This window comes from Myroides guanonis (genome assembly GCF_900114085.1).
Lineage (GTDB): Bacteria > Bacteroidota > Bacteroidia > Flavobacteriales > Flavobacteriaceae > Flavobacterium > Flavobacterium guanonis.
The window spans coordinates 1-115,343 of sequence record NZ_FORU01000001.1 but is presented as its reverse complement, the minus strand read 5'-3'; the positions used below and the strand labels follow the sequence as shown (position 1 = coordinate 115,343).

Sequence of the window (115,343 nt, the reverse complement as noted above, 5' to 3'; positions counted from 1 at the left end):
AATTTCTCTAAACCTTGTATATGAGCTTCGTTGAGATTAGAATAGGCAGCAACCATAAACAATTGGCCAATACGCTCATCCAAACTCATTGATTGATAAACGTTATTCACCCATTTATTAGCTTCGGTATCAACCTTCTTTTGTCCCCAAATACTCGCAGAAACGAATAGTAATACTAGAGATAAGTTTTTCATTGCAGTTTACTTTTAAAACATAAAATCACCGTACAAACGAATGTGCGGTGATTTTAGTATTCATTTTTATATTTGGCTATTTTTATTTGAAGAATCTACCGTGCCAGCTGTCCATAGCTGGTACTTCCCAAAACTCTTTAAATTCACCAACATCATTAACTAAATTATTAAAAACAATTGTTTCGGCAGATACAGACTTTTCTTTCGCCATTTTCTTGAAATCAGCTAAGTTTTTATAAGCTATAAAGGCTCCTGTTCTAAAAGTAACATTCATCTTATCCATTAAATCAACTCCGAATTGTTTTTCCAATTCTTGGATTACACCAACAGATGCATCAATTGAACATCCAGATGAAGGATGAACTTCTTGATCTACTGCTAATATGATAAAACGATTGTATTTAATGATAAAAGAAGACTGTAAAGGTGTAGCATGAGCTGCCCAATCTTTAGTGAACTCCATCAACATTTTCTCTGCAACTGCAACCTCTTCATTAGAGAGTTTTCTATTCGATTGATAAATCCAAATCCTTGCGTGATCTGGCATTTCTTCAAATGGTATATACATAATTTTATAAGTCTTCTGCGCTAGCAATTAATTCTGCGATATCCATAACTTTTACGTCTTGCTCACGTTCTTTGAACTTCACTCCGTCCGTTAGCATTGTGTTACAGAATGGACATCCAGCAGCAATGATTTCAGGTTGTGTTTCTAAAGCGTCTTCTGTACGCTCTACGTTTACATCCTTATTTCCTTTTTCTGGTTCTTTAAACATTTGTGCTCCACCAGCTCCACAACATAATCCATTAGCTTTTGAACGCTTCATTTCAACCAATGCAGCATCTAATTTTTCTATTAGCTCTCTAGGTGCTTCATAAACTTGGTTGGCTCTTCCTAAATAACATGGGTCATGAAAGGTAATTCGCTTTCCTTTATATTGTCCACCTTCAATAGTTAAGCGTCCGTCGTCTAACAACGACTTTAAGAATTGTGTGTGATGTACTACTTCATACTTTCCTCCTAATTCAGGGTATTCATTTTTAATAGTATTGAAACAGTGAGGACATGCCGTTACGATTTTCTTAACTTCGTAAGCATTCATTACCTCAATATTCATCATCGCTTGCATTTGGAACAAAAACTCGTTACCCGCTCTTTTCGCAGGATCTCCAGTGCAGCTCTCTTCTGTTCCAAGAACAGCAAAAGAAACTTTACACTTGTTTAATATCTTTACAAATGCTTTTGTAATCTTCTTTGCACGATCATCAAAACTTCCTGAACAACCAACCCAAAATAAAACTTCTGGTTGCTCTCCTCTTGCCATCATTTCTGCCATTGTTGGCACTACTAAATTCTCTGACATACTTTTATATATTGAAATAGAAATATAAAATCTATTCTTCTTAATTTATTAATTTTCGTCTTTCCAGTTTAAGCGATCCATTTGGTTATACTGCCAAGGAGCACCATTGTTTTCGATATTTGCCATCATATTATTTAATTCTATTGGAGCAGCACTTTGTTCCATAACTAAATACTGACGCATATCCATAATTATAGATAATGGACTAATTCCTATTGGACATTCTTCAACACATGCATTACACGTGTTACAAGCCCATAATTCTTCTGGTGTTATATAATCGTTTAATAAGGTTTTTCCGTCTGCAACGAATTCTCCGTTATTTGCATCCATAATAGCACTTACATCCTCTAAACGATCACGAGTAGACATCATAATCTTTCTAGGAGATAATAGTTTTCCTGTTTGATTTGCCGGACAAGAAGAAGTACATCTTCCACATTCAGTACATGAATACGCATTCAAGAGCTGAACCCAATTTAGGTCCATAACATCTTGTGCTCCAAATTTACCAGGTTCACCTGCATCTTCAGCTGGTGCTGCAAAAGGGTCTGCATTAGGATCCATCATCAACTTCACTTCTTTAGTTACAGAAGCTAGATTATCAAACTGTCCTTGAGGATTTAAATTTTCAAAATAGGTATTAGGAAAAGCCAAGAAGATGTGTAGATGTTTTGAATAATAAAGATAATTCATAAACAACATTACCCCTATGATATGTCCCCACCAACAAACACGCTCAACAATCGCCACAACCTCAGGTTGCATACCGTTAAACAATCCTGCTATATAGCTAGACACTGGAAATGATCCAACCTGTGTATAATGTCCGTATCCTATTGATTGTAAATAATAGTCAGCTGCGTTCATCAACAAAAAGAAGCACATTAAAACGGTTTCAATGTAGATGATTGTATTCGCATCTTTTTTTGGCCAACCTTCCATTTCTTTCTGGTTAAAACGCTTTAAACGAATAACGTTTCTTCTAATCCAGAACCCCACTACTCCAACAATCACTAACGCTGCTAGTATTTCAAAAATACCAATTAAAACATTGTAGAAGCCTCCTAGGAAAGAAAGTACTCTGTGTGTACCAAATAATCCATCGATAACTATCTCAAGCATTTCAATATTGATAACAACAAATCCAACATATACAAATATATGTAGAATACCAGCTACTGGTCTTTTAACCATTTTAGATTGCCCAAGTGCAACCATTGCCATATTTTTCCATCTATCGGAAGAACGATCAGATCGATTGATATCGCGTCCTTGTTTAATATTTCGTATTAATTTTTTTACGTTTCTCGCAAAAAAACCAAAACCTACAACAAGGAGAATTAAAAATAAAACATTAGCTAAATACTGCATAGTCAAGAAATTGAATCAATATAAATTAAGCTTACAGCTATTAATTAGTAATTGTATCTGCCTTAACAGGCTCTACATAAGGAGTTCCCTTTTTTCCAAAAACTGAAAAATGTATATAACGTTTAGGGTTTTCTTTTAAATCGTGTAACAGTTGTTCTAACTCTTTAGAAGCATTTTCTAAGTTATTATACAATTGTTCATCTTTCATCAGCTTACCGATAGAACCATCACCATTTTCAACGCCTGCTAATAGTTTATCAATATTAGTAGAAGCATTGTCTAATTTCGCGAAAGTTTTATTGATTTCTAAGTTGGATAATGAATCTGACAACTGAACAAAGTTTTCACTCATTACAGTCAAGTTATTCATTGTTTTATCTAATTTAGGTTTATTAGTCGCAAGCAAACCATTTACGCTTGCCATTGTACTACTTAAATCCTTCATAGTTGCTTTAAGATCTGCTTGTGTTGATTCATCCAAAATTGAATTGATTGAAACAATCATCTTATTTGCATTATCTAATACTTCTTGTAGTTTTTTCTGTAAAGGATCTAGTTGATCTCCAATTCCGTCAATCAAACCAACTTTTACACCTGACTTTAAAAAATCTCCAGAATCAGCATAATTGGTATCACCAAAATCAGGTTCTATTGCAATATCCTTTCCTCCTATAAAACCAGATGAGTAGATAAAAGCTGTACTGTTTTTAGAGATCTGAATAGGATTTGTCATGAACAATTCAACTAACAATTTTCCAGTATCTTTCTTTATTTCAATCTTGGATACTTTACCAACAACTAATCCGTTGATTGTAACATTTGATGAAGTGGTTACTCCCTCTACATTGTCATACTCTACATAGTATCTAATACTCTTGTCAAAAATGTTATTGCCTTTCAAAAAACCATATCCCCAAACAAACAATGCAATAGATGCTAAGACTAATAAAGCCGTTTTAATTTCTCTTGATATTTTCAAAATCATCGAATTTTATGAAGCAAAAATAAACTTTTATATAGAATCCTCCTAGTTTATTTCAAGGCTTCTTGAAGTGAGATCTTTTTACCATCCTTAAACGGCACTATAAATGATGAATTATACCCTTTATCTTTCGCTTCACCTAACAATTGTTTTGCAATTTCATAATCCTGAGTTTCAGAATAAAAGTACTTTTTCAGTTTCCCTTCATCTTCCATACTAACATCTTTCAATCCATTAAAGTTTTTAGGTTTTAATTCTAAAACACGGGTACTTGCGGATATTTGAATTTTAAAAACAACACCCGATTTTGTGACAGAATTTGAAACTGGAGTACTATTAGTAACTTTCTCTTCTTCCTTTGCTACTGATTTCGATGGAGTACTAGCACTAGACTTAGACGTTCCATAATAGTTGTTTTTATAACTGATAATACCTTGTGCAATAGATTCTGCTAATTCCTTTTGTCCTTTTGCCGAACTTAAGTATGCTCCCTCTTCTTTATTAGACACAAATCCTAACTCAATTAATATACTAGGCATAAAAGCTCCATGTAAAACCCAGAAAGGACCTTGTTTTACACCGCGATTCTTACGTTTTAAAACATTTGTAAATCCATTCTGAACTTTCCCTGCCAAATCAATACTTTGACCGATATAATCCTCCTGCATTAATGTTAACCCAATTAATGATTCTGGCGAAGACGGATCGAATCCCGCATATTTCGTTTTGTAGTCATCTTCTAATATAATGGCAGCATTCTCTTTCTTAGCTACTTCCAAATTCGATTTGTTCTTACTCAAACCCATAACAAAGGTCTCTGTACCTGAAGCATCATTAGACGCCACTCCATTACAGTGAATAGAAATAAACACATTCCCTTTGGATTCATTTGCAATCACAGAACGCTCTTTAACAGCTACAAACACGTCCGTTTTACGGGTATATAAAACATCAATATCTGAATGCTTCTCCAAGATTTCTCCAACTTTTAAAGCTACCTGTAGAACAATATCCTTTTCAACATTCCCGTTGTGATTAGTACCAAAATCTTTCCCACCATGTCCTGGGTCCAAAACAACTTTAAAATTATTCTTAGACTGTGCTAATAAAGAAAAACTTGAAAAATATAAAAGTAGAAGAATGAAACAATTTCCTTTGCTGAAATTCATATAAAAGATATTTATAATTATGTTTTTAAATTTGATAAAACTACACTTTTAGAAAAAATATATGTAAGTTTGACACGGCAAAAAACGAGCCATATTTTACAAAAATAGCACTTATACACTTGCGTACAAAAAAAAAACATATCGTTTTAATTATATTGCTTCTCACTTGGTTGATTCCTAATGCGTATGCACAAGAATTTGAGAAAAATAAAAACGTCCCAATACTTTTAAATCCTAAGGATTCCACTAAAGTTGTCACTAATATTCCTACAGACACTATTAAAAAACCTACAGCAAAAGTAGATAGCTTACCTAAAAAGAAGCCAATGTTGGAAGGTATCGTATATAGACAGGCGAAAGATTATGAGAAACTAGACCAAAAGAAAAAGGAATTAACGCTTTACAATGAAGCAGAAATTAAATATCTTGATTTTGAAATAAAGGCGGGTAAAATCATCTTCAATTATGAGAAAAACGAGATTTATGCCGGTAGAATAAAAGATAGTTTAGGAAAACTTACTCAGAGCCCAGTCTTTACACAAGGGCAACAAATTGTAGAACCTGATTCAATTCGCTACAATACAAAAACCCAAAAAGCAATTGTTTGGAATTCTAAAACAAGTCAAGGAGAGTTTCGTATTAAAGCAGAAATGACAAAGAAGGAAAATGACTCCGTCTACTTCATGGAAAACGTTATTTTCACAACTGCAAAAGATATTGAAGATCCTGAATATTATTTTAAGACTAGAAAAGTAAAGTTTGTCCCTAATAAAAAAGTAGTGACCGGTGTAACTAACATGGTTATCGCAGATGTTCCTACTCCTATCGGATTACCTTTTGCTTTTTTTCCTATGGCTGAAAATGCCGAATCAGGTTTTATCATCCCCACCATGGGAGATACGCGTCAACAAGGATATTATATGCAGAACGGTGGTTATTATTTTGCAATAAGTGACCGATTAGACCTTACTCTTTTAGGGGATTATTACACTAACGGTAGTTATGCTCTTAGAGCGGAAAGCAATTATGCAAAACGCTATAAATACAACGGTAGATTCAATGCTCGTTTCGAGAACAATATTTTCAGTGAGCTAGGCTTGCCTGATTACCAAAGAAACTCAAACTACAACATTCAGTGGTCTCATACCCAAGACCCTAAGTCAAACCCCAACTCTCGATTCTCTGCATCGGTTAACATGGGTAGTAGTCAATATTTTAGACAAACAAACAACACCTATAATGTTGGAGCTTCATTAAACAACCAGATGAACTCCTCTATTAGTTACTCGAAGACTTTTCAATCGGTACCTCAGGTTAATATGTCTTTAACCGCTACTCACTCTCAGTCTACCAACACTGGAGACATCAACATGACCCTACCTACACTTCAAGCTAGTGTGGATCGTATTTTTCCATTTGCATCAGAGAGTGGTCCGAAAAAAGGATTGATTAAAAACTTGAATTTATCCTACAATATAAGAGGAGAAAACAGAGCACGAACTAAAGAAGAATACTTTTTCAAAAAAGAAATGTTCGATAGTTTAAACACTGGATTTCAACACAGTATCCCTCTTTCTACAAACTTTAAGCTTTTCAAACACTTTAGTGTTACTGCCGGTGGTAACTACAATGAAGTATGGTATTTCAACACCATTAAGAAAGAATACAATGTAGACAAAGGAAAAGTAGTTGACACTAGAGTAAATGGTTTTGACAGCTTTAGAACTTATAATTTAAGTGCAAGTATTGGTACAACTGTGTATGGTACTTTCAATTTTGACAAGAATGCAAAACTTCAAGCTATTAGACATGTAATGCGTCCTAATGTAAGTTATTCTTACACTCCTAGTTTTGACAGGTACTTTGACACCTATGCTATTGATGCTTCTGGTAGAACTTTTGAAGAGTACACTCGTTTCCAAGGTGGTTTATTTGGTGCTCCTGGACAGAATTATTCCAACATAATGAGCTTCGGTCTTAGCAATAGCTTTGAAGCAAAAATGAGAGACGACAAAAGTGAAACAGGAGATCCTAAAAAAGTAATGCTATTAAACAGCTTTAACCTGTCATCTAGCTATAATATCTCTGCAGACTCATTGAAATTGGCTCCACTTAGACTTAGTGCAGGAACTGCTATTTTTAACAACAAAATGCAGGTTAATTTCGGTGCAACTCTAGATCCATACGCTATTGATAATTCTGGTAGAAGAATAGACCGTTTTAACATAGACAACGGAGGTAGCTTACTTAGAATGACGAGTGCCAACCTTACTCTTAACTGGTCTCTGAATAGTCAAGATGCTGTTTTTGGTGGCACAGACAGTTCTAATAAGAATAACGTTCAAAATGGTGGTCGTGCAGATGATTTATTTGGACAATCAGGGAGACTTGGAGAAAATAGAGATCAAGAAGAGGAAGAAGAAGAAGAAAAACCTTTTACCGGGTTTTACAATGCGAAACTTCCCTGGGATTTAACCTTTGCTTATTCCCTTACCTATTCCAACAATAATCGCAATAGTGATATAACCAACAATTCCGTAATGGTCTCAGGTAATATCGATATTTCACCAAAATGGAAAGTCGGAATATCTACAGGTTATGATTTTGTAAATAAAGGAGTTACCTTTACACAGCTTCGCTTTGAAAGGGATTTAATGAGTTGGAGGATGGACTTTAACTGGGTTCCAATTGGAGACTATACTAGCTGGGGCTTCTTCATCGGTATTAAGTCATCTATGCTAAGTGACATCAAGTGGGAAAAACGAAATTCACCAGACAAACGTTACCGTGATTAAAACTATATATACTATGAAAAAAATTATAAATTCGTCAAAAGCACCAAGCCCAATCGGACCTTATAACCATGCTGTTCAAGTGGGTGACTTACTATTTATATCAGGACAAATTCCCTTTGATCAAGCTACTGAAACTTTGATTGATTCAGGAATTGCCGATGAGACTAAACAAGTAATGGAAAACCTAAAGGCTATTTTAAGTGAAGTAGGAATGACTTTTGAGAATGCAGTAAAAGCTACCATCTTCATCAGAGATATGGAGCAATTCAGTATTATAAATGAAGTATATGGTAGCTATTTCAAACAAGAAACAGCACCTGCACGCGAATGTGTACAGGTGTCGAAACTACCAAGAAATGTTAACGTTGAGATTTCTATGATCGCTTCGAAATAGCATCTAACAATAATTGTGCACTCGCTTCATTTGTCGCGAGTGGCACATTATGAACATCACAAACCCTCAACAACATATTGATATCTGGTTCATGTGGGTGTTTACCTAAAGGGTCTTTGAAAAACAAAACCATTTTTGTTTTACCTTCCGCTACCCTTCCTGCTATTTGCGCATCTCCACCTAAAGGTCCCGAAAGCATTCTTCGCACTTTAAAACCAAGCTCCTCCATCAATTTACCTGTAGTTCCCGTTGCTATTAAATCAATACCTTCTCTTTGTAATTGTTTACTGTTTGATTGAATAAATCCCATCATTTCAGCTTTCTTGTCGTCGTGTGCTATTATAGCTATTTCCATCTTTATCTTTTTCTATGAAACTCAATTAATCCATCTAATGGCTTTTGATAAAAGACACCAGACTTAAGACCATTAGCAGTTAATTTGTCTTTAAAACACCCTTGCAAAAGGTAAGCTACTGAGCCTATAAAATGAACAGGTGCACTAGTATATTCAGGATGTTGCTTAATATAATAATCAATAAAAAACTGTATTTGGTCTTCAATAAGATTTACAAAATATGGATGTTCTTTATTTGCTATTAAGAAAGGAAGAAACGAAGCTAGATAAGCATTCGGATTTTCCATTTTATAGAAATGATTTTTTATTACATCTGCATCTAAATCGTATTTCTGTTCAAAAAGATTTCGCAATTCTAAAGGCATACTCTTTAAGTAATATCCCTTTATCATTAATCTTCCAAAAGCACTGCCACTGCAATCATCCATAGCAATATAACCCAATGACTGTACTCGTTGATGTACTTCATTTCCATCATAATAACTGCAATTCGATCCCGTTCCATTAATACAAACTATCGCTTCTTCCCCAGGAGCACTAGTTGCATATACAGCTGCATAGGTATCTTCCATTACATGCAATTCTTGCAGATTTGAAAAATAGCCTTTAAAAAAATTAATTACCACATTCTTCGCACGAGGAGTTCCACAACCCGAACCATAAAAATATAGCTCTGTTACCAACTCCTTATTACTTCTAACTTCAACTAATTGATTTACTCTATGCTCAAACTCATCAACCGTAATGACTTCTGGATTTAACCCTAAACTACTTACAGAGATTTGAGTTGTTTCATTAGAATCATAAATAATCCAATCAGCCTTGGTGGAACCACTGTCTACTATTATCCTCATAATTATGCTTGTAGTCTCTCCATTTTCACTGCTAAATCAATCAACTTAGCTGCATATCCATATTCATTATCATACCACCCAATAATTTTAAAGAAAGTACTATTCAATGCTATTCCTGCCTTATAATCAATAATACAAGTATGAGTATCTGAGACGAAATCTTGAGATACCACATCGTCTTTTGTGACTTCCAAAATACCCTTCATAGAACCCTCTGCCGCTTCTTGAAATGCTTGCATAATTTCTTCATAAGTAGTCTCTGTTGCCAAACGCACCGTTAAATCTACTACAGATACATCTACCGTAGGTACACGCATAGCCATTCCAGTTAACTTTCCTTTCATTTCTGGTATTACTTTCCCAACAGCCTTAGCTGCACCAGTGCTTGCAGGTATAATATTATTTAATGCTGAACGTCCTGCTCTATAATCTTTTTTAGACGGCCCATCTACTACATATTGAGAAGCAGTTGCTGCATGAATAGTCGTCATAAGCCCCTCTACAACAGTAAACTTATCATTCAACACCTTTACCATAGGAGCTAAACAATTTGTGGTACATGAAGCATTTGACACAATTGTATCAGTAACTTTTAATTTATCATCGTTAACCCCCATTACAAACATGGGAGCATCTGCAGATGGGGCTGATATTATGACTTTTTTCGCTCCTGCATCTATATGCGCTTTTGCCTTATCCAAAGTCGTAAAAACACCCGTGCAGTCTGCCACAATTTCTGCATTAACTTCATTCCATTTTAATTTAGTTGGATCCATTTCCGAAGTAACTCGAATAACTTGATTACCTACTACTAAATTTCCATTTTCTACACGAACTTCTTCTTTAAACCTTCCGTGCACAGAATCGTATTTTAATAAATAAGCCAAGTGCTCCACTTCCATCAAGTCGTTGACACCAACTACCTCAATATCATTTCTTAAGAATGATTCTCTTAGAATCAATCTTCCTATTCTTCCAAATCCGTTAATCCCTACTTTTACTTTCATAGTTTATTTTTTTTCCTCTAGAGGTGTTTGATTTTCTTTTAATTATTTCAAAGCTTATATAGATATCATATCAGAAATACGCAACAAGTCCCAGTCTATGCCTGAGTTTCCTTTAACTGCTTTATCTAATGGTGTCAAAACCACTTGATCATTTATCAATCCTACCATGAAATTACTTTTCCCTTCTAACAAGCTCTCTACTGCTTTTACTCCAAATCTACTTGCTAAAACTCTATCAAAACAGGAAGGAGCACCTCCTCTTTGCATATGTCCCAAAACAGACACTCGAACATCATATTCAGGTAAGTTTTTCTCCACATAGTCCGCTAATTCGAAAACATTTTTACCCAATTTCTCTCCTTCTGCAACAATTACTATACTAGACGACTTACCGGAAGCTTTGCTTTTCTTTAAAGTTTCTACTAGTCTTTCCATTCCAAGATTCTCTTCTGGTATAATGATTTCTTCTGCTCCACATCCGATACCTGAGTTTAAAGCTATATGCCCTGCATCTCTTCCCATAACTTCCACAAAAAACAAGCGTTTATGAGAACTCGCAGTGTCGCGTATTTTGTCTACTGCTTCCATTACTGTATTTAAAGCTGTATCAAATCCTATGGTATGTGTTGTTCCGTTTATATCGTTATCAATAGTACCAGGAATGGTAATAACAGGAAAATTAAATTCTTGATTAAAAGTCATACCTCCTTTAAAACTACCATCTCCACCAATAATAATTAACGCATCTATATCTGCATCAACTAGATTTCGATAAGCACTTTGACGTCCTTCTACAGTTCTAAAAGCATCTGAACGAGCTGACTTTAAAAAAGTTCCTCCTCTATTTATTATGTAATTTACGTCTCGAGCACCTAAAGGCTCAAAGTCACCTTCGACCAATCCTTGAAAGCCTCTGAATACACCTATACATTCTACTTTATAAAAACAACAAGCACGCACTACAGCACGAATAGCTGCATTCATACCAGGAGAATCACCACCTGAAGTTAATACGGCGATTTTCTGTATTTGATTTTTCATATAATTTACTTTCTAGTAAATCTAATGAAATCAAAAAAGGTTTACAAGATTTGTGAGGATAAAAAAGTCGTTTAATCAAGAAGTTCTATAGGGTATGCCCCTTCTGACTGTCCTTCTTTCCTACTTTCATAAAAGCGAATAAAATCAGCATTATAGTCAGAATCTGGAAGCTCATTAGTATTGCTAGGATTTTTTTTCTTAGCCTCTTCAATAGCTGCTTTATTCAAAATTTTTCTAATAAGTTCTTTAAAAGTATCAAAATCTACTTCATATGACAATCCTAAACCTTGGGTATACCCAATGCCCTCTCCAATATAGTTTATATCATTTTCTCTATTGAAAACACGGGCATTTAAATTTCCATCTTCGTTTAATCTAAGAAGCACTTCAACATCCCCAACAATAACAGACTCTTCAGCTCCACCAACAGGCACACCTAACTTTCCATTAACTTTAATTCTGTCATTAACCTGAGTAGAGAAAGTTACTCCAACCCTACCTTCTGTTTGAGTATATGGATTTCTATCTGCCTGAGCATAATTCAATCCTATTCTAACCTTATCATCTTCATCTGAAAAGATATCGTCAAAAATACTACTAGCACGCTCAAATAAGCTTCCTGCTAAAGCCGTAGATGAATTATCAGAAGAAAAGAATGTTCCTGTAGCCAACAAAGCCATTGCTTGTCTTTCACGGGTATCCTTGTCACTTAATTTGTATTCTATTTCTGAACGGATAACAGAACTAACATTTGGAAAGTTTATTTCAAAATCCACCTCTGGATTACTTAAACTTCCGTTTAACAAAATCGAAACATCCGTAGGTATTTTTCGATTTACCACTGAATTATCAATAATAATACTTGGGTTTGCCTCTGTGTGATATAAAGCTTGCAAATCTAAAATAGCATTCATTGGATTACCATCCCAACGAATGGTTCCATATCGTTTTACTTCAAACTTCTTATCAATTAATCCTCCATATTTAAAATTATACTCTCCTTCATATGCTTGAAAATCTCCCCACATATTAAACTTACCCATTGTATTGATTTCCATGGTAATAAATCCGGCTCCTCTACCTTTCATAGCATGTCCTGACTCTCTATCTAAAATAATTTCTATTTCAGCATCTGGTGTTAGAATGAATTCAAAATCTAACTCAATTCCGCTATTTCTATATTGATAAATATCAAAACTTCCTGTTTTTAATCTATTCGCTTTCTCTTCTGCAGTAAGGAAATGAATAAATGAACTATCTCCTACACCTTTCGCTTCGTTCAAGGGTATCTTTATTGAAGTATTCTTGTTTGAAGTAGCCTGAATATCGATAGAAAGCAATTCAACAGGTCCAGACAAAGATGCTGTTCCATTAATAAAGGCTGTTCCGTAATACAAACTTCCCTCTTCATATGTTGTATCTAAAGCCAACAGATTGGATGATTGAAGTTTTAAATCTAAATTCCAATCATCAAATTTCTTATGGGCTATCGTTCCATTTATAGTTCCATTGGTCTTATATTTTGAATCTATTAATTTCACATTGCGCAAGATAAACTGATTCTGAGTTAAATCTACAGGTGCTTCTTCCTCAAAATTATAATCTACTCCAGTAAACTTAGATTTCATACCTGCTTTACTTAGATATAGACGCCCATTTATGTCTGGTTTTTGAGGAGTGCCCAAAATACTAATCTTACCATTTGTGGTTCCGCGAACATTACTAACTATTGAACTCAATAAAGGCCCTATTGTCTTTAGATCAAAATCTTTAAAACCAGATTCTAAATTCAAATAGCTATTCTTATTAATAATATTTACTTCTCCATTTAGATAAAAAAGCTCTTTATTTTCTTGAACAATATTAGAATCTACTTTAAAATTTCTCAAACGCTCATCTCCTGTTACATCAAACTTCAAATCTCCTAAGAAAACGTCATTTATAGCCAATGAATCAATATAAACATTAGAATCGGGATGATATACTTCTCCTTTTTGTTCAAAGTGAATACCACCATTTATGTTACCAGCAAAACTAATATTTCTAATATCTGGTGTGATTTTATTAAGGTCAACATTGTCGAAAATCAATTCCAAATCCTTATAATCTTTCCCTTTTATATCTCCGTTTAACTCTACAGATTGATCGTTGTGAGACAATACAATCCTGTCAATATTGAAATCATTTAATTTCTTATTAAAAACTACTTTATTGTCCTTCTCCTCCTTCTCATTTAAATACCAAAGAAAATTCTTAAACATTATCTCCGATTTCTTTATTCCAACTACTGAGTTATTATCCTCGTTAATCGTGTGGTAAACGTTCAAATCATAACTATCCTTAGCTGTATCACCTCCTTTAAACTCTGCACGCACAAACAAAGTGTCATTATGAGTTACATTTATTAAATCAAAGTCAGATAATTTATATTTTTTAAACTTCAAACTATCTACTGACAGATACGTATTATAAAGTGGATTCTGATTATTTACGTTCAAAACAATATTATCAAAAGACATGCTGCCCAGTGAAACTTTTGGAGAAGTAAAATTTAACTTGAAATCACCTCTATCTCCGTAAATATTCCCTTTCACTTTAGTGTTTTCACTTAAAGTTAATTTTGGAAAGAAAATTTCTATTAATTGATTACTAACACTAACATCAAAATCAACAAATTGATCCTTCTCCACAACAAACGGAGAATAATTTGTATAAAGACTTCCCAATGCATTTTCAATAAGCTTTGGCATTTGCTCTAGCTTATACCTTCCAACTATAACCCCATCAATAGTTTTTTCCGACTTGACAGTTACTGTTTTAACCTTTTCGTCTCCCATTTCGGCTAAAATAGAAAGTTCACTAAAGTTATATCTGTCCTTACTATTTAAATAAGATGCCTCTTCTATTTTAAACTCTCCAATTAAATCATCTAATGTATTCCCTGAAGCTTTTAAACGTAACATCCCTTTAAAAACAGACAAAGTATCATTCACCAAGTTCAAAGCATGTAAATCAGCATGATTAATCATCGCTTCAAAATCATACTCTTTGACATCCAAGCTCCAATCAATAACCCCATTAAAGTCCAAGTCCAAATTTGGGTCTTTACTACTTAAATATCCTTTATAATAAGGCATTTTCATAAAGCCGTCTAGAGTGATATCCTTATAATTATATCCTTTAAAAACAAAAGATTTCACCTCGCCTTCTAAAGAAGTATTTAAATGTTTTTGATCAAACCCTGTTCCATCAAGATTAATATTTAGACTAACTACTCCAAAAGATTCATCTTCTAAAACAGTTCCTAAATCAAACTCATTTAGCACAACATTTCCTCTATAAACAGCCTTTTCAATCTGATCTATCCCCTCCATTAAAAAATCCGCATCCATTGTTCCGATGGATGTAAGCATAGACACTTTAGCGTTTAAATCACGTTTAGTCAATCCAACTACCCCATTTAAAGAAATTCCGCCTAGCTTTGAAAGCTTAGGAGGTAATTTCTCACCTAAAACTCTAGGTAGTAAATGAGCTAAGTCATCATATGAGGTGTTTAATCTACTTAAATTGGCATCCATGCTAAAATCTCTCTTCTTATCGAAAAGATTCTTAAATTGGAAAAAACCTATAATCTCAGAATAATTTTCATCAACAAGCTTTACATTAGACAACATAAAGTCATTCATATATCCCGTAAGATCCGTTTTTAAGAACAGCTTATGGTTTTTAGTAAACTCTGGGTAAAAACAATTTAAATCGGAAGTATTGATAGAGGATTTTAAGATTTTCAAATCCCACCTTACTTTGTTAGTAAAGTCACGCATATCGTTCCCTGAGAAACTAAATTTCAAATCGCCTTCTAATTTAGATTTATCAGTCTCCAACAACATATTTTTAATAATAATGTTAGTTTTTGTAAGACTAAAATCCCCCTTCAGATCCTCTAGTTTTAATCCTCTATGATCTAATAATTGTACTGTATTTACTTTTGCGTATATATCTGGTCCTTTTACCAAAAAGTCATCTAGAACTCCGTTCAATTCCTTAAAGTCAACTGATATCGGAGTTTCGTTATTATCATCAGAAACTCTAAAATGACCATTCTTAACCTCTATTCTCTTAATTCCTAGACGAAAAGAACCATCACCAGGTTTCCCATTATCAAGGGCATTAATGAAAAGATTTAAGTTACTATTACTCTCTCCTTTGTAAGTATGGATATTGAAATACAAATCATCTGCAATGGCATTTCCAAAAAACAAACGAACTTCTAATAACTCATTCAAGTCCAATAAATTCGTTTTCAAACTCCCTATACGAATGAATTTCTCATCGTGATTATCCGTTACAGAGACATTTTTAAGACTAACTCTACCAAAAATAGTAATATCAACACGCTCTATATAAATCTGAGTACCAAATTGATTATTCAGTTTCCCCATTAGATTCTGCGCTATTTTTGTCTGTACTATAGGCAATGCCAAAGTCATTGCTATTACACATAATAACAACACGATGCCCAGAAGTAAGCGAAAAACTATTTTATTAAATTTTTTGATATTGTTTTAAGTTTTAAATTTGCCTTTTCCAATGTCTTTTCAAACTGCGGAAAATAGAACAACAAATGTAAATAAAATTCCAAAGATATTCGACTGAATAAACGCTGTTTAATATCCTTTACCCCCTAATAAAATGAGTACAAAACCTATCTACATACTCGCCATAGAAAGTTCTTGCGACGACACAGCTGCAGCAGTATTAAAAAACGACCAAGTTCTTTCAAATATCGTAGCTCAACAAGCTGTGCACGAACAATATGGAGGCGTTGTTCCTGAACTTGCATCAAGGGCACACCAACAAAATATTGTACCAGTGGTAGATGTTGCACTTAAAAAAGCAGGCGTAAAAAAAGAAGAACTTAGCGCTATCGCATTTACACAAGGACCAGGATTAATGGGTTCTCTTCTTGTAGGAGGTTCTTTTTCTAAATCAATGGCCATGGCATTGAAGATTCCTTTAATTGCTGTCAACCATATGCATGCACATATATTAGCTCATTTTATTGAAGAAGGAACACCAAAACCAACTTTTCCCTTTTTAGCTTTAACCATCTCTGGAGGGCATACACAAATAGTTCAAGTAAATAGCTTTTTTGACTTAAAAATATTAGGAGAAACCACAGACGATGCAGTTGGAGAGGCATTTGACAAGAGTGCTAAAACATTAGGGTTTCCTTACCCAGGTGGTCCATTAATTGACAAATATGCCCAAAATGGCAATCCAAAAGCTTTTCCTTTTACAAAACCAAAAGTAGAGGGGCTTAACTTTAGTTTTAGTGGTCTAAAAACTCAAATTCTCTATTTTATTCAGAAAAACCAAGCTATAAATCCAAACTTTGTTGAAGAAAACAAAGAGGATATATGTGCTTCTATTCAATATACTATTATCCAGATTCTCTTAGACAAACTAAAATTAGCTGTTGCTGAAACAGGTATTAAACAGATAGCCATCGGAGGTGGAGTATCTGCTAATTCAGGTATTCGAAATGCCCTGTTACAAGCTGAGAAAAATTGGGGATGGACAGCATTTATTCCTAAATTTGAATATACAACTGACAATGCAGCCATGATTGGTATTGTTGGCTATTACAATTTTCTAGAATCTCACTTTAGCAATTCATCCGTAGTATCAAAAGCAAGAATCGAATTTTAAATAAAAACCTATGCAACTTTTCTATTCACCTCTCCTAAACAAAGAAGATACGAACTATACTTTCGATAAAGAAGAAAGCAACCATATAGTTAAAGTTTTACGCAAGAAAAACGGAGACAACCTAATGGTTACCAATGGAAAAGGCTACCTATTTAACACAGTCATAAATACAGATAACGACAGAAAATGTAGCGTCACTGTTGTGGAATATGATTTTAAAGAACCCGAGAATTTCCATATTCATTTAGCGGTTGCTCCCACAAAAATGAACGAGCGATTTGAATGGTTTTTAGAAAAAGCTACTGAAATTGGAATACATGAAATCACCCCTATAATCTGTGACCACTCAGAAAGAAAACAAATAAAACTTGAACGATTTGAAAAAATCGTACAGGCCGCAATGAAACAATCACTTCATAGATATATGCCTATCCTACATGACGCAATATCTTTCAAAGCATTTATTCAACAAGAGAACAACAGTCATAAATACATTGCTCATTGCGAAGAAACTGAAAAAACACTTTTAAAGAATGCTATCCCAAAAGGAGCTTCTTACACTCTATTAATTGGTCCTGAAGGAGATTTTTCAAGTAGCGAAATTGATAGTGCCCTAAAAGCTAACTTCAAACCTGTTTCCCTTGGAAACACAAGGCTTAGAACAGAAACTGCTGCTGTAGTCGCTACGCATAGTTTTGTTTTTTGCAATGAAGAATAAATCATTTTCTCTTGAATTTAAATAACTATATTTGAAATAAAATTGCAATGACCAACGCAAAAGAAATTTCAAAAGGCATCGTTAAAGCTGTTATAACCTTATGTTTAATAGCCGCTGGCTTGTATTTGATCTATCAAATAACAGACATCTTTCTATATATTGCTTTTGCCTTAATTCTTTCGCTAATAGGCTCACCAATTATGCGATTCTTTAAGAAAAAACTAAGATTCAATAAGATAGCTTCTGTATTGTCTACTATGTTTATATTTCTTCTAGCTATATCTGGATTTATTTTCATGTTTATCCCCTTATTTACTACACAAGCAGAAAATTTAGCGGTTCTGAATACACATCAATTACAAGATAGCTTTAACAACCTCCTTCTACAACTTGATACTTTTTTAGACTCAAAAGGATTCAGTTTAGACAAAATATTAGACGCATCCGAAATAAGCTCTAAATTCAACATTAGCTTCTTACCCAATCTTTTAAACACCATAATAGGAACACTTAGCGGTCTTGGTATTGGAATAGCTTCCATATTTTTCATAACATTTTTCTTTTTAAAAGACCAAGCTGTTCTAAAATATCAATTTAAAAAACTGTTACCAAAGCCCCACTCCAATCAAATATTAAACTCTATACAGAAAATCAACAATCTACTATCTAGATACTTTGTAGGCCTAATTCTACAAATGACTATTATTTTCATATTGAGCTTAATTGTTTTTCTATCATTCGGAGTAAAAGGAGCCTTAATGATTGCTTTTCTATGCGCTATTTTAAATATCATCCCCTACATAGGCCCATTAATAGGAAACATTCTAGGCGTTCTATTTACCATGATGAGCTTTATATCAGAAGACTTTACTACAGTTGTGATACCTAAAGCAATTTCTGTGATGATAGCCATGTTTGTGATACAAATCATAGATAACAGCATCAACCAACCTGTAATTTTTTCAAACAGCGTCAAATCACATCCGCTTGAAATTTTTATAGTAGTACTGGCTAGTGGTATGTTTACCGGTATCTTTGGAATGATCGCAGCAATCCCTATCTATACATGCATAAAAGTGATAGGTAAAGAGTTTTTACCGAATAATAAAGTTGTACAAATACTTACAAAAAATTTATAATTGGACAATCAACTAGTAAAACCAGAAGTTCAAGATTTCATAAACACATCATTGAATAAAGACATTAACTCTTTATCTCTTCAGAAAAATCCTTTTCCTGATATTGTGTACTCAAAAATCGTTCAACAAATTGACTCTAAACAGCGTTGCAAAACAAAGTTACCCACTTGGTATTCGGGAAAAAACTTATTATTTCCTCCAAAAATATCTATAGAACAAACATCTTCAGAAGCTTGCGCATCTTACAAAGCATCCTTAATCAAAGGAGAAACCCTCATTGATTTAACAGGAGGTTTTGGAATTGATGCCTATTATTTCTCAAAGCATATCAAAGCAGTAACACACTGTGAAATGCAAAAAGAACTCAGCGAAACTGTAAAGCACAATTACGAACAGCTCGGAGCAAAAAACATAAAGTGTCACTATGGAGATAGCTTAGAATACTTACAACACAAGAACACTAAATGGGACTACATCTATCTAGATCCAGCGAGGAGAAACGATTCAAAAGAAAAGGTTTTTTTATTAAAAGACTGTACTCCAAACGCTCCTGAACTACTTGATGAATACTTTAAATACACAGACTCAATACTCATAAAAACAGCACCTTTACTAGATATAACATCTGGAATATCCGAATTGCATTCTGTAAAAGAAATACATGTAGTTGCACTAAACAATGAGGTAAAGGAATTGTTGTGGATTTTAGAAAAAGACTGGAAGGATTCACCTGATATTATAGCTGTAAACATCCATCAAGAGAAAACAGATTCAATTCGAATTCCATTAGACAATGAAGAATATGCTAGTTTTTCTTCCCCACTCGAATACTTATACGAACCCAATGCAGCTCTTATGAAAACCGGACAGTTTGATTTCATTGGAAATCATTTTAATCTATACAAGCTACACCCCCATTCTCAACTGTACACCTCAGAGGTTTTAAAGCCTTTTACCGGAAGAAGCTTCAAAATCGAAGCCAATATACCTTTCAACAATAAAAGCACGAAAGAACACCTTAAAAACTACAAAGGACACATAACAACTCGCAACTTTCCAATGAAGGTAGAAGAGATCCGTAAAAAATGGAAAGTCAAAGACGCAGAGAACAATTATCTTTTCTTTACAACTGATTCTAAAAACAATAAAATAATGCTATTTTGCAGCAAAATAAACTAAGTATGAAACACCTTATCACCTTCCTAGTTTTCGCATTCGTTAGTGCAACATACGCTCAAAACACTAACTGTGAATTAGATTTTGAAATAAGCAACGACAGTGTTCAACTGAAAAGATTCAAAGAACATTTAGTATATGAAATGGATATGGGCAAAAAGACAGAAAGCTTATTTTTTAGCCTTTTAAAATCTGGTGGCATTCCATTATTGGAAGTACAATATTTATTAAAAGGCCCAGATTTCATTCCCATACAGTGTTTTAACTCAAAAAGCTTAATAAGCATTAAACTACTAAACGGAAATGTAGTCTCCTTGAGACACGTAAACGAAGACACGTGTAGTACTTTTGTTTATGACGCGCCCGAAAAAAACAACATCAGAATACTTAATTCTTATTTCAGAATAGCTGAAACTGACTTCAACAAGCTTCAAGAATCCCCCGTTAGTCTTGTTCAAATACGTTTTTCAACGGAGCAAAAAACGTTCACAATAATGAATGAATTGAATTCTAGTATAATTAAAGAAACCTACAAACCCGCAACATATTTTAAAGAAAGCATTCCTTGCTTATTATAATAACAAATAGAGAATGTGTTTCAATACATCTATTTAACCTTCTTAGAAGCTAACTCCCTTTCTCAGAAAGAAAGTCGAGAACAAACTATGAAAAAAGCCGTTTCACGAAGTTGTGAAACGGCTTTCTCTTTTTCGACAAATACTATTCATTTTCTAGTATTTCTCGATAAAATCCTATATTTTTTTTAATCTCTTCATTTAACTCAGGTTCCTTAATATCTTTAAAATCAAAAAGTACCTGTTCTAAAATCTTTGCAAAGATATAACGACATTGAGGTTTACTATCAGCAGGGACCACGTACCACGGTCGGTCCTTTGTAGCCGTTTTATTGATAGCTAGTTCATAAAAGTGCTGATATTGCTCCCATTTCGCCCTTTCTTTTAAATCTCCTACAGAGAACTTCCAATTGTGTTTTCCTTTATTCAGGCGTCTCAACAATCGTCTTTTCTGTTCATCTTTACTCAAATGCAGAAAGAACTTAAAGAGTATAATTCCGTTGTTTTGAATATGCTCTTCAAAAGCATTGATCTCAGCATATCTTTTCTCCCAAAACTTTTCTGTAATATCATCCACCGATTCAATACGAGGAAGGTTTTCATTTAATATAATTTCAGGATGAACTCTAGAAACCAACACATTTTCATAGTGCGTCCTATTAAAAACCGAGAACTTTCCCCGTTCTGGTAATGCTATATAATGCCTCCAAAGATAATCGTGTTCTAACTCTGTGGATGTAGGTGTCTTGAAACTTTGAACCACCACTCCTCTAGCATTGAACTCCTTAAACACCTCTCTAATTAAACTGTCTTTACCCGCAGTATCCATACCTTGAATACAAATTAAAGCACTGTACTTATTGTGGGCATACATCGTATCTTGAAAGGCACTTAATTTCTCACAAACTTTCATGAGTTTTTTGATTGCTTTTTCATCTGAAAGATCTAAATCGCTAGTTGTTGCCATTTTTTGAAGTGAAATAGGCCCAGTAACTGTATATTTTTCAATGGATTCCATAATCATAGTTTTAATCAAAAATTACCGCTTTTAATCTAAAATAAAAAACTATTTTTAAACATTAATCAATCCTTTAAAAAATGAAACAACTGACTTTAGAACTATTCCTACAGTTTTTCGGAATCAGTGCTGCTTCTGGAATAATATACAACAACGATTATTTACAGATTATTTCAGACGATGCAAACATATTGTACACCTATGATATCAAAAAAGAAAGTCTATCTAAAAACAGTTTACTATCAGACTTAAGCCTTCAGGAAAACGTTGCTAAGACAATTAAGAAAGACTTTGAAGCAATCACAACTGATGGAGAGCACTACTTTTTATTTGGTTCAGGCTCTACCTCTAATAGAAAGGAATTAATAGAGTTAGATGTAAAAACAAAAGAATTAATTGCTAAACACGATTTGGAAATCCTATATGAGTCTATGAAGAGCTTTGCTCAAATTGGCGACGAAGACTTTAATATAGAAGGGGTAGTTGTTGATGGTGAAACATGGTACTTTTTTAATAGAGGAAATGGTCCTGCATCTGCAAACGGTATTTTTACCGTGACGGCGAAAAACCTATTAGAAGATTTCAATATTGTTTACAACCCTATCGAGCTTCCTAAAATAGAGGGCCATCAAACAAGCTTTACTGATGCAATCTTAGTAGACAACAAACTCTATTTTCTTGCTACAGCGGAAAAAACAAACTCAACTTATCACGATGGTGAAATTGCAGGTTCTATTATTGGTCGAATAAACCCCAAGAAGATGAAGTTGGAAAAAACAAGACAAATTAGTCAAACTAACAAATTTGAAGGTTTAAGTCTTTATAAAAAAGAGGGAAAGAACCTTGCTTTTCTTTTATGCGAAGACCCAGACAATCCAGAAACCAAAACCACTTCTATCTACAAGCTAAGTTTTAAAAACTAACAAAATAAAAAAAGGCACTAACAAATTGTTAGTGCCTTTTTTTATTGTATTAGTCCAAACAAAATTTTACATCAGTATAGAATTAAGCTATTTACTATGTAATTCCATATTTCCATACTTAAAATACAACATACATGGTTTGTTAAATAAGTATCTATCCTTGACTTGGAATCAATCAACCTATTTTCATTTAATTCTTTTTCGAAATCAATTTTCTAATAGAAACCAAATGGCCAAAAAGAACAATTGAAACAATAAAAGTAGGCAACCAACTAAAAGGATAATTTAAAATCGCAATATTCGGTTGTTCGAAAGCCATACTTTGTAATGGTAATGGCTCGGAAAGAAAAGCATGAATAATAATATTAATCAGAAGGACTAAACGATATAACTCCTTCTGTTTTCTCCATGTTTATATTGAAATAATAAAAAAAATACCCCTAGTTAAACATAACAACAAGGTTTAAAACATTCTAGAATCTCTCAAAAATAAGTAAACATCAGCTTTAAATCATTATTTTTTCTTAAATTTAAGAAGGTTATTAAATTTTATATACCTTTGTAGTTGTCTAAACAACCATTGTTATGAACACCAATTTAAGTACACAAGAAATCTATACTTTGTTAACAGGACGTTTGAGCATGACCTTAAACAGAACCTTATTGCAACAATTTAAAGCTAATAATATTCCACTCACTCGAGAACAGTGGTCTATACTTGCAGTGCTATGGAAAGAAGATGGTTGCTCTCAACAAACCTTAGCTACAGAAACTCACCGAGACAAACCAAGTGTTACAAGACTCTTAGATAAAATGGAAAAAGATAATCTAATCGTTCGAAAAGCACATGAAAACGATAGAAGACTCAATCTAATCTATCTAACAGAAAAAGGTAAGTCTTATGAAAAAGATGCGTTTAGAATAGTTAATGAAATTGAATTAATTGCCACAAAAGGATTAACTGATTTTCAAATACAAAATTTAAAAGATGCAGTTCGAACCATCATGTCTAACATAGAAAACCGATGAATATGAAAAAACACCTACTATTTCAAAGCGTATTGGTTCTCTTTACGGTCCAAACGCTAAAAGCACAAATACCAATTACAAAGGATTTGGAAAAAGCTATAGAAAAAGCATGGAACAAGAGTAGCAAGCTTAAAAACCAACACTACGAGTTAGAGAAATTAGAAAATCAACGTAAAGGGGTTTTAAACAAATACCTACCTCATGTTAGCGCAACGGTAGCTTATGCCTATTTAGACAATGATTTAACCATAGATGTTCCAACAAAAACAACTCCTATTTTAGGAATAGATTTTTTTGAAGGAGAAACAACCTTTAGCAATAGAGCACAAGTATTTCATGCAGGTTTAAACGCATCTATGCCTCTTTTCACAGGGATGCAAATACCAAATGGCGCAAAGGCAGTTGAACAAAAAAAACAAGGAACTGCCTATCTATTAGAAGTTGAAAAAGATCAATTAATCAAAGAAGTTATCAACTCATTCGATCAAATTACTTTACTCAACGAAGCAGAAAAACTAATTGCAGACAGTGAAAAACGCTTAGAAAAAGAAACCATTAGAGTAGAAAAAGCAATTTCACTTGGATTAGCCATTCCTTATGACCGAGACAAAATAAAGTATGCAGCTTTAGAGCTGCACTCAAAAACGATAGAGATTAAAGGAAAACGAAAACTATTGTATCAAAAGATTCAATACTTAACCGATTTAAGCATTGAAGAAATAGAAAACACCAAATACAACCTAGAACCATATTTACTATCAGACAGTTCATTGAGCATAGAAAACAAACACGAACTCAAAGCATTAGAATCCTTTAAGTCAGCACAAAATTACCTGCTCAAGAAAGAAAAGGGAAGCTACTTCCCTACTCTAGGTGCATTTGCAAGCGTTTCACATAGTAGTTTATTCGACTTCGAAAGCAATACCACTTTAGGCGTAGGTCCGATTAACAAAGATGTTAGTTTAAAAGTCAATGAACTTACATTAAGTCCTAATTGGATGGTAGGTCTAGCATTAAAATGGGATATTTTTAGTGGCTTTGAACGCAAACACAAAGTAGAAGAAGCAAAAATAAACATAGCACAGATGGACAACACCATCAAAGACACTAGAGAAAAGCTAGGCCTTTTATTACAACAGCAGTACTCTAATTACGAAGTAGCAACAGAAAAGATTGCCATAGCAGAACAACTTCAAAAAGTATCAGAAAACAATCTAAAAATGGCCATTAAACAATATCAAGAAGGAATGATATCCATATCAGAAAGACTTGAGGCGGAAAACGAAACCTTTAAAGCAAACCTGAATAAAGTAAGTTCCCTTATCGATCAACGATTAGCAGCAATAGAAACAGTAATAACCACCGGAGAGATCAATCAATACCTAACCACCAACGATTAAGAGTTACGCTATGAAAAAAACACTAACAATAATCGCTTTAGCGGCACTAGTAAGTAGCTGTAAAAAAGAAACAAACAACCTTGTACAAGGAAAAATAGAGAGAGATCAAATATCAGTAGTGAGCAAACTGCCAGGTAGAATTTTGGAAATCTATGTACAAGAAGGTAACCAAGTAAAAAAAGGAGATACCCTGGCGTTGATTGATATTCCAGAAGTAGAAGCAAAAAAAGAACAAGCAGCAGGAGCGGTAAAATCAGCCAAAGCACAATATGAAATGGCAGCTAAAGGAGCAACTGCAAATCAGTTAAAACAATTGGAGGCAAAGAAAAAAGCTTTAAATGAGCAATTTCAATTCGCTAAAAAATCATTGCAAAGAATTGAAACTATGGTTAAAGACTCCTTAGTTCCACAACAAACGTATGATGAAGTATTTGCAAAATATCAAGGAGCCCAATCTCAACTAATCGCTGTAGAAGCTGAAATAGCCGATGTTAAAAATGGAGTTCGCGTAGAACAACAAGTAATGGCATTAGGACAACAAGATCGTGCCATGGGAGCGCTTTTAGAAACTGAGATAGCCGAAAATGAACGCTATATATTAGCTCCTCAAGATATGACCATAGAAACTATCACGTTGAAAAAAGGAGAATTGGCATTACCAGGCTACACACTTTTTAATGGATACTTATTAGACAGTGTTTATTTCCGTTTCACGCTACCAGAAGGTCAATTAAGCAAAGTTAAAAAGGATCAAGAAGTCAGTATTGAAATCCCTTACAACAACACTAAGATTACGGGAATCATTACTCAAGTGAAAGAATTAGGAGCTTATGCAAAAATCGCTACTGCTTATCCAGATTACGACATAGAACAATCTCTATTCGAAATCAAAATCAAACCAAAAAATGTGCAAGAAGCACAAGATTTGTTTACCAAAGCAACCGTAACTACAGCTTTTGAATTATGAAAGAATTTCTATCATTATTAAAACGTGAGTTTCGCCTATTTTGGGGAAACGACGTGTTGCGTATTCTATTTATAGGAGCCCCTCTTATGTATGGTATTCTCTTGGGATATGTATATGGAAAAGGAAAGGTTACAGACTTACCTATTATAGTAGTAGATGAAGACCGCAGCGAGATGAGTTCTAAAGCTATTCAAATGTTTGAAGACAATGAAGTCATTAAGATAGCGGACCTCCGATACGACCAAATAGGATTAAGTGCAGCAGCAATTGAACAAGATGCAGCTTGTATTGTTATTATACCGAAGGGGTTTGAAAAAGACATCTTAACTAAAAAGTATCCAGAAGTAACCACAATTGTAAATACTGCTAATGTATTAACTGCCAATTATGCTTCTGGTGCTTTGCAGTTGTGTCTAGGAACTCTAAAAGTAGGCGTACAATTAGAAACTCTTCGAAAACAAGGAACACCTGAAGCTGTTGTAATGTCTCAATACGAACCTTTCAAAACAACTTTTATAAAGAAAAACAACCGCTCCACCAACTATATGTATTTTCTATGGCCTGGTGTATTAGCGACGGTTTTACAACAAGTTCTACTATTGGGGTTAGCACTTTCCTTTGCATCAGAATTCGAAAAAGGAACTTTTGGAGAACTTATTCGCAGAGCACCATCTATAACAAAAATGTTAGCAGTAAAGATAATCCCGTACTTGTTAATGAGTTTTGGAGTATGGTTTATTTATTGGCTTTTTACCATTTGGTTTAAAGTTCCTTTTTACGAAAACCTAGGAGCCTTAACTTTTGTTGCGGGAATATTTGTAATCTCGGTCTGTTTCATTGGAGTGTTGGTAAGCGTGCTTATACCAAACCAACTAAAAGCAACCGAAGTCTTAATGGTTATAGCTACACCAAGTTTTATACTCAGCGGATTTACATGGCCATTAAGTCAAATGCCAATATGGGTACAAAGAATAGCTGATGTTATTCCTCTAACCCACTTTTTAAAGTCATTTAGAATATTGATTATAGAAGAAGGGCAATTGTCTCAAACAGCTAGTTACAATTGGAATATGGTAATTATAGGAGTAGTATGTGCAATTTTAAGCTATATAGCTCTATATTACAAAAAGCGAAAGTATTTAAAAGAAAACCCACAAGAATAAAAACATTTGATATCCCTACTCAGAACAAGAGGACGAGATAGAGAACCATAGAAAAAGCCGTTTCACAAAGATGTGAAACGGCTTTTTCATATATAAATTAAAAAACTTCTATTTCTCAATCTCAGAAAGATTCTCTACTTTTTTGTAAGCCATAAAGCCTTTAATATCTTCAAAATGTTCTTTCACTCGTTTGTTACCAAACTCAAACACTTTCTCAGCTAATCCATCTAAGAAATCACGGTCGTGAGAAACCAAGATAACAGTTCCCTCAAAATCATTCAAAGCTGCTTTAATCACATCTTTGGTTTTCATATCCAAGTGGTTGGTAGGCTCATCCAATATCAAAAGATTCACAGGTTCTAACAACAATTTAATCATTGCTAAACGCGTTTTCTCTCCTCCAGACAACACCTTTACTTTCTTATGTATATCATCTCCAGAGAACATGAATGCTCCTAATATATTTTTAATTTGTGTACGAATATCTCCTTCTGCAACACGATCAATCGTTTCAAAAACTGTTAGATCTCCGTCTAGTAAAGAAGCTTGATTTTGAGCAAAGTATCCGATCTGTGCATTGTGTCCTATTTCCAATTTCCCTTCATAGTCAATTTCATTCATGATCGCTTTAATCATCGTAGACTTACCCTCACCGTTCTTCCCAACAAAAGCCACTTTCTGACCGCGTTCTATCACAAGATTAGCATCTTTGAAAACTACATGTTCATCATATGCTTTAGACAATCCTTCTACAACAACAGGATATTGACCCGAACGAGCAGCAGCAGGAAATCGCAAACGCAAAGCCGAGTTATCGATTTCATCTACCTCTATTATATCCAATTTCTCTAGCATTTTAACCCTAGATTGAACAGAAAGCGTTTTGGAATAAGTTCCTTTAAATCGTTCAATAAATTCAGTGGTCTCAGCAATCATCTTTTGTTGCTCTTCATAAGCTTTCATCTGATGCGCTCTACGATCTTGACGTAACACTAAATAATCAGAATACTTAGCTTTATAGTCATAGATTTTCCCCATAGTAACCTCAATCGTTCTATTGGTAATAGCATCAACAAATGCACGGTCATGGGAAATCACCATAACTGCTTTCGCTGAAGTCATTAAAAACTCTTCCAACCATTGAATACTTTCAATATCCATATGGTTAGTAGGCTCATCCAATAAAATCAAATCTGGTTTTTGAAGTAATATTTTAGCCAATTCAATGCGCATTCTCCATCCCCCACTAAACTCTGAGGTTGGACGACCGAAATCCTCTCTAGTAAAACCTAATCCTTTCAGAATTTTCTCCACCTCAGCTTCATAATTAACCTCTTCAATAGAATAGAACTTCTCGCTCAATTCAGAAACGCGTTCAATCAGCTTCATATAAGCATCACTTTCATAGTCTGTGCGCACAGTCAACTCCTCATTGATGGCATCAATTTCAGCTTTCATATTAAAAACACTAGCAAAAGCCTTAGAAGTTTCCTCCATAACAGTCGCATTGTCTTCAGTTAGCAAATGCTGTGGTAAATAAGCTATAACCGCCTCCTTAGGAGCCGCAATACTTCCTGTAGATGGTTTATTGACTCCTGCTACAATTTTTAATAAAGTAGATTTCCCTGCACCGTTCTTACCCATTAAGGCAATTTTGTCATTCTCATTTATAGAAAAGTTCACACCACTAAACAAAGTAGTACCCCCAAATTGAACTGAAATATCATTAACTGTAATCATGTGATAAGTATTATTCTTAGTCTGCAAATATACTATTTGTAGTAAAATGAACTCTATAATTAATTTAGAATTCAAATTTAAATAAACACTTATCTAACTAGGGTAAAAACAGAAGTTACACTTTGATATAATCTCCTTAAATGCCTGTAAAAAAAAGAATGGAAAAACAAACGTCTTTCCATTCTTTTAAACAAAACAAAACCACACTTTAGCCACAAAGTGTTTTATCTTAAAATAGTTATTTAAAAAAACTACTTCTATATTCTTATTTTTTGTGTCTTAATAAATCTAACACTGTTTTATAGTTTGTAGTATTTATGTCCTTAACACTTTTCACTACCAACAACTCATGATAAATTAAATCCCTATATCTAGCATCAAAATTAGAAAGATCCATTTGTAACTTATTACTAACATACAATCCATCTAGCTCCTTATCATCAGTTAAAATCTTAACCAATACATCCCATTTTTCATTTTTTAATTCTAGATACTTTCTAAGCATCTTAGAATTCTTTTTTGTTTTGACAATTTTAAGTAGAAAATCCACTAATAACGAAATTAATGCTATTACTATTAGTAATAAAGCTATTTTTTCCCAGAAACTCAAAGGGGATAAAAAATTAAGAAATAACTTCATAATTCAGCATTGAAAGATTATATAAAAAACAATTTGTTAAAATAATTAAATCATCCGTCATAAGTTTTTATATTTAGCTAAAGAATTTCGTTTTACTTCAATAAAAACATAAAAACAAACACAATTAATCAATATACCTTTAATAAATATACATTAAAACACGTATTTAAATTAAATTTCAACAAATATAACAAAGTAACATTCAATTCTCCTAAATTAATTCGCATTTTTATATATTTTTCTCCTTTTTTTATGTTCTGAAAAATACATATATTTATAATATATTAATATACATATAATTACAATATAGTTGTTTTTATAAAAAATTCACAATACGCACCATTTTAAACACAAACAGTTAAAAACATCGAATATAATAATCAGTTTCAAATAAAATATTTATTATAAAACTTTTACTCTTACTTAAAATTTTAACAATGATATTTTCTTTATTAAACAATTGACAAAGCTTCTAAAATACAGGTATACACATACTCTAAATCTTCTTTAGAAATACTATAAGGTGGAACTAGATATACAATGTTTCCCAAGGGCCTCATCAAAATACCACGTTCTAAGAAGAATGGATATAATTGTTTATGGATATCACTAAAATAAGACGTTTCATCACTTATATTCCATTCCATTGCGAAAATAGTGCCACATTGGCGAACAGATTTCACTTTCGGATGATTTTCTAATTTCTCAACAAACATTTTATGTTGCTCTACAATCCTTTCTATATTTGATTGTGTTTCTTTATTTAACAACAAATCCAAACTCGCCAATGAAGCCGCGCAAGCCAAAGGATTAGCTGTAAAAGAATGACCGTGAAATAGTGCTTTCGTAGTATCATTATCATAAAAAGCTTGATAAACCTCATCCTTACAAGTCGTTATTCCCAAGGGCATAGTCCCTCCAGTTAATCCTTTAGAAAAACACATAATATCTGGTTTTACAGATAGTTGATTTGCAGCAAATAAAGTTCCTGTACGTCCAAAACCTACGAATATCTCATCTTGAATTAAAAGAACCTCCTTCGATTTAAAATAGCTCATCAATTCAGAAAGACAGTCCGCTTCATGCATCAACATTCCTGCTGCTCCTTGAACTAAGGGTTCGTATACAAAGCATGCGATATCATCAATATATTGATTTAGATAGCTTTTAGTTACTTCTAAATTATCTACAGTAGGAGCATCTATAAACAGTACGTCAAACAATAATTCTCCAAATGGCTTTGTCCAAATTCCTCTTCCACTAATAGACATCGCACCGAAAGTATCTCCGTGATACGCATTCTTAAATGCAACAATTTGTTGCTTTTTCACCCCTTTATTGTAGTAATATTGCACAGCCATTTTTAGAGCGACTTCAATAGCTGTTGATCCGTTATCAGTATAAAATACTTTAGCTTGATTTCTTGGTAATAAAGAAAGCAAACGCTCCGATAATTCAATTGCTGGTTTATGTGTAAAACCAGCAAAAATAACTTGCTCCAATTCCAATAACTGTTCACTAACTTTTTTAGCTATATAAGGATGAGCATGTCCATGAAGCGTCACCCACCAAGAGGAAACAGCATCAATATATCTTTTTCCGTTTGCGTCATATAAATAAACCCCTTTTCCCTTTACAATAGGCACTATACTCTCTGCCCCCTTCATTTGTGTATAAGGATGCCAATTAACTTTATAGTCTCTTTCTCTTAATTCTTCTTGTAGTGTTCTCATTATATGTTTTTTAAATAACCATTCTCTTCTATTAACTCATCGATATATATATAATTCATGTCTTGAGGTAAAGCTCCTTTTATCGCTCTAACTGTATATGGATTAAACTCTCCATTAAACACCACGCTATAAATAGATATACCTCTTAACTCAAGAGCCTTAATTGACAATAAACTATGATTGATCACTCCCAGATAATCCCGAATAACCAATATCACCTCTAGTTGTAAATGAACTATTAAATCAATCATGTATTCTTTATCATTTAATGGTACGAACAATCCTCCTGCTCCTTCTACAATTAAATTATTATCGATTTGAGGCATTTCAAAATCATTGAGTTTAATTTCAATTCCTTCCACAGCTGCGGCTTCATGTGGAGAAGCAGCCCTTTGAAAAGCATAACGCTCTTTATGAATTCTAAAGATATTATTAGTCCACCGGTAGACTTTCATACTGTCTGTATCCTCTAAATCTCCTGCTTGAATAGGTTTCCAATAATCCGCCTTAAACTTAGACACCAATATTGATGACACTACGGTCTTACCCACACCCGTTCCTACTCCTGTTACAAATAATTTCATATTAATCCCTCTTTTCTATGTTCTAACATTAGTTTCAATAGTACATCTATTTCATTTTTGTTGTTATGTGCGTGTAAGCAAATACGGAAACGCTCACTTCCTAGTGAAACAGTGGGTGCTTTAATTAAAACACATTTAACTCTTGCTCCTTTAATTTTATCCAAAAGAATGGTTATCTCTTGCAAATACTCTAAATCTATAATTTGAATAGCACTTGAAGTACAAGGAAAAAAAGAAGAAAAACATTTTTGATAATAAGCGATTACATCAGATAAGCAGTTCATTCGAAAATCATTATTTTCTAAATAAGAATAAGAATACCTAATGCTCAAAGCCATTGAAGAGGGAGGAGCCGTACTATATATAAAAGAAGAACCAAAATTGATTAGCATCTCCTTTAAAACCGCGCTACCTAGAATCGCTGCACCATGAACTCCCATAGCTTTACCATATGTAACAGTGGTTGCAAAAACAGCATTTTGTAAATTATATTCATTTAGCACCCCTAAACCGTAAACACCTATAGCATGAGCTTCATCAACAATCAAATATGCATTATATCGATCACATAAAATGACCAGCTCTTTTAATGGAGCAAAATCCCCATCCATAGAATACAAACTTTCTACAACTACAAATACTTCTCCCTTAGCTTTATTAAGCTTTTTTTCTAAATCATATAAATCATTGTGTTTAAACTTCCATTTTTTTGCCATAGATAACTGACATCCATCATGTATTGATCGATGTACAAATTCATCAACAATTACAGTAGATCGATACGTGGGAATACAACCTAAAAGAGCCAAATTAGCATCATAGCCAGATCCAAATAACAAAGCTGCTTCAACCTGATGTTTATCAGCAATAAACTTCTCTGTTTCTTCCATTACTGAAGTATTTCCACTAATTAGACGAGAACCTGTACTACTTGTCAGACTATCTAGCTTTTCTTTCAATTCTTCAAAAAGCCCTTTTTGAAAATCATTATCCCTACTCAACCCCAGATAATCGTTTGAATAAAAATCTATTCCCTCTGTTTCTGTTAAACTCAACTTTCTAAAAGAATCATTCTTCAATCTTTCTTCCAATCGTCTAGTCAAACTTAATGGTGTTCTATTCATGCTGTACAATCTCTCCTTTTATAGATTCTATCCACTCATCAAAAAGCATTTCTTCCATTTTTATAATTTCATAAGCGTGTTCATTCCAATCCTTCAAATAAGAATCTAATTGAGAAATCATTTCTTCCAAATGACCTTGTTCTTCTATAATAATAGACTTCACCATAATCTTTGATTCATTAGCATCTAGAACCTCTTGATAAATTGGATATAAAACATCTGCTCTCAACTCAATAGCATAGGTTACTAATAAGTAAGCAGCATAACGTAATTCTCTCCCTTCCAATCCCAGGACTGTTTTAAGATAACGACCACACAAAACGTCTAGTTTTTTAAGGTATTGTTGAGTAGAAACTGGTGCAATCAAAGTATTCCATTCATAAGTTTCAGGAAAAGGTATCGGCAGTTTTTTTAATTGCTTTTTAAGGTAATAAGCGTGTCTGTGTTCTTCAGCTGCATGTTTTAACTGAAGATAAGAAACTGCATAAGTATCCTCAGAAGCGGATATTTTTCGAGCACCTGCGTTTTCAAGAAACGAGAGGGAGTTTAACCATTTTGCGTGTAGTTCATGTGTTTTCACTAAGGTTGTTAGTAATTGTTGCATAGTTCAATAATTTTATGGCAAACCTATACCTAGTTAACTTATGGTCCGGATACCAGTTTTAAGATAATTAGTAGTCCGGAATTTTAACTTTCTCGCATTTTTTGTTTTTCGAGACTTGGGTTAGATTATAATTTGAGTAATTGAAAATATTTATTTGGAACTGGAACTAGTGAGCAGTGAACGAAACTTCAATAATGTAAATATTAAACTGCAAGATGCTAATCATAAAACTTTTACATCTAACTTTCAAGCTCCAATATTCACACTCCATCAAAATCGATTGGCAAGAATGCAAAACCGCACTTAATAAACCTCTAGTTTATGCCATACGTATCAGCAACCTAACATGCAATCGCTATATATCCGATTTGTCTTCTAGTAAAATTCGATCACACACCGCTAGCGCTACGGCTACAACTGACTGACATTACGCTTTAGAGTAAAAGGAGACTAGGAGTTGACTGGAGGGATCCATGGAATATCAAGTTTTTTATTAACAACAGATTATTACTTACCTAAAGGTAACTACTTTCTTTTGTATAGTAAGATTTTGTAATTTTGTAATAGTAATTTAAATATTGATTACACAAGTAGATCAAATCAATAAATTCTGAAATTATATTATTTCATCTAAAAAAATACTTTTAAGAATATGAAAAAACCAATAGCCTATTCCGTTCTTGAACTCGCAATTGTTTCTCAAAACAGTACCTTTAAAGAGACCTTAAATAATTCGTTAGCATTAGCAAAAGTGGCAGAAGAGACCAATTATACTAGATATTGGTTTGCAGAACATCACAATTCTGATTCAGTTGGTAGTAGTGCAACTTCGGTTCTTATAGGATATGTAGCTGAAAATACTAATACAATTCGAGTTGGGTCTGGAGGGATTATGCTTCCTAACCATTCCCCATTAATTATTGCAGAACAATTTGGAACTCTTGCACAACTTTACCCTAACCGAATTGATTTAGGATTAGGTAGAGCTCCTGGAACAGACCAACTAACCGCACAAGCTATTCGCTCTGACTTTATGCAAGCAGCGCATTCCTTCCCTGCTGAAGTAACTAAAATTGAAAACTATTTTTCTAAGGAAAACAGCACTTCTAAAGTTCGTGTAGCTATAGCCGAGGGTGTTGATGTTCCTATCTACATATTAGGTTCTAGTACAGATAGCGCTCATTTAGCTTCTCAGAAAGGTTTACCTTATGCGTTTGCTAGTCACTTCGCCTCTACTCATTTAATGAATGCTTTACATATTTATCACAATAATTTCCAACCTTCTGAACATTTACAAACTCCGTATGTTATAGCTGGTGTAAATGTGATAGTAGCAGATACAGACCAAGAAGCTCAAAACCTTTTCACTTCTTTAATTAGAATGTTTTATGGTTTATTAACGGGAAACACAGGTCGACTTCATCCACCTACAGAATACGATGATGAGTTACAAAGTGTTTTTAATCATCCACAAGTACACCAAATGCTTAAATATTCTTTTGTGGGTAGCAAAGCAACAGTTCGTAAGCAAATAGAAGCATTTTTAGAAGAAACCCAAGTTGATGAATTAATTGTTGTTTCAACGATGTATAATTTGGAGGACCGATTGAAATCTACTAGATTATTTGCTGAATTAATGGACGACATCAACGACACTAATCAATAGAGAGATGGATTCGAAAAAAGCATATTGTGAGTGTATTAATACCATAAAACCAGTTCGAGATGCATTGGATGTTATCAATGGTAAATGGAAACTTCCTATTATTATATCCATCACTGTTGGCAATGATCGCTTCACGGATATTCAAGATAGCATTGGCGGAATATCCCCTAAAGTTCTAGCTAAAGAACTGAAAGATTTAGAACAACACAAACTGATTAAAAGACAGGTGATTGAAGATTACCCTGTTCGAATTTCTTATAGTTTAGAACCGTATGCTGCTACATTAACCCCAATTATCCAAGCTTTAAAGGAATGGGGAATTAATCATAGGGAAAAATTATTACCTTCAAAGTAACGGGATTTTATTTTTGCATTTTAGTAGCTATAAAAAACATCTTATTATCTTTATTGGGTAGTAAGGTGTTTTTATTATTAACACCCTTTTTTAAATAAATTATAACGGCAAGGATGAGAAATAAAATTACTGTAGCCACAGTGTTTTTAGCAGGAATAATAGTAGTGTCATGCAAACCGAAAATCACTGAGGAAAATTCTAATCGGACTGAAATTACCCTAAATGAAAATGTTGCGAAAATTTCTAAACCAATTCCATACACAGAAGCAAAGCATTACTTTGTAAAAAACACTTATATCAACAATCAAATCGAAGAACTGAAAATTACAAATTCAGAAGAATTCTACCGTATATTCGGAATGGCAACCGTAATGGGTAAAGATGGAATGCCTACTCCTATTGATTTTTCTAAACAATATGTCTTAGCAGTAATTGATTTACCAACAGAATTTTCTATAACGCTGAAATTAAATACTCTAAAGCAAGAAAACGATTCAATCATTGTCGATTATCAATTAGAAGAAGGGGAAAAACAATCTTATACATCACAATCCTCGTTAGTAATTCTGGTTAATCAAGAATTTAAAGGAGAACCTAATTTTCAGAGAAAACAAAACACAAAACTCTCTCATTTAAAAAGTTAATATGGGGGTTTTATTTAATGCTCGACAAAATTATGAATTTATTATATATAACTCTCTACTTCATCTTTTTCCTTATCTTCAAATTGGCCTAAAAAGACCAATTTGAAGATATTGGCCTTTTTAGACCAATTTGAAGTTATTGGCTTTTTTAGACCAATTATATTTTGTAGTTTCGTTTAAAAGAAATCATTATGATAGCAGTAGTAACAGGTGATATTATCCATTCCAGAAAAGTGAATCCAGAAATATGGCTACCAAAACTTAAAGACTTTTTCGAAAAAAATATTGATGATGCATTGTCTTGGGAAATATACAGAGGCGATAGTTTTCAATTTGAAATAGAAGTAGAAGAAGCTTTAGAAATGGTTTTATGTATAAAATCTCTAATCAAGTCAAATCAATTGATAGATGTTAGAATGTCTATAGGAATTGGTGCTAAAAACTTCCAGGGCGACAATATAAAAGAATCATACGGTACGGCATTCATCAACTCAGGAGAGAGTTTTGAATCGCTTAAAATTTATACACTAAACATAAAAAGTCCCTTTGAAGATTTTGATACTTATTTCAATACTCTTTTAAAATTAGTTAGCTTTATATCTGACAATTGGAAACCAGTTACTTCCGAGACTATACATTTATCTTTAACCAATAGAAACTTACTTCAAAAAGAAATTGCTGAAAAATTAAACAAAGATGCTACAACTGTAAACAAGGCCCTTAAAAGAGGTGCATATGAAGAGATGCTTGAAGTAATAAACCTATATAAGCAAAAAATTAAATTATGCTTGAATTAATACTAAAAATTGGAATAGCTCATTTATTGGGAGACTTTGTTTTTCAATCAAACAAAATGGTATCAGACATTTCTAATCGAAAGTTCAAGTCTATATATCTTTATTTGCATATTCTAATTCACTTTGTATTAATTCTTCTATTTACTTCATTTGAGGCTAAATATGTTTTTCCAGCTATTGTTTTATCCTTGTCTCACCTAGCTATTGATTCGCTGACAAAAATTGGACTGTCAAATAAGATAAATTCGGTTTATAACTTTATAATAGACCAAGTATTACACATCTGTGCAATCGCCCTCTTTGTTAATCATTTCGAACCATTTACGATAGAATTTAGACAAATTTTCAATAATGAAATCTATCTATTCATAATGGCAATTATCCTAATTACTTCTGTCTCGTCTATTGTAATCAAGAAAACAATGGATACTTTCAACTATCCAATCCCAAACAATGGATTAAGAAATGCAGGTAAATATATCGGTATGCTTGAAAGGTTATTCATATTTGCTTTTGTTACAATGTCTTTTTGGGAAGGAATAGGTTTTTTATTAGCAGCTAAATCAATTTTCAGATTCGGCGATTTAAAAGAAAATAAAGAGATAAAACTAACTGAATATATTTTAATAGGAACCTTGTTAAGTTTCGGTATTGCAATAACAATTGGTTTAGCCTACAAATATTTCAAACCTTTTATAGAGATCTAATCACTTAAAAGCAATATCTATCATTCTCACTTCCTGAATTTTTACAATTACAACAATCGCATAATGAGTAGCTTGCAACTCACAAATTCTATAAAATCATGCAAGAAAATTCAAAAAAACTAAAAGTTTTTCTAACATTACTATTAGCTACAAACCTTATATTTATGGGGTTTATAGCATATCTATTGTGGTATAATCACACCGATATAATACAGTTCGAAAGAATAGATATCAAAGGTAAAAATGGCGAAAACAGAATTGTAATTTCAAATGAAAGCCACATTCCCTCTCCTATTGTCAATGGAAAAGAATACAAAAGAAAAATGACTCCAGCAGGTCTAATCTTCTATGATAAAAATGGAAGTGAACGAGGTGGACTGGTTTTCTCTGATCAGGATAATACAAATTTAAATGTCATTGCTTTCGATTATCAAAATGCCGATGCCATTGGGATTTATTCACAAGACAATGCACTTACTGATGATTTCAAAGCAGGTCTAACCATAAATGACAAGGATCTTTCAGGCAAGCCAGGTTATAACATCAACAGAATTAATCTAGTTACAGAAAACGGCAATGCTTCTTTGGTAATGAAAGACGCAAATGAAATACCAAGACTTATTTTAAAAGTGGATAGTTTAGGAACTCCCTCCATTGAAATGTTCAATAAAGATGGACTAGTAACATGGAGGCCTCCAATAAAACAGCTAATCCCCTAGATTCAAAACTATATCCCCTGTTATAAAATGAGTAATATAGAAATCTTTAAAACTAATGTTCAAACTGACAATGAAGCAGAAAAGATATTAAAATCACTATTAAAGTTGTATACATCATATACTATGAATTTTGATCTTGAAGACAAAGAAAATATTTTAAGAGTCCTTTCTTTACGACTAGATATAGAAACTGATTCTATAATAAGTCACTTAAATACACTAGGATATAATTGCGACTTAATTAACCATTCATGAAATTTTAACAATTTTATCGCTTTGAAATAAATATGACAAACTCTTTTTAAGTAACTTTAAACATCCGTAAAAAGAATATAACAAACAGTATTAAAGCACCTTACTAATTGGAAGTACATTATTAACCTTCAAAAACAACAAATATGAGCTCTAATCGTTTATTTCAATTCTCTATAAATAGAGAAGAAAAAGCAATTCACATATTACGCGAATTTGAAGCCAGTCTCGAATTAGTCTGGCAAGCTTGGACCACTGCAACACTATTAGATCAATGGTGGGCTCCTTTACCTTATAAAAACAATACAAAGTTACTAGACTTCAGAAAAGGCGGTGTTTGGCATTATGCAATGATTGGACCTAACAATGAAACACATTGGGCTAAGTTTGATTATGAAGACATACAAGTAAACAAAAGTTTTTCTGGATCAGATGCTTTTTGTGATCAAGATGGAAACGTCAATACAGATTTTCCAAGAATTCACTGGAATTGTATTTTTAGTCAAAAAGAAGATAAGACTACAGTTAACATAACCATTACATCTGGTTCAATTGAAACACTTGATAAATTACTTGAAATGGGATTTCGACAAGGATTCACTATGGGGTTAGATAATCTAGATAAACTACTAATTCAACTCAAAAGTAGAACTTAAACTATTGCCAAGAAATAGTTTAAGTTATTGTATTATATAACTTATAGACAGATATAAGGGTGTTCTTATATTTTACACCCCCACTTTTATTTTCAACTTATCTGGTATAGAAACATTTAGTAAGAATCATTATGAATGAAGGAGATAACAATATAATATTTTTTGAAAAAGATATAAATCACAAGAAGCGATTAGAATATAGATTTCCTCCTTCTGAGACCTTGAGGTTATTCATTAAAGAATATATGATTTTAGAATGTAATAACAGTATGATTCTAGAAACTTTACCTAGTACTTCCTTTTCTTTAAATTACATTTTAAAGGGAAGTATACATCTAACTCACGATGATGGAACTATAATTAACCTCCCTAAAACGGTCTCTTTTGGCATAACTAGAAGGTTTTTACATTTCACTTTTTCTGATTTCGTTACTCTATTTGTTGTGATTTTCAATCCCGGTTTTGCCTCATCTATAACCGAAAAACCATTAAATGAGTTTTTTGAAAGATTTATACCTATGAATGAGTTTTTCGATCGCAAAACTAATACAACCATTCTTCAACAACTCCAAAATAAGCAATCTCATAAAGACATGATTGCTATAATAGAACGCTTTTTAATTGGTAAAATAGTTTTAAAAGAACGTGATACTATTATTTATGATTCAATTTTAAAAATAAAAGAAGAGAAAGGATTGATTTCAATCAAAAATATGGTTAGCGAATTACCAATTAGTAGAGATACTTTCGAAAAAAGATTCAGACACCAAGTCGGAACTTCTCCTAAAAAATATGCAAGTATTGTAAGATTTAGAAACATATTTAAAAAATCTTTTGAAAATAAAAACTTAACAGAAATAGCACTAAACGCAGGTTATTATGATCAATCTCATTTTATAAAAGATTTTAAAGCTTCTACTGGTAAACTCCCTTCGGATTATCTATAACCAGTATGTTATCAATATTTCAAAAGTTATTAATAATCATCCTCTAGAGTAAAAAAAGAATGAATACATAGGGTTAAAGCCTCGTTTTATTTACTTTAGTAATTCCTATAACAACATTCCATAATGGATATTAATTTAATTGTCACCACTCTTATCGCTGGAGGATTGCTTTTATTATCATTCTTAAAATTGAGTAATGTCATAGCAGTAAACAAAAAAGCAAATATATATTTTGGTGTCTTTGTTTTTCTCTGGGCTACCTTTTGGCTAGACGAAATGATATTACCTCAAGATTACAATCCATTTAAATTTTATATACTTGCTCTAAGATTTATACAATTTTTAGTACCTCTTACATTTTTTTTAAGCGTACAATTCTATACAAATCCAAATTTCAGTTACTCCTTAAAAGATATTAGATTTCTCATTCTCCCACTTTTATTTCTAATACTACTTTCTCTCAATAAATATATTCAAGAAGACGTATTTAATGTAATCTACCTTTCACTTATACTTAGTAACTCCCTTTTCTACACAGTATTATCTTATATTAAAATACAAAAACATCAAAAAAACATAGAACTTTTTTCTTCTGACATTGAATCCAGAGATCTCAGATGGTTAAAATATATTATCTATTCCTTTCTAGCTTCTGCTTTGCTTATAATATTCTATAATATAATAGCAACAGCTGAGCGTTTAAATATTTATATCAACCTATGCTTTTTAATCATTGTTTATTTAGTTTCATTTTACTCTATTAGACAAAAAGAAATTTACCCAAAAGGTCTAAATATTAATGAAACTTTAGATGATAATAGTTTTGTAAGTACCTCCGATGATACTGAAAGAATAAAGAGAATGAGCGATATTGAGCTCAACAAAATAATGGAAGATTTATTGAAACTGATGGATGATGAGAAACCTTATTTAGATAGTGAACTCAACCTATTAAGACTCTCAGAAAGATTATCTATATCTAGTCATCAACTCTCCTATGTACTAAATGAAGGTTTTGGAGAAAACTTCTTTTATTTTATCAATAAGTATAGAGTTCAAAAAGCAAAAGAGCTACTTATTGACCCTAAATATGACCATTTAAGCATGATTGCAATCGGTTACGATGCTGGCTTTAATTCAAAAACATCTTTTAATACTACTTTTAAAAAAATGACTCTATCTACTCCAACAGAATATAAAAAAAAATGTTCCAAGTCATAAACAAGAACACATAAAACACTATATACAAACACATTACAAAGCAAAATAATTAAGTTGTTCTAAACTATAAATTGGAGCATATACATACACATGAGCCTCTAAATTTGCTGTTTAATTATATTTAAAATGGAAAATATATTTGCAGTTATAACAGGATCTAGTCAGGGATTAGGTAAATCATTTGCACTAGAATTGGCTAGTAAAAAAAGGAATCTAATATTGATTAGCTTACCAAATGAAGGTCTAGAAAATCTCTCTGAAAAGTTAGAGAAACAATTTAAAATAAAAGTACTATATCGCGAAACGGATTTATGTGATAGAAATAATGTATTGGAAGTATCAAGTTGGATTAATGAAAACTTCAAAGTTAATCTACTCATAAATAATGCAGGTATTGGTGGTACTTTAAAATTTGAAGAAGCCTCTTCCTCTTACATTGAAAAAATCATTCAACTAAATGTTTTAGCCACTGCACTTCTAACCCATCAATTATTATTTAACCTTAAACAGCAAGAACAATCCTACATTTTAAATGTGTCTAGTTTAGCCGCTTTCTCACCTATTGGATACAAAACCGTATATCCAGCTTCTAAAGCATTTATTCATTCCTTTTCACGTGGATTATGCCAAGAATTAAAAGGAACGAATGTGTTTGTTAGTGTAGTAAATCCAGGTCCCATGAGAACTAATGAAGATATAACAAGGCGCATTAAAGAACAAGGTTTTTTTGGTAATATCACTTCTTTAGATCCAAATAAAGTTGCTTCATATTGTATCCGCCAACTAGAAAAGCGAGATAGCGTTATTATGGTAAATCATGTAAGTTGCATATTTTTATGGTTATTGCCAATATGGATAAAGCTACCTATTCTGACGAATAAAATTAAAAAAGAACTAAATATTGCAAGATGAAAAATATATTCATGACTGGAATCACTGGTCTATTAGGCACTAATCTGGCAAATAAACTACTTGAACAAGGTTATCATGTCACAGCCCTTGCTCGAAACCCAGAAAAATATACTGGCAAGTATACCAATCAACTTAACCTAGTATCTATGCATTTAGAGGATGATTATGATTTCTATTTAAACAAAATAGATATTGTAATACATATTGCAGCGGAAACTAGAACCAATCTATTGACCTATGCTGCTTATGAAAAGGTAAATTATGAAGCAACCATTAGATTATTTGAGAAATCAATAAAACATAACATTCTAAAATTTGTTTTCATAAGCACGGCAAATACTATTGGATATGGTAATCTAGAATTTTTAGGTACCGAAACACAAAAAATAAAAGAACCCTTTGATAAACTCTATTATGCACAGAGCAAACTAAAAGCAGAAGAATATTTGTTATCACACCAAACTAAGATTGGGGTTACCATCCTAAACCCGACTTTTATGATTGGTCCTTACGACAGCAAACCCAGTTCTGGAAAAATTATATTAATGGGCATGAACAAACGCTGGGTATTCTATCCTCCAGGTGGTAAGAACTTCGTTGCTGTTAATGACGTTGTTGATGCAATTTTCAAAAGCTTCAATGCTAAATCAAAAAGAGAAAAATATCTTATTGCAGGAGAAAATCTATCATATAAAGCATTTTTCAAAAAACTGAATCACAATACAAAACAGCGAACTGTCTTAATACCCATCCCTAAAATTTTACTGTTGTCTTTAGGAGTATTCGGTAATTTCCTGAGATTCTGTAAAATTAAAACTAGCTTACACTTAGTCAATATGAAAACCCTCTGCATTAAAAACTATTATAGTAACCATAAATCAATTAATGATCTAAATGTCCAATATAGTCCATTAGATAATGCTATTACAGAAAGTGTTAATTATTTCAGAGAGAGACAAATGATATAGTGATAATACAATAAAAACATAATGCATAGCTAATCTGCTTTTCAAAAAATAGAAAGTCTATTTTATACACTACTTTTGTACTGTATAAAAATCAACATGAAGAATACGAAAAATTATAAGCGCTCAAAAACCTTTTTTAAAAGAAGCCTGTTACTAATCGCGATTCTAAGTGTTTTAAGCATACTCTATATGTTTCATCCACAATTTGGTAAAAGACCCTCAGGTAAAAGATTAGAACGCATCAAGCAATCACCGCAATTTAGAGAAGGGAAATTTAAAAATACCAACCATACTCCACAAATAACACAGAATTTTAGTATCGCTTTATATGAGTTTTTCTTTAAAAAATCAGAAGAAAGCAAACCCAACCATGACATTCCTTCGATTGAATTGAATTGGGATAAATTGATAAACAAAGACAATTGCTTAATTTGGTTCGGTCACTCTTCCTATTTCATCAGATTAAACGGTAAGAACATCTTAGTAGACCCTGTATTCAGTGGTAGCATTTCTCCACTTCCAGGAAGTGGAAAAGCTTTTAAAGGTACTGAAGTAACTACCGCAGAAGCTCTTCCAAATATTGACTATCTTTTTCTTTCCCATGATCATTACGATCATATGGACTACAAAACATTAAAAACCTTGCAACCTAAAGTGGGAAAAATTATAGTTGGATTAGGAGTAGGATCTCATTTAGAATATTGGGGATATTCCACAAATCAAATTATAGAAAAGGATTGGTGGGACACTATTGATTTAGAAGGTGGTTTTAAAGTTACGGTAACTCCAGCAAGACATTTTTCTGGACGAAGCATTTGGTCTGCCAATACGCTTTGGGCCTCCTATGTCTTAGAAACTCCCTCCCTAAAGCTTTATCTAGGTGGAGACAGTGGTTATGACACTCATTTTAAAGAAATAGGTGATAAGTTAGGTCCATTCGACATTGCAATTCTCGAAAATGGCCAGTACAATCTAAGTTGGAAACACATTCATATGATGCCTGAAGAGGTTGTTCAAGCAACCAAAGATTTAAACGCTAAAATTTTATTTCCGGTCCATTCATCAAAATTTGTTTTGGCGAATCACTCTTGGTATGAGCCTTTAGAAAGAGTAAGTAATGAAGCCGTTAAACAAAATCAAGCACTAATTACTCCCTTAATTGGAGAGATAGTAGATTTAAAAAGTATGAATTCACATTCCACCTATTGGTGGAGATAAACTACAAGGGTTTCTAAAAGTTCTAAACACTACTTATATCAATAAATTAAATCCCTTTCTATAATGAATTATCATATTGAACCTTACACCGAAAAAGATCGTGCAGACCTACTCATCGTTTGGGAAAAATCGGTATTAGCAACTCATACCTTCTTAAAACCACAGGATTTTGAAGAAATACGCAACTTTCTTTATTCTATGGATTTTTCTCAATTCGAAGTGCACTGTTTATGGGATTCTAAATCTTTAATTGGTTTTATTGGTATTGATGGGGCTAAAATAGAAATGTTGTTTTTACATCCTGATTATATTGGTCAAGGATTGGGGAAACGACTACTCCAATTCGCGTGTAGTTCCTTGAATGCAACTTGCGTTGATGTAAATGAACAAAATAAAAATGCTTATGAATTCTATCTAAATTTTGGTTTTAAAACTTTTGAGCGAACCGAGAAAGATGATTTAGGTAAAGACTATCCGATCTTGAGAATGAAGCTTTAATTATCTCATATAGTCTCTTTTGGGATTTTAAAAATGGTGTAAATAAGTCTATAAAATAAAAAAGCTACCCCTTTAGGAGTAGCTTTAAGTTTCAAATATTGACTAAAATATTACACTGAAACACTAAAAGAATCTTGATTATATTTAAGTAATCTGTACTCAGAAAACGTTCTACAAACACAATCTCTTTTAATTCATCATTATAATTAGAAAGCGGGTATTGTAAATCTCCCCGCTTTCAATAGTTTTAATTTAAATTATCTATTAATTTGAACCCAACCCGTACGAATCTTATTATGTGATAATACTACATAATAATAAGTTCCATCAGGTAGTCCATTGCCATTCTTATCTTGCCCAACCCATTGATTGGTATATCCAAATCCATAAGAATAAACCTCAGCACCGTATCGGTTATAGATTTTTAAGTCTTGTACTGAATGAGAGCTTAAGTCAAATTGGTCGTTAACCCCATCTCCGTTTGGAGAAATTCCTTTTTGAATTGGACAATCTTCGTATCTAATAGAGAAACTACTTTCATCCACACACAAACCATCTTCTGAGCTAGCATAAACATAAATTGTTTGAGTAGTTCCAACGACAGTACCTGGAATTAGTCTAACACCATCTCCATTAGGACCACCTGATTTAGTATAATAACTATTGTTTTCTGAAAGTGGGTTTAATACATACAAAATACAATCCCTAACTGCATCTTCAAAGATGTCTGCTTTAACATCTCCCGTGATAGAAACATTAAAGAAAACCTCCTCATAACAACCTTCATCACCATTTCGTTGTAGGATGTAAATAGTGTGTTCACCTGGAACATCCAATACATCTCCCGCTTTATATTCGACCCCTTTAGCTGCGGATTCAGTATAATAATACTGGTTTTCCTCTAAGGTAGGTAAGGTATAACTAGCACATATTACAACGTCTTCTGGTTTATTAGGAACTTCTCCTTTCGAAACTTTAATAATTAACTCAAAAATCTCAAAACAATCAGTCCGCAAATCATCTATACGTATGAATATGCTAATTCCTCCTTGATCAGTATCATAAGCATATTTAGGATCAATAAAGTTATCACTTCCTTGTTCTGCTTCTGCTAAATCTAGATAATAAGTGGTTTTATAATCTTCTCTATTTACGTTTATGAACATTTCATCTTCTTGATCATCAAGGTTCAAAACAATTGGTACTAGTGAGTTCAGACACAAATCAATATGATTTGGTTTCTTAACTACCACTGAAATAGGAGGGAAAATTTCAATTATTTTTTCTCCAATAACCGAACAATTGATTTCAGGATACTCACCCACAACTTTGTAAACTCCAGATTCACAAGCTTCATAATTAGGTTCTGTTGCTCCAGGAATAACCTCACCATCTTTATACCAAGTGATATTTACATTCTCCTCACCAAGGCCAGACTTAATCGTAACGCATTCTCCACCACATAAAGCATTTCCATTCTCTACTAATAAATCTGCACCTAAATCTAAATCACCTAAATCGAAACTACCTGCATTAAAAAACACAGCAGAAGAGTGAGACTGAGTAGTACAAAAGTCCATTACAGCTAGTTTAATATGGTATTTACGCCCAGGAACTACATAATACTTATCAGATTCCATAGCTTTAGTCATTCCTACAAAATCAATAGGAGATTCTGATGGTTCATCTATACCATTCTCATAATGTTTCCAATAATACTCAGGGTTAACACTTCCACAAGTAACACCAGATTTGTCTGCATCTCTAATGGTATTCAATGCAATTGGGATATCGGTTCCTTTAATTTTTGCTAAATTAATTCCCTCTCCTGTTGTTGTGTCAATTAACCAAGCTGCAAATAAAGCTCCAACTCCACAATCATAGGTACACCCTTTAACATAACTGTTAGATGTAAACAAATACTCAAACTTAATAGAATCTTTAATTGGGATAAAATCAAACTCTAATTGAGTCACCCTTTTACTTTCAGTAGGTCCACCTCCAGCAGCATTAATAGCGTCGTTGATATCCTTATCACCTGTCCATCTGTAAGGGTTCTTCCCTCTATCAGCATATGCCCCATTAAAAGGGCCGGAAACAAATTTTACCTCACTAGTAGACAATACAATTCCTTCTTTAAATGGAAACTCTGTATTATTTTGATTAAAATATCCTAAAGTATTTATAGAAGTGGTAGCAGGACTACCGTCTCCAACTTGATAAGTTACATTTGAAACCAAGTCACAATTAGACTTAACGAAAACATCTTTTACTAATTCTTCTGCAGTATAATCTTCTCCATGAGGACTTACATATAAATAATCTGGAGAAGTAATACACAAATTAAATATATGATCAATATCTGGTGTATATACATTATCATTGATTCCTAATCTTATATAATATTTTTGACCCGAAATTAAATTTTTAAACGCTTTAAAATTAGAGGTCGAACTAAGCGTAAAACATTCTAGCGCAGTATTCGTTATAGAAGTACAAGGCTGATCATAAATAGCTCCATAAATTGTAGTTACTGTAGTCCCAGATAAATTTATCCAATCTAAAATTTTCAACGCATGTGTATCTCTATTTGCTGTAAACTCAAACCATACATCTTTCTTTAAAAATGTATTACAAGATGGAGAATCGATAGTTTTTTCATTAGCCATTTTAATAAATGATCCTGAAACTGTTTCTAAACACTCCTTACCATCATTCACAGGAATAGTAAATGCTCCTGAACAAATATCATTACCATCAACCTTAGTACCAAAAATAACCTTAGTAGACCAATCACTGTTTGATTTACCATCTGTACACTTAGCTCTCACAAAAATCGTATAAGCCTTTCCTCCAGTAAAACCAGTTAAAGTCGTTTTTGGAGTTCCTGTTACAGTAGTTGTTTGGATTGGCGTAGCAGTTTCATCTTGTCCATAATCCACTACAAGAACTTCCCATGAAGTAATTCCTCCATCTTGTTGCCATTCTAAATCAATAGTAGTCGCTGTTTGACCAGTTATTTTCACATAATATGGCTCTGGACATGTATCTACTTTTTTCAAGGTGATTTTATCTAAATATACATATGTAGTACCAACCGATTTTACATGCCATGCTAAATTAATATCCCCAGAAACACCATTGAAAAACGTAACTTCTTCTTCGTAGTTCCCATTTTTATATACTTTCGTTGGAAGTACTGTAGTCGTGAATTTCGTAGTATCAATACCTTGAGAAGACATCAACACTTCAAATTCATTATTATAAGATGCAGAACTTCTATAGTGATATTTTAAAACATACATACCTGGATCCATCTTAATGGTAGGAGAAACCAACCAATCATCATGCGTCTGTCCAGTGGTTCCATAGAAATACATAGCTTGATCTCCTTCATAAACACCAGAAGCTATATCATATGTTCTCCAAATATTATTTCCCGTAGGAGAAGTAGCATCGGCATTTCCATCGATAATGGTCCAACAACGGTATGTCTTTTCTAATTTATCAAAATTCTCATAATATGGAATTGTATAAATATCACAACCTGTTATAAATTTAATAGGTCCTTGCCATATACTATAAGTTCCATTCCCACAATTTGTGCGAACATAAAATTCATACTCTGTGTTAGGAGTAAAAGGATTTCCTTTTCCATCTATGGTTACAATTGTTTCTTTTGTAGTAGAAGCTGTACCAGAACCTATCGGTGATGCTTTACCCGCTTCTTGAATATAGTATTCCCAAGCTGTTGCTCCAAAAGCATCATCCCAAAATAAAGTCACTTTTTTAGCTTCAATATCTTTTACACCCATACTTGTAGGAAGTGGTTCAGGGCATCCTGTAACTTCCTCTATCGAAACATTATCTATGTACAAATAAGTATATTGACTTGAAGAGGTAACTTGCCATGCTAAACTTACATCTGCATTTACACCATCAATAAATAAATATTCTTCCTTCCATTCCGTGCTAGGATCATACTTCTTCTTAGGAACAATAACTTGCGTATAATTAGCTGTGCTATTGGTACCTGTAGTAGACATTAAAACAGCAAACTCATAATCATAGCTCGTTGTAGAAGTTGTTCTATAATTATATTTTAAACGGTATTTTTTACCAGCTTCAAACTTGATTCTCGGTGTCATCAACCAATCGTTATGAGGACGTTTATCTTCTTCCTTTTGAGATCCATAAAAATGGGCACTATGAGATCCTTCAAACCTTGTAGTTGAAGTTGTCCAAATATTTGAGGTAGTAGACATTCCTGCATCTGCATTTTCATCAATAACAGACCAACAGTCTAAAGTAACAGATCCTGTATTAAAGCCTTCCCAGAATGGTGTGTCGAATACCCCACAAGCGGTTTTAAACAAATAAGGCCCTGACCATTCACTTTGTTCTTCGAGACTACAAATGGTTCTGACATAATATTCATATACAGTTGTATGTGTTAACACATTTCCATTACTGTCTTGAGTAATTTTTACTTCTTTATTTTTTGTAGGGGTACCATTTCCTGTTGGTACAGCCCCACCGGCTTTTACTACATAATACTCCCAGTCTGAACCGAAATTATCCTTCCAGAAAATAGTTGCTTCTGTTTCTTTCTCATCTTTAACGTCTAAATCGATTGGCTCCGGACAACTAACTTCTTCTACAAAAACGTTATCAACATATAAAGTAGTATAATTAGCATTAGAAGTAACATGCCAACCAATATTTACCTTTCCGCCAACACCAGAAATGAATTCCTTTTTCTCAATATAATTTGAACCTGGAGCATATTTTTTCCTTGCAACGACTGTCGTAGTGAATTTGTCAAGATCTATACCCGCTTTAGACAACATTACTTCATGTTCATACTCATATGTATCGGATGAACTTGTTGAAGTTTTGTAATGATACCTTATACGATATATTTTAGTTGCATCAAAATTAAATGTAGGAGATATCAACCAATCGTTATGAGGTTTTTTAGTTACATCTGACTGTGAGCCATAATAATACATCGATTGATCGCCTTCATAAGAACCAGTTGTTTGATAAGCTCTCCATCTATTACTACTTGTAGCAGATTCAGTAGCATCATTATTTCCATCAACGATAGTCCAACAGCTTAAAGTTTCAGAATCCGTATTAAATCCTTCCCAGAATGGAAGATTAAACTCGTCACACAAGGTTCTAAATGTAATTGGCCCTATCCATCCACTAGTTTTACCTGGTCCACAAGTAGAACGCAAATAAAATTCATATTCAGTGTTTGGTTTTAGATTACCTCCCCCTAAATCATTATGTTTTTTAACTGTTATTTCTTTTTTATTTGCTAAACTCCCACTACCTACTGGAAGAGTTCCACCAGCTTCTTGAACATAATATTCCCATTGACTATTTTTATCATCTTCCCAAGTAAACGTAGCCTCATCCTTTTTTACTTCTTTAGTAATCACATCATCTTCAGGTCCGATACAATCCATTTTCTCGATACTTACATCATCTATATAAACATAGGTAGTTCCTTTTGACATCACATGCCATGCTATATTAGCATCACCTGTTATCCCAGTTATATAAACAGTTCTCTTTTCATAATTATCTGTTTTATAAACGGTCTTAGGTTCTAAAACCGTTGTGAACTTTTTAGTGTCTATTCCATCTGTAGACAGCACTACCTCAAACTCGATATTATAAGTAGTTGAGCTACTTGTTTTAAAATAATAGGTTAATCTGTATACAAAAGAACTGTTCATTTGCACTGTTGGTGACACCAACCAGTCATCATGATTAGTAGAAGTACTAGTTCCATAAAAATACATACTATAACTTCCTTGATTTGCAGCATAAGTTGAATTATATAGTCTCCATTTATTAGTTCCTGATGATATCCCATCTCCATTATTATCTAATATATTCCAACAATCTAGTGTAGGTGAATTTGTTTCAAAGGTTTCAGTAAATGGAGTTATTAATGCCTTACAAGTAGTTCTAAAAACAAATGGTCCTATCCAATCACTAAAACCACCATTAGCACACTTAGCACGAACATAGTACTCATACTCAGTATTGTCACTTAATGGAGTTCCATCTTGTTTTTTATCTACTATAACTTCTTTTACAGTTGTAGGAGTTCCAGCACTTATAGGTTCTCCGTCATCTTTCTCTTGGATGGAATATTCCCATGAAGAATTCTTATTGTCTTGCCATATTATAGTAGCTCTATCTGATTTTATATCTTTAGAAGATAAATCAAATGCTTCCGTACAATTTACTTCTTCTAGCGATATATTATCCAAATAGAGATATGTACCACTCTTAACTGTGTTTACCAACCAAGCGATATTAATTTCCCCTTCAATTCCAGTCATGAAATAACGCTCTTCATCCCAATCACTGCTACTGTGTCCTTTCTTAGATATTAACGTAGTAGTAAAATCACTAACTCCAACGCCTGAATTAGAAAGTTTGACTTCAAAATCATTTTTATAAGATGTTGATGTCTTATAGTGATACTTTAATCGATATGTTTTGGTAGAATCGACTTTAAATGTCGGAGAAATTAACCAATCATCGTGTTTTGGAGAAGTTGAATTACCATAAAAATACATGGAATGAGTACCATCTTTAAATGAAGTTGATGTTCTCCAAATATTATTAGAGGTGGTTTCGTCCTTATTATTATCTATTATAGTCCAACAATATATTGTACTAGAAGTAGTGTCAAAACCTTCTAAAAATGGAAGATTTAACAATACACAAGGTGTTCTAAACTGATATGGTCCAGTCCAATAACTTTTATCTGTAGGACTGCATACAGTTCTATACCAAACAAAATAGCTTTGATTAGGAACTAGGCCTTTAAAACTATAAGTAAGTGCATTATTTACACTTATAATAGTTGACGAACCACTAGGGCTATTGTCAGTCGTATTAATAAAAAGCTCATAGTTGTTGTCAAGATATCCATTAGGTCCAACCCAAGTAACATCTGCACTATCAGTATTAATAGCCCCAGCCTTCATGTCTTTGGGAGAAGAGCATGAAATAGTTTCAATCTCTACATTATCAATTGCCGCTGCAGGTGGATAAAAGCTATTAAAATCATTTGCCCATTGAAAAACAATCTTTATCTTTTTTCCAGCATAAATACTAACATCAGTCACTAAAAATTCCGTTTTCCAAGTAGCTTGTTTAAGTGAAGGCCCTTTTAATAGTTTCCCTTTAGTTGTATTCATTTTAGTACCAGCCGTTGGGGTAAAACTTTCGTCTACTATCCAGACTTCAAGATAATCATATAAATAGCTTGCTGTCCCCTCTCCTTCCCCTTTCCAATCATAAGTCAAACTAACATCTGATGTACTAACTGGAATAGAAATAGCTTTACTTACCGCAAAAGAAACTGAAGTAGTTAATGAATAACTATTAGAAATGCCTTTATCATCAGAAACATACATGGATTTAGTTCCTCCATTTTTGGTAGCTGTTCCAATAAACCAACCATTTTGGACACTATTAATAAAAGTCCAATTTGTGGTAGCACCTTCAAAATCATCGGAAAAAAGAGAACTTCCAGCAGCTGCTACATTAATGCTTTCATTATTTTCAAACGCATAATAAGGTTGTAAAAATAATCCTGGTGCAAAACTTTTCTGCAACCAATTCGAGTTATATTCTCGATATTCAATCGATGATGGTATTGCATAGCCATTATGAATTATCAATAGCAATAATACAATCATAAATTTGTTAAAATACAAAGTAAAGTTCCTCATACTATAGTCTTATTTCATTGAGTTAATACTCAAATATAACAAATTCAAAACTTTTTATACTGTTAATTTTAACTTATTCGTAAAATCATACTTTTAAATAATTAACAATTAAACAGCTATTAAAAAAACAACTATAGAATAATACCTATAAAACTGAGTAGACACACAAAGTCTCAAACAAAAAGATATGCTTAACAAAAACAACAATTAAACATATAAAAATTACTTAAAATATAAATTCACATGTTCTTTTTCACAATTTACCATCATAGAATACCCATCGTTATCCACAAAAAAACGATATAATAACCAAATATTAGGTTCAGAAACCCTATATTTCATATTTATTTAAAATTAAAAAACATTCATAAAATACATAATTAAAATCAATAAATTAACACAAGTAAATATTCAGGTTATTAAACAGACTAGACAAACATAAACTACACAATACTAGTGTGGTCTATAAATAAATAATTCAACAACAAAGTATCATTCTAATTCAAAATGCAATCCGTTAAAATTCATACACAATATTGAAAAAGGATATACATAGTTCTCTTACACAAACTAAAAATATGTAATCATGACCATTTAAACGAATCTTTGATAGAACCTATTTCATCTCCTCTATTTGCTATTGATAATTACTATTACAAAAGTAATATGAGAGGAAGTTATAGAAAGAAATTCTTAAAAGATATGCTTCTCGATACTCCCGAGGCAAATCGGATTCTCTCGGAATTTTATGGAGGTATTTATCTATTTGAAGATGGGAAGTTGGATAAAACAGTTTATGACTTAATGGAAATATGGAGCATTAAACAGACTCTATAGTTAGTTTAATGCTCCATAAATTAAAATTCTCATATAAATACATCGTTTATTACCCTTCCATACTCTTTTATTATTCAGTAAATCATAATAAAAAAACACCCTCAACCTCCAAAGATAATTTTTGCTTATCTGACCAAACACTTACTTGAACTTCGCCTATATGCTTCCTTTTTAAGAAAAACATACACAATCTAGATTGACCTATTCCACCTCCTATACTCTGTGGTAATAATTCTTCTAATATCATTCTATGATACATAAATTGAGATCTTTCTTCACATTTTCGCTCTTTTAATTGTTGTTCCATCACGTGTTTGTTTACTCGAATCCCCATAGAGGATAGCTCTACTGCCTCCTGTAATTCAGAATGCCATACTATAATATCTCCGTTCAATCCAATGTATCCATCTTCGTTTAGAGTACTCCAATCATCATAATCAGGTGCTCTCCCATCATGAGGTTCTCCAGAAGACAATTTATTACCTATTCCAATTAAAAATATAGCTCCATATTCTTTAGCTGCTTCATGCTCTCGTTGTTTTGGTGTTATGTTTGGATACCTCATCAAAAGCTCTTCTGAATGAATATAGGTAATGCTTTTAGGAAGGCTCGGTGTTATCTCTTGATATTTTACATGAACTGCTTTCTCCGTTTCTAACATAGCGTCATATATTCTCCCCACTGTTTCTTTTAAATAAGACAACGTGCGCTGCTTAGGATTCATTCTTACTTCCCAATCCCATTGGTCAACATAGATAGAATGTAAATGAGAATAATCTTCATCTGGCCTAAGTGCTTTCATATCTGTCAAAATCCCTATTCCTTCTTCTATCTCGAAATCTTTTAATCTAATCCTTTTCCATTTCGCCAAGGAATGAACCACTACTGCTCTTTTGTCTTGAAGCGCTTTCACAGGAAAGGAAACAGCTCGTTCAACACCGCTTAAATCATCATTAATTCCTGTTTCATCTAATACTACCAAAGGTGAAGACACCTTGTGTAACTTTAATTTTTCTGATAGCGAACTTGTAAAACTCTCTTTTACAAACGCTATCGCTTCTTCCGTTTTTAGTAAATCTTTACCCATCATCGACCGTTTTTATATTTTTAGTAAAAAGTAATAGAAACAAAAAAGCCTCTCGAATTCGAGAGGCTTTACAAAATCTTATATATAATTTTAGTGCAATAGTCTCCCGCTTCGAATAGAATTATTCAAATTATTATTAGCTGAGAAATTATTACTGCGTAGTATCATACTTTTGTTTCTTGTTATACAATATTAGAAAATATATTTCCAAGTACAAAACATCTAATCAAACATTTAGCAAAATATTAAGTCCAATGCTATTTTTCAATGAGTCTATTTTATAAGTTTATTTCCTAAATACTCTCTAACTTCTTGCTCCCATTCTTCCTTTAAAACACTCATTACAATGGAGCTTCTTCTTTTCCCTTCCACTGTATAGCCATTACTCCTTAACACTCCTTCTTCCACACAGCCTAAGCTTTTTAACGCGTTTAGACTTCTTTGATTATTGCTATCTAAACGAAACTCTAATCGTTCAAAATTCATTTCATCAAAGATAAATTCCATCAAGAGGTATTTACAGTTTTTATTTAAACCTGTTCCTTGAAACTCCTTTCCATACCAAGTATATCCTAAAGAAGTATTATCGCTATTTAAATCGACATCATATAACCGGGTGCAACCTGCATAAGACTCTTTTACCTTATCATATATGATAAAGGAATAGGACTTTCCATTTTTACGAGACTCTATTGCATCTTCTATATAGCGTTTCATATTTTCTGCCCCCCCTGCTTGTTGCAAAGAATACTTCCACAATTCAGGTTCATGTAATGCAAAATCCAATAAATATTGGTAGTGATTTATTTCTAAGGGAATCAACTTACACGAATCGTTTTCCAATTCATAATATTCTTTAAAATCGAAAATTGTTTTCATAAGCTACATCAGTTTTTCAGTTTAGGTGTGTTTTATTTATTAAAGTTTTCAAACATGACCACCTGCTTTTTCTAATAACAATACAATCTCCAGGAATCCCCTAATTCGAGCATGAGACAAAGCAGTGACTCCTTTTGAATCTGGAATATTTACATCTACTCCCCCCTCAATCAAGCTTTTTACTATTTTAATGTGAATAGGACCTCCATCGCTTAGTACCACTGCTTCCATAATTGCTGTCCATCCCAATCGATTTACATGATCGATTGGAAAATCTGGAGTATTTACTAACAATCGAACCATTTCGAGATGCCCCTTTTCTGCTGCTGGTATTAAAGCGGTTCCTCCATATCTATTAAAAACGTTATAGTCAGCTCCGTGTTTTAATGCTTCTTTTACTATTTCTAAGTTCCCATCTGCTCCAGCATATAAAAATGGACTATTTAAAATTTTATCCTGTGCATTGACATTTGCTCCTGCTTTCATCAAAAGCAATGCGATCTCATTCCTTTTTAAATAAGTTGCAAACAATAGAGGAGTTTGTCCTTCCGCGTTCGTTTGCTCTAAATCAATCCCTAATGAAAGCAAACGTCCCACCTCCTTTATATCGTTTAAATCTATTGCATTAAAAATACTCTGTTCACTCATACGTTGTTCTATTTCCAGATTATTATTTTGTGAAGATTGACAGTTTGTAAAAACAAACGTACTCATAATCAACGTTATCATCCACCTCATTTCTTGAATCCTTCTCATCTTTATATCTTCTTTTAAAACTACACTAATTCTTGTAACTCAATTAACTCTTCTATTTGATATAGAGGCTTATTTATCTCTTTACTTTCCTTTTGAACTTTTGAAAACCAACAACTATCAATTCCTACTTGCATTGCTCCTTCAACATCTGCTTCCCAACTATCTCCTATAAAAAGAACCTCCCTAGACTTATAATTACTCTTTTTTAAGCAATGAATAAAAAACCTCCTATCTGGTTTCTCAAAGCCGATAACATCCGAGACAAATAATTTATTAAAATAGCCATATAATCCAGATAGTTTAAGTCGTGAGGTTTGCATATCTAAAATACCATTTGATGCGGCAAACAGCTTGTATTTCAAACTTAAGTAATGTAATATTTCCTCTGCTCCATCTATTAAAACAGCTGTCTTGGCTAAACTTTCTTGAAATTTTTTATTAAATAAAGAAGGATCTACTTTTTCAACAAAAGAATTACACAATGTTTCAAAACGCATTTGCAAAACTTGTTCTACCTTTATCTCTCCTAACTTTTGCCTATCCCAAAGTGCTTTATCTACTTTATGAAAATATTCATATAATTCGGATGAATATTTTATTCCAATGCTTTTACAACTCTCTTCTAAAGCTTTTTGACTACATTTTTTAAAATCCAGTAGAGTATCATCTATATCAATAAATACAGCTTTGTATTGCTTTTTATCCATTTTAATTATTATAACATGTAATGGTTGTATCTAATACTTTCATTATTAAACTCAATATACTAAATTATAAAACACAAGATAATACAACTAAGCACTATTGCAAGCATGCATATTAAAACTCTGTTTCACCAATATAGTTCAAAAACAAAACAATAAAAAAAATAGTGTTTTTTTATTGCAATTTACTATCTATGATATTTTCAAAAAAAAAACAACTATTATGGGTTGAAAATCAACAATAAAAAGACAGCAAAAAGCATTAAGTGCATAACCCCTAAAACAGGAGTCGTTCTCTTTCCTAGAAATGACAATAAGCTTAAAATAAAAGTAATAAAAAACAGTGCCATTTCGGTGTTTGACATACCAAACAATACTGTTTTACCAGTTATTAACCCAGCGATTAACACCGCAGGAACTGTTAATCCAACTGTAGAAACAAATGCTCCGTGGCATAAATTAACAGCTCGTTGTAATTCATTGTTCATAGCAGCCTTTATTGCTGTAATCGATTCAGGTGTAAATACAATAATTGCTATTAATACCCCCCCCAGTTGAAGAGGTAAATTTGACACTTCAATTCCATAATTAACAACAGTTGCCATAGGACTTGACAATATAATAATAGGCAAAATGCAAGCTAATAAAACCAACGTTCGAACGATTGTTTCTTTATCTAAACCCGCTTTGGGGGTAGATAATTTTATAGGTGAATCTGTATTTACATCAGCTCTTTTAAATAAAATCTCCATTGCTCCCAAACACGGTTGTACATACATATAACTGTATTCTTTCATTTGGAATTTTAAAAAAACAGCATACACAACAGCAATAGCTCCCGAGATAAACATAGCCTGAAAATTGGTAAAAGCCCCCTCGCCTGCTCCTATTATAAAGTTCGGTAGTATCATTGAAATTCCACCTAATAAGAATATCATCGACAAATATGATAATGCTCCTGGTGCATTGTATTCTTGCTCTCCATATTTTAAACCACCCGATAAGAGACAAATCCCCATCACTAAATTCATAATAATCATCATAACAGAGAAGATAGAGTCTTTTCCAATTGTCGGAAATTCTCCTGGACCTAATAAAACTGCAGTTATTAGAATTACTTCTATACAAACAATCGAAAGGGTTAATATTAAAGTCCCGTATGGTTCACCAAGTTTGTTAGCTAAAGCATCTGCTTCTTTGACAACTCCAAACGAAGCGCCAACAATAGTGATTAGCAATAATAAAAAAACTAAGCCTCCGATTAGTGGAGTGAGACCACTACCTAATACATTATTTTTAAAAATACTGATAACTCCAACAGCCACCCAGATTAATAATAGTCGAATTATAGTTTTAGTATTCAAAATTTCTTTTAAGGTAGTTCCTGTAGTTAAAGCCATCGTTCAATAAATTAAGATGATTATTTTCTATACACCACAATTGCAATATCTACTCTTACTAAATAAAAAAGAGTTTCAAAAGTGATTTGTACAATTTGTGATGCAAAATTACCCCTTTGAAACTCTAATAAAATTATCATAAGATAAGTAATTCTCTAAATCTCTTTTCTGATTCTACTTAGACTAACTGGAGTAATTCCTAAGTAAGAGGCTATATATTTTAACGACACGCGTTTTATTAAACTTGGACAATGTGTTAGTATTTCTTCATATCGTAGTCTTGCAGAAAGTAATTCCCGTGAAATCATTCGAGTTTCTAACTTTAAAAGTTCTCTTTCCGCTAACTTTCTTCCCCAATTGGCTACCTCTATATTTTTTTCAAACAATAGCTGTAATTGATCTATAGAAATTTCATAGAGAATACCAGCCTCCAACAACTCTATATTCTCATAGCTTTTTTTATTTTCAACATAACTTTTCATAGACAAAACAGCGCTCCCTTCCTCTCCAAACCAAAATGTAATCTCTCCATCTTGGTGGTCAGAATATGCGCGAACAATTCCCTTTTTAATTAAGTATATATGTTTCTCTAGACGATTTGCTTTCATCAAAAGTGTACCTTTCTCAAAATGCTTTTCTTCCATCAAATTCATTAGTTGGTCCTGTGCATCTTTTGATATAGGAAAAATGTCCGTTATAATATCTATCATTAAAATTTTTTAACTTTATTGTTTTGGTTAATTTATCAACGGTCTTTATTTCTCTGCCAACTCTTTCACTATTTTTAGACCTTTTGGAAAATGTTCATCAAAATAATCCTTGTGTTCCTCTGTCAGATCTACCTCAGCAATTAATTTCGTACCATTCTTTGTTTCTTTTAGAGAATACCTTTCAAAGGAACCACTCCACTTTTCTACTTCATCAGTCAATGGCTGTTCTTTAAAATCCATAACCTCTCCCTCATGTTGAAAAATTAAATCCTTAGGGTAAATCATATAATGTACGTTAGAAAACATTCCTGAACCGTTAGGATTCAAAAAAAGAATCTTACTCCCTATCTCTAATTTTCCTTCATAGTATGAACCAGGACAAAAAACGGATGTCCATTCTTTGTAATTATCCAAATCAAACAAAGCACTCCAAACACGTTCCGCATTAGCATTAATATCAATAGTATAAATTCTAGGTTTAATTCCGTAGCAATAATTTTTAAGAATAAACATAAAACCATCCCATCCCATCTGGTAATTTTCTGGTGCAAAATCAGGTCCAGCATCTACAAAACTTTCAATACCAGAATGAGTTAAAGTCACCAAAGTTCCGTTTTCTTGTTCATCTAAAGTCCAAGTAACTGTACTTTCTCCTTTACTATGTTCTGGATGTGTCCATGTATGTGAAAACTTTTTATTAGGTACTATTTCTTTTATAACACATTTATGATGAAAAAGTCTCGCATCCCCTGGTTCATAAAAATTAAACTCCGCCCCCTCTTTGAGTTCAAAATCAGGTATATCAAAATACCATTCTTTCATTTTATCCTTTTGAGTCAAAGCTTGCCAAATTTTTTCAGCACTCGCATTGATTTTAATAGATGAAGTAATCATAATTATCAATTTTAGTTGGTTAGTTAAATCCGACATATAAAGAACAAAACAAATACATAACTCTTAATATTAGTCACTATACACAACTACATTTTAATTGTTCTGATATGCACTTTCAAATATACTACAATCAAAAAAAGTAACATCTACATACATATCTAATTCATACTTTCATTTAAAAGTTTTAACTAATTTTGCACCTAAAGTTGACAAGGAGCTATTACACTTCGTCAAAAATAATTGTGAAAAATAATAATGACCAATACATCAAACAAAATGATAAAAATAGGAATCGTAGGCTATGGAAATCTAGGAAAAGGAGTTGAAATGGCAATTTCTCAAAATACAGACATGGAATTGACGGCTGTCTTTACGCGTCGCTCTCCTGAATCTATTAATTCTAAGGCTACAGTTTATAACCTCTCTGAAATTGAAAATTTTAAGGGTCTTATAGATGTGATGATATTATGTGGTGGTTCTTCAAAAGACCTACCAGAACAAGTGATTCAAATTTCAAAGCATTTCCACACAGTAGATAGTTTTGACACACATGCAAAGATTCCTGCTTATTTTGATGAAGTAAACCGTTCAAGTACTGAAAATAAAACTTTGAGTTTAATTTCAACTGGCTGGGATCCTGGATTATTTTCTATGGCCAGACTTTTAGGTCAATGTGTCTTACCTCAGGGAGAGGATTATACTTTTTGGGGGAAAGGATTAAGTCAAGGCCATTCAGATGCTGTTAGACGAGTAGTTGGAGTTAAAAATGGCGTTCAATATACTATTCCATTAGAAGATGCATTAGAGCAAGTTCGTTCTGGTTCTAATCCTAAATTAGAAACTGCAGAAAAACACCAACGAATTTGTTATATAGTAGCAGAAGAAGGAGCTGACATTGTCGAAATTGAAACTACTATCAAAACGATGCCTCATTACTTTGCAGAATATCAAACTACAGTTCACTTTATTTCAGAAGAAGAACTTCTTAAAAATCACTCTAAAATGCCACATGGAGGGATTGTATTTCGTTCAGGCACATCAGCTAGTGGTTCAAAACAAAAAATTGAATTCAGTCTAGAACTAGAAAGTAATCCGGAATTCACTTCTAGTGTATTAGTAGCTTATGCTCGAGCTATTTCAAAAATGTCGAAGGAAGGTCAAATTGGTGCAAAAACTGTTTTTGACATTCCATTAGGATATCTATCTCCTAAGTCAGCAGAAGAATTAAGAGCTACTTTATTGTAATCATATTCTTATTTATATAAAAAACGACCTTAAACTCCATGTTTAAGGTCGTTTTTTATTTTAAGAAATACTATCTAAAAGCAACCATAAGTTCCTAAACTGATAAAAACTTATTTAAACCATTGCTTTCTTTACAGCCGGAATAACTTTATCTCCAAACAATTCGATAGACTTCATTATTGTACTATGACTAGGAGCTCCCAAATCCATATGCATCATCCATCTTGTTAATCCAAACATTTCTTGATGATACAAAATCTTATCTACAACTTCAGTCGCATCACCAATAAATAAGGCACCTTCCTTACCTCTACCTCCTTCAAATTGTTCATGGGTATACGGTTGCCAGCCCCTAGATGCTCCAATATGATCCATTTGTTGTTTATACAAAGGAAAATAATCATTAGACAATACTTTTCCATCTACTCCCAGCAGCCCATGGGAATGAGTACCTATTTGCATCTTGCTTAAGTCGTGACCTGCCTTTATATATTCTTCTTTATATAAATCAAAATAAGGTTTATACTGAGCTGGCATTCCTCCAATTATAGCAAATATTAAAGGCAAACCTAATGTGGCAGCACGAATAACAGAAGCAGGTGTCCCTCCAGCCGCAATCCAAACGTCTAAAGGCATTTCAGGCTGTGGATAAACTTCTTGGTCTACAAAAGAAGCACGATGCTTACCATTCCAACTAAACGACTCTTTCGTATTTACCAACTTTAATAAAAGTTCTAACTTTTCTGTAAAAAGCTCTTCATAATCTTCTAATGAAAATCCAAATAAAGGAAAAGATTCAATAAAACTCCCTCTCCCCACAGTTATTTCAGACCTTCCTTCTGATAATAAACCAATTGAAGAAAATGATTGAAATATACGTACCGGATCGCTGGAACTTAAAACACTAACCGCACTAGTCAATTTAATTTGTTTAGTTACGGATGCAGCTGCTGCTAATAAAATTTCTGGAACTGAAATAACATAATCTGGTCTATGATGTTCACCAATACCGAAAACATCAACTCCCACTTCATCCATCAATTTGATTTCTTCTAGTAACTCTTTCATCCTTTTTCCAGATGACTGATAGTTTCTATTTGCTTCATCCCAACGTAAATCACCGAACATGCTTATTCCTAATTCCATAACTGTATCTTTTTTAATTATATATTAAAATTACAATATAAATTTCAGGAGCACACTTAATCTATATTAAGAAAGACCGTCTGTATGTTATTACATTATTTAACATCTAAAATAAAAACACGTTGTTTTTTAATCCTTTAAGTTGTTTCACTAATTATAATACCCAACAAAGGAAATCAAAAAGAATTCATCATAACAAAAAGTAAAACTTCAAAAATGGAATTTCTAGCAGAATGAATATTATACTAGTCACTTTTGATTTTCTACTAGGACAAGAAAAAATAGATGAAAGTTCCTTCGAAAGACTATAACAAGATGTAAAGCCCCAAAACTGTAAAGAGAATAACTTGCATCCACTTAATTATTAAACTAAAAACTCTGTTATTGCTTAAAACATCTGTAAATCTAGCTGCAACTCCACAAATTATAGAAAAAACAATAAGAGTTAGAACTGTGAATATCAATCCTAATATAAAAATTTGCTCTTTTACATTACCAGCTTGTTCACTAATAAATCCAGGAAATAAAGCTAAGAAAAATAGCATTACCTTAGGATTCAAAACGTTCATCAACAGTCCTTTCCACATAAAACTTCCAAATGAACTAGAGGTAATTTCAACCTCATTAAGTTTAATTTTCGTTTCTGATGTATAGGCACTATAAGCCAACCACAATAAATAGACTCCTCCCAATATCTTGATTCCTTTATATATCCAATCAGAACTTACAATTAAAGCAGATACCCCAAATGCAAATAATGATAGATGAAAAACAAGACCACCTACCTGTCCTAAAGCTACTGCAAAACCTAATTTACGTCCTCTTGTGATACTTTGAGAAATAACAAAAATTAAATCAGGTCCTGGAGTTAATATAAGCAAGAGACAAGTAGCAAAAAATGCATATAATACCTCTGTGCTCATATTTATTTACTTCTCACTAATAACGCTTTATTGATATCTTTAATCAAACTTGGTCCTTCATAAATAAATCCAGTATAGAGCTGAATTAAGCTTGCTCCTGCTTCTAGTTTTTCTAGAGCATCTTCAACAGTGTGAATTCCACCAACTCCAATTACAGGAAAAGCATTATTACTTTTCTGTGTTAAAAATCGAATAACCTCTGTACTTCTCTTTGTTAATGGCTTTCCACTTAAACCTCCCATTTCTACTTGCTCAGGTGATTTCAAGTTTTCTCTACTGATAGTAGTATTGGTAGCAATCACACCCGCAATTTTAGTTTCTTCAACTATCTCAATTATATCCATTAATTGATCATCTGTCAAATCAGGAGCTATTTTTAGTAAAATCGGTTTAGGGTTTAACTTTGCTTTATTCTTACTCTGCAAAGCATTCAAAAGATCTTTCAAAGGTTCTTTATCCTGTAAAGCTCTTAGATTCGGTGTGTTTGGAGAACTTACATTGACCACAAAATAATCCACAAAATCAAATAAGATTTCAAAACAAATTTCATAGTCCGAAATAGCTTCTTCATTAGGAGTAACTTTGTTTTTACCTATATTACCTCCAATAAGAGTTCCCTTATTCTTTTTTAAACGTTCTACTGCTTGTTCTACTCCTCCGTTATTAAACCCCATTCTATTGATAATACCTTGATCATCTTTCAACCTAAACAAACGCTTTTTAGGATTTCCTTCTTGTGGTTTTGGAGTAACAGTTCCTATCTCTATAAAACCAAATCCAAAATTTTCTAACTCTTCATATAGATTAGCATCTTTATCCAAACCAGCTGCTAATCCAACTGGATTTTTAAATTTCAATCCAAAGACTTCTCGCTCTAATCTACTATCAACAACTTGACACTGACTACGGATTAATGATGAAATTCCAGGTATCTTATTTATAAACTTCAATGATGAAAATGTAAAGTGATGAACATCTTCAGGATCAAACTTAAAAAACAACGGTTTTATGAGACTTTTATACATGAAATAAGGTTTCTTTATTTTGCGCAAAAATACTAAATCTTAATCGATTTTCTTTCTTTTAGTAGAAAACAAAGTGGTTTTTGAATAAATAAATAACCTAAATTTCACAATAACTACATCCACAATCCTTCAATAACAAACAACACGTTTCGTTGAGTTATAAAAAACAAATAAAACACTACACGTCAGAAACTTACATCCAAAAATAGCATGTCCTATTTTTTGCAAACACCGGTATAAAAATGTATTTTTAAAAAATAACCAAACAAAAAATTATATTTTATGGCAACAATTAGTCCGTATTTAAACTTTAATGGAAACTGCGAAGAAGCTTTCCTATTTTATCAATCTGTTTTTGGTGGTGAATTTACTTTTATGGGGAGATTTAAAGATATGCCTTCTGAAGAAACTCTAACTGAAGAGCAGGGTAATAAAATAATGCATGTTAGTTTACCCATTAATGGAGAAATCCATTTAATGGGAAGTGATACTATGGAGAAAAGTGAAACACCTGTTTGTAGTAATATTTCCATTTCAATAAATGCAGCCTCTGAAGAAGAAGCTCACAATCTTTTCAATGGACTTTCAAAAGGAGGGAAAATAACAATGCCATTACAAAAAACATTTTGGGGAGCTTTATTTGGAATGTTTACTGACACATTCGGAACCAACTGGATGGTTAATTATGATTACGAACAAAAAGCTTAAAACACTTTATTTATAACAAGACAAAGAAGTTTTTTTTTGTAGAAAACCATAATATTCAAAAACGACATTACTATTCAAATTGCGTATATTTGACTATTAATGTCGTTTTTATGATTTTACATATAAAGAATATGGTTTGCCCTCGTTGTAAGATGGTAGTTGAAGAACAACTAAATATCTTAGGACATAACGATATACAAGTACGATTAGGAGAGGTTACCTTTCCGAATGAATTAACTAATACCGAAATAGGAATCATAGATAAGAAACTAATTGAATTTGGTTTCGAGCTATTGGATAACAAACGTTACCAATTGGTTTCAAAAACAAAAAACATTCTCATCCATTTGGTTCAAAATGAGAATTCCTTCTTAAAACTAACTTTATCTGATTACTTAACAAAAAGAACACAAGTTGACTACAATCAATTGAGTCAATTATTCAGTCAAATTGAACACACTACCCTAGAACAATATTATATAAACCTAAAAATTGAACGTGTAAAAGAGCTGTTAGTTTATGATGAACTTACAATCAAAGAAATCTCTTTTATGTTAAACTACAGTAGTGTAGCACACTTAAGCAAACAATTTAAAAAAGTAACAGGATTAACTCCTACTCATTTCAAAACGCTAGGAAACCAAAAGAGAAAACTTATTGACACCCTTTAACATAAGTATTTATTTGTTTTTTGCTTCAAAATAGCGCTCCGTAACAAAATCAATATCTTTTATAGATTTTCTTCCCCAATCAATGCGTTTTTCGATTAACTCCTCGTCTTTCAATTTCCAATCAACAGATGAGTTTCGTAAGCGAGTAGTCAAATTTTGTATAGTAATAGCAGCAGATACTGAAATATTCAAACTCTCTGTAAAACCTACCATTGGTATTTTTATAAATGCATCCGCTTGCTCCATAATATCTTCCGACAAGCCTGATTTTTCGGTTCCAAAAAAAATAGCAGCAGGTTCCGTAATATCAAAATCTTCAAGATAATTTGCTTTTACGTGCGGCGTAGTAGCGACTATTCTATATCCTTTAGACCTCAAATCATCTATACAATTCTGATTGCTATTATAACGATGAATATCCACCCATTTCTCTGCTCCTAATGCAATTTCCTTATCTATCTTTTTTCCAAACTTTTGTTCTATAACACATAAGTCTTGTACTCCAAACACTTCACAACTCCTCATAACAGCACTAGTGTTGTGTAATTGATACACATCTTCCATCACCACAGTAAAGTGCTTTGTACGATTGTTTAAAATCTCTAAAAACCGTTGCTTCCTACTTTCTGTCAAAAAGCCCTCTACGTACTCTAAATATCCAATATCGCTAAATAGCTTTTTCAAATTATTCATCTTATATTTAAGTTTTAAGAATCGACAAAGTTAACAATATTATGGAAAAGCAATTAGTAGTATTATCTGGAGCTGGAATGAGTGCCGAAAGTGGCATAAAAACCTTCAGAGATACCGATGGATTATGGGAAGGACACGATGTAATGGAGGTTGCTTCTCCAGAAGGGTGGCATAAAAACAAAGAATTGGTTTTAGATTTCTATAATCAAAGAAGACGACAATTATTGACAGTTACTCCCAACGAAGGACATCTCATTATAGCTGAATTGCAAAACCATTTTAAAGTTCATATCATAACACAAAATGTCGATGATTTACATGAACGGGCAGGAAGCAGAGAAGTCCTTCATTTACATGGCGAATTGTTGAAAGTACGAAGTGAACAAGATGAGAATTTAATACAAAATTGGAGACAGGATCTAAAAAGCACTGACCTTAACGAATTAGGTCATACCCTAAGGCCTCATATCGTTTGGTTTGGGGAAATGGTTCCTGAACTAGAAAGAGCTATCCCTATCGTTGAAAAAGCAGATATTATAATCATAATTGGAACTTCTCTACAGGTTTATCCAGCAGCATCCTTAATTGATTATGCCAAAAGCAATGCTATCATCTATTATATAGATCCAAAACCTGCAAGCACTAGTTCCTTTAGTAAGCATATTAAATCTATATCATTGGGAGCAAGTGATGGTATGAAAAAAATTTACACAGAGTTAGTTGAGCAAGAAGATAGTATTTAACACCTAACAGTGTAGTTAAAAATCATAATTATATAAATCTCAATAACAAGCTCTACTTGTTTTTTATAATCTTGTACTAATACACAACTTTGAAGACACTATCCTAGAAATATTCCAATCTTATATTTAGACAACTAAAAAGCTCAAAAGGAGTTCAATATTCAAGATTGAACGTATACTTTTTTTTGGGGTGTATCTATAGTGCATCTATAGTGTATCTATACTCCATCTATAGAATCGCCCTTTTTTATAGATGGAGTATAGATAGGATATAGATAGATTTTAGATAAATCAATACGCAAACACATTTCTGTTACGTTATAACAAAAGAAGTAAATACAATCACATATTGAAATTTGATTTAAAAAACAGGGGATTTTAAGTGATCATTAATGGAGTACCAAACACTAGCACTCCTCTTTTCATAAAGATACTCCTATCTAAAAATGGATAACAAAGTATTTTATCCGACAGCAAAGAATTCGATTAATTCAAATAAAAAAAGCTATTTCATTAATTTTGAAATAGCCTTTAATAATATATTATTTTATTTTTTAAGTTAGAATTTCATACTCAAAGCGATTTTTCCTATTTCAATGTCTTAACTCCTTTTATAAAAATCCAACGCATTAATATTTTCTCGCCATCTTTAGTCTGAACCACTTTAAATTGAGGAGCTAAAAACACTGCTATACCAGCACTTATTATTGGCAACCATATCCATGATAATTCTGTAAATTTACCAAGTAAAAAACGAGTAATTAAAAATATCGTAGCAAAACTAATGAACATATAAACAGAACTTTTTGTTTGAGCCTTCATGTTTTTTTAATTTATTTCAGTTTGAAACTTAGCTTTTTTACTTCCTTCATACATTTCATACTTCACAAATCTAGTTTCCAACTTACCATTAAACAATTTTATCCTTTTAGAAGGTTTCAGTCCAACAAATTTCAAAGCTTCTAGGTTTGCCGTTATAAACCACGCTTCCGTTCCTGGATAACCTTGTTTTAATGTATCGCCAATTTCTCTATAAAAACGCTCCATTTGAATATCCAAACGCTCTCCATATGGTGGATTAAACACCATATGCAATGGACCTTCTGTTTCTTTCTGAGTATCGAAAAAGCTTGTGTTTTCAATCTTAATATACTCTTCTAAATTTGCATTCTTAACATTATCCTTAGCTTTCATTACAGCGGAAGGAGCCTTGTCATATCCTTTAATAGTATAGTGAAATTCACGTATCTTCTTCATTAATGACTCTTCTATTTTTTCGAACAAATCAGCATCCCAATCTTTCCATTTCTCAAAAGCAAACTCTTTTCTATTAATGTTAGCAGGAATATTACAAGCAATCATAGCAGCTTCTATCAATAATGTTCCACTACCACACATCGGATCCATAAAATCTGTCCTTCCATCCCAACCTGACATTAATAACATTCCTGCTGCTAATACTTCATTAATAGGTGCAATGTTTGTTGCGGTTCTATATCCTCTATGATGAAGAGAATTCCCAGAAGAATCTAAAGACACAGAGCACATATCTTTTTGGATATGTACATTAATACGTAGATCTGGGAAATCTTTATCTATACTCGGACGTTGACCACCATTATTTCTAAATTGATCAACGATTGCATCTTTCGCTTTTAATGCTACAAATTGTGAGTGATTAAACAAATCAGAGTGTACTGTTGCGTCTATCACAAAAGTTTGATTTACACCAATATATTCAGACCAATCAATACTTTGAATACCTCTATATAAATTAGCTTCATTATAAACAGCAAATTCACTAATAGGTTTCAAAATCTTTAAAGCAGTTCTCAAAGCTATATTCGCCTTATACATAAAACCTTTATCCCCTTCAAAGCTAACCATACGAACACCTTGCCTAACATGGGTCGCTCCTAATAGTTGTAGCTCTTTTGCTAGTGTTTCTTCAAATCCAAAAAAGGTTTTGGCGATCATCTTAAAATTATCCATAGGTAGTTGTGATTGGGTATTATTTGTACAAATTAATCGACAAAAATAAAGTAAATTTGTAGGCTATAAAAGTATTATAAAGAAAACAATGCAAAAAGAAAATTCAAGTTGGTATGCCTCGTGGTTTGACACTAGTTATTACCACACCTTATACAAAGATCGTGATTATGAAGAAGCTCAACTTTTAATAGATAATCTCTCTGAATACCTTAATTTACCTGAGGATGCTAAAATTTTAGACTTAGCTTGTGGAAGAGGAAGACACGCAGTTTACTTATCTTCTTTAGGTTATGATGTTACCGGAGTAGACCTTTCTCCAAATAGCATACAATATGCCAAAACAAAAGAGAAAGAGACATTACACTTCCAGATTCATGATATGAGGGAGCCTATGGATCAAAAATACGACGCTATCTTTAATCTTTTTACAAGTTTTGGATACTTCTCTGATCCTAATGACAATACCAAAACTCTAAAAGCAATCCAAGAGAGCTTAAACGAAACAGGTTTTGCAGTTATAGATTTCATGAATGTTGATAAAGTTATTGCCAACCTAGTAGCTGAAGAAGTGAAAACGGTAGATGGTATTGACTTTTATATGAAAAGACGATATGAAAGCGGTTTTATCATTAAAGATATTTCTTTTTTAGCCGATGGCAAGCAACACCAATACACAGAACATGTAAGAGCTTTACGTTTGGAGGATTTTGAAAAAATGATGGAGGAAAATGATATTTATCTATTAGATGTTTTTGGCGATTATAAATTGCACAAATTCCATAAAGGGGAATCAGACAGACTCATTATGATATTTAAATAAAATAAAATGATATACGCACTACCATTACTTTCGGTTGTAATAGGCTATCTTATTGCTATATTCATAGAACCGAAAAACCCACGAAATCTAAAGTTGCTTTTAGCCTTTAGCGGTTCATTTTTACTAACCATAACGGTGACTCATTTATTACCAGATGTCTATCAATTTGAAGCTCTTCAAGGAGCCCATGATCAAATAGGTGATAGCCATCAACATGTACATAACAAATCAAATATCGGATTCTTTATCATGGCAGGAATTGTCTTTCAAATCATCTTAGAATACTTTTCTAAAGGTGCAGAACATGGACATGTACATTCCCATGGAAAAATGAATAAAATACCATGGTTGCTATTCTTTAGTTTATGCTTACATGCTTTTCTAGAAGGAATGCCAATTAGTCAACACTCGGACTTAGCCTTTGGCATAGCAATACACCATCTTCCAATAGCCGTTATATTAACTTCTTTTTTTATCAATGCGGAAATGAATAAGAAATGGATTTTCTTTTTCATGATTGCTTTTGCATTTATGACTCCATTGGGTACTCTTTTATCTGACAATATAGGATTTCTAAAAAATTATTACACAGAAATATCAGCCATTGTTGTAGGGATACTGTTTCATATTTCTTCAACTATCATATTTGAAAGTAGTGAAGGTCATCGTTTTAATTTAGCCAAATTGATTTCTATAATCATCGGGGTGGTATTGGCGTATTTTGTTTAGGCTTTTTTTTCGAAGTAAAATTATAACAATAAAAAAGGCTGTCGTGTGACAGCCTTTTTTGATTATATAGATAAAATAACATTCCTGCTATTTCTCAACCGTCTTATACACTTTCAATGCTTCTTTTAAAATTTGAGCTGAACGAATCAAATCTTCTTTTTTAAGAACATAAGCCATACGAGCTTCATTCAATCCAACACCAGGTGTAGAATAAAATCCTGCTGCAGGCGCAATCATTACAGTTTCTCCATTAAAATCATAAGATTCTAACAACCACTTAGCAAAATCATCAGCATTTTTTACTGGGAATTTAGCAACGCAATAAAAAGAACCATTAGGCATACTAACTTCTAATCCTTCTATCTCTCTTAATGCTGCAATAAAAACATCACGTCTTTCCTTATACTCTTCAATAACCTCATCAAAATAACTTTGAGGAGTATCTAATGCTGCTTCAGAAGCAATTTGAGCAAATGTAGGAGGGCTTAAACGAGCCTGTGCAAATTTCATTGCTGCTGTCATAAAAGCTTTGTTTTTAGAAACTACACATCCAATACGAGCACCACACATACTGTAACGTTTAGAAACAGAATCTACCATAATAGCATACTCAGCTAATTTAGGCATACTCATCACAGAGATATGTTTATATCCATCATAAGCAAATTCGCGATAAACTTCATCAGCAATTAAGAATAAATCATGCTTAATAACTAAATCAGCTAATTGATTCATTTCTTCTTCTGAATACAAATACCCTGTTGGATTACCTGGATTACAAATTAAAATTGCTTTTGTTTTAGAAGTGATTTGTTTTTCAAAATCAGCAATTTTGGGAAGTGCAAAACCTTCTTCCAAAGTAGACATTACAGGAACAATATTTACTCCATTAGCAATAGAGAATCCATTGTAATTAGCGTAAAAAGGTTCTGGAATAATAACCTCATCTCCTGGATCCAAAGTACTACCCAAAGCAAACATTAGGGCTTCTGAACCTCCAGTAGTAATGATAATATCCTCTACATTTACATCTAATTGATGTTTTTGATAATATGTCGCAAGTTTTTTTCTATAACTCTCAAAACCGGCAGAATGACTATATTCTAACACTGTGATATCCGCATCTTTGACTGCTTGTAAAGCTACCTCAGGTGTTTTTATATCTGGTTGACCGATATTTAAATGATAAACGTGATTTCCTTTCTTTTTTGCAATATCTGCATAAGGAACCAATTTTCTAATAGGTGATTCGGGCATGTTTTGCCCTTTTAAAGAGATTTTTGGCATAGTTGTACATTTATTTCCATACAAAATTGAACCACTTTATAGAACGTATGGGGTTCTTTAAAAGTCATTGCAAATGTAAAGTTTTTTGCACATAAAAAAACAAATATATTCAATACCAAATAATAAGTTAAATATGCAAGAAAAGAGGTCAATTTCCCTATTTTTGTTGGAATTATTAAATCTCAAACAACACTCTACTCATGGACAAAAAAATAATCGCCTTCTTTTCATCTTCAAGATTGATGGCCGTTCTTTTTATTGTGTATGCTGCTGCTCTAGCAATAGGTACCTTTATCGAAGACAGATATAATACAGACACTGCTCGAATTTTAATCTACAATGCAAAATGGTTTGAAGCCATAATGTTCTTTTTTGTTCTAAATTTCATTGGAAACATAAAGAAATATTCCCTTCATAAAAAAGAAAAGTGGGCTACACTTCTGTTGCACTTGTCTTTTATATTAATTATGATTGGCGCCTTTACAACTCGATATATCAGTTTTGAAGGAATGATGCCTATTAGAGAAGGTGAAAGTTCTAGCCATATCTTTTCAGATCGTACATACCTAACAGTTATGGCAGATGGAGAATATGAGGGCGAAATGAGACGTCGAACGTTCGAATCTTCAAAACTGATGTCAGCTGCAACTGACAATCATTTTAAAATGAAGAAAGAATTTAACGGAATTCCCTTCGAAGTGGAGTATAAAGAATTCATTATGGGAGCTACAGAAGCAGTTGTAGAAGACCCAAATGGAGTATACTTTTTGAAACTTGTTGAATCCTCTGACGGGGAGCGACATGAACATCACCTTGAGGAAGGTAAGGTTTCAAATATCCACAACATACTGTACGCTTTCAATAAACCTACTGAAGGAGCTATCAACATCTATAAAGAAGGTGATAACTTTAAAATAGAAACACCTTTTGACGGCTCTTACATGGTCATGGCCACTCAATCAACAGGAAATGTTATAAAGGATAGTTTGCAAAGTTTAAACTTTCGCGCTTTATACAATCTTGGAGTAACACAATTTGTATTACCAGAATTACCTTCAAAAGGTAGAATTGACATCGTTTCAAATGGTGACTACAAAGATAAGATGACAGAAGATGCTTTAGTAGTTACTGTACGTTCTCAAGGTAAAGAAGAAGAGCTTATTCTAAAAGGAAAAGCTGGTCGTATGGGAACTCCTCAATCAATTACTATTGGTGGTTTAGATTTCACTTTGATGTTTGGAAGTAAAGTTTATGAAACTCCTTTCCAAGTGCGTCTTAATAAATTTATTGCTGAAAAATATCCTGGTACAGAAAAAAGCTATGCTGCTTTTGAAAGTCAGGTTACGGTTCTTGATCCTGATGGAGACTTTGATGCGCGAATCTATATGAATAACGTATTAGACCACAAGGGCTATAGATTCTTTCAAGCACAATTTGACGAAGATGAAAAAGGAACTATTCTTTCCGTAAATCACGATTTTTGGGGAACTTGGATAACCTATATTGGATACACCTTCCTATATATTGGTATGTTAGCAATATTATTTGACAGAAATACAAGATTTGAAGATTTGAGAAGAAAATTGAATAAAATAAAAGAGAAAAAAGCGAGTATGCTTACAGCCTTACTTCTATTCTTCTCATTAGGTACGTTTGCACAGCACAACCAACATAATATGCCAACCGTACAGCAGGTAGATTCCTTAATACAGTTGAGTAAAATTACTCCAGAACACGCAAGTCGATTTGGAGAACTGGTTATTCAGGATGGTGTTGGAAGGATGAAACCAATCAATACTTTCTCTTCTGAGTTATTGAGAAAAGTATACAAATCAGACCACTATAAAGATTTGAATTCAGACCAAGCCTTTTTATCGATGGCTCAATTTCCAAATCTTTGGTACCAAGTACCTATCATCCTTCTTAAAAGAGGAAATGACAGTTTAAGATCTACAATTGGTTTACCAAAAGATGCAAGTTATGCTGCTGTAGTAGATTTCTTTGACGAAAAAGGAAACTATAAAATCGGTCCAGTATTAGATGATGCAAATCATGCTGCTATTAAAAACCAATTTCAAAAAGATTTCATTGATGTTGATTCTAAAGTCAATTTAATGCTATCTGCTTTAAGTGGTCGAATACTTACGATCTTTCCTATTCCCAACCATGAAAATGACAAATGGGTATCTTATGCAGAATTGAATGAAGCTGGAATTACAGGTATTGATTCTACTTATACCAAAAACATACTTCCATTATACATGACTTCCTTACTAAAAGGAATTGAATCTAAAGATTTTAAAAGTGCTGATGAATTTTTAGAATCTATACATGGGTATCAGAAAAAATATGGTAGTGATGTAATGCCTAGTGAAAACCGCGTTAAGTCTGAAATCCTTTACAATAAATACAATATTTTCAAGACTTTGTATAGCTATTATATGTTGATTGCTTTAGTCATGTTTGTTTCTGTAATTATTCAGATTCTTAAACCTGCTAAATGGATTCATAAAGTAATCAAAGTATGTTCTGCTTTAGTAGTTACACTCTTTATCATTCACACTCTAGGATTAGCAGTTCGTTGGTATGTTTCAGGACATGCTCCTTGGAGTGACGCATACGAATCTGTAATTTACGTTGCATGGGCTACTACCCTATTCGGATTGTATTTTGGTAGAAAATCATTCTTAACCATTGCTTCAACAGCATTTGTTTGTGGTATGATTCTTTGGGGAGCACATCAAAACTGGATGGACCCATCAATTGCTAATTTACAACCAGTTCTAAACTCATATTGGCTAATTATACACGTTGCTGTAATTGTTGCTTCTTACGGTCCGTTTACCTTGGGTATGATTTTAGGTGTTGTTGCTTTAATTCTTATGTTGTTCACGAATGACAAGAACCGTAAGATAATGGATTTAAATATCAAAGAAATTACCTATATCAACGAAATGGCTTTAACTGTAGGTTTAGTATTACTTACTATTGGTAACTTTCTAGGAGGTCAATGGGCAAATGAGAGCTGGGGACGTTATTGGGGATGGGACCCTAAAGAGACTTGGGCTTTAGTGAGTATTATGGTATATGCTTTTGTTATCCACGCTCGTTTTGTTCCTGCTTTTAGAGGTACATGGGTTTATAATCTTATGAGTATAATTGCATTCTATGCAATTATGATGACTTATTTCGGTGTAAACTTCTACTTAACAGGACTACACTCTTATGCACAAGGAGATAAAGTTGTAACTCCTTCTGTAATTTACTATTCAGTTGCTTTTGTTATTATTCTAGGAACACTTTCCTATTTCAAATACAAGAAGTATTTAAAAAAATAAGGAACTATTCCTTCACAAAAAAGCCGGCTTAAAAGCCGGCTTTTTTACTTTTTATATTTACTGATATTTCAATCAACTAATCACTATTCTCTAAATCAAAATTGCCTATCGAAGTAATTAACACCTAATTTAATCAATGCCTTTATATATACTCCCCCCGATATTTCAATTCGATATATCATCAGGAAAAATCTTATGAGGGTTTAAGATTCCCTTCGTATCAAAAACATTTTTAATCTTTTTCATCAGTTCTAACTCAATCGGCTGAAATGCTAAGTTCATATAGTTTTTTTGAACCCATCCTATTCCATGTTCTCCCGAAATAGTTCCCTTAAGCGAAACAGTTAATTCAAAAATTTCACGAATCCCATTGGGAACATCTTTTTCCCATTGCTCATCTGTCAATCCTTCTTTTATTATATTTATATGTAGATTCCCATCTCCAGCATGACCATAACAAACCGTTTTAAATCCGTATTTAGACCCAATTTGCTTAACTCCTACCAATAATTTTGGCAACTCATATCTTGGAACAACAGTATCTTCTTCCTTAAAAACAGAATTCGACTTTACCGCTTCTGCTACACTTCTACGCAATCTCCATAGAACTTCTTTCTGATCAGCTGATTCAGCAAATAAAATATCATCTATTTTAAAACCTTCTACCAATTCAGCTATTTTCTCCGCTTCTTCAATCAATATCTCTAGGTAATTACCATCAAGTTCAATCAACAATAACGCCTCAATCCCATCTTTTATATTTACACCATCAACCTGCATAAAACGCATAGCCCAATCTATAGCTTCTCGTTCCATAAACTCCAAAGCACTTGGTATAATTCCAGCTTTAAAAATAGTAGAAACAACCTCAGCAGCTTCACCCATTTTATAAAATGGAATAAGCATTAAAACATCGTGATTGTTCTTTGGAATTAAACGTAGTACTATCTGGGTTACAATACCTAAAGTTCCTTCACTTCCAATAATCAATTGTGTTAAATTATAACCTGTTGCATTTTTTAATGTATCTGAACCAGTCCAAATAATTTGTCCATCAGCTAAAACAACTTCTAAATTCAACACATAATCCTTGGTAACACCATATTTGACTGCGCGTGCTCCTCCTGCATTCTCCGCTATATTTCCTCCTATAAAACAACTTCCTCTACTCGCAGGATCAACAGGATAAAACAATCCCTTTTCTAACACCTGATCTTGCAATACTTGAGTGACCACACCTGGTTGTGTTCGAACTTGTAAATTATTTTCATCTATCTCAATAATCTTATTCATTCTTTCCAAAGACAATGCTATTCCAGTACATACATTCAATACTCCTCCACTCAAACCAGTTCTAGCTCCTACAGCAACGACGGCTATGCTGTTTTTATACGCATAACTCATAATCTTAGAAACTTCCAAAGTGGTCCTTGGCTTTAAAACTACAGCAGGAGGAAATACCAAATCTTCTGTTTGATCTTTCCCATATTCATAAAGTAATTCATTATCTGTCCACACATTTTCTTTACCTAGTAGATCTACTAAATCCGCAATATGTTCAAGTGTTATTTTTGAAAAAACTGATTCCATAGATAATAGACTTATTCTTTTGTAAAAGTTACTTTTTTCATATCTGGTAAAAAATAAGCAATGACCCCTATAAGAGGTAAGAAGGAACAAACGGTATATATATATTCAATTGAAGTTTGGTCTGCCCATAAACCTAAAACCGCAGAACCTACTCCTCCCATTCCAAATGCGAAACCATAGAACAAGCCCGATACCATTCCTATCTTTTTTGGAAGTAATTCTTGAGCATAAACCAAGATAGACGGAAAAGCAGAAGCCAATATAAACCCTATAATAACTACGAGTATTGCTGTCCAAGTTAAATCAGCATAAGGTAACAACAAAGTAAATGGTGCTACACCCAAAACAGAAAACCAGATAATATATTTCCTTCCCAAACGATCACCATAAAAGCCACCAATAAGAGTACCTAAAGCAACCGCCAATAGAAAGTAAAATAAATACACCTGTGCTTGCACTTCAGAAATTCCAAACTTATCCATAGTATAAAATTGAAAATAACTAGTAATACTTGCTACATAAAAATATTTGGAAAAAATAAGTAATAAAAGAATTACAATTGACATAGATATTTTAGTTTGACTTAAATTAGGAATCGCAATCGGTTTTTTCTGTTGTAATTTTCTAGAAATCAAAACACCCTTATACCAACTCCCAATGTAATATAAAACTAATTGAGCTAATAAAACCACAAAAACGAACCATAATAAATGTTGTTGTCCAGATGGTAAAACAATCCATGCAACCAATAAAGGAGCCATTGCAGTACCCGCATTTCCTCCAATTTGAAATATTGACTGAGCTAAACTTCGTTTTCCTCCAGATGCCATGAAGGCCACTCGAGATGATTCAGGATGAAAAATAGAAGATCCAATACCTACTAAAGTTACTGACACTAAAACCCAATAATAATCCTTAGCATATGCTAATGCCAAAATTCCAAAAAGAGTAAAAAACATACCAACTATTTGAGAATATGGCTTTGGATTCTTATCTGTGTATGCTCCTACAATCGGTTGTAATAGGGATGAAGAAATTTGAAAACAAAGAGTGATCATTCCAATTTGAGCAAAATTCAAATTATAATTTTCTTTCAGCATGGGATATACCGCTGGTATAAGAGCTTGTAGTAAATCATTGAATAAATGGGCTACACTAATCGCTAATAATATTGGATAAACAGTGAGGTTTCCTCTTGTTTGAAGAGCGGTTTTCTTAAAAAAAGAATGGTGTGATTTAGAATTTTTAAACATGCTTATAATCTATAAATACAAAATTAGCTAAATTAAACCGAACACATGTTCTAGTTATTACTTCAATTGATTTTTATTTGCAACATATTTTGCTAATTTTACTTTATAAAGCACAACACTCGTGGACAATATCAATAGAAAGTCGGCACTGAAAGAAAACGAAGGAGTAGTTCCGCCTAATAGCACGAATGCGTCAGCAATTGCAGCTATACAAAAGAAAAGATTGCAAAAACAAACTGCGGAAGAATTAATTTCTAGAATCACTAAGGGTGATGCAGTTGCGCTAAGTCAAGGTATTACCTTAGTAGAAAGTTTAAATCCCGAACACCATAATAAAGCAAATCAAATTATCCAAGGTTGCCTACCATTTGCCAATAAATCCATTCGAATTGGTATCACTGGAGTTCCAGGAGTTGGTAAAAGTACATTTATAGAAGCCTTTGGTAGTCTATTAACATCTCTAGGTAATAAAGTTGCAGTCTTGGCGATTGACCCTAGCAGTAGTATTACAAAAGGAAGTATTTTAGGTGATAAAACCAGAATGGAAGAGTTAGTCAAAAACCCCAATGCTTATATACGTCCTTCTGCATCAGGAAATAGTCTAGGCGGGGTTGCACGAAAAACCAGAGAATCTATAATTCTCTGTGAAGCATGTGGTTACAATATTATTTTAGTAGAAACTGTTGGGGTTGGGCAAAGTGAAACAGCTGTTCACAGTATGGTTGATTTTTTTCTTCTCTTAAACCTTGCTGGTGCAGGCGATGAATTACAAGGTATTAAAAGAGGAATTATGGAGATGGCAGATGCCGTTGTAATTAATAAAGCAGATGGTGAAAATATTAAAAAAGCACAACTTGCACGTTTAGAATATGTAAGGGCTTTACATTTATTTCCAAAAAAAGATTCTGGATGGCCCCCAGAAGTAAGAACTTCAAGTGCTCTTGAACAGACAGGTATTCTAAAAATATGGGAGATGATTCAAGAATATATTATACTTACAAAAGAAAATAATTTTTTCCAAAATAACAGACAAGAACAAAACCAGTTTTGGATGATGGAAACCATTCAGGAAGAAGTATTAATGCATTTCTATAATGCTCCAGCAATAGCTGAGGCTATTGAGAAAAATAAAAAAGCGGTTCAAAAAAATGAGATATCTCCATTTGCCGCAGCTCAATTAGTTCTAAAAACCTATTTTAAATAAAAAAGAGACAATTAGATTTTCTAATTGTCTCTTTTTTATTTATTTAAAAGAAAAATTAATCTTCTTCTCCATCTTCTTCAACATAGCGTTCCATCTCACGATCGTAAAATACTCCTGCTTGTTCAATTAAAGATTCCATTTCTGCTTCAATTTCTGTAGATTCAGATTCTTCAATACTTTCTAAAAACTCGATCTCTTCTGATTCCAAATTGATTATAAATCGAGGAAAATCTAAATGAATAATAAAGATATCTTCTGGATGGTCTGTATTATCAGCTAAAACAAATTTTGGTAATTCCATATTGTATAAGTTTAATGATTATTACGTATCAATTTCTCGGTAAGTTTATGAAAGCGAAGATAAGAAAAAATTGCAGCAGCAGAAAGCCCAGCTAATAAACCATACCAAATTCCTACAGCTCCTAAATCTGTATATAAACCTAAATAAATCGAAGTAGGAAATCCAATTACCCAATAAGACACAAATGTAATCATCATAGGTATATTTACATCTTGAAGCCCTCTCAATGCCCCCAATGTCACTACTTGAATACCATCAGATATTTGAAAAATAGCAGCTACTAATAACAATTGTCCAGCAACTGCGATAACTTCTCTATTTAATTCTGCATTTACAATATCATTATTATCTAAAAACAACATGGGAATATACTCGTGAAAAACAACAAATCCAATAGCAAACACTGTATATATTAAAATGGTCATCAATAAAATAGAACGAGCAACTATTTTTAGCTTCTTATAATCTCCAAGTCCTCTTTGATTCCCAACACGAATCATCGCAGCAACACTTAATCCACTAGCAAACATAAAAGTCATGGAAGCTAAACTCAATGCAATTTGATTAGCCGCCTGGGAAACAGTACCTATCATCCCCGACAACCAAACTGCTCCAACGAATAATGCTACCTCAAAAAAACTGGTTAATCCAGATGGAATTCCAATTCTTGTAATCTTTTGGAGCATTTCTTTTTTAAGTTCTTTGAAACTTATTTGAGTCAAAAATGGTTTAAACAAATCTTTAGAAGTTAAAGCAAAATGCATATAGACTAACATAAGAACACGTGAAATCAAAGTTCCATAAGCTGCCCCAATCATTCCCATTTCGGGGAAAATCCACACACCATAAATCAATAAATAATTACAAACAACATTCGTTATATTGGCTATCAGAGTAGCATACATTGCATTTTTTGTTTGGGACTTCCCATCTGCAAACTGCTTATATGCTTGATACATTACCATAGGAATCAATGAAAGCGCAACAATATCCAAGAAAGGTTTTGCTAACGCAGTAACCTCCTCTGGTTGCCCCATATACATCAATAATGGTTTACAAAAAAAGATAATTGAAAATAAAAAAACTCCAACTATAGTACATAAAAACAACCCATTAACAAATATTCTTCTTCCTTCTTCATGATCATTAGAAGAATCACTATGAGCAACTAACGGTGTTAAAGCTGTTGAAAATCCAATACCTAAAGAGATCGCTATAAACACAAAACTATTCGCTAATGATGCAGCCGCCAATTCCGTTGCTCCTATTTTTCCAACCATAATGTTATCAATAACTCCAACAACAGTATGCCCCAACATAGCCAAAATAATTGGGTAAGCCAGCTGAATATTATATCTAAACTCTTTAAAATAAATGGATAAGTTCATTTTCTAAATTTTTGGCAAAGATAGCCACTTGGTAACAATCTCCATTATTAAATAAAACTTAATTATTACACTTTGAAAAAGAGACTATTATCTAACTCCTTTTCAAGGTACAATTCCTTACCTCATGTTGTCGTCTCTCTATATATCTACTTCTTTATTATAGATTGGCTTATTATTTGCATTATAATTCGAAACAAATTTAGCACTATGATTAAAGTAAAAAAGAATGTTCTCTTAACATTAATAGGAATTGCAATTTTAGCGACGAGTACTACTTTTGCACAGAAGAAAGAATACTATCCAAAAGGATTTAGAGTAGGTTTTGGTATTAATGGTGGACTACCAACTAATAATGATTTTGATGGAGCATTAGGCGTAGATGCACGTTTACAATATGATATAACTCGAAAAACTTCTCTTACAGCGACTACTGGTTTCACACACTTGTTTAGTAGTGAAGGAGATTTAGGTTTAATACCAGCAAAACTCGGATTCAAATCATTTTTTAATAGAAACTTGTACTTCCAAGGAGAGTTGGGGGCTGGTTTTGGTACTCATAAAGGGATGGGAAACACTTTCATTTGGTCACCTTCAATCGGTTTTGCAAATAAATTTATTGATATTAGCATGCAATATCAACGTTTTAATGATTATAACACTGACCAATTGGGAATCCGCATTGCATATGGCTTTAGTTTAAAAAATAAAAAAGCAAAAAAATAACAATTCCTATAAATAAAGATCCCCAATCAACTATTGCACTTTGTAAATTGATTGGGTTTTTTAATTCTAATCGATTTACAATCTGATTAGTACTAACTTTTTCTGCAACAAGTTGTAGTAAAACATTTAGTTCACTGTTCAATTCCCACATACAACATTGAACTTTTAAAGTAAAACAAGATCTTAACAAGTTACCTCCAATATTCTTTCATCCACCTCCTTTCTTGTATAGAATCTTCTTACCTACATACGGAGCATTTTTTAACAATAAAATAAGTATCTCAGCCTACTTAAAAAGTATCACCTAATCAATTAGACTTTAAAAGGTGTATATTTGCACGGTAAATAGTTTAAAGAATGGGAATCGTGTGAAATTCACGAGCTGTCGCGCAACTGTAATTTTTTTCTTAAAAGACTTCATTGTTTAGTTATGAAAAGGAGAAAAAAGTCAGGATACCAAACTTTAACCTCTTGCAATGCAAGCATGACACACTTTCGCGATTGAAGTAAGGTCAATGGATTTCATTACTATATACCTATAAGTATAGTGGCAAATTTAACCCATGCACCAATCAACCGACTGTAAATTCATGCAACTTTAAATGAATAAACAATTTTAAATGTATGATAGATCAAACGATGAACCGAGAACAGTTAATTGAAAAAAGAATCAAAGATTCAGAGACTCACGTTTTTAAAGCAGTGTTTCCTGGCACAACTAACCACCATAATACAATGTTTGGAGGTTCAGTGCTATATATAATGGATGAGATAGCGTTTATGACCGCAACGCGATTCAGCCGTAAAACTATAGTAACTGTTAGCAGTGATAAGATCGACTTCAAATATCCAATACCTGCGGGAACTTTAGTAGAACTAATTGGAACAGTGATTAGAGTAGGTAAAACCAGTTTAGACGTTCAAGTTGATGTTTTTATTGAAAGCATGTACAGAGACGGAAGAGACAAAGCTATTAGTGGAACATTTACTTTAGTCGCTATAAATGAAAATAAAAGACCTGTCCCTGTTTTAGATGAGATAGCAAATAATTAAAAAAAGGGTATCTCTTCCGAGATACCCTTTTTTAATATAAGATTTACTATAATCATCAATTAAGCTTCTTTAGACTTAATTTCTTCTTTAATTTTAACTTCTAGTTCATCCATCAATTCTGGATTATCCTTAATCAAACCTTTCACTGCATCACGCCCTTGACCCAACTTCGTTTCACCATAACTGAACCATGACCCGCTTTTCTTGATAATATTAAATTCAACAGCTAAATCAAGTACCTCTCCTACTTTCGAGATTCCTTCTCCGTACATAATATCAAACTCAGCTGTTCTAAAAGGAGGAGCAACTTTATTTTTTACAATCTTTACCTTAGTTCTATTCCCCATAACATTCTCTCCATCTTTAATCTGAGTAGAACGTCGAATATCCAAACGAACTGAGGCATAGAACTTCAATGCATTACCACCAGTTGTTGTTTCTGGATTTCCAAACATAACTCCAATCTTCTCACGCAATTGATTAATAAAAAACACAGTACAATTTGTTTTACTAATTGTACCAGTAAGTTTTCTAAGTGCCTGTGACATTAAACGAGCATGTAATCCCATTTTGGAATCTCCCATCTCACCTTCAATCTCACTTTTAGGAGTTAAAGCAGCAACAGAGTCAACTACAACTAAATCAATTGCACCAGAACGAATCAAGTTCTCCGCAATCTCCAAAGCTTGTTCACCATTATCTGGTTGAGATATAATAAGTTCATCAATATTAACACCTAACTTTTCAGCATAAAATCTATCAAAAGCATGTTCTGCATCGATAAACGCAGCAATACCACCTGTTTTTTGAACCTCTGCAATAGCATGTAAGGTCAAAGTCGTTTTTCCAGAAGATTCAGGTCCATAAATTTCAATAATTCTGCCTCGTGGATAACCTCCTACACCTAGAGCTAAATCAATTCCAAGAGAACCAGAAGAAATAGCTTCAACTTCCTCTACTGCCTTATCTCCTAATTTCATAACGGTTCCCTTACCGTATGTTTTATCTAATTTGTCTAAAGTAAGCTGTAACGCTTTTAACTTTGCTTCTTTATCTGCACTCATTAAAACTATATTTAAGTGTAAAAATAGTACTTTATTTTTAAGAATCAAATCTGAAAACTTCCCTTCAAATTTCTCATCTTCCAATACTATAAATAAGTTCTAAATTAACTTCCTTCAAATATCTCGGGAGTAAATAAACTGAATTGCGGTGACTTACAATATTGTAGCAGCAAACTACACCAATTCTGATTATCGATTTTCACTTATTCTCGTTAGTTTTTAAACAAAAGACTCTGTAGATTTATTTTTCAAGTTAGCAATAAAGGCAGACGGAGACATTCCAACAACTTTTTTAAATGTGATAGAAAAACCACTATGTGAAGTAAAACCACATTGACTAGCCAAATAACTAATTTTATATTGCAAATAAACAGGGTTTATTTTTAAACAGTCTACAATATAAGAAACACGCAATTCATTTATATAAGTTGAAAAATCTTTTCCTCTATGTTTTTTAATTACATATGCGATATACTTCTCATTTATTCCAGAAATATTTGCCAACTGATTTAAACTAACATCTTTCTTTAAAAAAAACTTCTCCTCTTCATAGTTTATCAAGACAGTCAAAATTGCACTTTCTTTTTCCTTTGACATATAAACCTTATTTCTAATAATTAAATCATTAGAAGAATCTTCTCGAACTATCTCTGGTAAAACAAAAGACTCTAATTCATATTCATCGATATCTTTTTCCAAATTCTTAAAAACTAAAATTAATATATATAAAAGCGATAAGATCGCTAAAGCAATAATCAAATACTCATTATTAACAAGACTAATCCAACTCGAATAATTTATAGAAATAGATTGCGTCGTTGTAAAGAAATTCCAATGCAAATCAATGCTATTGATTCTTGAATGAATGTTCACCCAAATAATTCTAAAATAATTCTCATACATTAAGGAATCCACAGTCACTATTCTCTTAACAAAAAAGACAACCTTATCTACACCTAAAACAAATACTGTTTTTCCAATAAAAAAATCCAACAATACCATGACAATAAGTATTTTATTATATTTAAAATCTTCTAAGAAGAATCACTAAACCTATATGTATATCGATACATTTAATATTATTTAGACAATAGAAATTTAAAAAAGACACATTATTATTCTAATAAAGAGATGTAAAATTAGAGCATTCATCTTCTTAACCTCAAATACAGGGGTGGACAAAGGGGTGGACATCTTATTTACGTTAGTATATTTGATGTTTAAACACCAGCTATTTTTATTTATTCTAATTTTTTAATAAATAAAAACCTTTTTTGTTTCCATACTTATACACACTAATCAATACCATTGACTACATTATTTGTAAATCTAACTTAGATTCTAAATGGAAAAACCACGAACTTTGAATATTGTTAAAATCAATTTCTTACAATAAAACAATCATCCTCTATGTAAATTATATATGAAAACGTATATTTGCATTTAGAACTCTTCCATTTAGAGTTTGGAATTTTATCGAATAATTATCCACAAATTTAGTTTATAGCATGCAACTGTATAACACTTTAAGCGCGGAAGAAAGAGCTGAACTTATTGCTTCGGCAGGTGAAAACCGCCTAACCTTATCTTTCTACGCATACGCCAAAATCAAAAATCCACAACAATTTAGAGACGAATTATTTTTAGCATGGAACCCTTTAGATGCTTTAGGTAGAACCTATGTAGCAGAAGAAGGAATTAATGCTCAAATGTCTGTTCCTGCCTCAAATTTCGAAGCCTTTAGAGCTACTTTAGAAGAATATGACTTTATGAAAGGCATACGTTTAAATGTAGCCGTAGAGCAAGATGATTTATCCTTTCTGAAACTAACAGTTAAAGTTCGAAAAAAAATTGTTGCTGATGGTCTTGATGACAATACTTTCGATGTTACGAATAAAGGAATTCATTTAAAAGCGAAAGAATTTAATGAGCTTTTAGAAGACCCAAATACTATAGTTGTAGATTTTAGAAATCATTATGAAAGTGAAATTGGACATTTTGTTGGAGCTATAACTCCAGATGTAGATACTTTTAGAGAATCACTTCCTATTATCAATGAAAAACTACAACAACATAAAGAAGATAAAAACTTACTAATGTATTGTACAGGAGGTATTCGTTGTGAAAAAGCTTCTGCCTATTTTAAGCATCATGGCTTTAAAAACGTATATCAATTAGAAGGAGGAATTATTGAGTATACAAGACAAATAAAATCAGAAGGACTAGAAAGCAAGTTTATTGGAAAAAACTTTGTATTCGACCACAGACTTGGAGAACGTATAACAGATGATATAATCGCCCAATGCCACCAATGTGGGGCACCTTGTGACACACACGTAAATTGTGCTAATGAAGCTTGTCATTTATTGTTTATTCAATGTGATGATTGTGCGGAAAAAATGCATAATTGTTGTTCTGAATCATGCGTTGACATTATTCAACTACCAGAAGAAGAACAAAAACAATTAAGAAAAGGTATTCAAAAAGGTAATCTTATATTTAAAAAAGGTAAATCCGACGCTTTAAAGTTCAAAGCAGAACGCAATGTATTTGAAGAGATTAAACCCGTAAAAATTAGCACTGTTACCAAAATCAGAAAAAAGAGAATTGAAAAAAAACTTGCGATTGGAAAAGTTGAACACTTTTTCACAAAAGCTAACGTTGGACAATTTATAATTCAAAATAACGAATTAAATATAGGAGACACTGTTCTTATTACAGGACCTACAACTGGGGAAGAGCGTCTCACTGTTAACTCTATGATGGTTAACGGTAAAGAAACTAACGTTTCTAAACAGAATGATAAAATGACAATGCAACTTTCATTTAGAGTGCGCAAGGGAGATTTGATTTTCAAAGTCGTATAATAAACTTCTACTTACCTAAAACAATGCTTGTAGCCTTTATGTTACAAGCATTGTTTTTTTTAAATCTCATTTGTACATTTGAATATGTTATAATCCGCAATATGGAAAAGCATCTATTCTTAACATTTAAAAATATTATTTCAATATATTATGAAAAAAATATACTATTTAAAAAGCTGTGACACTTGTAAAAAAATAATGAATCAAATTCCAAACATTGAACAATTTGAATTACAAGAAATAAAATCAAATCCGATCAATATAAACCAACTAGAAGCATTAAGGAAACACACAGACAGCTACGAAAGTTTATTTAATAAGAGAGCTCAATTGTATAAATTAAGAGGGCTTAAGGATCAGCAGCTCCAAGAAGAAGATTTTAAAAATTTAATTTTAGAACATTACACCTTTTTGAGTCGTCCAGTAATTTTAATAGGGGAATTAGCTTTCATAGGAAATAGTAAGAAAACAGTAGAAGAAATGCTCTTAGCTATATAGTCTATGTCTTGCTAGATATACTATCAACCAAAAATATAATAGAAACTAATACATTTAGCATCAATATTGACATTAAAATTATATATATATAAAACTATTTTGAACTAACACTTCTACTAAGAAAACACACAATAATAGGCAAGTCTATTTAATTTGTCTTAGGTATTCTAAAACAGAATATACAAATCCCATATAACATTAAGTAAATTGAAGTTATTATACTACTACTCCCTTATTTCAAGGGAGTTTTTCTATATTTGTAACTTTATTTATCCGTGTATGATACATTCTATGACAGGTTTCGGGAAAGCTTTTACGCAACTACCGACAAAAAAAATCACAGTTGAAGTTAAATCTCTAAACAGTAAAAGTTTAGATTTAAACGTTCGCCTTCCTTTGACCTATAGAGAAAAAGAGCTACCACTTAGAAACACTATTGCTCAGGCTTTAGAACGTGGTAAGGTTGACTTCTCAATATACGTTGAAGTGACTGCAGAGGAAACTTCTAGTAAGATTAACGCTCCAATCGTACACTCTTACATTAAACAAATGCAAGATATCATTCCAAATGCCGATGCTACTGAATTAATGAAAATGGCTGTTCGTATGCCTGATGCATTAAAGGTAGAACGAATTGAACTGGATGAAAACGAATGGGAAAAAATAGAATTAGTTATACAACAAGCTCTAGACAACATACAGTCCTTTAGAAGAAGCGAAGGGAAATCACTTGAAGATGATTTTAGATTTCGCATTCAAAACATTCGTGATTTTATGGATAAAGCCATTTCTCTTGATAAAGAACGTATAGATGGAGTTAAAGAACGTCTTAGAAGCAATCTTTTAGAAATGAAGGTGAATGTGGATGAAAATAGATTCGAACAAGAAGTAATCTATTATCTTGAGAAAATGGATATAACAGAAGAAAAAGTTCGTTTATCAAACCACTTAAACTATTTTTTAGAGACTCTTTCTGGTACTGAAGCAAATGGAAGAAAACTAGGGTTTATTACTCAAGAAATGGGACGTGAGATAAACACAATGGGTTCTAAATCAAACCATGCTGAAATGCAAAAATTTGTTGTTCAAATGAAAGATGAACTTGAAAAAATAAAAGAACAAGTACTAAACGTATTATAATACAAGGCATATTAAAATATTATGAAAAAAGGGAAGTTAATCGTTTTTTCTGCACCATCAGGCTCTGGTAAAACAACAATAGTTCGTCACCTATTGGCGCAAAAAGATTTAAATCTTGAGTTCTCTATATCTGCAACCTCCAGAAGTCCTAGAGGAGAAGAAATAAACGGTAAAGATTACTATTTCATATCACTCGAAGATTTCAAGCAACATATTAAATCAGAAGACTTTCTCGAATGGGAAGAAGTTTATAGAGATAATTTTTATGGAACCTTAAAATCCGAAGTTGAACGAATTTGGGCAGAAGGTAAAAACGTAATTTTCGATATTGATGTTGCCGGTGGTCTTAGAATAAAGAAAAAATTTCCAGAGGAAACTTTGGCCGTTTTTGTAAAACCACCAAGTATAGATGAATTAAAAATTCGCTTAAAAAAACGTTCTACAGAAACTGAAGACAAAATCAACATGCGTATTGCTAAAGCCTCTGTAGAATTAGCTACTGCTCCACAATTTGATGTTATTATAAAAAATTATGACCTAGATACGGCTAAAGAAGAAGCCTATCAATTAGTAAAGAAATTTACCGAATAATCTATTTAACTATGAAAATCGGTTTGTATTTTGGAACTTTTAATCCAATCCACATTGGACATTTAGTTATAGCTAATCACATTACACAATATACCGATGTAGATGAAGTTTGGATGATTGTTACTCCTCATAGCCCTTTAAAGAAAAAGAGAGGCCTTCTAGAAGACTATCATCGACTACATATGGTGCATTTAGCTACCGAAGCATACGATCGATTAAAAGCCTCAGATATTGAATTTAGCCTACCGCAGCCAAATTACACAATTGACACTATGGCTTATTTACATGAAAAACACCCGAATCATGAATTTTCTTTGATTATGGGCGAAGATAATTTAGATTCCTTTCATAAGTGGAAGAATTACGAGCTGTTGTTGGAACGATATTCTTTAATTGTATATCCTCGTGTATATAAAGAGAAATCAACTCATAATACATCTCTACTAAAACATTCTAGTGTACATTTTGTAAGAAACGCTCCAATAATGGAAATTTCTTCAACCTTTATTCGAGAAGCAATAAAAGAAAACAAAGATATCCGTCCTTTAATAGATTCTAAAGTTTGGGGATATATAAACCACAATCTGTTTTACAAAAAATAGATTAGTAATAAAAAAAGCTGTTATAAATATTTATAACAGCTTTTTTTATATCTCTAGCAAATAATTTTATTGATTTATAATTATCTTCTCGGTATGCGTTTTGCCATCTACATTAAATACCAACAAATAGACTCCATTTGTTAGAGAATTAACATCAATGCTATTTTCACCTTGATACAGTTGCTCAACATAAACTCTTTTCCCCATTATATTAAATAACTCAACAGTTATTGGGTTTACATTATCAGTACTCACTTTAATAATTCCATCTACAACAGGATTTGGATATACTCTTAATTTTGATTCAACCTCAAATTCACCGATCGATAAATTCCCCCCTTCACCTATTCCTACAGCATACCAAGCATTTTTAACTTCATTATACTCAGCAGAATCCAATCCATAAAAATCTTCTGCGAATTGTAGTGACCCATCATAAGCATCCAAAAAACCAGAATTATAATTCAAATAATCCATCATATTGTGATAAGCAATTTTTTCTGCTTTAGCTCTACCTATACCATTAACAACATAATCATTATTTAAATCATTAGTACCTGACCCACCTTCAACTAATAAGTAAAACCAATAGTTTTGTACACTACTATTAATATGAACTCCTCCATTATCATAACCAATATTGGCCGTATCAACCCAATACTTTCCTTTATAGGTATTAGGATATCCCTTAACCTTAGGATCTTGCATACTTCTCATAAAATCATTAGCCCCCTTCAAGATGATACCTTCACCTATAAGCCAATTTGAATCTGTTCCTATCGCATAATTCTCAATAGATGTCCCAAAAATATCAGCAAAAGATTCATTTAATGCTCCTGATTCTCCTTGATACTTTAATCCATCCGAACCATTGTTATTCATTACTAAATGAGTATATTCATGACCTGCCACATCAATTCCAACTACAGGATCGTAATTCACACCATCCCCTGTACCAAAAGCCATAAAATTAAAAGGGAATGGCATTGCTACGGCATTATTCGGAAAACCGCCACTAGGACCTATCAAAGCATCTATAAAGTCATCTCCTGGATTGTAATAACTAGTGATTTTACTGTTTTGTCCATCAAAACTCAACCTATTAAAAGTATCCTTATAATAATCATACGTTTTTTCCATCCCCCAATGAGCATCTATAGCAGCATTTAATGAAAAGTGCGTTGTAGAACTAACAATATCTGCCTTATTTAAAAACAGTATTTCTTTTTTTACTTTATCATAACTAATGGCTACATCCTTCGCATCAAAAGTCTCTATATTCCTTGAATTATCACGTAATCTATAACCTCCACTAAATTGCTCAACGGCAATACTTTGATTTCCATAATAATATGTTGTTCCAGTACCTTTAACATCAGCATTAGCTATTAGACTTACCGAATTCAATATATCACCAGTTTTTGCATCTACCCAAACATTCTTCATGAAGAAAGGTTTGAAGGAATCAATTCTAAACTCATAAGCAAGTATTTCTTTGACTTCCTCACCTTCAATTTTAGAATAAACAACTAATTGGGGAGTATATATATTTACACTCTCCACAATATTAAAAGCGTTCTTCGCATAATCAATAGCCTCTTCAGCAGTAATTGAAGCTACAATATCGATACTTAAATCAGCCCCAACTTGTCCATTGATACTCAAAACAGTTCCACCTTTCGAATGAACCATTATTACTTTTCCACTAAGAGGTAACCCTTTATAATATTGTTGATATTTAATATGACTAATATCATTATTGTCAACACTTTCACTAATCTTAACAAAGCCACTCTTGTCAGATAAATTAAACCAATTTAAAAGCTCCTTCTCAACATCCTTACTTTGAACTTTAAAAGATTTAAAAGAAGAAGAAAAAGAACCCTGCATAGTAGTTCTCTCTATTTTAGGCCACTTTCCATCTTTACCATACTGTAATCCCCGATAAATATTATCATTGCCAGCATCAATAGTACCCATCGTAATAAAACTAAGCATTACAATTGGCAAAGCATTTTTATATTTATGAGTTGTGAGTTTGTAATTATTAAACATTATATATTGTTTATTTTAAGTTAATAGTTATCCAAATATAACCAAAAAAAACAGAATGCCCTTTAAAACATAGCGAATAGATGTTTTATAACTAACAAAATAGATTAAATAAAAAAAGCTCTAAAATAAAATTCAGAGCTTTTTTACGTTATCATCTTTACCGTTATTATTTTTTCTCAAAATCTACTTTAGTAATTAAAGTCTTATGATTCTTTTTCTCTAAATGAATTGTTTCCTCACCTTTTCCATTTTCATAGCTTATATCATATACAAACACATACTCAGTATTTTTACTATCATCTGTTTTTACCTTCGAAGCCTCCCAATTAAGCAAAGTAAAACTCTTAATTGCCCCTAATTCATCATTTCTTTCTTTTATCTTTTTTTGAAAATCTGAAACAGAGTTTTGATCAAAATAATCATTACTTAATAGTTTTGGAATTGAATCATATGCTTGATTCATCACATGATAATAATACCAACCTGTTACTTTTTCACCAGCAATTTTATCACCAGCTTTATGACTCTTCTTATTTGAATCACATGATATCATCCCAATACCAATCATTAAGAACACCAATAGCTTTTTCATATTATATTATTTTAGTTAAACATTTCCTACACTATAATTTATTATTATAATATTTTCATACAAATACATTTAAAACTACAACAATCTAATAGAATAGACAAGCAAATAGTAAAAATATTCTTAAAATAATTTTAAATAAAACACAAAATAAATAAGAAGTAATAACTACAACTTTCTTTTTGAATAATAATATGTGTATGCCCAAGTAAGTGTAAAAGTTGGTATAACATCTAATCCTGGTGATATCTCTTCAATAAAATTCACAATTGCCCCAACTTTACCAACATTTCCCTTATACATTTTAACAAGAATAAAAGAAGATATTGGAGCCCAAACAAAATCAATACTTTCTCCTAAGCCAGGAACTATAAATGAAACCAAACCAACTAAATCCATAAAAAGCCCCAAAAAAAGCATTTTATATTTATTCTTATCTTCATTTTCCATAATAACTAAAATTTAATATTATTTTATTTTGGAACTATAAACTTTTTGAAACTTTTCAATTTTTGGTTTAATAACAGCATTACAATAAGGTTGATTTCCATTTAAATTAAAATAATTCTTATGATAATCCTCTGCAATATAAAACTTCGTCGATGGTGATAATTGAGTAACAATTGGATTCCTATAAACTTTTTCCTCTGTCAAAACATTTATATACTCTTCAGCCATTTCTTGCTGCTTTTCATCTACATAAAATATCTCACTTCGATATTGAGTACCAATGTCGTTACCTTGTTTATTTAGACTAGTAGGATCATGTGTTGCAAAAAATATCTCTAGCAAAGCATAATAACTAATCTCTTGTTCATCATAAGTAATTTCAACAACCTCCGCATGTTCAGTTGTCCCAGTACAAACCTGTTCATATGTTGGATTCTCAACAATCCCACCCATATATCCCGGTAAAACCTCTTTCACTCCTTTCAATTGATTAAAAATTGCCTCAGTACACCAAAAGCATCCTCCTGCAAATATGGCTTTTTTAAACTTCATTGCTTCATTCATATCTTAATAGTAATTAATGTAATTAAATGTATATAAAATAAATGACATAGTCTCGATGTAGACAATTAAAATAGACATACTATTTCCTTAAAGTTGAAAAATAGTGTTACTTTGTAGAAATTTCTTAAACCATGATTAAAGCCAAAAATATCCTTAAATATTATGACAACTTACAAGTGTTAAAAGGAGTCGATATTCATATTAAGAAAAAAGAAATTGTTTCTATTGTAGGTGCTTCAGGTGCTGGAAAAACAACTCTATTACAAATTTTAGGCACTTTAGACAAACCCTCACATCCTAATGATAGTAATTTATTCATTAATGACCAAAACATCCTAAAATTAAACGATAAGGAACTCTCTAAATTCAGAAATTTGAACTTAGGTTTCATTTTTCAATTTCATCAATTATTGCCGGAATTTACAGCATTAGAAAACGTATGTTTACCGGCTTTTATTGCAGGAAAAGGTAAGGCTGAAACAGAAATAGAAGCTAAAAAACTACTAAGCTATCTAGGCTTATCCCATAGAGAAAAGCACTTTCCCTCAGAATTATCTGGAGGAGAACAACAAAGAGTTGCTGTGGCAAGAGCATTGATAAATAAACCTGAAGTTATATTTGCCGATGAACCATCTGGAAATCTAGATACACATGCTGCGGAAAACCTACATAAACTATTTTTCAAACTTCGAGATGAATTAGGGCAAACTTTCGTAATCGTCACACATAATGAAGAATTAGCAAATATGGCTGACAGAAAATTAGTAATGGTTGATGGATTAATTCAATATAGTTCAAATGAATAATAAGGAATTAAAAGAATTTTTAGATGAAAAAAGTCTCTTATACAATCATCCAGATTTTATTTTAAATGACCCTATTCAAATACCTCATCTATACACTGAAAAACAAGACATCGAAATTGCAGGTTTTCTTAGTGCAACTATTGCATGGGGCAATAGAACAATGATTATTAAGAATGCGAAGAGGATGATGGACCTTATGGGAAACTCACCACATGATTTCATATTAAATCACAAAGAACATCACCTAGACTCTTTAAGTACATTTGTCCATCGAACATTCAACGGAGAAGATTTTAAAGGTTTTATAATTGGATTGAATCATATCTATCAACACCACAACGGTCTTGAAAATGTTTTCACTAATTCTAACATCACTCTACAAGAAAGAATCTCCGACTTTAAAAAGATATTCTTCGAAGTCGATCAATTAACAAGAACACATAAACACATTTCAGATCCACGAAAAGGTTCAGCCGCAAAGCGCATTAATATGTTTCTAAGATGGATGGTACGAAACGATCAAAGAGGAGTGGATTTTGGATTATGGAAAAATATTTCTCCTTCCGAATTAAGCTGCCCATTAGATGTACATTCAGGTAATGTAGCTCGAAAATTAGGTATATTAAATAGAAAACAAAATGACGCTAAAGCGCTTGCCGAATTAGACGAAGCGCTACGTTCTTTTGATTCAACAGACCCTACAAAATATGATTTTGCACTCTTTGGATTAGGAGCAATAGAGAAATTTTAAATATTATCTAAAGATTGATACTCTAACGGTATATTTTCATTATATATAGCCTTAACAATACCGTCTGATAGACCTATTTTAGGAACGATGATATGCTTTGCTCCACTCCACTTCATTGCATTTACATAAATTCTTAATGCAGGAATAATTACATCGGCACGATCTGGATTCAAACCTAAAGTAGATATACGCATATCATAACTCATAGACTTCAATTTATTAAATTGAGTAGTTAAATATAAATATCCCAATGGTTTATCTTGTGGTTTGCGTGACATCTTAAATATCTTATTGATATTTCCACCAGACCCCACCATAACCACATCATCCAATTCTTTCACTTGATCTTTTAACCATTTTTCAATTTCATTCCATACTGAATCTGGCACCATATTATTAATAAGACGAACAGTACCGTTCTTAAAGGATTTCGAAGTTAATTGCTTCCCTTGTGAAAACAAAGTAAATTCAGTACTACCCCCACCAACATCTACATAAATCAAATTCCTTTCTGCTTTAATAAATTGTTTCAAATCAGACGACGCAATTATGCTAGCTTCTTTCTTGCCATCAATAATAGCAATCTTTATACCTGTCTGCTTTTCTATTAAATCCACAATCTCTTGTCCGTTAAATGCTTCTCTCATCGCAGAAGTCGCACAGGCCATAAAGCGTTCAACTCGATTTACACGCATTAGCAACTTAAAAGCTTGCATAGCTTCTAGCATACGTAGCTTATTCTCCTCAGAAATTTCACCTACAGTGAAAGCGTCTTGCCCTAATCGAATAGGCACCCTTACTAAAGAACTTTTACTAAACAAGGTTTCTTTACCTTCCTCTTCAATAATATTCATCAAAAGCAATCTCATAGCATTTGAGCCAATATCAATCGCTGCATATTTCTTTATTTTCAACATTTACTGATTAAGTTTATTCTTGAAATAATTATAGATTTCCTTCTGAGATTGAAAGTCAACACCATTTACCTCGCGATAAAAATTTCTCAAATCTTCAGTATGATATCTTGCTTTTATATTGCCTTTCCATCCTATTTCAAAAGTTTCCATTAACTCATTTTTAATATCCTCATCATATATAGGACAAGTAACTTCAACCCTTTCGTCTAAATTCCTTGTCATAAAATCGGCTGAAGAAATAAACACATCTGGTTTACCTCCGTTACTAAATATATATATGCGTGAGTGTTCTAAAAATCGATCTACTACACTAATTGCTTCAATATTCTCACTCATACCTGGAACTCCAGGTATCAAACTGCATATTCCCCTAATAATCAACTGTATCTTAACTCCAGCGTTACTTGCCTCATAAAGCCTGTCAATTAATTTGATATCTGACAAACTATTCATCTTTAGTCTAATAAAACTAGGGATACCCAACTTTGCGTTTTTTATCTCTCTCTCTATTAATTTATTAAACTTAGAGCGCGTATAATGCGGAGAAACCAATAAATGTTTGTAACGATGAACTCGATAATTAACCTCTAAAAAATCAAAAACTTTAGTAACGTCTTTTAAAATCTTAGAATGACTTGTCATCAATGTAACATCGGTATAAACTTTTGAAGTACTTTCATTAAAGTTCCCAGTTGATATAAACCCATATCTTTTAACTTTCTTTCCTTCTAATCGCTCAATTACACAAATTTTACTGTGAACCTTTAATCCTCTAACACCAAAAATCAATTGGATTCCTTCAGACTGCATTAATTCCGAATAATAAATATTACTGGCTTCATCGAACCTAGCCTGCAATTCAATCTGAACAACTACTTTCTTATCATTCTTTGCAGCATTAATTAGAGAGCTTATAATCTGAGAATTCTTAGCTAATCTATACAGAGTAATCTTAATAGAAACTACTTTAGGATCTAAAGCTGCTTCTCTTAAGAAACGCACCAAATAAGAAAAGGATTGAAAAGGTGTATAAATCATAAAATCCTTTTTGTTAATCTGCTCTAATATAGAGCCTTCAAAACTCAAACCTGGAACAGGTAAAGGAATATTTTTAGGATAAATCAAATCAAACCGTTCTAAAGCAGGGAAACTCATATAATCTCGTCTATTATGATATCTTCCTCCTGGGATAATACTATCAATAGCTTCGATCTCCACCCTGTCAATAAAAAACTGAAGCATGTCCGCATCCATACTTTCATCATAAACGAAACGCACAATTTCTCCCTCCCTTCTATCTCTAACTCCACTAGATATCTTTTCAACAAAAGATTTATGCAAATCAGTATCAAAATCAAGTTCTGAATCACGAGTTACTTTAATCATGTGTGCCGTTATACTTTCGTATTCGAAAATCGAAAATATAGAACCTAAATTATAACGAATCACATCATCCAATAAAATGATGTATTTCTTCCCATCATTAGATGGGAGTTCAACAAATCTATTAATTGTTTTAGGTATCTCTATTAGTGCATATCGGACATCTTTCTCATTAGTATCTTTGTGAGTTGTCCCCATAACTAACTTTACAGCTAAATATCCCAACGCATCTCGCAACATTGGAAATTCAGAAAGATCATTTAATATAATTGTAATTAAATCGGGACTAACAACGTGTAGGAAAAAATCTTTTACAAAAATTTGTTGATCTTGATTAATCTCTGTTTCGTTTAAAATATAAATTCCCTCCTTTTCAAGTTCTTTTTCAATCCCTTCTAAAATTCTAAAACTTTCATTCTGTAATCTAATAACAATATCCGTAATTTCTTTTAACAAATCACGAGCCGTTATACCACTCTCTAACTTTTTCCCTCCTTCTCCATTAAAATTCATTCTGCGAATAGCAGCATACCGCACTCTAAAAAACTCATCTAAATTATTTGAAAAAATCCCTAAAAAACGCAGTCGTTCCAAAAGTGGAACAGTAGTATCCGCTGCCTCCTGTAATACACGTTCGTTAAAAGCTAACCAACTTTTTTCTCGGTCAGTATACCTATATTTAACATTAGTTGCTATCATATTTTAAAATCACGCGGATATAATTCCTTTACAATTCGTCCTTTTTTAATATTCCTCCAATCCTCCTCATCAAATTTCATTATTATGACACCAGAAGTTGGAACACTTTCAATCGTGCGGTCTCCAAATTTATTAACAAAATTCGTTATTGCATCATTATGTCCAAAAAGAATTAAACTCTGATGAGAAATTTCGCATTTTCTTATAGTCTTCTCAAGCATTGCTAGGTCAAAAGTATAAAGATCTTTCTTTACAATAATACTATCTAATGAAACATTCATATTCTGACAAAAAATCACAGCCGTGTTATAAGCTCTAGTAGCAACACTAGTCCAAACAATAAAACTTTTTGGTAAAAAAGGCTTTAATGCTTCAGAAACTAAATGAGCATCATTTATTCCTCTTACTGACAATGGACGCGCAACATCGTTCAATGTGGTTTCCCATGAAGATTTTGCATGGCGAATTAGAATCAAATTTATCATAGCATTAAATTTTTTATTGATTTATTGATTTTTTACCATCTTTTAAAACATAATATTATCAATTAATTTTCAATTTCCCTCATTTTTTACAAATAAATTATTTTTAAACTCCTAAATAAAACCCTTACTTTTGACATCAAAATCAAAACTCATAAAATGAAAAAATTTTCAATTGAATTTAAGTGGGCTGCATTAGCAACTTTAGTAGCTTTAATTTGGATGTTTTTGGAAAAATACCTCGGATATCACGATGAAAAAATTAGATTTCAAATCGGATTTTCCCTCCTATTTAATTTACCTTTAATAGCCATATACTATTTAGCACTTAAAGAAAAGAAAAAAGATTTTTACAACGGTATTACTACTTGGAGACAAGTGTTTTTCACAGGAATAGTACTCTGTATAATGATAAGTTTGTTTTACCCAATTATACAGTATATTACTTTTATGCAAGTATCCCCAAATTTCATAAACCACTTAATAAATGAGGTAGTAGAGCGTGGCGGAATGACTTTAGAGGACGCACAAGCCAATATTTCGTTTGATGTTTATTTAAGACAAGGCGTATCAGGCAACCTCTCTACAGGAGTTGTCACTTCAGCTATTTTGGCTTATTTTTTGCAGACTAAACAAAGCTCTCAAGATGAGAAAACGCCTATTAAACCTATGAAAAAGAAATACCAAGGTAAAAACAAAGTAAAATAATTAAAACCTAATTAAACCTGCATATATTATGGATATCAGAAATATACCGCTAATTAAAAATATAGAAAGTGATAATTTCTTCTTACTTGCTGGACCTTGTGCCATTGAAAATGAGGAAATGGCTTTTAGAATAGCAGAAAGACTTGTAGAAATCACTGACTCACTTAAAATACCTTTTGTATTCAAAGGATCTTTTAAAAAAGCAAATCGTTCAAGAATTGATAGCTTTACAGGAATTGGTGATGAAAATGCATTAAAAATATTAGAAAAAGTAGGAAAAGAATTTAAAGTTCCTACAGTAACAGATATACATGAAAGTAGCGATGCAGCAATGGCAGCAGCTTATGTTGATGTTTTGCAAATCCCTGCCTTCCTAGTACGTCAAACAGATTTAGTAGTTGCAGCTGCAGAAACTGGCAAAACTGTAAACTTAAAAAAAGGTCAATTCATGAGTCCAGAAAGTATGAAACATGCCGTACAAAAAGTTTTAGACTGTAATAATAAAAATGTTATGGTGACAGATAGAGGTACTATGTTTGGTTATCAAGATATGATTGTTGACTATAGAGGAATTCCCACCATGCAACAGTTCGCAACTACAGTTTTAGACATTACTCATTCTTTACAGCAACCAAACCAAGCATCTGGAGTTACTGGTGGTCGACCAGACTTGATTGAGACAGTAGCAAAAGCAGGTATTGCTGTCGGAGTTGACGGAATTTTTATTGAAACTCATTTTGACCCAGCAAACGCAAAAAGCGATGGAGCTAATATGCTACACTTAGATTACTTCGAAGACTTAATGAAAAAACTAGTTGCAATTAGACAAACAATACGACAGTTTTAATAGACAAGCTATTTTTCTTTTTAAATTACTATTTTCATTTCCAAACACTTATATAGCAAAGGAAAATTATTAATAAAAATATTTTAAAAAAGACTTTTATATTCAAAAAACAGCTTTATATTTGCACCGTTGAACAAACAAATAGGCGATATCGCTTATGGGGGGATACTCAAGCGGCCAACGAGGACGGACTGTAAATCCGTTGGGAAACCTTCGCAGGTTCGAATCCTGCTCCCCCCACAAAACAGTTCTATTTAATAGAACTGTTTTTTTTTGAATTGAAATAGCACAAAACAATTTTAATATTTATTTAATCATTTCTTGTTTTTATAAAAATTAATATTACATTTGCACTTCCTGATTCAGGAAAGAAGCTAAACGCTTATGGGGGGATACTCAAGCGGCCAACGAGGACGGACTGTAAATCCGTTGGGAAACCTTCGCAGGTTCGAATCCTGCTCCCCCCACAAAACAGCTCTTTTTAAGAGCTGTTTTTTTTTGCCCACTATCTTCTGAAATCAAGCTATTTATTTTTATCTCAAAAAACACGTAAGCCTTGTACTTTTTCATTATTTTAGCAATAAATATATTCACGTTATGAGAACAAATATTTCTTTTCTATTATTAGCTTTTGCTTTATTTACAAGTCAATTATCTTTCTCTCAATCTCCTTTACATATTGGAGTAAAAGCAGGAGCCAACTTTACAGATATCTCAACATCTTTATCTGATTATAGCACTAAATCAGCAACAGGATTTGTTGGAGGAGCAACAGTACGTTTAGATATTAAAAAAGCTTACCTACAAGCCGATTTAATGTATGCTGAAAAAAACACTAAATTTGAATCTACATCATTAGGTGGAGACAACACTAAATGGAAGAACTTAGAAGTTCCATTGGTATTTGGTTATAAATTAATAGACCTTTCTGTTTTTAATCTTAGAGCTTATGCTGGAGGTGTATATACAAAAATCATAACAGACAAAGTATCTACTGACCAAATATCTGGTGTTTTTGATGATTTTGACAAAAACAACCTAGGATATCGAGTAGGACTAGGTGTAGATGTTCTAAAATTCAGCTTAGATGTTTCATATGATAGCGGTTTCAAAAACATCAGCAACAACTATAAAACAAAACCAAATTCCATTACCGCGACATTAGGTTTTTTCATACTATAAAAAAAACAAGAAATTTTAATACTTAAATAAGGCTACATTTTGAAAATGTAGCCTTATTTAAGTATTAACAAAGAAACCATATCAAACACTAATCTCTGTCTCTTTTTTAATTTTTTATAGACAGCATTGCTAATATAAAAATTTCAGTACTTTTGTCCTTATGCAGAAATCAGTAAACATATTAAACCGTAAAGCTAAATTCAACTACGATATACTTGAAAAGTTTACCGCAGGAATAGTATTAGCAGGAAGTGAAATAAAATCAATACGTTTAGGTAAAGCTAGTATTGCTGAAAGTTTTTGTGAATTTCAAGGAATGGAATTATATGCTATCAATACGCACATTGAAGAATATGCGTATAGCAAGCATTTTAATCACAAACCAAAAACAGAACGCAAGTTATTACTAAATAAAAAAGAATTAAAGAGTCTTCATAAAAGCATTCAAAACAAAGGATTAACAATCATTCCTCTGCGTCTTTTTACAAATGAAAAAGGGTTAGCAAAATTAGACATAGCCCTATGCAAAGGTAAAAAAGATTACGATAAAAGAGACTCCATAAAAGATAGAGACACAAAAAGAGATCTAGATAGACTAAAAAAAACATATTAAAAAAGGCGCTAAATTTAGCGCCTTTTTTTAATTTCTATCTTCCAACATAGGAACAAACCTAAAGTCCCCAAACTCATGTTTCTCAAATTGCGTTTCATTCTTTCTAATTAACAAAGTCATGATTTGTTGCTCCTCCCCTACAGGAATAACCAACCTACCACCAATTTTTAATTGAGCCATTAAAGGCTGTGGGATAAATGGCGCACCAGCAGTAACAATAATTGAATCAAATGGCGCAAAATTAGGCAACCCCTTATAACCATCTCCAAAAGTCAGATGTCTTGCACGAATACCTAATTTAGGAAGTAATACAGATGTTTTTTTGTACAACTCATTTTGTCTTTCAACACTAAAAACTCGAGCTCCCATCCCATATAACACAGCTGTCTGATACCCACTTCCCGTACCAATTTCCAATACTTTATCATCGCGCTTCACCTCTAGTAACTGAGATTGAAACGCAACGGTATAAGGTTGCGAAATAGTTTGTCCTGCCCCTATAGGGAAAGCCGTGTCTTGATATGCAAAATTTTCAAAACTCGAATCTAGAAAAAGGTGTCTGGGAATAGTTTTTATTGCTTGAAGCACATTTTTATCAGTAATTCCCTTTTTCATTAAAACTTCAACTAATTGATTTCTTAGTCCTTGATGTTTGGCTAAATCTCTCACTCCAACAAAAATTATTTGGTGTAAAATTACATAATATTTAAGTATAAAAACACCTTGAAAAACCAGTTATAATGTAGCATGAGGAAAGTTTAGACCTTAAATCTTATGCAGTAAGCAAATAAGTTTTATTTTTGCTATCAAATAATATTTTTTATGCTGAAAGTAGGTGTTTTAGGCGCAGGGCATTTAGGTAAAATTCACTTACGCCTTTTGAACCAGTCCACGAAATATGTATTAGTTGGTTTTTATGACCCTAATCAAGATAATGCAAATAAAGTTTCTGAAGAATTTGGATATCGTTCTTTTAGTTCCATTGAGGAATTAATAAAAGAAGTAGATGTGGTAGATATTGTTACACCTACACTTTCCCATTTTGATTGTGCCAAATTGGCAATAAAAGCGGGTAAACATGTTTTTTTAGAAAAACCAATAACAAATACCGTTGCTGAAGCAGAAGAACTTATAGCACTTACTAAGACTCATGGAGTAAAAGGTCAGGTTGGACATGTAGAACGTTTCAATCCGGCATTTCAAGCAGTTAGTACTATGATTGAAAACCCAATGTTCATAGAAACACATAGATTAGCTGAATTCAATCCGAGAGGAACAGACGTTCCGGTTGTATTAGATTTAATGATTCACGATCTAGACGCTATTCTGAGTGTGGTTAAATCTCCTGTAAAAAAAGTAAATGCTAGTGGAGTTGCTATTTTAAGTGAATCTCCAGATATCGCAAATGCACGTATAGAATTTGAAAATGGCTGTGTAGCAAATGTTACAGCAAGTAGAATATCAATGAAAAATATGCGAAAATCTCGTTTCTTTCAACGAGATGCGTATATATCAGTAGATTACTTAGAAAAAGTCTGTGAGGTTGTAAAAATGAAAGAAGCACCTGAGATTCCTGGTGATTTTGATTTAATTTTTCAAAATGCAGAAGGTGTGAAAAAGCAAATTTATTATAACAATCCAAGTGTACTTCCTAACAATGCTATTTTAGAAGAATTAGAAACATTTGCTGATGCAATAAACAACAACTCAACACCGGTAGTAACATTAGAAGATGGGACAGCAGCATTGAGATTGGCTTATCAAATAATTGATGCTTTTCAAAAATAACACAAGAAATTAAATAAATATAAAAAGAAGAATTATGAAAAATATAGCTGTAATTGGAGCAGGTACGATGGGGAATGGAATCGCTCATACATTTGCACAAAAAGGTTTTACGGTATTTTTAATTGATATTTCAGAAAAATCAATTGAAAGAGGAATGGCAACGATCATTAGTAATTTAGATCGAATGATTTCTAAAGGAACCATAACTGAAGCAGACAAAAAAGCAACGATAGAAAACATCATTACGTATACGGACGTAAAAGACGGTGTTATAAATGCAGATTTGGTAGTAGAAGCAGCAACTGAAAATATCAACCTAAAACTTAATATCTTTAAAGAATTAAGTGAAATTTGTTCTGAAGACACCATATTAGCATCCAATACTTCTTCCATTTCAATTACACAAATAGCTTCAGTAGTTAAGAATCCTAGTAGAGTGATTGGAATGCACTTCATGAACCCAGTTCCTATTATGAAATTGGTTGAAATAATCCGTGGTTACAATACTTCAGACGAAGTAACTAAAACCATCATGGAATTGTCTAAAACATTAGGTAAGACACCAACAGAAGTAAATGACTACCCAGGTTTTGTAGCAAATAGAATCTTAATGCCAATGATTAATGAATCTATTGAAACACTATACAATGGAGTTGCGGGAGTAGATGAAATAGATACAGTAATGAAATTAGGAATGGCTCATCCTATGGGACCTTTACAATTAGCTGATTTCATAGGATTAGATGTATGTCTTTCTATTCTAAACGTTATGTACGACGGGTTTAAAAACCCTAAGTATGCACCGTGTCCTCTATTAGTAAATATGGTTATGGCAGGAAAACTAGGAGTAAAATCTGGTGAAGGTTTCTATGACTATAGTGAAAGTAAAAAAGCAGAAAAAGTCGCAAAAATGTTTCAATAATTTGATGCTTTAGCCTCAAGAACAAAGACAACCAAATAAGTTCATTTGGTTGTCTTCTTTTAATATCAAAATTCAAAATGGCAAAAATAATCCCGTTTCAAGGTTTGCGCCCCACGGCGGATAAAGTAAGTTTAGTAACCTCTCGTTCCTACGAAGATTACACTGCAGCAGAATTAGCATATCTTTTAGAATACAATCCTTTTTCTTTCTTACATGTCATCAATCCGGCTTATGTAAATCAACAAAAAGTAACAGCTGATAAACGCTTTAAGATGGTGTCAAATAAACTTAATGACTTTAAAAAAGAGGGTGTCTTTGTAAAAGAAGAATTCCCTTCTTTTTATATCTATCAAATCGAAAAAAAAAACAGCTTATTTACAGGTATTCTTGCAGGAACCGCCATTGAAGATTATCAAAAAAACATAATTAAAAAACACGAAGATACACTAGAATATCGCGTAAACGTTTTTAAAGAATACTTACACTTTAGTAGATTTAACCCAGAACCAGTGTTGATGATGTACCCAGATCAGGAAGACATCAATAATTGGATTAATATTCAAAAGCAATCGGACCCAATTTATAACTTCTCTACTGTTACTAAAGAAAGACATACGATTTGGCAAGTTCAAAATGAAATTGATTTGCAATGGGTTAAAAATAAATTCGAATCTATCAACGAATTATATATTGCAGACGGACATCATCGATCAGCCTCTGCTGAAATGTTACACAATGAGGGTGACCAAGTTGAGAATAACCATTTAAAATATTTTATGAGCTATCTAATATCCGAAAGCAACATAAAAATTTACGAATACAACCGTATTATCCATGACTTAAATAATCACACCAAAGAAGAGTTTCTGGAAAAAATACAAGAAAAATTTATATTGGAAAACAAAGAACAACAGCTTTGGAAACCAACAAAAAAAATGGAATTCGGTATGTATCTAGACGGTGACTTTTATTCACTTCGCCTAAAAGAACAGCTAGACAGCACCGACCTATTAGACCATTTAGATGCACAAATTCTTTATAATGAAATCCTTAACCCTATACTTGGCTTAGACGATTTACGAAATGATGCTAGAATTGACTATGTGCCAGGAAATGAATCTATAGTATCAATAAAAGAAATGGTAGATGACGGAGAATATGAGGTTGGCTTCATGCTTTACCCTACAAATGTTGCAGAAATAAAAGCTCTTGCAGATAATAATTTAATTATGCCACCTAAGAGCACCTATATAGAACCAAAATTCATGAATGGGCTAATCATTTATGAAATTTAAATAAGATTAATTATGAAAACGATCACTGAAAACATTCAAAAAATAAAAAACGAGCTTCCTAAGCATGTTACATTAGTCGCAGTTTCCAAAACCAAGCCTATTGAAAACATCATCGAAGCATATGAGTCAGGACAACGTATATTTGGAGAAAATAAAGTTCAAGAGATGGTCGAAAAACAAGAGGCCTTACCAAAAGACATTCAATGGCACATGATAGGGCATTTACAAAGGAATAAAGTTAAATATATAGCTTCTTTTGTAGATCTGATTCACGGAGTAGATAGTTTTAAATTACTTCAAGAGATTGATAAACAAGGTAAAAGAAACAACCGAATAATTTCGTGTTTATTACAAATATTTATTGCGGAAGAAGACACCAAGTTTGGTCTCAATCAAGAAGAACTAAATCAAATGCTTTCTGATGAAGCTTTCCAAGATTTAAATAACATCAAGATTGTAGGTCTTATGGGAATGGCCACATTTACTGAAGATACTAATAAAATAAAACGTGAATTCACATTTTTAAAAGATATTTACGAACAGACAAGGGAAAAATATGTTAATTTAGAGCAACTTAACTTACAAACCTTGTCTATGGGAATGAGCAATGACTACCCTATTGCCATAGAATGCGGAAGTACTATGGTTCGTATAGGAAGTCATATATTTGGAATAAGAAATCACTAATAAAACCTAGCAGAACTTGTACGCAGTTTTAGATATAGAAACCACAGGAGGGCAATACAACGAAGAAGGAATCACCGAAATTGCCATATACAAATACGATGGAGATCAAGTAGTTGACCAATTCATCAGTTTAGTAAATCCTGAAATTGAGATTCAACCTTTTGTGGTCAAATTAACTGGCATCAACAATGCTATGTTACGCTCTGCTCCAAAATTTTATGAAGTAGCAAAACGAATAATTGAAATGACAGAAAACTGTGTGATAGTTGCACATAATGCTGAATTTGATTACCGTATTCTACGAATGGAATTTAAAAGACTTGGTTTTGATTTTAAAAGAGACACTTTATGTACCGTAGAACTTTCAAAAAAATTATTACCTGAACAAACAGCATATAGTTTAGGTAAATTAGTGCGATCATTAGGAATCCCAATTTCAGACAGACATAGAGCAAACGGAGATGCCTTAGCAACTTTAAAACTATTTATATTATTACAATCAAAAGACAAAGAAAAAACCATACTTCGTTCGATGATAAAATCGGATATAAAAACAGGTTTAGCACCAAAATTCTTAGACATGGTAGAAAATTTACCTTCTACAGTTGGAATATATTATATTCATAATAAAGAAGGTGCCATTATCTATATTGGAAAAAGTAACAATATCAAGAAGAAAATACATCAGCATTTTACAAGTGACTCAAAAATATTTAAGAAAATACAAAGCGAAACTTATACAGTAACTTTTGAGAAAACTGCTACAGAACTTATTGCACAATTAAAAGAAAACGAAGAAGTTAGCATCAATAACCCTATCTATAACAAAGTTAGTAGAAGAGGAATATATCCCTATTCTTTATATCTAAAAACAAATAGTAAAGGTTATCTATACCTTTCCATAGACAAAACAGATGGCCGAAAACGAAACCTTATGGCATTTGTTTCACCTAATGAAGGGATGAAGTTTATCGAAAAATTAAAAACAGAAGATTCCGTAAATTTTTATGTTGATGGTTATTATCCACTTAAAACTAAAAAAATAAACAACGAAAACTTTTTTGATTCAATAGAAATTCCTTTTGAACAATATAACGAGAATATAATAGCTTTATTAGAACCTTTTGATATCGATAGTACAAACACTATGATACTAGATAAAGGCAGAACTATAAATGAAAGAAGTGCCGTATTTATAGAAAAGGGAACCTTAAAAGGATATTGTTTTTATGACCTAAATTTTCAAATAAACAACCCAGAGAGAATCGAAGGAAACTGTACACCAGTTAGCTTTTTTAGAAATAACAGAAGTATTATTTTAAATTACCTCAATAAGAGAAAAGGGTTTAAACTAGTTAAATACTAAAAATTTAAAAGGGCATGAAACATAAGATTAAGAATAAATACGATATTCTAAAGCAAAAAATTTATATCATTATATATGGTTCCAATACTTTTGCAGGAAAGCTTTTTGATTTAGTATTATTAGGTGTAATTCTGCTAAGTGTATTACTAGTGATGCTTGAATCAGTAGAAAGATTAGATAGTAAATACCACACCTTTATTATTGTATCGGAGTGGATTATTACCGTTTTCTTTTCTTTAGAATATGCGTTACGTATAATTTGTAACAAAAAACCACTTAAATACATATTTAGCTTCTACGGAATTGTTGATTTAATCTCTATACTTCCAATGTATCTTTCTTTCTTTATTCCTGGGTCTAGAGTGCTATCAATGGTTAGAGCTTTGCGTTTATTACGTTTATTTGGAATTTTAAATCTGATGCATTATGTTGGACAAGAATCTCATTTAAAATTAGCCTTAAAAGCTAGTAGAACCAAAATTATAGTATTTGTATATTTTATACTGATAGTTTCTGTTTTATTAGGAGCATTAATGTATTTGATCGAAGGAAAAGAAAATGGATTCACAAGTATTCCAACAAGTATATATTGGTGTATAGTTACACTGACTACAGTAGGATATGGAGACATTTCACCATCCACTCCTTTGGGTCAATCAATAGCCTCATTAATTATGATATTGGGATATGGAATAATTGCAGTACCAACTGGGATAGTAACAGCAGAATTCTCTAATCTGAAAAGAAGTAAATTAGATTCTAAATATAAAAGAAATTGCCCAACATGCACAACTACTATCTTCGATGAAGATGCTAATTATTGCTATAATTGCGGACAAAAACTACCAAATGTTTACACCAAATAAAAATTATTTAATAGTTATAGTAGGACCAACTGCCATAGGAAAAACAGCCTTAGCTATTGAAATTGCCAAACGCTATAAATCAGAAATACTATCTTGTGATAGTCGCCAATTCTTCAAAGAAATGACAATAGGGACTGCAGTTCCAAGTAAAGAAGAATTAGCAAGTGTTCCACACCATTTTATACAAAACAAATCTATCTTCGAAAATTATTCAGTAGGAGACTTTGAACGAGAAGGCATAGCTTTATTAGATGAATTGTTTGAAAAAAATCCAATACAGGTAATGGTTGGTGGATCTGGACTTTATGTAAATGCTATCCTCAATGGTTTGGATGATTTTCCAAATATAGACCCTAGTATTAGAATAAAACTTAATACTCTACTTGAAAAAGAAGGAATAGAATATCTTCAAGAACAATTAAAAGAACTAGACCCAGAACATTATCAACGAGTGGCTATAAAAAATCCACAACGTGTTATTAGAGCACTTGAAATATGTTTAGGAACAGGTAAAACTTATTCTTCATTCCTCAATCAAAAAAAGAACATCCGAAATTTCACACCAATAGTAATTGGAATTCAAGCTGAACGAGAAATAATGTATGAACGCATTAACAAACGGGTAGATATAATGATTCAAAATGGTCTGATAGAAGAGGTTACTGCTCTTTATCCATATAGAGAATTAAATGCTTTACAAACAGTAGGATATAGAGAAATCTTCTCTTACCTAAACAAAGAAATTACGTTAGATTTCGCAATAGAAGAAATTAAGAAAAATACAAGACGATTTGCAAAAAGACAATTAACTTGGTTTAAAAAAGATGAAAACACTCATTGGATTGACTATACTTCATCAACTGAACAAGTAGTCGATTTCCTAGATAAAACAATAACATAATGCCAATATCCTCCCTATTTACATCTATCTATGAAGAAGTACATGAAGTAGATTTTTCAGAATGTGCTGCTTCTGGAGCCTTATCTTTAGATGGTCTATGTAAAATAGCTCAAAAAGTAGCCACGAAACATTCTATCTTAGGAGGTATCAGTTTTCATGATTTACAAAAAATTAAGCAAGCGTGGGTATTAAACAAAATGCGTTTAGAAATAGATCATCTTCCTAAATGGCAAGATATCATTCATATTAAAACTTGGATTGAGTCTTTAGATGGTATAAGATCTATCAGAAATTTTGAAATCATTTTAAACAATCGTAGAATAATTGGAATAAGTACTCTATGGGTTATTATTAACACAGATAGAAGACGTCCAGAAAGCATGTTACTTCCTCATTCCCATTTTGAGAAATTTAATGGAATAACAGCTATTCAACAATCATTTAAAAACATTCCTACACAAGTAGAATATAAATTATTAAAAAATGGAATTGTGGAATATTCGGATTTAGATATGGTACAGCACGTTAACAATGCCAAATACATAGAATGGATAATCAATGCAGTTCATAGTAATTCTCTAGATTTTCCAACAGTTAGAGAAATAGATATGATATTTCAAAAAGAAATGCTTTGGGAAACAAAATATGAAATCTACATAAATCAAGATAACGATAATTATAACTTTAAAATAAGTAGCTCTGAAGGTATCCATTTCTTGTGTAGAGTAAATTAAAAAAGCTTTCTAGTTTTAACTAGAAAGCTTTTTTAATTTATAAAATGTTGGTATCAACTAGAAAACAAACATCGCTCTTTGACTCATCATTTCATTTACTTCATCAGCAACTTCATCTAAAACAACTTCATCATTAGCATTCATTAAAACACGGTCTATTAAAGCCACTACAGCATCCATATCACTCTCAACTAACCCTCTAGTAGTAATAGCAGGAGTACCAATACGAATTCCTGAAGTTACAAAAGGAGATTTATCATCAAAAGGTACCATATTCTTATTTACAGTAATTTCAGCTTTAACCAATGCTTGTTCAGCTTCTTTACCAGTAATATTTTTATTTCTTAAATCAATTAACATCATGTGATTATCTGTTCCACCAGAAATGATATTATAACCTCTATCTACGAACGCTTTAGCCATTGCTTTTGCATTTTTCTGTACTTGCAAAGAGTATTGGAAAAACTCATCAGACAAAGCCTCTCCAAAAGCAACTGCTTTAGCAGCGATAATATGCATCAAAGGTCCACCTTGATTTCCTGGAAAAACACCACTGTCCAAAAGAGCAGACATCATTCTTAATTCACCTTTTGGATTCTTTAAACCAAATGGATTCTCAAAATCTTTCCCCATCATAATCATTCCTCCTCTAGGTCCTCTTAATGTCTTATGTGTAGTAGTAGTCACAATATGACAATGAGGAATAGGGTCATTCATTAATCCTTTAGCAATTAAACCTGCTGGATGTGATATATCGGCCATCAACAATGCACCAACACTATCAGCAATTACTCTAAATCTCTCAAAATCCATATCACGAGAATACGCAGAAGCTCCAGCAATAATCAATTTCGGTTGTTCTTTAGTTGCAATTTCTTGAATTTTATCATAATTCAACATTCCAGTCTCTTCATCTACTCCGTAAAAAACCGGATTATATAATTTACCAGAGAAGTTCACAGGAGAACCATGAGTAAGATGCCCACCATGTGAAAGATCAAATCCCAAAATTTTATCACCTGGATTTAAACAAGCAGCAAAAACTGCTGTATTAGCTTGTGAACCCGAGTGTGGTTGTACATTAACATACTCTGCTCCAAATAATGTTTTAGCTCTATCTATAGCAATTAGTTCTACAACATCAACAACTTCACACCCTCCATAATAACGTCTATTTGGATATCCTTCCGCATATTTATTCGTTAAAACAGAGCCTGCTGCTTCCATTACTTGATCACTCACAAAGTTTTCAGAAGCGATTAACTCCAGTCCATGAATTTGTCTGTCTTGCTCTTCAAGAATCAGGTCAAAAATTTGTGTATCGTTTTGCATTCTATCTGATTTCGTTAAAAATGAATTCAAAAATACGAAAAACGTTTGTTAATAGCACGCTTAATTATATATTTGATACTTCTATATTTCACTAAACAATTAAAAAATTTATTATGATTATTACTGCAAATGACCCTAAAAGAACATCTTGGTTGGAAGTAATGCCTAATTGCGACTTTCCAATTCAAAACATTCCTTTTGGTGTTTTCATTACTAAAGAAGATGTTATAACTATAGGAACTCGTATAGGTGATTTCGCAATTGATATGAATGCCCTACAACAATTAGGTTATTTTGATGGCATTGAACTGACAGACTCAGTATTTTTACAAGACACTTTAAATGACTTTATTTCATGTGGTAAAAAAACTTGGAGAGAAGTTAGAAATAGAATAGCTGAAATTTTTGATAACAACACTCCAACTCTAAGAGATAACGAAAAACATCGTGATGCTGTTATATTCGCAATTGAGGATATTGAAATGCAGCTTCCTGTATTGATTGGTGATTATACAGATTTTTACTCAAGTCGCGAACATGCTACCAATGTTGGAACTATGTTTAGAGACCCTAACAATGCATTATTACCAAACTGGCTACATATACCAGTAGGTTACCATGGAAGAAGCTCTACAATAATACCATCAGGTATAAACATAAAAAGACCTGTTGGACAAACTTTACCTAAAGGTGAAACTGTTCCGGTATTTGGACCTTCAAAAAGAGTAGACTTCGAATTGGAAACCGCTTTTATCACAACAGATGGTAACTTAATGGGAGAAAACATTCCTATTGATCATGCAGAAGATTTTATTTTTGGAATGGTATTGCTAAATGACTGGAGCGCAAGGGATATTCAAACATGGGAATACGTTCCTCTAGGACCATTCTTGGCAAAGAACTTTGCAACATCAATATCTCCTTGGATTGTAACATTAGATGCTTTAGAACCTTTTAGAACAGCTAGTCCTAAACAAGATCCAACTCCTTTTCCATATTTGCAACAAACCGGTGATCACGCGTTTGATATAAATCTGGAAGTATACATTCAACCTGAAGAATCAGAAGCTAAATTAGTATGTAAATCAAACTTCAAATATTTATATTGGACTATGAGCCAACAATTAGCACATCATACTATAAACGGATGTCGTGTTAATTCTGGAGATTTAATGGGATCTGGAACTATTTCAGGATCAGAACCATCTAGCTTCGGTTCTATGTTAGAATTAACTTGGGCAGGAAAAAATCCAATTCAAATGCCGGATAATACAACAAGAACTTTTATAAATGATAATGACACCGTTACAATGAAAGGTTTTTGTAAAAATGAAAACGTACGCTTAGGTTTTGGAGAAGTAACTTCAAAATTATTAGCAGCTACAGTAAAATACTAAGCGAATTATAAAACTAAAAAGCCATCTATGCAGATGGCTTTTTTTTATAAATCTATTTTGGAATGTATATTTTATGCTGTAATTCCTTATACTCACTATTCACATCACTATTCATAGTAATACCACCTCCGCTTTTATAACAATATTCATCTCCCCCTTCTTTTTCAATAAAACGAATTAGCACACCACTATCCACAGAATTTCCATCAAAAACCCCAGCTACTCCAGTATAAAACCCTCTCTTATAAGTTTCTACAGAATTAATAATTTCGACTGTACGTTCCTTAGGAGCCCCAGTAATAGAACCCGCTGGTAATAACTTAGAAAAAATAGTTCCTAAATTCTCACACCAATTATCCTCCAAAACTCCACATATCTCTGAGCTCATTTGCAAAATACTCCCCCTTTGAGTTTCAATTCTTTCCAAATAACGAAAGCGCTCTACCCTAACATTTTTAGAAACAAGATTCAAATCATTTCTTATCAAATCAACTATTGTATAATGTTCTGCTGTTTCTTTGTTATCATTTAAAAGAATATTTTCTGCGTTTTCTATTGAACCGTCTATAGTACCTTTCATCGGAAAAGAATAAATACGATTTTCTTTAATCTGAACAAAAATCTCAGGAGAAAAACAACAAAACAAGTCCTTATATAATAGTTTGTATTTCGCTTTCGCTATACTAAAAACATCTTTTAAATCAAGCTTAGATAATAAATTTGTTTTAGTGGTTAAATTAATCAGATAAGTATTTCCATATGCGATTTCAGATTGAACTTTCTGAAACTGATCACTATAACTATTAAAATCATACGGTGAAAAATCAATAGAAAAATCTTTATCTATCACAACATTTCTCTGTTCAACTACATTAGTTAAACCATTAAAATCAAACATGATATCATTCGAATCAACAGTATCTAACCGCTGTATAATCACTTCCTTACTATCAAAAGGAATAATAAACAAGAAAGGAATTCTCTCTTTTCCAAAAGCATTCATTTGCGAGATAGTAGTATCTTTGAGCGTCATTATTTTAAGTAAATTGAACAACAAAAATACTAAATGTCAATGAGTAAAAAGCTACAAATAGTAATTATAGATAATCATGACTCCTTTACAGGAAACTTATATCAACTCTTTGATGAAAATCCAAACTGTGACATCACTATTATACCAAATGACAAAGTCGAAATACAACTATTAATAAATTACGATAAAATTGTACTATCACCTGGACCAGACATTCCAAGTAATTATCCTATACTTTTTAATATTCTAAATACCTATGCAAATACTAAAAGTATACTAGGAATATGTTTAGGACATCAAACTCTTGTTGAATATTTTGGAGGAACTCTTTATAATCTACCTATTCCATTACACGGGCAAAAAAAAGAAATTCATATACTAAATCAGCATATCCTTTTTAAAAATATTCCTACAAAAATTGATGTGGGACTTTATCACTCTTGGGCAGCTGACCCACTCACTATTCCAAAAGAATTAGAAATTACAGCAAAAACCAGTGATGGTATCATCATGGCTATAAAACACAGAACCCTTGATATCCAAGGAGTTCAGTTTCATCCAGAATCCTATATGACCGACTATGGACGTAAAATAATCAATCAATGGATTGATGAAAAAAATTAAAAGGAAGAAAATTCGGTGATTCGTAAATACGCTAATTCGAGGATATGCAAAGAGGCTAAGAAGCAAAGGGCAAAAAAACAAGGTTGAACGTTTAGTTTTAGTCTAATCTACTAAATTAGTAATGGAGTCAGCAAAACTAATATAAGGCTAAAAGACTAATTAACAGACGACTACAAAATAATTAACCCACCTCACTTTTCAGGAGAACTTCAAAAAAGGCAGCGAACCGAGCCCAAAGGGCGAACACGCTGGTTTTATAAAACAAAAAAGTCCTCACTTTTCAGGAGAACTTCAAAAAAGGCAGCGAACCGAGCCCAAAGGGCGAACACGCTGGTCCTATATGCAAAAAAAATCCCCAACTTAAAAAAGTTGAGGATCTTCTAAAAAA

The 115,343-nt window shown here is 32.5% G+C and carries 106 protein-coding genes, 2 tRNA genes and 1 riboswitch (1 of these 109 running past the window's edge); of the genes, 59 read left to right on the top strand and 49 right to left on the bottom strand.

The features are described 5' to 3' along the window. The 6 genes from BM024_RS00550 to BM024_RS00525 all read right to left on the bottom strand — a co-directional run. Positions 1-194, bottom strand: the start of a protein-coding gene (locus BM024_RS00550) for a serine hydrolase domain-containing protein (protein WP_090677505.1). It extends 2,686 nt beyond the left edge of the window; 194 of the gene's 2,880 nt are visible here — the first part of the coding sequence; the start codon lies at positions 192-194; the stop codon falls past the left edge of the window. An 82-nt stretch (positions 195-276) separates the two neighbouring features. After that, positions 277-762, bottom strand: a complete 486-nt coding sequence (locus BM024_RS00545; protein WP_090677504.1) for an ABC transporter ATPase — start codon at positions 760-762, stop codon at positions 277-279. 4 nt (positions 763-766) lie between these two features. Next, a complete protein-coding gene (locus tag BM024_RS00540) occupies positions 767-1,558 on the bottom strand; it encodes a (Fe-S)-binding protein (RefSeq protein ID WP_090677503.1) in 792 nt (263 codons plus the stop codon). A 48-nt stretch (positions 1,559-1,606) separates the two neighbouring features. After that, entirely contained in the window at positions 1,607-2,932 is a 1,326-nt protein-coding gene (locus BM024_RS00535; protein ID WP_090677502.1) for a 4Fe-4S dicluster domain-containing protein, read from the bottom strand. Positions 2,933-2,972: 40 nt separating this feature from the next. Further along, the gene (locus BM024_RS00530; protein WP_090677768.1) at positions 2,973-3,911 is read right to left on the bottom strand and encodes an MlaD family protein; all 939 of its coding nucleotides are present in this window, start codon (positions 3,909-3,911) and stop codon (positions 2,973-2,975) included. Between the two features lie 53 nt (positions 3,912-3,964). Next, the gene (locus BM024_RS00525; protein ID WP_090677501.1) at positions 3,965-5,083 is read right to left on the bottom strand and encodes an N-acetylmuramoyl-L-alanine amidase family protein; all 1,119 of its coding nucleotides are present in this window, start codon (positions 5,081-5,083) and stop codon (positions 3,965-3,967) included. A 119-nt stretch (positions 5,084-5,202) separates the two neighbouring features. Between BM024_RS00525 and BM024_RS00520 the strand changes: the two genes are divergently transcribed. Both BM024_RS00520 and BM024_RS00515 read left to right on the top strand, forming a co-directional pair. Further along, positions 5,203-7,878: a putative LPS assembly protein LptD gene (locus tag BM024_RS00520; protein WP_090677500.1), complete on the top strand. Its 2,676-nt coding sequence runs from the start codon at positions 5,203-5,205 to the stop codon at positions 7,876-7,878. 13 nt (positions 7,879-7,891) lie between these two features. Further along, complete coding sequence (locus tag BM024_RS00515; protein ID WP_090677767.1) at positions 7,892-8,272, top strand: Rid family detoxifying hydrolase; 381 nt, start codon at positions 7,892-7,894, stop codon at positions 8,270-8,272. Here the strand turns inward: BM024_RS00515 and BM024_RS00510 are convergent. The 5 genes from BM024_RS00510 to BM024_RS00490 form a co-directional block, all read right to left on the bottom strand. Beyond that, positions 8,253-8,627: a methylglyoxal synthase gene (locus BM024_RS00510; RefSeq protein WP_090677499.1), complete on the bottom strand. Its 375-nt coding sequence runs from the start codon at positions 8,625-8,627 to the stop codon at positions 8,253-8,255. The two genes, BM024_RS00515 and BM024_RS00510, sit on opposite strands and share 20 nt — an antisense overlap. 2 nt (positions 8,628-8,629) lie before the next feature. After that, positions 8,630-9,481, bottom strand: a complete 852-nt coding sequence (locus BM024_RS00505; RefSeq protein ID WP_090677498.1) for an N-acetylglucosamine kinase — start codon at positions 9,479-9,481, stop codon at positions 8,630-8,632. Positions 9,482-9,483: 2 nt separating this feature from the next. Beyond that, positions 9,484-10,488 (bottom strand): type I glyceraldehyde-3-phosphate dehydrogenase, encoded by a 1,005-nt coding sequence (gap, locus tag BM024_RS00500; protein WP_090677497.1) that lies wholly within the window; start codon positions 10,486-10,488, stop codon positions 9,484-9,486. Positions 10,489-10,542: 54 nt separating this feature from the next. Then, positions 10,543-11,529: a 6-phosphofructokinase gene (pfkA, locus tag BM024_RS00495; RefSeq protein ID WP_090677495.1), complete on the bottom strand. Its 987-nt coding sequence runs from the start codon at positions 11,527-11,529 to the stop codon at positions 10,543-10,545. Positions 11,530-11,600: 71 nt separating this feature from the next. After that, positions 11,601-15,971, bottom strand: a complete 4,371-nt coding sequence (locus BM024_RS00490) for a translocation/assembly module TamB domain-containing protein (protein ID WP_245753836.1) — start codon at positions 15,969-15,971, stop codon at positions 11,601-11,603. Between the two features lie 250 nt (positions 15,972-16,221). On the opposite strand from BM024_RS00490, the gene tsaD reads away from it, so the two are divergent. From tsaD to BM024_RS00465, 5 genes are read left to right on the top strand one after another with little or no spacing between them, the layout of a single operon-like run. Continuing rightward, positions 16,222-17,241, top strand: a complete 1,020-nt coding sequence (tsaD, locus tag BM024_RS00485) for a tRNA (adenosine(37)-N6)-threonylcarbamoyltransferase complex transferase subunit TsaD (RefSeq protein ID WP_090677492.1) — start codon at positions 16,222-16,224, stop codon at positions 17,239-17,241. A 10-nt stretch (positions 17,242-17,251) separates the two neighbouring features. Then, positions 17,252-17,959, top strand: coding sequence for a 16S rRNA (uracil(1498)-N(3))-methyltransferase (locus BM024_RS00480; protein WP_090677490.1), 708 nt, complete (start codon positions 17,252-17,254; stop codon positions 17,957-17,959). 47 nt (positions 17,960-18,006) lie between these two features. Beyond that, positions 18,007-19,098: an AI-2E family transporter gene (locus tag BM024_RS00475; RefSeq protein WP_090677487.1), complete on the top strand. Its 1,092-nt coding sequence runs from the start codon at positions 18,007-18,009 to the stop codon at positions 19,096-19,098. Beyond that, positions 19,099-20,277 carry a class I SAM-dependent methyltransferase gene (locus tag BM024_RS00470; protein WP_090677485.1) on the top strand — a complete coding sequence of 393 codons (1,179 nt, stop codon included), beginning with the start codon at positions 19,099-19,101 and terminating at the stop codon, positions 20,275-20,277. It begins immediately after the preceding gene. Positions 20,278-20,279: 2 nt separating this feature from the next. Beyond that, positions 20,280-20,852, top strand: coding sequence for a hypothetical protein (locus tag BM024_RS00465; protein WP_090677483.1), 573 nt, complete (start codon positions 20,280-20,282; stop codon positions 20,850-20,852). Between the two features lie 142 nt (positions 20,853-20,994). On the opposite strand, the gene BM024_RS00460 is transcribed toward BM024_RS00465, so the two are convergent. Next, a complete protein-coding gene (locus BM024_RS00460) occupies positions 20,995-21,867 on the bottom strand; it encodes a PPK2 family polyphosphate kinase (protein ID WP_090677481.1) in 873 nt (290 codons plus the stop codon). An 80-nt stretch (positions 21,868-21,947) separates the two neighbouring features. On the opposite strand from BM024_RS00460, the gene BM024_RS00455 reads away from it, so the two are divergent. The 5 genes from BM024_RS00455 to BM024_RS00430 all read left to right on the top strand — a co-directional run bounded on the left by BM024_RS00455 (position 21,948) and on the right by BM024_RS00430 (position 27,349). Beyond that, on the top strand, positions 21,948-22,790 hold the full coding sequence (locus tag BM024_RS00455; RefSeq protein WP_090677478.1) for a DUF6929 family protein: 843 nt from the start codon (positions 21,948-21,950) through the stop codon (positions 22,788-22,790). Positions 22,791-23,375: 585 nt separating this feature from the next. Continuing rightward, positions 23,376-23,819 carry a MarR family winged helix-turn-helix transcriptional regulator gene (locus BM024_RS00445; RefSeq protein ID WP_143077688.1) on the top strand — a complete coding sequence of 148 codons (444 nt, stop codon included), beginning with the start codon at positions 23,376-23,378 and terminating at the stop codon, positions 23,817-23,819. Between the two features lie 2 nt (positions 23,820-23,821). After that, positions 23,822-25,219, top strand: coding sequence for a TolC family protein (locus tag BM024_RS00440; protein ID WP_245753835.1), 1,398 nt, complete (start codon positions 23,822-23,824; stop codon positions 25,217-25,219). Positions 25,220-25,229: 10 nt separating this feature from the next. Beyond that, positions 25,230-26,186: an HlyD family secretion protein gene (locus BM024_RS00435; protein WP_090677473.1), complete on the top strand. Its 957-nt coding sequence runs from the start codon at positions 25,230-25,232 to the stop codon at positions 26,184-26,186. Beyond that, positions 26,183-27,349 carry an ABC transporter permease gene (locus BM024_RS00430; protein WP_090677470.1) on the top strand — a complete coding sequence of 389 codons (1,167 nt, stop codon included), beginning with the start codon at positions 26,183-26,185 and terminating at the stop codon, positions 27,347-27,349. Before BM024_RS00435 ends, BM024_RS00430 begins: the two co-directional genes overlap by 4 nt. A gap of 108 nt (positions 27,350-27,457) precedes the next feature. Here BM024_RS00430 and abc-f read toward each other — a convergent pair whose 3' ends face one another. The 6 genes from abc-f to BM024_RS00400 all read right to left on the bottom strand — a co-directional run bounded on the left by abc-f (position 27,458) and on the right by BM024_RS00400 (position 33,774). Continuing rightward, the gene (gene abc-f, locus BM024_RS00425; RefSeq protein ID WP_090677469.1) at positions 27,458-29,089 is read right to left on the bottom strand and encodes a ribosomal protection-like ABC-F family protein; all 1,632 of its coding nucleotides are present in this window, start codon (positions 29,087-29,089) and stop codon (positions 27,458-27,460) included. A 265-nt stretch (positions 29,090-29,354) separates the two neighbouring features. Next, on the bottom strand, positions 29,355-29,594 hold the full coding sequence (locus BM024_RS13595; protein ID WP_143077687.1) for a hypothetical protein: 240 nt from the start codon (positions 29,592-29,594) through the stop codon (positions 29,355-29,357). Between the two features lie 587 nt (positions 29,595-30,181). Beyond that, a complete protein-coding gene (gene bioA, locus BM024_RS00415) occupies positions 30,182-31,462 on the bottom strand; it encodes an adenosylmethionine--8-amino-7-oxononanoate transaminase (protein ID WP_090677465.1) in 1,281 nt (426 codons plus the stop codon). Beyond that, positions 31,462-32,046 carry a dethiobiotin synthase gene (gene bioD, locus BM024_RS00410; protein WP_090677463.1) on the bottom strand — a complete coding sequence of 195 codons (585 nt, stop codon included), beginning with the start codon at positions 32,044-32,046 and terminating at the stop codon, positions 31,462-31,464. The genes bioA and bioD overlap by 1 nt, the downstream gene beginning before the upstream one ends. Beyond that, positions 32,043-33,170 (bottom strand): aminotransferase class I/II-fold pyridoxal phosphate-dependent enzyme, encoded by a 1,128-nt coding sequence (locus BM024_RS00405; protein ID WP_090677461.1) that lies wholly within the window; start codon positions 33,168-33,170, stop codon positions 32,043-32,045. The genes bioD and BM024_RS00405 overlap by 4 nt, the downstream gene beginning before the upstream one ends. Then, positions 33,163-33,774: a hypothetical protein gene (locus BM024_RS00400; protein WP_090677459.1), complete on the bottom strand. Its 612-nt coding sequence runs from the start codon at positions 33,772-33,774 to the stop codon at positions 33,163-33,165. The genes BM024_RS00405 and BM024_RS00400 overlap by 8 nt, the downstream gene beginning before the upstream one ends. 652 nt (positions 33,775-34,426) lie before the next feature. Here BM024_RS00400 and BM024_RS00395 point away from each other — a divergent pair. The 13 genes from BM024_RS00395 to BM024_RS00330 all read left to right on the top strand — a co-directional run bounded on the left by BM024_RS00395 (position 34,427) and on the right by BM024_RS00330 (position 45,334). Then, positions 34,427-35,440, top strand: a complete 1,014-nt coding sequence (locus BM024_RS00395; RefSeq protein ID WP_090677456.1) for an LLM class flavin-dependent oxidoreductase — start codon at positions 34,427-34,429, stop codon at positions 35,438-35,440. A 4-nt stretch (positions 35,441-35,444) separates the two neighbouring features. Further along, entirely contained in the window at positions 35,445-35,795 is a 351-nt protein-coding gene (locus BM024_RS00390; RefSeq protein ID WP_090677454.1) for a winged helix-turn-helix transcriptional regulator, read from the top strand. 113 nt (positions 35,796-35,908) lie between these two features. Next, on the top strand, positions 35,909-36,439 hold the full coding sequence (locus BM024_RS00385; RefSeq protein WP_090677452.1) for a hypothetical protein: 531 nt from the start codon (positions 35,909-35,911) through the stop codon (positions 36,437-36,439). Between the two features lie 191 nt (positions 36,440-36,630). After that, a complete protein-coding gene (locus BM024_RS00380) occupies positions 36,631-37,236 on the top strand; it encodes a hypothetical protein (protein ID WP_090677450.1) in 606 nt (201 codons plus the stop codon). Then, on the top strand, positions 37,224-37,943 hold the full coding sequence (locus tag BM024_RS00375) for a DUF3307 domain-containing protein (RefSeq protein WP_090677448.1): 720 nt from the start codon (positions 37,224-37,226) through the stop codon (positions 37,941-37,943). The genes BM024_RS00380 and BM024_RS00375 overlap by 13 nt, the downstream gene beginning before the upstream one ends. 164 nt (positions 37,944-38,107) lie before the next feature. After that, complete coding sequence (locus BM024_RS00370; protein ID WP_143077686.1) at positions 38,108-38,662, top strand: hypothetical protein; 555 nt, start codon at positions 38,108-38,110, stop codon at positions 38,660-38,662. A 398-nt stretch (positions 38,663-39,060) separates the two neighbouring features. Continuing rightward, positions 39,061-39,570, top strand: a complete 510-nt coding sequence (locus tag BM024_RS00360) for an SRPBCC family protein (RefSeq protein WP_090677441.1) — start codon at positions 39,061-39,063, stop codon at positions 39,568-39,570. Between the two features lie 131 nt (positions 39,571-39,701). Further along, positions 39,702-40,517: a helix-turn-helix domain-containing protein gene (locus BM024_RS00355; RefSeq protein ID WP_090677438.1), complete on the top strand. Its 816-nt coding sequence runs from the start codon at positions 39,702-39,704 to the stop codon at positions 40,515-40,517. Positions 40,518-40,640: 123 nt separating this feature from the next. After that, positions 40,641-41,738, top strand: coding sequence for an AraC family transcriptional regulator (locus BM024_RS00350; protein WP_090677436.1), 1,098 nt, complete (start codon positions 40,641-40,643; stop codon positions 41,736-41,738). A gap of 126 nt (positions 41,739-41,864) precedes the next feature. Continuing rightward, complete coding sequence (locus tag BM024_RS00345; RefSeq protein WP_090677434.1) at positions 41,865-42,650, top strand: SDR family NAD(P)-dependent oxidoreductase; 786 nt, start codon at positions 41,865-41,867, stop codon at positions 42,648-42,650. Beyond that, positions 42,647-43,618 carry an NAD-dependent epimerase/dehydratase family protein gene (locus BM024_RS00340; RefSeq protein ID WP_090677433.1) on the top strand — a complete coding sequence of 324 codons (972 nt, stop codon included), beginning with the start codon at positions 42,647-42,649 and terminating at the stop codon, positions 43,616-43,618. The genes BM024_RS00345 and BM024_RS00340 overlap by 4 nt, the downstream gene beginning before the upstream one ends. A gap of 96 nt (positions 43,619-43,714) precedes the next feature. Further along, a complete protein-coding gene (locus tag BM024_RS00335) occupies positions 43,715-44,836 on the top strand; it encodes an MBL fold metallo-hydrolase (protein WP_090677431.1) in 1,122 nt (373 codons plus the stop codon). 63 nt (positions 44,837-44,899) lie between these two features. Then, positions 44,900-45,334: a GNAT family N-acetyltransferase gene (locus tag BM024_RS00330; protein WP_090677430.1), complete on the top strand. Its 435-nt coding sequence runs from the start codon at positions 44,900-44,902 to the stop codon at positions 45,332-45,334. A gap of 257 nt (positions 45,335-45,591) precedes the next feature. Here the strand turns inward: BM024_RS00330 and BM024_RS00325 are convergent, their stop codons facing one another. Next, a complete protein-coding gene (locus BM024_RS00325; RefSeq protein ID WP_090677428.1) occupies positions 45,592-53,103 on the bottom strand; it encodes a choice-of-anchor J domain-containing protein in 7,512 nt (2,503 codons plus the stop codon). 606 nt (positions 53,104-53,709) lie between these two features. Between BM024_RS00325 and BM024_RS13590 the strand changes: the two genes are divergently transcribed. After that, positions 53,710-53,940 (top strand): hypothetical protein, encoded by a 231-nt coding sequence (locus BM024_RS13590; RefSeq protein ID WP_143077685.1) that lies wholly within the window; start codon positions 53,710-53,712, stop codon positions 53,938-53,940. Positions 53,941-54,022: 82 nt separating this feature from the next. Here the strand turns inward: BM024_RS13590 and asnA are convergent, their stop codons facing one another. The 7 genes from asnA to BM024_RS00290 form a co-directional block, all read right to left on the bottom strand. Beyond that, positions 54,023-55,030 carry an aspartate--ammonia ligase gene (gene asnA / locus BM024_RS00320; RefSeq protein WP_090677426.1) on the bottom strand — a complete coding sequence of 336 codons (1,008 nt, stop codon included), beginning with the start codon at positions 55,028-55,030 and terminating at the stop codon, positions 54,023-54,025. 270 nt (positions 55,031-55,300) lie between these two features. Then, entirely contained in the window at positions 55,301-55,906 is a 606-nt protein-coding gene (locus BM024_RS00315; protein ID WP_090677423.1) for a GNAT family N-acetyltransferase, read from the bottom strand. Positions 55,907-55,954: 48 nt separating this feature from the next. Then, positions 55,955-56,662: an ankyrin repeat domain-containing protein gene (locus BM024_RS00310; RefSeq protein ID WP_090677421.1), complete on the bottom strand. Its 708-nt coding sequence runs from the start codon at positions 56,660-56,662 to the stop codon at positions 55,955-55,957. A 20-nt stretch (positions 56,663-56,682) separates the two neighbouring features. Then, positions 56,683-57,369, bottom strand: a complete 687-nt coding sequence (locus tag BM024_RS00305) for a YjjG family noncanonical pyrimidine nucleotidase (protein ID WP_090677419.1) — start codon at positions 57,367-57,369, stop codon at positions 56,683-56,685. Positions 57,370-57,587: 218 nt separating this feature from the next. After that, positions 57,588-58,766 (bottom strand): calcium:cation antiporter, encoded by a 1,179-nt coding sequence (locus BM024_RS00300; RefSeq protein ID WP_090677417.1) that lies wholly within the window; start codon positions 58,764-58,766, stop codon positions 57,588-57,590. Between the two features lie 155 nt (positions 58,767-58,921). After that, positions 58,922-59,476, bottom strand: coding sequence for a Crp/Fnr family transcriptional regulator (locus BM024_RS00295; RefSeq protein ID WP_090677415.1), 555 nt, complete (start codon positions 59,474-59,476; stop codon positions 58,922-58,924). 45 nt (positions 59,477-59,521) lie between these two features. Then, positions 59,522-60,370: an SRPBCC family protein gene (locus BM024_RS00290; RefSeq protein ID WP_090677765.1), complete on the bottom strand. Its 849-nt coding sequence runs from the start codon at positions 60,368-60,370 to the stop codon at positions 59,522-59,524. A 276-nt stretch (positions 60,371-60,646) separates the two neighbouring features. On the opposite strand from BM024_RS00290, the gene BM024_RS00285 reads away from it, so the two are divergent. Continuing rightward, the gene (locus tag BM024_RS00285; protein WP_245753834.1) at positions 60,647-61,615 is read left to right on the top strand and encodes a diaminopimelate dehydrogenase; all 969 of its coding nucleotides are present in this window, start codon (positions 60,647-60,649) and stop codon (positions 61,613-61,615) included. Positions 61,616-61,729: 114 nt separating this feature from the next. On the opposite strand, the gene BM024_RS00280 is transcribed toward BM024_RS00285, so the two are convergent. The 3 genes from BM024_RS00280 to BM024_RS00270 form a co-directional block, all read right to left on the bottom strand. Then, a complete protein-coding gene (locus tag BM024_RS00280; protein ID WP_090677410.1) occupies positions 61,730-62,761 on the bottom strand; it encodes an LLM class flavin-dependent oxidoreductase in 1,032 nt (343 codons plus the stop codon). Positions 62,762-63,066: 305 nt separating this feature from the next. Beyond that, positions 63,067-63,684 carry a LysE family translocator gene (locus tag BM024_RS00275; RefSeq protein WP_090677407.1) on the bottom strand — a complete coding sequence of 206 codons (618 nt, stop codon included), beginning with the start codon at positions 63,682-63,684 and terminating at the stop codon, positions 63,067-63,069. 2 nt (positions 63,685-63,686) lie between these two features. Then, positions 63,687-64,709 carry a quinone-dependent dihydroorotate dehydrogenase gene (locus BM024_RS00270; RefSeq protein ID WP_090677405.1) on the bottom strand — a complete coding sequence of 341 codons (1,023 nt, stop codon included), beginning with the start codon at positions 64,707-64,709 and terminating at the stop codon, positions 63,687-63,689. 282 nt (positions 64,710-64,991) lie between these two features. On the opposite strand from BM024_RS00270, the gene BM024_RS00265 reads away from it, so the two are divergent. Then, complete coding sequence (locus BM024_RS00265) at positions 64,992-65,417, top strand: VOC family protein (RefSeq protein ID WP_090677401.1); 426 nt, start codon at positions 64,992-64,994, stop codon at positions 65,415-65,417. Positions 65,418-65,527: 110 nt separating this feature from the next. Then, complete coding sequence (locus BM024_RS00260; RefSeq protein WP_090677399.1) at positions 65,528-66,088, top strand: helix-turn-helix domain-containing protein; 561 nt, start codon at positions 65,528-65,530, stop codon at positions 66,086-66,088. A 9-nt stretch (positions 66,089-66,097) separates the two neighbouring features. Here BM024_RS00260 and BM024_RS00255 read toward each other — a convergent pair whose 3' ends face one another. After that, complete coding sequence (locus tag BM024_RS00255; protein ID WP_090677397.1) at positions 66,098-66,781, bottom strand: TrmH family RNA methyltransferase; 684 nt, start codon at positions 66,779-66,781, stop codon at positions 66,098-66,100. Between the two features lie 41 nt (positions 66,782-66,822). Between BM024_RS00255 and BM024_RS00250 the strand changes: the two genes are divergently transcribed. Next, positions 66,823-67,524: an SIR2 family NAD-dependent protein deacylase gene (locus BM024_RS00250; protein ID WP_090677395.1), complete on the top strand. Its 702-nt coding sequence runs from the start codon at positions 66,823-66,825 to the stop codon at positions 67,522-67,524. A gap of 588 nt (positions 67,525-68,112) precedes the next feature. Here the strand turns inward: BM024_RS00250 and BM024_RS00245 are convergent. Together BM024_RS00245 and BM024_RS00240 are read right to left on the bottom strand one after the other, a co-directional pair. Then, complete coding sequence (locus tag BM024_RS00245; protein ID WP_090677392.1) at positions 68,113-68,346, bottom strand: hypothetical protein; 234 nt, start codon at positions 68,344-68,346, stop codon at positions 68,113-68,115. Positions 68,347-68,352: 6 nt separating this feature from the next. Then, positions 68,353-69,501 carry a THUMP domain-containing class I SAM-dependent RNA methyltransferase gene (locus tag BM024_RS00240; protein ID WP_090677764.1) on the bottom strand — a complete coding sequence of 383 codons (1,149 nt, stop codon included), beginning with the start codon at positions 69,499-69,501 and terminating at the stop codon, positions 68,353-68,355. 103 nt (positions 69,502-69,604) lie between these two features. Here BM024_RS00240 and BM024_RS00235 point away from each other — a divergent pair, with 103 nt between their 5' ends. Together BM024_RS00235 and BM024_RS00230 are read left to right on the top strand one after the other, a co-directional pair. After that, the gene (locus BM024_RS00235; protein ID WP_090677389.1) at positions 69,605-70,336 is read left to right on the top strand and encodes a class I SAM-dependent DNA methyltransferase; all 732 of its coding nucleotides are present in this window, start codon (positions 69,605-69,607) and stop codon (positions 70,334-70,336) included. Between the two features lie 6 nt (positions 70,337-70,342). Continuing rightward, positions 70,343-71,065, top strand: coding sequence for a ZIP family metal transporter (locus BM024_RS00230; RefSeq protein WP_090677387.1), 723 nt, complete (start codon positions 70,343-70,345; stop codon positions 71,063-71,065). A gap of 87 nt (positions 71,066-71,152) precedes the next feature. Here the strand turns inward: BM024_RS00230 and BM024_RS00225 are convergent, their stop codons facing one another. After that, on the bottom strand, positions 71,153-72,352 hold the full coding sequence (locus BM024_RS00225; protein WP_090677385.1) for a pyridoxal phosphate-dependent aminotransferase: 1,200 nt from the start codon (positions 72,350-72,352) through the stop codon (positions 71,153-71,155). Between the two features lie 200 nt (positions 72,353-72,552). Between BM024_RS00225 and ccsA the strand changes: the two genes are divergently transcribed. After that, positions 72,553-75,690, top strand: coding sequence for a cytochrome c biogenesis protein CcsA (gene ccsA, locus BM024_RS00220; protein ID WP_090677383.1), 3,138 nt, complete (start codon positions 72,553-72,555; stop codon positions 75,688-75,690). Positions 75,691-75,855: 165 nt separating this feature from the next. On the opposite strand, the gene BM024_RS00215 is transcribed toward ccsA, so the two are convergent. Together BM024_RS00215 and BM024_RS00210 are read right to left on the bottom strand one after the other, a co-directional pair. Beyond that, positions 75,856-77,280 (bottom strand): FAD-binding oxidoreductase, encoded by a 1,425-nt coding sequence (locus tag BM024_RS00215; protein ID WP_090677381.1) that lies wholly within the window; start codon positions 77,278-77,280, stop codon positions 75,856-75,858. 11 nt (positions 77,281-77,291) lie between these two features. Then, positions 77,292-78,533, bottom strand: coding sequence for an MFS transporter (locus tag BM024_RS00210; RefSeq protein ID WP_090677379.1), 1,242 nt, complete (start codon positions 78,531-78,533; stop codon positions 77,292-77,294). 121 nt (positions 78,534-78,654) lie between these two features. On the opposite strand from BM024_RS00210, the gene meaB reads away from it, so the two are divergent. Continuing rightward, a complete protein-coding gene (gene meaB / locus BM024_RS00205) occupies positions 78,655-79,737 on the top strand; it encodes a methylmalonyl Co-A mutase-associated GTPase MeaB (protein WP_090677377.1) in 1,083 nt (360 codons plus the stop codon). A 55-nt stretch (positions 79,738-79,792) separates the two neighbouring features. On the opposite strand, the gene BM024_RS00200 is transcribed toward meaB, so the two are convergent. Both BM024_RS00200 and BM024_RS00195 read right to left on the bottom strand, forming a co-directional pair. Beyond that, the gene (locus tag BM024_RS00200) at positions 79,793-80,038 is read right to left on the bottom strand and encodes a hypothetical protein (protein ID WP_090677375.1); all 246 of its coding nucleotides are present in this window, start codon (positions 80,036-80,038) and stop codon (positions 79,793-79,795) included. A gap of 11 nt (positions 80,039-80,049) precedes the next feature. After that, positions 80,050-81,426, bottom strand: a complete 1,377-nt coding sequence (locus BM024_RS00195; RefSeq protein WP_090677372.1) for an MATE family efflux transporter — start codon at positions 81,424-81,426, stop codon at positions 80,050-80,052. Positions 81,427-81,633: 207 nt separating this feature from the next. On the opposite strand from BM024_RS00195, the gene BM024_RS00190 reads away from it, so the two are divergent. After that, a complete protein-coding gene (locus BM024_RS00190) occupies positions 81,634-82,149 on the top strand; it encodes a hypothetical protein (RefSeq protein WP_090677370.1) in 516 nt (171 codons plus the stop codon). Positions 82,150-82,455: 306 nt separating this feature from the next. Next, a riboswitch (cobalamin riboswitch) is annotated at positions 82,456-82,628 on the top strand. Positions 82,629-82,773: 145 nt separating this feature from the next. Next, complete coding sequence (locus BM024_RS00180; RefSeq protein ID WP_090677366.1) at positions 82,774-83,202, top strand: acyl-CoA thioesterase; 429 nt, start codon at positions 82,774-82,776, stop codon at positions 83,200-83,202. Between the two features lie 59 nt (positions 83,203-83,261). Here BM024_RS00180 and recA read toward each other — a convergent pair whose 3' ends face one another. Next, positions 83,262-84,266, bottom strand: coding sequence for a recombinase RecA (recA, locus tag BM024_RS00175; RefSeq protein WP_090677763.1), 1,005 nt, complete (start codon positions 84,264-84,266; stop codon positions 83,262-83,264). Between the two features lie 219 nt (positions 84,267-84,485). Continuing rightward, positions 84,486-85,268, bottom strand: a complete 783-nt coding sequence (locus tag BM024_RS00170) for a helix-turn-helix domain-containing protein (RefSeq protein ID WP_090677365.1) — start codon at positions 85,266-85,268, stop codon at positions 84,486-84,488. 506 nt (positions 85,269-85,774) lie between these two features. Between BM024_RS00170 and trhO the strand changes: the two genes are divergently transcribed. From trhO to nadD, 5 genes are all read left to right on the top strand, one after another. Further along, the gene (gene trhO / locus BM024_RS00165) at positions 85,775-87,133 is read left to right on the top strand and encodes an oxygen-dependent tRNA uridine(34) hydroxylase TrhO (RefSeq protein WP_090677363.1); all 1,359 of its coding nucleotides are present in this window, start codon (positions 85,775-85,777) and stop codon (positions 87,131-87,133) included. Positions 87,134-87,283: 150 nt separating this feature from the next. Next, positions 87,284-87,631, top strand: a complete 348-nt coding sequence (locus BM024_RS00160) for an arsenate reductase family protein (RefSeq protein WP_090677361.1) — start codon at positions 87,284-87,286, stop codon at positions 87,629-87,631. 291 nt (positions 87,632-87,922) lie between these two features. Beyond that, the gene (locus tag BM024_RS00155) at positions 87,923-88,771 is read left to right on the top strand and encodes a YicC/YloC family endoribonuclease (protein ID WP_090677360.1); all 849 of its coding nucleotides are present in this window, start codon (positions 87,923-87,925) and stop codon (positions 88,769-88,771) included. 21 nt (positions 88,772-88,792) lie between these two features. After that, entirely contained in the window at positions 88,793-89,362 is a 570-nt protein-coding gene (gene gmk / locus BM024_RS00150; protein ID WP_090677358.1) for a guanylate kinase, read from the top strand. An 11-nt stretch (positions 89,363-89,373) separates the two neighbouring features. Continuing rightward, positions 89,374-89,964 carry a nicotinate (nicotinamide) nucleotide adenylyltransferase gene (gene nadD, locus BM024_RS00145; protein ID WP_090677356.1) on the top strand — a complete coding sequence of 197 codons (591 nt, stop codon included), beginning with the start codon at positions 89,374-89,376 and terminating at the stop codon, positions 89,962-89,964. A 66-nt stretch (positions 89,965-90,030) separates the two neighbouring features. Here the strand turns inward: nadD and BM024_RS00140 are convergent, their stop codons facing one another. The 4 genes from BM024_RS00140 to msrA all read right to left on the bottom strand — a co-directional run bounded on the left by BM024_RS00140 (position 90,031) and on the right by msrA (position 93,622). Continuing rightward, positions 90,031-92,019, bottom strand: a complete 1,989-nt coding sequence (locus BM024_RS00140; protein ID WP_090677351.1) for a M4 family metallopeptidase — start codon at positions 92,017-92,019, stop codon at positions 90,031-90,033. 166 nt (positions 92,020-92,185) lie between these two features. Further along, complete coding sequence (locus tag BM024_RS00135) at positions 92,186-92,611, bottom strand: hypothetical protein (protein ID WP_090677348.1); 426 nt, start codon at positions 92,609-92,611, stop codon at positions 92,186-92,188. A gap of 165 nt (positions 92,612-92,776) precedes the next feature. Then, complete coding sequence (locus BM024_RS00130) at positions 92,777-93,058, bottom strand: hypothetical protein (protein ID WP_090677345.1); 282 nt, start codon at positions 93,056-93,058, stop codon at positions 92,777-92,779. Between the two features lie 18 nt (positions 93,059-93,076). Continuing rightward, a complete protein-coding gene (msrA, locus tag BM024_RS00125) occupies positions 93,077-93,622 on the bottom strand; it encodes a peptide-methionine (S)-S-oxide reductase MsrA (protein WP_218148696.1) in 546 nt (181 codons plus the stop codon). 131 nt (positions 93,623-93,753) lie between these two features. Here msrA and BM024_RS00120 point away from each other — a divergent pair, with 131 nt between their 5' ends. Together BM024_RS00120 and BM024_RS00115 are read left to right on the top strand one after the other, a co-directional pair. Beyond that, positions 93,754-94,428, top strand: coding sequence for an ABC transporter ATP-binding protein (locus BM024_RS00120; RefSeq protein ID WP_090677341.1), 675 nt, complete (start codon positions 93,754-93,756; stop codon positions 94,426-94,428). Then, positions 94,421-95,179 carry a TIGR02757 family protein gene (locus BM024_RS00115; protein ID WP_090677338.1) on the top strand — a complete coding sequence of 253 codons (759 nt, stop codon included), beginning with the start codon at positions 94,421-94,423 and terminating at the stop codon, positions 95,177-95,179. The genes BM024_RS00120 and BM024_RS00115 overlap by 8 nt, the downstream gene beginning before the upstream one ends. On the opposite strand, the gene BM024_RS00110 is transcribed toward BM024_RS00115, so the two are convergent. The 3 genes from BM024_RS00110 to BM024_RS00100 are packed head-to-tail and all read right to left on the bottom strand — an operon-like array spanning position 95,176 to position 98,663. Continuing rightward, on the bottom strand, positions 95,176-96,096 hold the full coding sequence (locus BM024_RS00110) for a Ppx/GppA phosphatase family protein (RefSeq protein ID WP_090677335.1): 921 nt from the start codon (positions 96,094-96,096) through the stop codon (positions 95,176-95,178). The two genes, BM024_RS00115 and BM024_RS00110, sit on opposite strands and share 4 nt — an antisense overlap. After that, positions 96,097-98,178: a polyphosphate kinase 1 gene (gene ppk1 / locus BM024_RS00105; RefSeq protein WP_090677327.1), complete on the bottom strand. Its 2,082-nt coding sequence runs from the start codon at positions 98,176-98,178 to the stop codon at positions 96,097-96,099. It lies immediately after the preceding gene. After that, the gene (locus BM024_RS00100; protein WP_090677323.1) at positions 98,175-98,663 is read right to left on the bottom strand and encodes a SixA phosphatase family protein; all 489 of its coding nucleotides are present in this window, start codon (positions 98,661-98,663) and stop codon (positions 98,175-98,177) included. The genes ppk1 and BM024_RS00100 overlap by 4 nt, the downstream gene beginning before the upstream one ends. Positions 98,664-98,819: 156 nt before the next feature. Here BM024_RS00100 and BM024_RS00095 point away from each other — a divergent pair, with 156 nt between their 5' ends. The 6 genes from BM024_RS00095 to smpB all read left to right on the top strand — a co-directional run bounded on the left by BM024_RS00095 (position 98,820) and on the right by smpB (position 102,010). Then, on the top strand, positions 98,820-99,368 hold the full coding sequence (locus BM024_RS00095) for a DUF4199 domain-containing protein (RefSeq protein WP_090677321.1): 549 nt from the start codon (positions 98,820-98,822) through the stop codon (positions 99,366-99,368). A 28-nt stretch (positions 99,369-99,396) separates the two neighbouring features. Beyond that, on the top strand, positions 99,397-100,215 hold the full coding sequence (gene kdsA / locus BM024_RS00090; protein WP_090677315.1) for a 3-deoxy-8-phosphooctulonate synthase: 819 nt from the start codon (positions 99,397-99,399) through the stop codon (positions 100,213-100,215). Positions 100,216-100,374: 159 nt separating this feature from the next. After that, a tRNA-Tyr gene (locus tag BM024_RS00085) sits at positions 100,375-100,455 on the top strand. 146 nt (positions 100,456-100,601) lie between these two features. Then, a tRNA-Tyr gene (locus tag BM024_RS00080) sits at positions 100,602-100,682 on the top strand. A 130-nt stretch (positions 100,683-100,812) separates the two neighbouring features. Continuing rightward, positions 100,813-101,397, top strand: coding sequence for a porin family protein (locus tag BM024_RS00075; RefSeq protein WP_090677311.1), 585 nt, complete (start codon positions 100,813-100,815; stop codon positions 101,395-101,397). A gap of 160 nt (positions 101,398-101,557) precedes the next feature. After that, the gene (gene smpB / locus BM024_RS00070; protein WP_090677308.1) at positions 101,558-102,010 is read left to right on the top strand and encodes an SsrA-binding protein SmpB; all 453 of its coding nucleotides are present in this window, start codon (positions 101,558-101,560) and stop codon (positions 102,008-102,010) included. Positions 102,011-102,037: 27 nt separating this feature from the next. On the opposite strand, the gene BM024_RS00065 is transcribed toward smpB, so the two are convergent. Next, positions 102,038-102,679: a protein-L-isoaspartate(D-aspartate) O-methyltransferase gene (locus BM024_RS00065; RefSeq protein WP_090677305.1), complete on the bottom strand. Its 642-nt coding sequence runs from the start codon at positions 102,677-102,679 to the stop codon at positions 102,038-102,040. Between the two features lie 153 nt (positions 102,680-102,832). Here BM024_RS00065 and BM024_RS00060 point away from each other — a divergent pair, with 153 nt between their 5' ends. The 8 genes from BM024_RS00060 to BM024_RS00025 all read left to right on the top strand — a co-directional run bounded on the left by BM024_RS00060 (position 102,833) and on the right by BM024_RS00025 (position 110,569). After that, positions 102,833-103,798, top strand: a complete 966-nt coding sequence (locus BM024_RS00060; RefSeq protein ID WP_090677302.1) for a Gfo/Idh/MocA family protein — start codon at positions 102,833-102,835, stop codon at positions 103,796-103,798. Between the two features lie 34 nt (positions 103,799-103,832). Continuing rightward, positions 103,833-104,720 carry a 3-hydroxyacyl-CoA dehydrogenase family protein gene (locus tag BM024_RS00055; protein ID WP_090677300.1) on the top strand — a complete coding sequence of 296 codons (888 nt, stop codon included), beginning with the start codon at positions 103,833-103,835 and terminating at the stop codon, positions 104,718-104,720. Between the two features lie 77 nt (positions 104,721-104,797). Next, a complete protein-coding gene (locus BM024_RS00050; protein WP_090677298.1) occupies positions 104,798-106,015 on the top strand; it encodes a DUF1015 domain-containing protein in 1,218 nt (405 codons plus the stop codon). A 12-nt stretch (positions 106,016-106,027) separates the two neighbouring features. After that, positions 106,028-106,702, top strand: a complete 675-nt coding sequence (locus BM024_RS00045; protein ID WP_090677296.1) for a YggS family pyridoxal phosphate-dependent enzyme — start codon at positions 106,028-106,030, stop codon at positions 106,700-106,702. A 16-nt stretch (positions 106,703-106,718) separates the two neighbouring features. Then, positions 106,719-108,068: an exonuclease domain-containing protein gene (locus BM024_RS00040; protein ID WP_090677294.1), complete on the top strand. Its 1,350-nt coding sequence runs from the start codon at positions 106,719-106,721 to the stop codon at positions 108,066-108,068. Positions 108,069-108,082: 14 nt separating this feature from the next. Beyond that, positions 108,083-108,934: an ion transporter gene (locus tag BM024_RS00035; RefSeq protein ID WP_090677290.1), complete on the top strand. Its 852-nt coding sequence runs from the start codon at positions 108,083-108,085 to the stop codon at positions 108,932-108,934. Then, positions 108,918-109,835, top strand: a complete 918-nt coding sequence (gene miaA, locus BM024_RS00030; RefSeq protein WP_090677285.1) for a tRNA (adenosine(37)-N6)-dimethylallyltransferase MiaA — start codon at positions 108,918-108,920, stop codon at positions 109,833-109,835. The genes BM024_RS00035 and miaA overlap by 17 nt, the downstream gene beginning before the upstream one ends. Beyond that, a complete protein-coding gene (locus BM024_RS00025) occupies positions 109,835-110,569 on the top strand; it encodes an acyl-[acyl-carrier-protein] thioesterase (protein WP_090677283.1) in 735 nt (244 codons plus the stop codon). The genes miaA and BM024_RS00025 overlap by 1 nt, the downstream gene beginning before the upstream one ends. 57 nt (positions 110,570-110,626) lie before the next feature. Here BM024_RS00025 and glyA read toward each other — a convergent pair whose 3' ends face one another. Next, positions 110,627-111,901 carry a serine hydroxymethyltransferase gene (gene glyA / locus BM024_RS00020; RefSeq protein ID WP_090677279.1) on the bottom strand — a complete coding sequence of 425 codons (1,275 nt, stop codon included), beginning with the start codon at positions 111,899-111,901 and terminating at the stop codon, positions 110,627-110,629. Positions 111,902-112,014: 113 nt separating this feature from the next. Here glyA and fahA point away from each other — a divergent pair, with 113 nt between their 5' ends. Beyond that, positions 112,015-113,298 (top strand): fumarylacetoacetase, encoded by a 1,284-nt coding sequence (fahA, locus tag BM024_RS00015; protein ID WP_090677265.1) that lies wholly within the window; start codon positions 112,015-112,017, stop codon positions 113,296-113,298. Positions 113,299-113,350: 52 nt separating this feature from the next. Here the strand turns inward: fahA and BM024_RS00010 are convergent, their stop codons facing one another. Beyond that, on the bottom strand, positions 113,351-114,331 hold the full coding sequence (locus BM024_RS00010; protein ID WP_090677263.1) for an aminodeoxychorismate synthase component I: 981 nt from the start codon (positions 114,329-114,331) through the stop codon (positions 113,351-113,353). Positions 114,332-114,370: 39 nt separating this feature from the next. Here BM024_RS00010 and BM024_RS00005 point away from each other — a divergent pair, with 39 nt between their 5' ends. Continuing rightward, a complete protein-coding gene (locus tag BM024_RS00005) occupies positions 114,371-114,955 on the top strand; it encodes an anthranilate synthase component II (RefSeq protein ID WP_090677761.1) in 585 nt (194 codons plus the stop codon). The last annotated feature ends 388 nt before the right edge of the window (positions 114,956-115,343 follow it).

What these genes read in the sequence shown, in the direction of transcription:
- pfkA (WP_090677495.1), bottom strand. Translation starts at nt 11,529, where the DNA reads ATGAAAAATCAAATACAGAAAATCGCCGTATTAACTTCAGGTGGTGAT.
- BM024_RS00130 (WP_090677345.1), bottom strand. Translation starts at nt 93,058, where the DNA reads ATGGAAAATGAAGATAAGAATAAATATAAAATGCTTTTTTTGGGGCTT.
- BM024_RS00405 (WP_090677461.1), bottom strand. Translation starts at nt 33,170, where the DNA reads ATGAATAGAACACCATTAAGTTTGACTAGACGATTGGAAGAAAGATTG.
- gmk (WP_090677358.1), top strand. Translation starts at nt 88,793, where the DNA reads ATGAAAAAAGGGAAGTTAATCGTTTTTTCTGCACCATCAGGCTCTGGT.
- BM024_RS00345 (WP_090677434.1), top strand. Translation starts at nt 41,865, where the DNA reads ATGGAAAATATATTTGCAGTTATAACAGGATCTAGTCAGGGATTAGGT.
- BM024_RS00400 (WP_090677459.1), bottom strand. Translation starts at nt 33,774, where the DNA reads ATGCAACAATTACTAACAACCTTAGTGAAAACACATGAACTACACGCA.
- BM024_RS00235 (WP_090677389.1), top strand. Translation starts at nt 69,605, where the DNA reads ATGCAAAAAGAAAATTCAAGTTGGTATGCCTCGTGGTTTGACACTAGT.
- BM024_RS00395 (WP_090677456.1), top strand. Translation starts at nt 34,427, where the DNA reads ATGAAAAAACCAATAGCCTATTCCGTTCTTGAACTCGCAATTGTTTCT.
- BM024_RS00270 (WP_090677405.1), bottom strand. Translation starts at nt 64,709, where the DNA reads ATGTATAAAAGTCTCATAAAACCGTTGTTTTTTAAGTTTGATCCTGAA.
- BM024_RS00290 (WP_090677765.1), bottom strand. Translation starts at nt 60,370, where the DNA reads ATGATTACTTCATCTATTAAAATCAATGCGAGTGCTGAAAAAATTTGG.
- BM024_RS00010 (WP_090677263.1), bottom strand. Translation starts at nt 114,331, where the DNA reads ATGACGCTCAAAGATACTACTATCTCGCAAATGAATGCTTTTGGAAAA.
- gap (WP_090677497.1), bottom strand. Translation starts at nt 10,488, where the DNA reads ATGAAAGTAAAAGTAGGGATTAACGGATTTGGAAGAATAGGAAGATTG.
- BM024_RS00050 (WP_090677298.1), top strand. Translation starts at nt 104,798, where the DNA reads ATGGCAAAAATAATCCCGTTTCAAGGTTTGCGCCCCACGGCGGATAAA.
- BM024_RS00240 (WP_090677764.1), bottom strand. Translation starts at nt 69,501, where the DNA reads ATGATCGCCAAAACCTTTTTTGGATTTGAAGAAACACTAGCAAAAGAG.
- trhO (WP_090677363.1), top strand. Translation starts at nt 85,775, where the DNA reads ATGCAACTGTATAACACTTTAAGCGCGGAAGAAAGAGCTGAACTTATT.
- BM024_RS00075 (WP_090677311.1), top strand. Translation starts at nt 100,813, where the DNA reads ATGAGAACAAATATTTCTTTTCTATTATTAGCTTTTGCTTTATTTACA.
- BM024_RS00540 (WP_090677503.1), bottom strand. Translation starts at nt 1,558, where the DNA reads ATGTCAGAGAATTTAGTAGTGCCAACAATGGCAGAAATGATGGCAAGA.
- BM024_RS00055 (WP_090677300.1), top strand. Translation starts at nt 103,833, where the DNA reads ATGAAAAATATAGCTGTAATTGGAGCAGGTACGATGGGGAATGGAATC.
- BM024_RS00455 (WP_090677478.1), top strand. Translation starts at nt 21,948, where the DNA reads ATGAAACAACTGACTTTAGAACTATTCCTACAGTTTTTCGGAATCAGT.
- BM024_RS00295 (WP_090677415.1), bottom strand. Translation starts at nt 59,476, where the DNA reads ATGATAGATATTATAACGGACATTTTTCCTATATCAAAAGATGCACAG.
- ppk1 (WP_090677327.1), bottom strand. Translation starts at nt 98,178, where the DNA reads ATGATAGCAACTAATGTTAAATATAGGTATACTGACCGAGAAAAAAGT.
- recA (WP_090677763.1), bottom strand. Translation starts at nt 84,266, where the DNA reads ATGAGTGCAGATAAAGAAGCAAAGTTAAAAGCGTTACAGCTTACTTTA.
- BM024_RS00350 (WP_090677436.1), top strand. Translation starts at nt 40,641, where the DNA reads ATGGATATTAATTTAATTGTCACCACTCTTATCGCTGGAGGATTGCTT.
- BM024_RS00095 (WP_090677321.1), top strand. Translation starts at nt 98,820, where the DNA reads ATGAAAAAATTTTCAATTGAATTTAAGTGGGCTGCATTAGCAACTTTA.
- BM024_RS00155 (WP_090677360.1), top strand. Translation starts at nt 87,923, where the DNA reads ATGACAGGTTTCGGGAAAGCTTTTACGCAACTACCGACAAAAAAAATC.
- BM024_RS00110 (WP_090677335.1), bottom strand. Translation starts at nt 96,096, where the DNA reads ATGTTGAAAATAAAGAAATATGCAGCGATTGATATTGGCTCAAATGCT.
- BM024_RS13595 (WP_143077687.1), bottom strand. Translation starts at nt 29,594, where the DNA reads ATGCTTAGAAAGTATCTAGAATTAAAAAATGAAAAATGGGATGTATTG.
- fahA (WP_090677265.1), top strand. Translation starts at nt 112,015, where the DNA reads ATGATTATTACTGCAAATGACCCTAAAAGAACATCTTGGTTGGAAGTA.
- BM024_RS00230 (WP_090677387.1), top strand. Translation starts at nt 70,343, where the DNA reads ATGATATACGCACTACCATTACTTTCGGTTGTAATAGGCTATCTTATT.
- BM024_RS00285 (WP_245753834.1), top strand. Translation starts at nt 60,647, where the DNA reads ATGATAAAAATAGGAATCGTAGGCTATGGAAATCTAGGAAAAGGAGTT.
- BM024_RS00330 (WP_090677430.1), top strand. Translation starts at nt 44,900, where the DNA reads ATGAATTATCATATTGAACCTTACACCGAAAAAGATCGTGCAGACCTA.
- BM024_RS00340 (WP_090677433.1), top strand. Translation starts at nt 42,647, where the DNA reads ATGAAAAATATATTCATGACTGGAATCACTGGTCTATTAGGCACTAAT.
- BM024_RS00385 (WP_090677452.1), top strand. Translation starts at nt 35,909, where the DNA reads ATGAGAAATAAAATTACTGTAGCCACAGTGTTTTTAGCAGGAATAATA.
- BM024_RS00525 (WP_090677501.1), bottom strand. Translation starts at nt 5,083, where the DNA reads ATGAATTTCAGCAAAGGAAATTGTTTCATTCTTCTACTTTTATATTTT.
- BM024_RS00430 (WP_090677470.1), top strand. Translation starts at nt 26,183, where the DNA reads ATGAAAGAATTTCTATCATTATTAAAACGTGAGTTTCGCCTATTTTGG.
- BM024_RS00180 (WP_090677366.1), top strand. Translation starts at nt 82,774, where the DNA reads ATGATAGATCAAACGATGAACCGAGAACAGTTAATTGAAAAAAGAATC.
- BM024_RS00515 (WP_090677767.1), top strand. Translation starts at nt 7,892, where the DNA reads ATGAAAAAAATTATAAATTCGTCAAAAGCACCAAGCCCAATCGGACCT.
- BM024_RS00380 (WP_090677450.1), top strand. Translation starts at nt 36,631, where the DNA reads ATGATAGCAGTAGTAACAGGTGATATTATCCATTCCAGAAAAGTGAAT.
- BM024_RS00510 (WP_090677499.1), bottom strand. Translation starts at nt 8,627, where the DNA reads ATGGAAATAGCTATAATAGCACACGACGACAAGAAAGCTGAAATGATG.
- BM024_RS00390 (WP_090677454.1), top strand. Translation starts at nt 35,445, where the DNA reads ATGGATTCGAAAAAAGCATATTGTGAGTGTATTAATACCATAAAACCA.
- msrA (WP_218148696.1), bottom strand. Translation starts at nt 93,622, where the DNA reads ATGAATGAAGCAATGAAGTTTAAAAAAGCCATATTTGCAGGAGGATGC.
- BM024_RS00195 (WP_090677372.1), bottom strand. Translation starts at nt 81,426, where the DNA reads ATGAACTTATCCATTTATTTTAAAGAGTTTAGATATAATATTCAGCTG.
- BM024_RS00045 (WP_090677296.1), top strand. Translation starts at nt 106,028, where the DNA reads ATGAAAACGATCACTGAAAACATTCAAAAAATAAAAAACGAGCTTCCT.
- BM024_RS00465 (WP_090677483.1), top strand. Translation starts at nt 20,280, where the DNA reads ATGAAACACCTTATCACCTTCCTAGTTTTCGCATTCGTTAGTGCAACA.
- BM024_RS00035 (WP_090677290.1), top strand. Translation starts at nt 108,083, where the DNA reads ATGAAACATAAGATTAAGAATAAATACGATATTCTAAAGCAAAAAATT.
- glyA (WP_090677279.1), bottom strand. Translation starts at nt 111,901, where the DNA reads ATGCAAAACGATACACAAATTTTTGACCTGATTCTTGAAGAGCAAGAC.
- BM024_RS00115 (WP_090677338.1), top strand. Translation starts at nt 94,421, where the DNA reads ATGAATAATAAGGAATTAAAAGAATTTTTAGATGAAAAAAGTCTCTTA.
- bioD (WP_090677463.1), bottom strand. Translation starts at nt 32,046, where the DNA reads ATGAAATTATTTGTAACAGGAGTAGGAACGGGTGTGGGTAAGACCGTA.
- BM024_RS00435 (WP_090677473.1), top strand. Translation starts at nt 25,230, where the DNA reads ATGAAAAAAACACTAACAATAATCGCTTTAGCGGCACTAGTAAGTAGC.
- bioA (WP_090677465.1), bottom strand. Translation starts at nt 31,462, where the DNA reads ATGAGAACACTACAAGAAGAATTAAGAGAAAGAGACTATAAAGTTAAT.
- BM024_RS00310 (WP_090677421.1), bottom strand. Translation starts at nt 56,662, where the DNA reads ATGAGAAGGATTCAAGAAATGAGGTGGATGATAACGTTGATTATGAGT.
- BM024_RS00445 (WP_143077688.1), top strand. Translation starts at nt 23,376, where the DNA reads ATGAACACCAATTTAAGTACACAAGAAATCTATACTTTGTTAACAGGA.
- BM024_RS00275 (WP_090677407.1), bottom strand. Translation starts at nt 63,684, where the DNA reads ATGAGCACAGAGGTATTATATGCATTTTTTGCTACTTGTCTCTTGCTT.
- BM024_RS00535 (WP_090677502.1), bottom strand. Translation starts at nt 2,932, where the DNA reads ATGCAGTATTTAGCTAATGTTTTATTTTTAATTCTCCTTGTTGTAGGT.
- BM024_RS00140 (WP_090677351.1), bottom strand. Translation starts at nt 92,019, where the DNA reads ATGTTTAATAATTACAAACTCACAACTCATAAATATAAAAATGCTTTG.
- BM024_RS00375 (WP_090677448.1), top strand. Translation starts at nt 37,224, where the DNA reads ATGCTTGAATTAATACTAAAAATTGGAATAGCTCATTTATTGGGAGAC.
- BM024_RS00120 (WP_090677341.1), top strand. Translation starts at nt 93,754, where the DNA reads ATGATTAAAGCCAAAAATATCCTTAAATATTATGACAACTTACAAGTG.
- abc-f (WP_090677469.1), bottom strand. Translation starts at nt 29,089, where the DNA reads ATGATTACAGTTAATGATATTTCAGTTCAATTTGGGGGTACTACTTTG.
- BM024_RS00025 (WP_090677283.1), top strand. Translation starts at nt 109,835, where the DNA reads ATGCCAATATCCTCCCTATTTACATCTATCTATGAAGAAGTACATGAA.
- BM024_RS00490 (WP_245753836.1), bottom strand. Translation starts at nt 15,971, where the DNA reads ATGGGGAAACTGAATAATCAATTTGGTACTCAGATTTATATAGAGCGT.
- BM024_RS00265 (WP_090677401.1), top strand. Translation starts at nt 64,992, where the DNA reads ATGGCAACAATTAGTCCGTATTTAAACTTTAATGGAAACTGCGAAGAA.
- nadD (WP_090677356.1), top strand. Translation starts at nt 89,374, where the DNA reads ATGAAAATCGGTTTGTATTTTGGAACTTTTAATCCAATCCACATTGGA.
- BM024_RS00300 (WP_090677417.1), bottom strand. Translation starts at nt 58,766, where the DNA reads ATGGCTTTAACTACAGGAACTACCTTAAAAGAAATTTTGAATACTAAA.
- BM024_RS00335 (WP_090677431.1), top strand. Translation starts at nt 43,715, where the DNA reads ATGAAGAATACGAAAAATTATAAGCGCTCAAAAACCTTTTTTAAAAGA.
- BM024_RS00370 (WP_143077686.1), top strand. Translation starts at nt 38,108, where the DNA reads ATGGGGTTTATAGCATATCTATTGTGGTATAATCACACCGATATAATA.
- BM024_RS00100 (WP_090677323.1), bottom strand. Translation starts at nt 98,663, where the DNA reads ATGATAAATTTGATTCTAATTCGCCATGCAAAATCTTCATGGGAAACC.
- tsaD (WP_090677492.1), top strand. Translation starts at nt 16,222, where the DNA reads ATGAGTACAAAACCTATCTACATACTCGCCATAGAAAGTTCTTGCGAC.
- miaA (WP_090677285.1), top strand. Translation starts at nt 108,918, where the DNA reads ATGTTTACACCAAATAAAAATTATTTAATAGTTATAGTAGGACCAACT.
- BM024_RS00305 (WP_090677419.1), bottom strand. Translation starts at nt 57,369, where the DNA reads ATGGATAAAAAGCAATACAAAGCTGTATTTATTGATATAGATGATACT.
- BM024_RS00060 (WP_090677302.1), top strand. Translation starts at nt 102,833, where the DNA reads ATGCTGAAAGTAGGTGTTTTAGGCGCAGGGCATTTAGGTAAAATTCAC.
- BM024_RS00005 (WP_090677761.1), top strand. Translation starts at nt 114,371, where the DNA reads ATGAGTAAAAAGCTACAAATAGTAATTATAGATAATCATGACTCCTTT.
- BM024_RS00460 (WP_090677481.1), bottom strand. Translation starts at nt 21,867, where the DNA reads ATGGAATCCATTGAAAAATATACAGTTACTGGGCCTATTTCACTTCAA.
- BM024_RS00245 (WP_090677392.1), bottom strand. Translation starts at nt 68,346, where the DNA reads ATGAAGGCTCAAACAAAAAGTTCTGTTTATATGTTCATTAGTTTTGCT.
- BM024_RS00170 (WP_090677365.1), bottom strand. Translation starts at nt 85,268, where the DNA reads ATGGTATTGTTGGATTTTTTTATTGGAAAAACAGTATTTGTTTTAGGT.
- BM024_RS00255 (WP_090677397.1), bottom strand. Translation starts at nt 66,781, where the DNA reads ATGAATAATTTGAAAAAGCTATTTAGCGATATTGGATATTTAGAGTAC.
- BM024_RS00475 (WP_090677487.1), top strand. Translation starts at nt 18,007, where the DNA reads ATGACCAACGCAAAAGAAATTTCAAAAGGCATCGTTAAAGCTGTTATA.
- BM024_RS00360 (WP_090677441.1), top strand. Translation starts at nt 39,061, where the DNA reads ATGAGCTCTAATCGTTTATTTCAATTCTCTATAAATAGAGAAGAAAAA.
- BM024_RS00355 (WP_090677438.1), top strand. Translation starts at nt 39,702, where the DNA reads ATGAATGAAGGAGATAACAATATAATATTTTTTGAAAAAGATATAAAT.
- BM024_RS00215 (WP_090677381.1), bottom strand. Translation starts at nt 77,280, where the DNA reads ATGGAATCAGTTTTTTCAAAAATAACACTTGAACATATTGCGGATTTA.
- BM024_RS00440 (WP_245753835.1), top strand. Translation starts at nt 23,822, where the DNA reads ATGAAAAAACACCTACTATTTCAAAGCGTATTGGTTCTCTTTACGGTC.
- BM024_RS00160 (WP_090677361.1), top strand. Translation starts at nt 87,284, where the DNA reads ATGAAAAAAATATACTATTTAAAAAGCTGTGACACTTGTAAAAAAATA.
- BM024_RS00505 (WP_090677498.1), bottom strand. Translation starts at nt 9,481, where the DNA reads ATGAGGATAATAGTAGACAGTGGTTCCACCAAGGCTGATTGGATTATT.
- BM024_RS00545 (WP_090677504.1), bottom strand. Translation starts at nt 762, where the DNA reads ATGTATATACCATTTGAAGAAATGCCAGATCACGCAAGGATTTGGATT.
- BM024_RS00325 (WP_090677428.1), bottom strand. Translation starts at nt 53,103, where the DNA reads ATGAGGAACTTTACTTTGTATTTTAACAAATTTATGATTGTATTATTG.
- BM024_RS00480 (WP_090677490.1), top strand. Translation starts at nt 17,252, where the DNA reads ATGCAACTTTTCTATTCACCTCTCCTAAACAAAGAAGATACGAACTAT.
- asnA (WP_090677426.1), bottom strand. Translation starts at nt 55,030, where the DNA reads ATGATGGGTAAAGATTTACTAAAAACGGAAGAAGCGATAGCGTTTGTA.
- BM024_RS00250 (WP_090677395.1), top strand. Translation starts at nt 66,823, where the DNA reads ATGGAAAAGCAATTAGTAGTATTATCTGGAGCTGGAATGAGTGCCGAA.
- BM024_RS00200 (WP_090677375.1), bottom strand. Translation starts at nt 80,038, where the DNA reads ATGGAATTACCAAAATTTGTTTTAGCTGATAATACAGACCATCCAGAA.
- ccsA (WP_090677383.1), top strand. Translation starts at nt 72,553, where the DNA reads ATGGACAAAAAAATAATCGCCTTCTTTTCATCTTCAAGATTGATGGCC.
- BM024_RS00135 (WP_090677348.1), bottom strand. Translation starts at nt 92,611, where the DNA reads ATGAAAAAGCTATTGGTGTTCTTAATGATTGGTATTGGGATGATATCA.
- BM024_RS00315 (WP_090677423.1), bottom strand. Translation starts at nt 55,906, where the DNA reads ATGAAAACAATTTTCGATTTTAAAGAATATTATGAATTGGAAAACGAT.
- BM024_RS00280 (WP_090677410.1), bottom strand. Translation starts at nt 62,761, where the DNA reads ATGGAATTAGGAATAAGCATGTTCGGTGATTTACGTTGGGATGAAGCA.
- BM024_RS00190 (WP_090677370.1), top strand. Translation starts at nt 81,634, where the DNA reads ATGATTAAAGTAAAAAAGAATGTTCTCTTAACATTAATAGGAATTGCA.
- smpB (WP_090677308.1), top strand. Translation starts at nt 101,558, where the DNA reads ATGCAGAAATCAGTAAACATATTAAACCGTAAAGCTAAATTCAACTAC.
- BM024_RS00210 (WP_090677379.1), bottom strand. Translation starts at nt 78,533, where the DNA reads ATGTTTAAAAATTCTAAATCACACCATTCTTTTTTTAAGAAAACCGCT.
- kdsA (WP_090677315.1), top strand. Translation starts at nt 99,397, where the DNA reads ATGGATATCAGAAATATACCGCTAATTAAAAATATAGAAAGTGATAAT.
- BM024_RS00225 (WP_090677385.1), bottom strand. Translation starts at nt 72,352, where the DNA reads ATGCCAAAAATCTCTTTAAAAGGGCAAAACATGCCCGAATCACCTATT.
- BM024_RS00260 (WP_090677399.1), top strand. Translation starts at nt 65,528, where the DNA reads ATGATTTTACATATAAAGAATATGGTTTGCCCTCGTTGTAAGATGGTA.